This is a genomic window from Pantoea jilinensis (assembly GCF_019104105.1).
Lineage (GTDB): Bacteria > Pseudomonadota > Gammaproteobacteria > Enterobacterales > Enterobacteriaceae > Pantoea > Pantoea eucalypti.
Window position 1 is genome coordinate 746779 of the sequence record NZ_CP077746.1, and the last position, 115343, is coordinate 862121.

Sequence of the window (115343 nt, forward strand, 5' to 3'; positions counted from 1 at the left end):
GCGGGCGTGAGCCAAACAGGGTGTTGGGTTCGATAGTGAGCTGATACCAGGAGAGATGCGGCGGATTCAGCGCAATCGCCTGACGTAAATCATCAAGCGCCTCTTCCAGCGACTGATCGGGCAGGCCATGCATCAGGTCGAGGTTAAAGCTGCGCAGCGACAGAGACTCCGCCAGTTCAGCGGCGCGGACGGCCTCTTCCGGGCCATGAATGCGGCCAAGGCGCTGCAGCTTTTGCGGGCTGAAACTTTGCACGCCAATCGAAATACGGTTAATACCGGCGCGCTGATAGGCACTGAACCGGTCCGCTTCCACGGTGCCCGGATTGGCTTCCATGGTCACTTCGGCATCAGGGGAGAGCGTCAGACGCGCCCGCACACCATCCATCAGCATCTGCATCGCGCTGCTGCTCAGCAGGCTGGGCGTGCCGCCACCGATGAAGATCGTGCGCACTTCACGGTCACCAATCAGCGACAGGTCGATCTCCAGATCGCGCAGCAGGTGCTGTACGTATTCAACGTGCGGCACCTCATCTTTTAGCGCATGGGAGTTAAAATCACAGTAGGGACATTTCTGTACGCACCACGGAATGTGGATATAGAGACTTAACGGCGGCAGATTAGGCATTACGCATGGCTTCCAGCAACAGCGTCAATGCTTTACCCCGGTGAGAAGCTGCACCTTTTTCCGCTTTACTCAGCTCGGCCGCTGTTTTACCCAGCGCCGGGACAAAGAAAATCGGGTCGTAACCAAAGCCACCGGTGCCAGAGGCGGAGCGGGTAATCTCACCCTGCCAGCTGCCGTGGAACACCAGCGGGGTCGGGTCTTCCGCATGACGCAGATAGACCAGCACGCAGTGAAACTGCGCCTGGCGCTGACCGTCAGGCACATTTTCCAGCGCCTGCAGCAGCTTCTCCAGGTTCTGCTGATCGCTGGCCTCTTCACCGGCGTAGCGCGCAGAGTAGATGCCAGGCGCGCCGCCCAGCGCATCCACGGCCAGGCCGGAGTCATCGGCAATGGCCGGTAATCCGGTGATCTGTGCCGCGTGACGCGCCTTGAGAATCGCGTTCTCAATAAAGGTCAGGCCGGTCTCATCCGCCGATTCAACCCCAAGGTCAGTCTGCGCGACGATATCCAGACCAAAGGCGGAGAGTAACTCCGCCAGCTCACGCACTTTGCCGGGATTGCCGGTTGCGAGGACAACTTTTTGCATAACAGTTCCAGTTTGATTCATTTACAGCAGATACCAGAGACCCGGGAACAGGTCCATGCCGAGAAAGTTCAGGGCATACAGCACCAGGATGACGATCATCGCTGAGAAATCGATGCCGCCCATCGCAGGCAGAATACGGCGAATCGGTGCCATCATCGGCTCGGTTAACTGCACCAGCAGATAATCGACAGGACCCCGACCCTGGCTAATCCAGCTCATCAGAGAGCGTACGATGATGACCCAGAAGACCAGATAGCCGGCGGATTTAACCAGCGACAGCAGGCCGACCAGCAGATTAGTCGGATCGACCGAGAACACACCCACCTGGATTAGCAATAAAATCGGGTATTTCAGCGTGGTCAGCACAAAGGCCAGCAGCAGTGAAGCAGTATCAATCGGCCCCAGAGCCGGCAGTATGCGGCGCAGTGGCTTAACAACCGGCTGTGTCACTTTAACGACAAACTGTGCCACTGGATTGTAAAAATCGCAGCGGGACCACTGCATCCAGATGCGTAACAGCAGCACCATGACGTAGAGATCGATCAGCGTTTTTACTAAAAACGTCAGTGTTAACATGAAGTTCCTCTATTATTGTTGTGAGTTGTGCGCATAATCTCGTGCGCCAAAAATGGCGGTGCCGATACGCACCATCGTACTGCCTGCGGCGATTGCCGCCTCCATGTCATCGCTCATTCCCAGTGAAAGCGTATCAATATCCGAATACTGCTGTTGCAACTGCCGGAAGGCTTCCGCCATCTGCTGACACACTGCCAGCTGACGCTGATAATCGCTCTCCGCAGCCGGAATCGCCATCAATCCCCGCAGCCGCAGTTGCGGCAGCGCAGCAATCTGCTCCGCCAGCCCGGAAACGGCCTCCAGCATGATGCCAGATTTGCTGTTCTCGTCACTGATATTTACCTGAATTAACACATTCAGCGGTGGCAGCGAGGCGGGCCGCTGATCGCTGAGCCGCTGCGCAATACGCTGGCGGTCAATGGTGTGACACCAGGCGAAATTTTCTGCCACCAGACGGCTTTTGTTGGACTGCAGCGGGCCGATGAAGTGCCACTCCAGCTCAGGATGTGCGGCCAGTGCCTGGACCTTTTCAACCCCTTCCTGAACGTAATTTTCACCAAAGCCAATCTGGCCTGCGGCAAAGGCTTCTTCGACCGCGCTCGCAGGTTTGGTTTTACTGACTGCAAGTAGGGTAATTTCTTCTGGTGCGCGGCCGCACTGCGCGGCAGCGGCGGCGATTCGCTGCCGCACTTGCTGTAGGTTCTGCTGGATTGAGGTCATAGTCAGGAGAAATTATGAATCTGGATGAAATGGTGGAGCTTAGTGTAAAGCATAATGCCGTCGATCTGCACCTTTGCAGCGGACATTTGCCCTACTGGCGACGGCAGGGACGGCTGGAGGCGATTCCACAGCAGGCCGTGCTCTCTGCTGACTGGATGGCGCAGTTTATGGCCCGCTGGCTCAGTGACCCGCAGTGTCAGGAACTGGCGAGCACAGGGCAGCTCGATTTCGCCCTGAGCCTGGCCTGCGGCCAGCGTCTGCGCGCAAACCTGTTTAAGCAGCGTAACGGCCTGTCACTGGCGCTGCGCATTATTGCCTCTGTGTGCCCGACGCTGGAGAGCCTGCAACTGCCTGCTATTGTGCCGACGTTACTGACGCAGCAGGATGGGCTGATTCTGGTGACCGGTGCCACGGGCAGCGGTAAATCTACCACGCTGGCGGCGCTGGTCGATGCGCTGAACGGCCAGCAGGCGCGCCATATCATTACGCTGGAAGACCCGATTGAATTTATTCACCACAGCCAGCAGTCGCTGATTCAGCAGCGCGAAATCGGCCTGCACTGCAGTTCGTTCGCCCAGGGGATAAAGGCGGCACTGCGTGAAGATCCTGACGTCATTCTGCTGGGCGAACTGCGCGACAGCGACACAATCAGACAGGCGCTAACGGCGGCAGAGACCGGCCATCTGGTGCTGGCAACGCTGCACACACGTGGCGCAGCACAGGCGGTAGATCGGCTGGTGGATGTCTTCCCGGCGGAGGAGAAGCATCTGGTGCGCACTCAACTGGCAGGCAGCCTGAAAGCGGTGATTGCACAGAAACTGGTGCCGTCTGCTGCCGGGTCGCGCATTGGACTGTTTGAGCTACTGATTGCCACGCCTGGCATCACGAATCTGATCAGGGAAGGCAAGATGCACCAGATCCCGGCAATGCTACAGACCGGCGCACAGGCCGGTATGCAGACGTTTGAGCAGAGCAGGCTGGCGCGTCAGGCTGACGGGCTGATTAAGCCGGAAGGTCAGTAATGGTTTTCGAACCAGTCCTGCAAAATGATGGCAGCAGACTGTGAATCAACCGACCCTTTATTGAGCGCGCGATAACCACCACGTTCAAACAGGCCAGCACGCGCTTCTACCGTGCTGAGTCGTTCATCCTGAAGCTCTACACGAATGCCAAAGCGACCGTGCAGACGGTTAGCAAATTTACGCGCGCGGTCAGTTAACGGCTGCTCAGTGCCATCCATATTGAGCGGTAAGCCGACGACCACGAAATCGGGCTGCCACTCTTTCAGCAGCTTTTCGATCACCAGCCAGTCCGGAATGCCATCCTGCGCTTTCAGGGCGGTCAGCGGTCGGGCGCTGCCAGTGAGTTGCTGCCCTACGGCGACACCAATACTTTTGGTGCCGAAATCGAAACCTAACAGAGTTTGAGTTGACATCAGGCGTGTCCGGCGTCGCTGGCCATGTTGTGAATATCGACGCCAATACTGCGCGCCGCTTCGCGCCAGCGCTCTGAAATCGGCGTCTGGAACAGGATGTTGCTGTTAGCTGGCGTCGTCAGCCAGGCATTTTCCATCAGCTCATTCTCCAGCTGATCTTTTTCCCAGGCACAGTAACCCAGCGCGACCAGCACATTGGTGGGCTGAGACGCCGTGCCGATGGACTCCAGCACGTCACGGGACGTGGTGATGATCGTGTTATCGGATACACGAATGCTGGAGGTAAACGTGCGTTGGGCTGAGTGCAGGATAAAGCCACGATCTTCTGCCAGCGGCCCGCCGGTAAACACCGGTTTATCCAGCTTGATCGACGGATCGCGATCTTCAGCAGAGATTTTCAGCTTCTTCAGAATGCCTTCAACCGTCAGGTTTTCCATGGGTTTATTAATGATCAGTCCCATTGCACCCTCTTCGTTATGTTCACAGATATAGACTACGGAACGTTTGAAGAAAGGATCCTGCAATGAAGGCATGGCAATCAAAAAGTGATGTTGTAAATTCATTGTCACACGATGTACCAAAAAAATAACCGGCACGCGACGACCGCACCGGTATTGGGTTGATCACGGAGCCTCGCCCCGGCGTTTTGCTCAGCCCAGGCGTTTCTCAATGGCATCCATCAACATGCCGGTGATGGAGATCGGGAACGCAGCCTCAATTTCACGTATGCAGGTTGGGCTGGTCACGTTAACTTCTGTCAGTTTATCACCGATGATGTCCAGACCGACAAAAATCAGTCCTTTTGCTTTCAGCGTCGGGCCAACACGACGTGCAATTTCCCAGTCGCTTTCGCTTAACGCACGTGCTTCACCACGCCCACCAGCCGCGAGGTTGCCACGCGTTTCACCGCCCTGCGGAATACGTGCCAGGCAGTAAGGCACCGGCTCGCCATCCACCACCAGCACGCGTTTGTCACCCTCTTTGATTGCCGCAATGTAGTTCTGCGCCATGCAGAAACGACTCTCATGCTCGGTCAGGGTTTCGGTAATCACGCCAAAGTTAGGATCGTCTTTCTTCACGCGGAAAATAGACGCACCGCCCATACCATCCAGCGGCTTCATGATGATATCACCATGCTCCTGCCAGAAATCACGCAGCTGCGCTTTGCTGCGGGTGACCAGGGTGTCCGGCGTAAACTCGGCGAACCAGGCGGTGTAGAGCTTTTCGTTACAGTCGCGCAGGCTCTGCGGCTTATTCACGATCAGCGTACCCAGCTCTTCAGCACGCTCCAGAATGTAGGTCGCATAGATGAACTCGGTATCGAATGGCGGATCTTTACGCATCAGCACCACGTTCAGATCAGCCAGCGGGATCACCTGCTCGCTGCCGAACTGGAACCAGTTCTCAGGGTTCTGCTCAACGGTCAGCAGGCGGGTGCGGGCAGACGCCACGCCACCACGCATGGAGAGATCGTGCATCTCCATGTAGTGAATTTCGTAACCACGGCGCTGTGCTTCCAGCAGCATGGCGAAGCTGGAGTCTTTTTTAATATTGATGGACGAAATAGGGTCCATCACGATGCCAAGTTTAATCATTATTATCTCCTCGGTGAGGCGGCATTGACCGCCTCGTCTGGTTCGGTCTGCAGTGGGCCGATGAGTCAGGACCGCTGAAAGTATCGCTTAACCCAGGTCGCCAAACCTCACCTGAAGTGCCGTAATGGCCGTCAGCGCGGTAGTTTCGGTGCGTAATACCCGTGGGCCAAGCAAAATGTCAGTAAAATCGTGCTGCGCCGTCATCGCAATTTCGTCCGCAGACAAACCGCCTTCAGGACCAATCAGCAGTCGTACCCGCTCAACAGGCTGTGGCAGCGTGTTGATGCTGTGACTGGCGCGGGGATGCAGGTTGAGCTTTAAACCGCTGTCAGCTTCCGCACACCAGGCTTCCAGTGTCATCGCTTCACGAATCTCCGGCACGCGATTACGTCCGCACTGCTCGCAGGCGGCAATCGCAATTTTCTGCCACTGCTGGATTTTTTTCGCCAGACGCTCAGCATCAAGCTTTACGCCACAGCGCTCGGAAAACAAGGGTGTAATGACATTCACGCCCAGTTCGATCGATTTCTGGATAGTGAATTCCATTTTTTCACCGCGCGACATCACCTGACCTAAATGCAGATGTAAAGGCGACTCGCGATCGTCCGGCTGGCTCTCTGTGACGGATACTTTTACACGCTTTTTATCAACATGCGTGATCTCTGCTGCAAAAGTCAGATTAGTGCCATCAAAGAGTTCCAGACGCTGACCTGCCGTCATCCGGAGCACGCGGCCTACATGATTGGATGCATCTTCATCCAGGGTAATTTCACTGCCGATGTCCAGGGGCCCGGCGTGATAGATGCGAGGTATGCGCATAAGATTCCTGAGACCGGACGCCGCGCTGCAGCGGCGTCATGGGAAAAAGAGCTAGTGTAGGGCAGGGATTTTAGCGCTGGCAAGCCTGCTGCACATAAGGATTGTGATTGCCCTGAACCTTTGCAATGCGCTGGTCGCGTTCGCACTCCCATTGGGTGACGGGATAGAGCCTGTCCCAGGCGGTAAACAGCTGCGTCTGCTGGCGCGAAATGCGCAGATGATACTGGTCGCGCATGTAGAAATAGGTGCGGGCAATGGCGCCACGCGCACGAGCGGGTGGCTCTGCCTGTTTGAGTTTAAAATCGATCTTCATCTCACACTGGCCGTACTGCTTCTCGCTGCCGTTCCATTGACTGTAGGCGAAGTTGCCACGGTCGCCATTCACTTCACCCACCGCAGGTTCCAGATTGTGCAGGTCAGTTTCAATGCGGCGATAGTCGGGATCTTTACTGCAGTTTTTGCGGCCTCCCTCCTGCCAGCACTGGCGCTGATGACCGAATTCCCATGCCGGCATCACATGTTCCCACTCAATACGTGCAGCGCGGTTCGCATTTTTGCGCACCTGGTAACCACAGCTGCTGAGATCGGGCGTGCCTTTTTTTCCCTGCCACTGAATTTTACAGCCGCAATAAAACGAACCTGGCGCATCGGCATTGATCGCCGCCGCAAAGGTTTTGGCCTGCTGAAAGTTATTCTGATGATAGTTATTCAGGTTGAGGGCGTCAGCGGCGGGGACAAACAGCAGTGCAACCGCCAGACTTAAAATGCGAGACATATTCCAGCTTCTACCTAATACGAAAAAGGGCGGCAGGTTAACAGAATGTGGAATAGGGCGGAATGGGGAGTGTTCTCAGGAGGCGATAAACTCGCCTGCGACCAGCAGGCTGCCACAGTGCACACAGCGATATTCACTCTCTTTGCGCAGCACCCGATTGTGGCGGCGCACCGTCAGCTGATGTTGCTGACACTGACAGCGGTAAGCGAAAGTGTTGCTGCGCACGGAGGCGATCTCAAACTGATGGGTGCGTCGTGCCGGAACGCCCAGCACATTCTCCATCATCCACTTCCACTCTTTGCCGTGGGGTGCGACGCGACCAAACTGCTTCCAGACCAGCAGATGCGCCAGCTCGTGCGGCACCACTTCATCGATAAATGCCTGCTGATTTTCCAGCAGCAGCACCGGATTGATGCGGATCTCCCAGGCAGTCAGCCAGGCGGTGCCCGCCGCCGTTCCGCGTTGCTGATAGAGCAGTTTCGGTTCCGGATAAGCGGTTTTCAGTACCTGATTTGCGCGCTCAAGCGACTGACGCAGTGAGCGCATAACGGCCTGCTGCAGGGCAATGGGGAGACGAGGTGTTTTCATGGTGCTCAGAATAATCGCCGCCGCGCAGGAACTCAACGTTAGCCGCAAACAGGGCCGCGCAGAGTCTATACTTCGCCAGCTGTCTCCGGATAAGCAATACGCCGTCCTGCCGATGGTGGGGAATGGCGAAGCCCATCGGCTGAAATTGCTGGATTAAATATAGTTATGGCCTTTTTTAGAATATTCTATTGCAGACATTCACTGGCGAGTGAATGGATGAAAAGCGAACGGCACAGAGCATGGATAAAGCAATGAAAAATAATGATAACGTCAGGAAACAACGGATTGTGCTGGTGACGGATTTGATGGCCGGTCGCGGTGGTATGGAAAATGTGACCGGTCAGTTGATCACCGCCCTGAATGCGGAAGCCGGAACGGAAGCGGGGCTGTTTATTATTAACAGCGGAGAGGAGAGCCACTCCCGCGCCTGGACCGCCAATGCCGTACTGGCAGAGAGCGTCTGCACGCTGCGGAATAAGAAAATTAAAAATCTTATTCACACGCTGAGAATGGCTGCTTTCTTTCGTCGCTATCAACCCGATCATGTTCTGACCCTCAACACCATTCCCTGTCTGATGACGCGTCGGGCTATTACGCTTTCAGGCCGCAAAATCGTGCTTTCGAGCTGGATGCACCTGCCACCGCGCGAACGATATCGCCCACATTATCTGCTGCGGGCCGATCACCATTTTGCTATCAGTCATGAAATCAAAGCGCAGCTGGTTGAGTTAGGTGCCCGTGCCTCTGACGTTGATGTCATCCATAACCCCATCAGGCGCAATGATGAGGTTATCGGCAGACCGCAGGCGCTGAAGTTTCTCTATATTGGTCGCGTCCATTTTCAGCGACAGAAACAGCTCAAAGACCTGTTTGATGCCTTGCAGAAACTCGATACACCCTGGACGCTGGAGATCGTGGGGGACGGGGAAGATCTGACGCGCTGTCAGCACTACGTGGCGGAACTCGGGATTCAGGATCGCATTACCTGGCATGGCTGGCAGGAGAACGCCTGGGCGTATGTCAGCCGCCATATTAAACAGGTCACCTGCCTCGTGATGACCTCTAACTTCGAAGGCTTCCCGCTGATTCTGCTGGAGGCGATATCGCGTGGCGTCTACTGCGTCTCCTCCGACTGCATCAGCGGCCCGTCAGAAATTATTCAGAATGGTCTCAATGGTCAGCTCTATCCCACTAATGACAGCATGGCACTGGCCGCTATTCTCAACACCATGAGCGGGGATTTTCACTTTCCTGATCATCAGGTTATTAAAGCGAGCATTACCGGTTTTTATGAGGAAAATTATATGAAGCACCTGATGAGTGTGTTTAACCGCCTAACTGAGGTTAAGCATGACGAATAGAACCAGTCGCGATGGATTAACGTTAATGGTTAATTTTTCAGTTATTGCGCTCTGTCTGGCGCTGTCACTGAATATGTTTGTTACCGGCCTGCCGCAAAAAATATTCTATCTGGTCTCTTATCTCTCCGTTGCCTCCGTGTTGTATGGCCTGGTGCGCAGGCGAGAGGACTTTAAAGAGAACGGTTTTTATATCGCCCTGTTTGCTGTACTGATTATTTTTGCCCTGATCCGTCTCTTCTGGGCGATACACGCTAAAGGGATCGAAACCGCGCCCTCAAAAGATGCCATCACCAATATCGGCAACTATCTGCTGGGGGCGAAGCGACTGTTACTGGGCGCCTTTGTGCTGCTCAGTCTGGCGATTTATGGTCATCGGGTCTCTGCTACCACGCTGCGCATCGGAAAAGTGTTAATTCTGGTGGGACTGTTGATTACGCTGGGCTTTGGTATTCACGAGCATCTTTATACCGAAAATATCCGCATCAAACTCACCACCGAAGCGGCCTCGATGTCCTCCTACATGATTCTTTTTATCTACTGTGCCTGGCTATGGCTGAGCCGCTTTGAGACGCACTCGTACTGGAAGGTGGCTGATGTCGTTGCGCTGGCGGTGACCTTTGCCTTGCTCTACCTATGTGGCACCCGGGTGACCCTGATTGCGCTGATTGCCGCAGGATTGCTGTTCCTGGTGCAGACTTATCGGCTGTCGTTGCTGACCAACTGGCGGATTAGTGCTTTGCTGGTGGGCGTGCTGGCGGTGCTGATCCTGATGACCAGTAACCGCTGGGTGGAGGGTGTGCAGGATATCGAGAACTATGGCTCAAACAGCTCAACCTCCCTGGGCGCACGTGTGGCTATCTGGGGCGGGGCGATGAATTTTATTGAGCATCATGGCGGTTTTGCGACGCCGGATGCGCGCACCACCGAGGCCCGACAGTTCATCACGGCGCACTATCCTCACAATACTGAGGGCTATACCAACGTTAAATACAACATGCACAACGAGTTTCTGGAAGTGACGACACTGCAGGGCTGGCTGGGTGCGCTGTCGCTGGCGCTGCTCTATCTGACCGTGCTGGCAGGCGTGCTGAAGAAGTGCGATCTGCGCGGTGTTGCGCTGCCGATGCTGGGATTGTTTATCTGCGGACTGACCGATTCGGTACTGCCTTATAATCAGACCGCCACCATTTTTATTATGGCTCTGGCGCTCTGCTGTATACGGCGGCCGCTGCCGGTCACCGCTGCATAGTCTCTGTCTGAACCTATAAAAAAGGCGGGGTTTCTCTGGAAACCCCGCCTTTTTATTACCGCGATTTTTACGACGTAACGTTAGTCGCGAGAACCGATGTCGCGCAGTTTCTTACCTGCCATCAGATTACGTTCAATGTGCTCCAGCGAGACGTTTTTCGTCTCAGGAATCAGCATCAGCGTCAGCAGAATGAAGAACAGGTTAAGCGCCGCGTAGACCCAGAAGGTGTTCGCATTGCCCAGCGTATTCAGCATGGTCAGGAAGGTTGCACCCACGATCATGTTTGCGATCCAGTTGGTGGTCGTAGAGACAGTGATACCGAAGTCGCGGCCTTTCAGCGGCTGAATTTCGGAACAGAGTACCCAGATCAACGGACCGGCTGACATGGCAAAGCCAACGATAAACATCAGCAGCATACCGATCGCAAAGTACTGTGCGCCTGCAGAGTGAATACCGAAGTGCAGCATTGTACCCAGCACGCCCATACCGGCTGCCATCACCATAAAGCCCAGAATCAGGGTAGGTTTACGACCCCAGCGATCCACCAGACCAATAGCAATAAAGGTGGCCAGAACGTTGACCAGACCCACAATCACCGTGCCCCACATCTGCTGGGTGGTGTTAGTGAAGCCTGCGATTTCAAAGATTTTTGGCGCGTAGTACATGATGACGTTCATGCCGGTAAACTGCTGCATCACCTGCAACAGGATGCCGAGATAGACCGCGCGACGGAAGTGGCTGCTGCTGGTGAACAGACCCCAGCCAGACTGCTTGACCTTCAGGCTCTCACGAATCTCTTCCAGCTCACGTTTTGCCTGCTCGCTGGTGTCACGCAGACGATCCAGTACACGTTGTGCATCGCGGAAGTTGCCTCGCGCCGCCAGCCAGCGCGGGCTGTTTGGCAGGAAGAAAACACCGACCAGCAGCAGCAGTGCCGGAATCGTGATGATACCCAGCATCCAGCGCCAGTTGCCGGTAAAGCTGAATGCGGTATCGGTCAGGTAAGCACCCAGAATACCGATAGTAATCATCAGCTGGTAAAGCGAAATCATACTGCCGCGAATTTTTTCCGGTGCGATCTCAGAAAGATAAAGCGGGGCGGTATAAGAGGCGATACCGACAGCCAGACCCAGCAGAACGCGGGCGCTGATCAGCATTTCCGGGTTTGGCGACATTGCTGACCAGAGTGAACCGATCACGAAAAGAATCGCACCGGCCATCAGGCTTTTCTTACGGCCCAGGCGGGATGACATCCAGCCGCTGCCGATAGCACCGACCGCCGCACCAAACATCATGGAACTGACGATCCACTCCTGCTGATGAGGGGTGACGTTAAAGTCCTTTGCGATAAACGGCAGAGCACCGGCGATAACGCCGATATCCAGACCGAACAGCAGTCCCGCAAGGGCCGCCAGAAAGCAGACAAATAAGGTCATCGCCTTATTTGAAGTTCTGCTTTTGTGTGTATTGCCAGGCATTGTAGCCTCCAGGTTTATCCATCATTGTTTTTATCAATGTTAAAAAACCATTTGCGGGAAAAAAGTGAGCCTGATCACATCAGTGTAATCGCTTACACACGCTGAAACCCTGAAATTCAGCATATTTTTCCCGGAAAGATTAATTAACCAGTGAGGTATAGCACTCATTAAGTTTCTGACAATGCTCTATTTAGTGGCTATCAGACGACGCTGAAAATAACGCATTTTCAGCATAATAACTACGTGCGTTAATTCTTAAATGTCAGATATACAAAGCATTTCGATTTGTAATCGTTAACATTTTGTCGTCAGAAAAAGCGAAAGGAAGTGTAGCTGAGAACTGAAAATTTGCTGCAGAGTAAAGAGGATGTCATTCAGGTTCGTTTTTTTCGTCTTCAGACGTCTGGAATAAACAGCAGGGTTATCGTATTCCGGTGCCGGGCGGAGGCAGACATTCTCAGGTGAGCAATGGGGCTGATCGGGCGATAAAAAACCCCGCCACCGGGGCAGGGTTTTTATCAGCAGCCGCTAACCTTACAGGCCAGCTGCTTCACGCAGCAGGGCAGCTTTGTCGGTTTTTTCCCATGGGAAATGTTCGCGACCAAAGTGACCGTAAGCTGCGGTCTCTTTATAGATTGGGTGCAGCAGGTCCAGCATCTGAATCAGACCGTATGGACGCAGGTCGAAGAACTCGCGTACCAGCAGCGTCAACTGTTCAGTTGAGATTTTCTCGGTGCCGAAGGTTTCCACCATGATAGAGGTCGGTTCAGCCACGCCAATAGCGTAGGAGACCTGAATTTCACAACGGTCAGCCAGACCCGCCGCCACGATGTTTTTTGCCACGTAACGCGCTGCATAGGCGGCAGAGCGGTCAACTTTAGAAGGATCTTTACCAGAGAACGCACCGCCACCGTGACGTGCCATACCGCCATAGGTGTCGACGATGATTTTACGGCCGGTCAGACCGCAATCGCCCATCGGACCACCAATCACAAAGCGACCGGTTGGGTTAATGTGATATTTGGTCGAGGCACTCAGCCATTCTGTTGGCAGAACCGGTTTGATGATCTCTTCCATCACCGCTTCCTGCAGATCTTTCTGACTGATGGATTCAGCGTGCTGGGTAGACAGAACGACTGCATCAATGCCAACGATTTTGCCATCGTCATACTGGAAAGTGACCTGGCTTTTGGCATCCGGACGCAGCCACGGCAGGGTCCCGTTTTTACGTACTTCAGCCTGACGCTGAACCAGACGGTGCGCGTAGGTCACCGGCGCAGGCATCAGCACGTCAGTTTCGTTGGTGGCATAGCCGAACATCAGACCCTGATCACCCGCGCCCTGTTCCAGCGGATCGGTGCGGTCAACGCCCTGATTAATATCCTGAGACTGTTTGCCAATGGCGCTTAATACCGCGCAGGAGTTGGCATCAAAGCCCATATCGGAATGAACATAGCCGATGTCACGTACGGTCTGACGGGTGATCTCTTCAATATCGACCCAGGCGCTGGTGGTGATTTCACCGCCAACCAGAACCATTCCGGTTTTAACGTAAGTTTCGCAGGCCACGCGCGCTTTAGGATCCTGTTCGAGGATCGCATCCAGCACAGCATCGGAGATCTGGTCGGCGATTTTATCGGGATGTCCTTCTGATACGGACTCGGACGTAAAAAGGTGTTTAGCCATTCTGTTCTTTACCTTAAATATGGTTTGAGTACGACTGCATAGCGCCAGTGAGGTTGTCTGACCTGACGCCCCTTCAGGCAAAGCCGCGAGCAGTGAGGTAGTATCAGCACAGCAGACTGACACCGCCTGGATAGTAACCTGTTTAGATGGAAAACCATCTGGACGGCTATTTTAGGATAGAGGATAAACCAATTACCAGCCCTTTTTCTGTTTAAGCGCTTAACCTGTAACCGTTATCGGCATAATTTGCTGACACTGCACGCAATTCCCGGATAATCTTTTTGCATTTTAGCGCTGTAAACTGTATAAAACGCCGCTGCTTCGATAGCAGCAGCAAGGATGACGCCACTGTTTGCGTCGCGCCTGTCAGACTCTGGTCTGGCTTTCACCCAGGTTGTTTTCCATGTGCCCCTGGCATATGCGGAGGTGATACAAGTAATGAACCACGCTTTTTCTTCTTCCGGTTCCTTGCGCTGCGGCGCTGCACTGGCTCTCTCCTGCCTCCCATCTGTTTCTTTGTCCTGCCGACACTATGTCCGATGCGGTAATTTTACCGACACAGGCGCCGGCTAATCTTTATCTCTGTTCTGCTGGTTTGGTCTCTTCTCTGCGCCCGCGTAGCGGAACGACGCAGGTTATCCATGGTCAATACATAACTAAATGTTCTCTGTTTAAACGGAGATGGCCAGGGTGTTTTACACTTAACTCTCATGCGTGAATCGCGCTGACGGCAACGTCAGGTGAACAGGACATTGTGTTTAATGTGGCAACAGGTTTTCAGATTAGCGGCCATAAAGCCGGTTAGCAGTTCTATCTTTCAACGGAAAATTGAGGTTCGCGATGTCTGACGACATGAAGAATATCAAAGGTTCGTCAGCTGGCGAACAGGGTGCACTCCGCTCCATGCAGGAGGTGGCAATGAACGATCAGGATGCGAGCAAAATGTTGCGTACGTACAACATCGCCTGGTGGGGCAACAACTATTATGACGTTAACGAACTGGGCCACATCAGTGTCTGCCCCGATCCGGATCGTCCGGATGTGCGCGTCGACTTAGCCCGCCTGGTTAAAGAGCGCGAAGCACAGGGCCAGCGTCTCCCCGCCTTGTTCTGCTTCCCACAGATTCTGCAACACCGTCTGCGCTCGATTAACGCCGCGTTTAAACGTGCGCGCGAATCTTACGGCTACAAAGGCGACTACTTCCTGGTTTACCCGATTAAAGTTAACCAGCACAAACGCGTTATTGAGTCGCTGATTCACTCTGGCGAGCCGCTGGGACTGGAAGCCGGCTCGAAAGCCGAGCTGATGGCCGTGCTGGCGCATGCCGGTCAGACCCGCTCAGTGATCGTCTGTAATGGCTATAAAGATCGCGAATATATTCGTCTGGCGCTGATTGGCGAGAAGATGGGCCACAAGGTCTATCTGGTGCTGGAGAAGATGACGGAAGTGCGGCTGGTGCTGGAAGAAGCGGAGCGTCTGAATGTCGTGCCGCGTCTTGGCATCCGTGCGCGTCTGGCTTCGCAAGGCTCCGGTAAATGGCAGTCGAGCGGCGGCGAAAAATCGAAGTTTGGCCTCTCCGCCACGCAGGTGCTGAAACTGGTTGAGATCATGCGCGAAGCGGGTCGCATTGACAGCCTGCAGCTGCTGCATTTTCATCTGGGTTCGCAGATGTCTAACATTCGCGACATCGCCACCGGCGTGCGTGAGTCGGCGCGTTTCTACGTCGAACTGGCGAAGCTGGGCGTTAACATCAAATGTTTCGATGTCGGCGGCGGTCTGGGCGTCGATTACGAAGGCACACGCTCGCAGTCTGACTGCTCGGTCAACTATGGCCTGAATGAGTATGCCAACAACGTGATCTGGGCGATTGGTGCGGCCTGTGATGAGCACGGTCTCGAGCATCCGACCGTCATTACCGAGTCGGGTCGTGCTGTGACCGCGCACCACACGGTACTGGTCTCCAATATCATTGGTGTCGAGCGTAACGAGTTCAGCGAACCTGAAACGCCGGATGCGGATGCGCCGCGCCCGATTCTCAGCATGTGGGAAACCTGGCAGGAGATGCATGAGCCAAGCACCCGTCGTTCGCTGCGTGAATGGCTGCACGACAGCCAGATGGATTTGTCTGATATCCATACCGGCTACGCCTCCGGTACATACGATCTGAAGCAGCGTTCATGGGCTGAGCAGCTCTATCTGAGCATCTGCCACTATATTCAGCAGCATCTTGATCCCAGCAACCGTGCGCACCGTCCGATCATCGACGAACTGCAGGAGCGCATGGCAGATAAGATCTACGTGAACTTCTCGCTGTTCCAGTCCATGCCGGATGCGTGGGGTATCGACCAGCTGTTCCCGGTACTGCCGCTGGAAGGGCTGAACAAGAAGCCGGAGCGTCGCGCCGTGCTGCTCGACATCACCTGTGACTCCGATGGCACCATCGATCACTACGTGGATGGCGACGGTATCGCGACGACCATGCCGATGCCGCAATATGACGTGGATAATCCGCCAATGCTGGGCTTCTTCATGGTCGGTGCTTATCAGGAAATTCTGGGCAACATGCACAACCTGTTCGGTGACACCGAGGCGGTAGATGTCTACGCACGCGAAAATGGCGATGTGGAAGTCCAGCTCTCTGATGAAGGCGATACCGTGGCGGACATGCTGCGTTACGTGCAGCTTGATCCCAACGAGCTGATGGCGCTGTTCCGTAATCAGGTGCAGGCATCCGATGTCGACGAAGAGCTGCGCGCGCAGTTCCTGGAAGAGTTTGAGAGCGGCCTCTACGGTTACACCTATTTAGAAGATGAATAATCGGCGCTGGCAGCCTGCAATCGCATATTGCAGTTGCCGTTAACTATGCCGATAATCTGACCCACTCAATCCCTTCCTCGTCGGGCCTAACGACGCGGAGGGGATTTTTTTCATCTCAACCTTAATGGCTTGCTGGCCTGGCCTGACTAACGCACATAGAGAGAGCAATTATGTATAACACCCTTGGCAATCAGTATGACAACTCCCTGGTTTCTAACGCCTTTGGTTTCATGCGTTTTCCGCTGAATTTCCAGCCTTACGACAGCGACGCCGAGTGGGTTATCACTGGCGTGCCATTTGATGCTGCAACATCGGGCCGTCCGGGCAGCCGCCTGGGTCCGGGCGCGATTCGTCAGATCTCCACCAATCTGGCCTGGGAAGGCTGCCGCTGGCCGTGGGATTTCGACCTGCGTCAGCGTCTGAACGTGGTCGACTGTGGCGATCTGGTTTACGCCTTCGGTGATTCGCAGGATCTTTCCGACAAGTTGCAGGCTCACGCGGAAAAACTGCTGGCCAGTGGCAAGCGCATGATGACTTTTGGCGGCGATCACTACGTTACGCTGCCACTGCTGCGCGCCCATGCAAAACACTTCGGTAAGATGGCGCTGGTGCATTTCGATGCGCATACCGACACTTACTCCAACGGCCCGACCTTCGACCACGGCACTATGTTCTTTACCGCGCCGAAAGAAGGTCTGATCGATCCACAGCATTCTGTGCAGATCGGTATCCGCACCGAATTCGACAGGAGCCTTGGTTTCAACGTGCTGGATGCGGCGCAGGTCAACGACCGCAGCGTTGACGATATCCTCGCGGAAGTGAAACGCACCGTTGGTGATCTGCCGATCTATCTGACCTTCGACATCGACTGTCTGGATCCGGCGCATGCGCCTGGCACCGGCACGCCAGTGATTGGCGGCCTGACCACGGATAAAGCGACCAAGCTGATCCGTGGCCTGCAGGGCATGAACATTGTCGGCATGGATCTGGTGGAAGTGGCACCGGGATACGATCATGCTGATCTGACAGCACTGGCGGCGGCGACGCTGGCGCTGGATATGCTGCATGTTCAGGCTGCAAACAAAGGTTAATCCTGTCATGAGCCTGCCGGGTTAACCTGGCAGGTTTTGCGCCGCCGGCTAATGCGGCACAGTGCCAGTAACGACCGCCATCCGCTTTTCCTCCTCAGGATTGTTTCCCTTTATCACAACGCCCGCTGCTCAGGCGTAACCGCGCATCAGCAGCTAAACTCATTGATATCAATTCTCAACGTGGAGACAATCATGGGCTTTCTTGATGAACTGGCGGGATCGCTACAGGGCGCGCAGAGTGATGGGCATTTGCCCGGACAACTTCAGGCGGTCTGGCACTGGGTGCAGGAGCAGGGCGGTATTGAAGTGCTGCTACAAAAATTCCAGCAGGGCGGGCTGGGCGAGGTGTTTGGTTCGTGGATCGGCACCGGGGCGAATCAGCCGGTAGAACACAGCGATATCCACTCTGCATTTGGTCAGGCTGAGCTACAGTCACTGGCGGATAAGCTGGGAACCGACGTTAAGGGCGCCGCGGGCACGCTGGCGGTTATTCTGCCGCAGCTGATCGACAAAATGTCACCTCAGGGGCATATGGATGAGGCGTCGCTGCACGAGAATAAACTCGATTTAGGTTCGATGGTGGATCAGATATTCAAACGTTAGGTCAGTGATTCTGACCTGATCCGTACTGCAGGCGCATGCTGTGTGCATGCGCCTGTATCAGGCATTACTTCTTCGCGTCTGCCGCAATACGTTCACGGATGTGCTCGGCACGCGCTTCAGAAGCGGGGTGCGAGTCAAACATCGAGCTCTGACGTCCCTGTTCCAGCTTCGCCAGTTTCTCAAAGCTGGTCACCAGACCTTCCGGATTAATGTTGCGCTTCTTCATCAGATCGTAGGAGTAATCATCTGCCTGCGATTCCTGAGTCTGGGAGAACTGTGCGTTAACCAGTTTTTCACCCATCTCACCCAGTTGCGACTGAGACAGTGAACCGATCACGCCGCCAACTGATGCGGCTGCCGTGCGGGCGGCGGTTGTGGCATACGCCAGCTGCATCGCTTTACGCGTATGACCCAATGCAACGTGGCCCATCTCATGGCCCAGCACGCCTTCCACCTCATTGTCAGTCATCATATCCATCAGGCCGCTGTAAACGCGGATACAGCCGTTTGCCATCGCCCAGGCGTTGACATCTTTGGTCTGATAAACCTTATAGTTCGCCGGAACGCCATTGATATTATCGCCCAGCGCGGCTGCAATCTTATTCAGGCGCTGCTGATACTCACTGTTAGCGGGCGCCAGCTGATTATCCTTGTCCATCTGCTCACAGGATTTATCGCTCAGTTGCTTTACCTGATCGTCGCTCAGGCTATAAGCCTGATAGGCCTGCGCGCCAGATTGCATCAGTGCATTATTGTCTAAACCCTGACAGCCGCTGAGCATCGCTGTCAGGCCAAGTGCTAACACCATTTTTTTGGTTTTCATGCTGTATCCCATCCATAACAAGGTAAGAAAAACAAACACCTGAAACTCACTCAGATGAATAAACGATTTGGTTATAGCGTGCCAGTCTGCACTTTGCTAGCAGACCTGGCCGAAAAAGCCATACGAAGCGGTGACATTTAGCGTTTTACAACATGTACTTTTGACCTGACTTTCATGTACATTGATGGGCAACTTTTTCCTTGTTTTGCCCGGTAACTCATTAATAACAATCAGTTAAGGTGCGAAGCATTAATCCGACCTGGAGTAGAAAATGCCCTCTCGTAAAGAGCTTGCCAACGCCATTCGTGCGTTAAGTATGGATGCAGTACAGAAAGCGAAATCGGGACATCCGGGTGCCCCAATGGGCATGGCGGACATCGCTGAAGTACTCTGGCGCGGCTACCTGAACCACAACCCGACCAACCCGCTGTGGGCCGACCGCGACCGTTTCGTCCTCTCTAACGGTCACGGCTCAATGCTGATCTACAGCCTGCTGCACCTGACCGGCTACGATCTGCCACTGAGCGAACTGGAAAACTTCCGCCAGCTGCACTCAAAAACTCCAGGTCACCCTGAATATGGCTACACCGTGGGCGTTGAAACCACCACCGGTCCGCTGGGGCAGGGCATCGCCAACGCCGTCGGCTTCGCCATTGCTGAACGCACACTGGCCGCGCAGTTTAACCGTCCGGGTCATGACATCGTAGACCACAACACCTATGTCTTCATGGGTGATGGTTGCATGATGGAAGGTATTTCTCACGAAGTCTGCTCACTGGCGGGTACGCTGAAGCTGGGCAAACTGGTTGCCTTCTATGATGACAACGGTATTTCCATCGATGGTCACATTGATGGCTGGTTCACTGATGACACCGCTAAGCGCTTTGAAGCGTACGGCTGGCATGTCGTGCGCGGCGTAGACGGCCATGATGCAGATGCGATTGCTAAAGCGATCGACGAAGCGAAGAGCGTCAGCGACAAGCCTTCACTGCTGATGTGCAAAACCGTTATCGGCTTCGGTTCACCGAACAAAGCGGGCACCCATGATTCACACGGCGCGCCGCTGGGTGATGACGAAGTGGCACTGACCCGCAAACAGCTGGGCTGGAACCACGCACCGTTCGTTATTCCTTCAGACATCTACGCTGAGTGGGACGCGAAAGAAGCGGGCCAGGCGAAAGAAGCGGCATGGGATGAGAAATTCGCTGCGTATGCGCAGGCCCATCCTGAGCTGGCTGCTGAATTTAAACGTCGCGTGAGCAACGAACTGCCAGCTAACTGGCAGGAAGAGTCTCAGAAGTTCGTTGAACAGCTGCAGGCGAACCCGGCGAAGATCGCCAGCCGTAAAGCGTCACAGAATGCTATCGAAGCCTTTGGTAAAATTCTGCCGGAATACCTGGGCGGCTCAGCTGACCTGGCGCCGAGCAACCTGACTATCTGGTCTGGTTCTAAGCCAATCAACGAAGATGCTGCGGGTAACTACATCCATTACGGCGTGCGTGAATTCGGTATGACCGCTATCGCCAATGGTCTGGCACTGCATGGCGGCTTCCTGCCATACACCGCTACCTTCCTGATGTTCGTTGAGTATGCGCGTAACGCAGCGCGTATGGCGGCACTGATGAAGATCCGTCAGATCATGGTCTACACTCACGACTCAATCGGTCTGGGTGAAGATGGCCCGACGCATCAGCCGGTTGAGCAGATGGCGAGCCTGCGCACCACACCAAACATGAGCCTGTGGCGTCCATGTGACCAGGTAGAATCTGCGGTGGCGTGGAAATATGCTATCGAACGTCAGGATGGCCCAACGGCACTGATCTTCTCCCGTCAGAACCTGGCGCAGCAGGAACGTGATGCTGCACAGCTGGCTAACGTGGCGCGCGGTGGTTACGTGCTGAAAGATTGCGACGGCACCCCTGAGCTGATCCTGATCGCAACCGGTTCAGAAGTTGAACTGGCTGTCGGTGCCTGGGACAAACTCACCAGCGAAGGCCGCAAAGTGCGCGTGGTCTCGATGCCGTCAACCGATGCTTTCGACAAGCAGAGCGATGAATACCGTGAATCTGTGCTGCCTAAAGCCGTCAGCGCTCGCGTTGCTATTGAAGCGGGCATCGCTGATTACTGGTTCAAATACACGGGCCTGAATGGCGCTATCGTGGGTATGACCAGCTTCGGTGAATCTGCACCTGCAGATCAGCTGTTCGAGCTGTTTGGCTTTACCGTTGACAACGTCGTCGCGAAAGCGAAAGCGCTGCTGGCGTAATAACTGGCCAGGCGGGTCTGCTCCCGCCTGGTTGTGAAATTAAAGGGGCGATCCTTTCGTCCCTTTTGCTCTTTTATTCCTGCAGTAATAACACTTTCTGGCTTAAATTTGTGACGCAGATCCAAATTTATGCAGTCAGATTGATCGCAATCATTCCTGTTATTCCTTCCTTCTATTATTCTGGCTGAACCGTTTCAGTCGTCGGGCCAGCCGCCCTGATTTCGGACAATGCCGGGCAAGAATCTCCTGTACAAAATGCAGTGAAGCGCTCAGGCTAACGGCACGTTTTTTCAGTCTGACGTGGCAGGAGAGAAATGACGGTACGGATAGCGATAAATGGTTTTGGCCGGATTGGACGCAATGTCCTGCGCGCGCTCTATGAAACGGGCCGACGTGCAGAGATTACCGTGGTCGCGATTAATGAGCTGGCTGAAGCCACCGGTATGGCGCACCTGCTGAAATACGATACCAGCCATGGCCGTTTTGCTTTCGACGTTCGTCAGGAGCGCGATGTTATGTGGGTGGGTGGCGATACCCTGCGCATTTTGCACCGTGCAGACATAGCCGATTTGCCGTGGCGTGAACTCGATGTGGATGTGGTGCTGGACTGTACCGGCGTCTATGGCTCACGGGCTGATGGCGAAGCCCATCTGCAGGCGGGTGCCAAAAAAGTGCTGTTCTCTCATCCTGGCGGAAACGATCTCGACGCGACTGTCGTGTTCGGTGTTAACCAGCAGGATCTCACCGCCAGCGATCGCATCGTCTCCAATGCGTCCTGCACCACAAACTGCATTATTCCGGTCATTAAACTGCTGGATGATGCGTTTGGTATCGAATCCGGCACCGTCACGACGATCCACTCGGCGATGCACGATCAGCAGGTGATCGACGCCTATCACAGCGATCTGCGCCGGACCCGTGCGGCCAGTCAGTCCATCATTCCAGTGGATACGCGTCTGGCGGCAGGCATCACCCGTATTTTTCCGAAATTCAACGATCGCTTTGAGGCGATAGCCGTTCGCGTCCCGACGATTAACGTGACGGCCATTGATCTCAGCGTTTCTGTGTATAACGCGGTAACGGCATGTGACGTTAACACCTTGTTGCGAAGCGCGGCAGAAGGGGCATTTCGTGGTATAGTTGACTACACGGAATTACCGTTAGTCTCAGTAGATTTTAACCATGATCCGCACAGTGCCATTGTGGACGGAACACAAACGCGGGTCAGCGGTCAACACCTTATCAAGACACTGGTCTGGTGTGACAATGAATGGGGCTTTGCTAACCGAATGCTCGACACGACGTTAGCGATGGCCGCAAGCGGTTTCAGGTAAGACGCGGTTTGCGTCTGGCAAAACTTATGAGAATCAACGAGAGGATTCGCCATGTCTGTAATTAAGATGACCGATCTGGATCTGGCTGGTAAACGCGTTCTGATCCGTGCCGATCTGAACGTACCAGTTAAAGAAGGTAAAGTGACGTCTGATGCACGTATCCGTGCTTCTCTGCCAACCATTGAAGCGGCGTTGAAACAGGGCGCGAAAGTAATGGTTACCTCTCACCTGGGTCGTCCGACCGAAGGTGAATACAACGAAGAGTTCTCGCTGCTGCCGGTAGTTAACTACCTGAAAGAGAAGCTGAGCGGCACCACTGTGACCCTGGCAAAAGATTACCTCGATGGCGTTGAAGTGGGCGCTGGCGAACTGGTTGTGCTGGAAAACGTTCGCTTTAACAAAGGCGAAAAGAAAGATGACGAAGCGCTGTCTAAAAAATATGCCGCCCTGTGCGACGTATTTGTGATGGACGCGTTTGGTACTGCGCACCGCGCGCAGGCTTCTACCCACGGCGTTGGCAAATTTGCCCCTATCGCCTGTGCCGGTCCGCTGCTTTCTGCAGAACTGGAAGCGCTGGGTAAGGTCATGAGCAACCCTGAGCGTCCGCTGGTGGCTGTTGTTGGTGGTTCTAAAGTCTCTACCAAATTTGATGTGCTGCAGTCTCTGGTCAAAATCGCGGACACCGTGATTGTCGGCGGCGGCATTGCGAACACCTTCGTGGCTATCGACAACAATGTCGGCAAGTCACTGTATGAACCCGACTTCGTTGAAGCGGCTAAAGGCCTGCGCGATCAGCACGGTATCCCGGTTCCAACTGACTCTCGCGTCGGCACAGAATTCTCTGAAACTGCGCCAGCGACCGTGAAAAAGGTTTCGGAAGTAGCAGATAACGAAGAGATTATGGACTTCGGTGATGAAACCGCTCAGGCCATGGCTGCCATCCTGAAAGAGGCTAAAACCATCCTGTGGAATGGCCCGGTGGGCGTGTTTGAGTTCCCTAACTTCCGTAAAGGCACCGAGATCGTGGCTAACGCGATTGCAGACAGCGATGCCTTCTCTGTTGCAGGCGGCGGCGATACCTTAGCGGCTATCGACCTGTTCGGCATTGAAGACAAAATTTCCTACATCTCTACCGGCGGTGGTGCGTTCCTGGAGTTCGTGGAAGGCAAAAAACTGCCAGCAGTTGCCATGCTGGAAGAGCGTGCGAAGCAGTAATCCTTTGGGGGCGATGCCTCGCGGCATCGTCTGAAGTCTTGCCCATCTGGGCGTTTAAATCGACGTTCCTTTAAGGGAACAACGGTCACGAAACAGGACACAATCATGTCTAAAATTTTTGATTTCGTAAAACCCGGCGTTGTCACTGGTGATGACGTACAGAAGATCTTCAAAGTTGCGAAAGAGAACAAATTCGCACTGCCAGCCGTGAACTGCGTCGGCACCGACTCCATCAATGCGGCACTGGAAGCGGCAGCGAAAGTGAAAGCGCCAATCATCATCCAGTTCTCTAACGGTGGTGCTGCATTTATCGCCGGTAAAGGCTTCAAGACTGACAAACCACAGGGCGCGGCAATCTTCGGTGCTATCGCCGGTGCACACCATGTTCACCTGATGGCAGAGCAGTATGGCGTGCCGGTTATCCTGCACACTGACCACTGCGCGAAGAAACTGCTGCCGTGGATCGATGGTCTGCTGGACGCGGGTGAAGAGTACTTCCAGAAAAACGGTAAGCCACTGTTCTCTTCTCACATGATCGACCTGTCAGAAGAGTCACTGGAAGAGAACATCGAAATCAGCAGCAAGTACCTGGCGCGCATGGCGAAACTCGACATGACGCTGGAAATCGAACTGGGCTGCACCGGTGGTGAAGAAGATGGCGTGGATAACAGCCATATGGACGCATCTGCTCTCTACACCCAGCCAGAAGATGTGAACTACGCATACGAAAAACTGAATGCTATCAGCCCGCGCTTCACCATTGCGGCTTCATTCGGCAACGTACACGGCGTTTACAAGCCAGGTAACGTGAAACTGACCCCAACCATTCTGCGTGATTCGCAGAAATTCGTGTGTGAAAAACATGGCCTGCCGCACAACGCGCTGGACTTCGTTTTCCACGGCGGTTCAGGTTCTTCAGCTGCAGAAATCGAAGAGTCTATCAGCTACGGCGTGATCAAGATGAACATCGATACCGATACCCAATGGGCAACCTGGGACGGCATCCTGCAGTACTACAAAAAGAATGAAGGCTATCTGCAGTCGCAGCTGGGTAACCCGGAAGGCGACGACAAGCCAAACAAAAAATACTACGACCCACGCGTCTGGCTGCGTTCAGCCCAGGCCTCAATGGTCGTGCGTCTGGAGCAGGCTTTCAAAGAGCTCAACGCTGTCGACGTTCTGTAACTGATATTGAGTTTCGGTATAAACTGTCTTCTGTATAAAAAAGGCCCGAAAGGGCCTTTTTTTTGATCTTTTTTCGCCGGATTTGCGTCAAAGGTCATGCAGGTTTGGCACACCGGCATTTATTGTTTACCCTTTTGTCAGGGATTGTCAGAGCTGTTCTGACAATCTGTTGTTACTTCCCTTGGGAATTTAATTACAGGATGGTTCCATGCAGGATACGGGTATGTTTGATGAGCTTAACAACGCAGGTAACTGGATAGTACGCAATCAGGAGCTGCTGATAAGCTATGCGGTGAACATTGTCGCAGCTATCGCGATTATCTTTGTGGGTATGATTGTTGCACGCATCATCTCCAACACCGTTAATCGTCTGCTGTGCGCACGTCATATTGATACGACCGTTGCTGACTTTTTGTCGGCGCTGGTGCGCTACGGCATTATCGCCTTCACACTTATCGCGGCGCTGGGTCGCATTGGCGTACAGACCACCTCGGTTATTGCCATCCTCGGTGCGGCCGGTCTGGCTGTGGGTCTGGCCTTAAAAGATTCACTGTCAAACCTGGCTGCCGGCGTACTGCTGGTGATCTTCCGCCACTTCCGCACCGGTGAGTTTGTGGATCTGGGTGGCATCATGGGTACAGTCATGAACGTGCAGATCTTCTCTACGACGCTCAAGTCAGCGGATGGCAAGCGCGTGGTGGTGCCGAACGGTAAAATCCTTGCCGGAAACATCGTTAACTTTTCCCGTGAGCCGGTACGCCGCAATGAATTTATTATCGGCGTCTCCTACGATGCCGATGTGGATCAGGTTCTGACGCTGCTGCGGGAAGTCGTTGAAGCAGATGAACGTGTACTAAAAGATATGGGTATCCAGATTGGGCTTAATGAGTTAGCCGCATCCTCAATGAATTTTGTCGTGCGCTGCTGGAGCAACAGTGGAGACCTGCAAAACGTCTACTGGGATCTGATGAAGAACTTCAAGCGTACGCTGGATGGCAAAGGAATTGGTATTCCTTATCCGCAGATGGATGTGCATCTGCACCGCGTCAGACCGTCAGATACACCTGCACCAGAGACACAGCCGCAGTAATTTGTTCAATGGGCGGCGTCTGTCGCCCATTAATTTTGCTAATCGTGGATTAATTCTTTCAATTTCCGCTAATCATCTCCTCTCTTTATACTTCCCCACATCTGACCATGTGAGGACGTAATTCTGTGATATCTCTCTACTTTCAGGGGCTTGCCCTGGGCGCTGCGCTGATCCTGCCATTGGGGCCACAAAACGCATTTGTGATGAATCAGGGCGTGAAACGTCAGTATCATCTGATGACGGCGGCACTCTGCTCACTGAGCGATATTCTGCTGATATGCGGCGGCATCTTTGGCGGCAGCGCCCTGCTAAGCCAGTCTCCGCTGCTGCTGATGGTCATCACCTGGGCAGGCGTAGCCTTTCTGCTCTGGTATGGCTGGGGTGCGCTGCGAAGCGCTTTTCGTGGCAACGCCGATCTGGCGGATGGCGAGCCACTGAAGCAGAGCAGGGGACGCATTATCGCAACATTGCTGGCGGTAACCTGGCTCAATCCGCACGTCTATCTCGACACTTTTGTGGTGCTGGGCAGTCTTGGCGGCCAGTTGCCCAGCACCACGGCGCGTCAGTGGTTCGCGCTGGGCACCGTCAGCGCGTCGATCCTGTGGTTTTTCGGCCTGGCGCTGCTGGCCGCGTGGCTGTCACCGCGCCTGCGCACCGCGAAAGCACAGCGTGTGATTAACCTGCTGGTCGGCGCGGTAATGTGGTTTATCGCCCTGCAACTGGCGCGTCAGGGTATTGCCGGTTTTTGATCTTAGCCTCGATCCCGGGCGGTAATTGCCGCGCTGCGGACGAACTTTTGGCATAATGACCACTCAAAGCATGGCGCATACCGATGCGCTGTTGGGCTTCGCCGGTTGGAAGCCGTCATAGTGACCTTTTCAAGGAGGACTTTCATGAAACTGAAAGCATTGGCTCTGGCCGCAATCATGAGCGCCGGGGCATTGCCTGGCGTACACGCTGATGAGTTACCGAACGGACCGCACGTGGTGACCTCAGGCAAGGCAACGGTCGATGCTCGTCCCGATATCGCGACCCTCTCTATCGTTGTGAACGTGTCATCGAAAGATGCCGCAGATGCGAAAAAACAGGCAGATAGCCGGGTTGCGCAATATTTCGATTTTCTGCAGAAGAATGGCATTGAGAAAAAAGATATCGATGCGGCTAACCTGAGCACGCAGCCAGAGTACGACTACACCAAAGAGGGTAAATCCGTACTGAAAGGCTATCGTGCTGTGCGTCAGGTACAGGTCACCCTGCGTCAGCTGGACAAGCTGAATGATCTGCTGGACGGAGCACTGAAATCCGGTCTGAATGAGGTGCGTAGCGTCGAGTTAGGCGTGGCAAACCCGGAAAGCTATAAAGAGCAGGCGCGTAAAGCGGCGATTAAAAACGCCACTCAGCAGGCATCGCAACTGGCTGAAGGCTTTAACGCGAAGCTGGGATCGATCTACAGCATCCGTTATCAGGTCGCCAACTATCAGCCAATGCCGATGAACCGCATGTACAAAGCGGCGGCAGCGGCAGATACCTCGGCGCAGGAGACTTATGACCAGCAGAGCATCAACTTTGACGATCAGGTTGATGTAGTGTTTGAGATTAAGCCCAACGCGGCACAATAAAAAAACGGGGCTTTTGCCCCGTTTTTGTTTTCAGGCGGCGACGTCATTCTGACGCAGCACCCGATGTCCATGTGCAATCAGCGCATCGGTCACCCGACGCATTAACCGGCTTTCAGGCGCAAACCGATGCCAGTAGAGCATCCGGCGCTGATACAATCCCGGCGTCAAATCGATTAACTCACCGCTCGCCAGCTCACGTTCAATCTGAAGATGTGGGATCATACAGCAGGTCGATCCCTGTCGGGCCATCTGCACAAAGGCTTCAGACGAGTTCACAATGTGGCAGGGCACACTGCCAGGTGAAAGGTCAAAGTTCTGCTGCAGGAAAGCCTGGTGCATATCATCAAGATGATCAAAAGCCACGGCAGGCGCTTTCAGCAGGGCAGAGCGGGTAACGCCGTTTGGAAAGAAGCGTTCAGCAAAGTCGCGTGACGCCACAAACAAGTAGTCGAGCGCACCCAACTGATCCACCAGGCAACTCGGCAGCGGCTGCGGCTGAATACTCACCGCACCCACCACTTCACCCCGACGCAGACGCTCCTGAGTGCGTGTTTCATCTTCAACCTGCAGATTCAGGCGAACGGGGGAGTCAGCCAGCACATCTTTTAGCGCAGGCAGCAACCAGGTCGCCAGACTGTCGGCGTTGACCGCCAGCGACAGCAGCAGCGGCGTGGTGCCACTGTTCTCATCGCCCAGCCACTCCTCTTCCAGCAATTCCACCTGATGCAGTAACGCCAGTAGTTTTTGGCCCTGTTCGGTCGGGCGCGGCGGCACAGTGCGCACCAGCAGCGGCTGACCAAACAGGTTCTCCAGCTGCTTGATTCGCTGTGAAACTGCAGACTGAGTGATACACAATTTTTGTGCGGCACGCTCAAATCCGCGTTCGCGGATCACTGAATCCAGCGCCTGAAGCGTTCGATAATCCGGGCGTTTCATTAATATTCATTCTCCTTCAGGATGGACGTCACTATGCCACAAAACTGTTATCTGTGATGGTTCTCTTGTTTTTGTGGACTGGCTTGCAAAGCGATAAATCCACGTCGGTCAGCCGAGCATTTTCAGCAAGCCTTGTTTTATACTACGCGCACTTCGTTGTCGCACAGGTTTTAAACATACCATGACCCAGGATGAACTGAAAAAAGCCGTTGGCTGGGCTGCACTTGATTACGTGCAGCCGGGCACCATTGTTGGCGTAGGCACCGGCTCCACCGCTGCCCACTTTATCGATGCGCTTGCCACGGTCAGGCATCAGATCGACGGTGCCGTCTCCAGCTCAGATGCCTCCACCCAGAAGCTGAAAAGCCTGGGCATTCAGGTTTTTGACCTGAATGAGATTGATGTGCTGTCGGTTTACGTCGATGGCGCGGATGAGATCAACCCGCAGATGCAGATGATTAAAGGCGGCGGCGCGGCGCTGACGCGTGAAAAGATTGTGGCTGCAGTGGCTGAAACCTTTATCTGTATCGCTGACGCCTCGAAAGAGGTGGATGTACTGGGCCGCTTCCCGCTGCCGGTTGAAGTGATTCCGATGGCACGCAGTTATGTGGCGCGTCAGCTGGTGAAAATGGGCGGCTTACCGGAGTATCGTCAGAACGTGGTAACGGATAACGGTAACATTATTCTCGACGTGCATAATCTGCGTATCCTGGATCCGATTGAGCTGGAAAAAACCATCAATGCGTTGCCTGGCGTCGTCACTGTCGGCCTTTTTGCCGCGCGCGGTGCCGATATTGCACTGATTGGCGGACCTGATGGGGTCAAAACTATCAAAAAATGATCTGTCTGGCGCCGTAAAGGCGTCAGTTATTTCTGCCTGAAAATCATCTTTTCTCACACTGGTGAAATTTGGTGACTTATGTCACATAAGCGTCATCGGCAGCGGGTTCGTTCTCTCTTCTTTGCCTCTCTCATGATTTTGTCCGGCAATGTACTGCTGGCAGCCGCTGCCGTGCTGGCTGCCGGGCAATCGTTTGTATTGCCGGACGCGATTTTTTTGATATTTTGACAGAAGGCTGGCTTATGGTAGTCCTCATTGAATGCTGAATAGGATTGGGAAATGGCAAAGGTATCACTGGAAAAAGATAAGATTAAGTTCCTGCTGGTGGAAGGTGTCCATCAGAGCGCGCTGGATAACCTGCGGGCTGCAGGCTATACCAACATCGAATTCCACAAGGGCGCGCTGGACTCCGACGCGTTAAAAGCATCGATTCGCGATGCGCACTTCATTGGTATCCGTTCCCGCTCCCAGCTTACTGAAGAGATTTTTGCGGCCGCTGAAAAGCTGGTCGCCGTTGGCTGTTTCTGTATCGGCACCAACCAGGTTGATCTGCAGGCTGCTGCCAGCCGGGGTATTCCGGTGTTCAACGCGCCGTTCTCCAATACCCGCTCGGTTGCGGAGCTGGTGATTGGTGAGATGCTGCTGATGCTGCGTGGCATCCCGGAAGCGAACGCGAAAGCGCACCGTGGCATCTGGAACAAGATTGCCAAAGGCTCATTTGAAGCACGTGGCAAAAAGCTGGGTATCATCGGTTACGGTCATATCGGGATGCAGCTGGGCGTGCTGGCAGAAAGCCTGGGCATGCATGTTTTCTTCTACGACATTGAAAACAAGTTGCCGCTGGGGAATGCTACCCAGGTACGCCATCTGGCCGATCTGCTCAACATGAGCGACGTTGTCAGCCTGCACGTGCCGGAAACTGCCTCAACACAGGATATGATCGGTGCAGAACAGCTGGCGCAGATGAAGCCCGGTGCGCTGCTGATTAACGCCTCACGCGGTACCGTAGTCGATATCCCGGCGCTGTGTGATGCGCTGGCCAGTAAACATGTTGGTGGCGCGGCCATCGACGTCTTCCCGACAGAACCCGCCACCAACAGCGAGCCGTTTATCTCTCCACTGAGCGAATTCGACAACGTGATCCTGACGCCGCACATTGGCGGTTCGACGGAAGAAGCGCAGGAGAACATCGGGATTGAAGTGGCGGGCAAGCTGGCGAAATATTCCGATAACGGCTCGACGCTGTCAGCTGTTAACTTCCCGGAAGTCTCACTGCCGATTCACGGTATCAGCGCCAGTCGTCTGCTGCACATCCATGAGAACCGTCCAGGCGTGCTGACAGCCATCAACCAGATCTTCGCAGAGCAGGGCATCAACATCGCCGCCCAGTATCTGCAAACCTCGCCGTTTATGGGCTATGTGGTTATCGACATTGATGCCGAGCCAGAAGTGGCCGAGAACGCGCTGCAGCTGATGAAGGCGATTCCGGGTACTATCCGCGCCCGTCTGCTTTACTAAGCGATGCAGACACGAAGTGGCGCTAAATAGCGCCACTTCGTGCTATCAGGTACGATCTGCTGTGAGGCTGAGCCTGCTCAGGAAAAACGGTCAGATCGGAAAGTCGCAAACACGTCATTCCTGACTGCCTGGCCCGCGCGGGGGCCGCTTTCCTCTTCTTACCGTGTCCCCTTAGCGTGGTGCTATTTCATTGTTGCAAAATTCGCCCTGATTCGGGGTGCTGATCCGTCTGAAAAAGCCCATAACAGCGGCTCTTCTACTCCCACTGCCAGAGCTTTGACGGCGTCATTACCGCCGGCAAAGGTACATCCCATTCTGCCACCGGCAGGCTATCGACCTGCTGACAATCGTGGGCCAGACCAACCGGCAAAAAGCCGTGCTGTCGCCAGTTCTGCAGGGTGCGATCGTAGAAGCCGCCGCCCATGCCCAGACGCTGCCCATGCTGATCAAACGCAACCAATGGCACCATCATCAGATCCAGCTGATCAAGCGTGATCAACTGCCGGATATCCAGCGGCGGTTCAGGAATACGTAGTTTATTGATATGCAATGGGGTATCGGGCGTGTAGCGCAGAAACAGTAAATGACCGGGCGAGAAGGGATGCAAAACGGGCAGATAGACCGCTTTCTTCAGATGCCAGAGCCTGGCAATCAGCGGACGGGTATTCAGCTCACCATCAACTGACAGGAACAGGGCAATGTTGCGCGCGTGAGTAATCGGCGCATAGTTAAGGGCAAGTTCAGCGAGCTGTTCGGCCGCCTGGGCCTGCTGATCTTCAGTCATTGCACGGCGCAAATGGCGTACCTGCTGACGGATAACCTGACGCTGTATCATTGAACGTGATGACATGGAAGATTCAGACATGATTTCCCCGCCTGATAAGTCGCTGAACAGCGACTATAACATGTCGGTATGGGGATGAAAGCAGGACTGCAGGAAGAGAGATCTCCGAGATGCCGCCGTAGGCTGTAACCCTTGAACCCTTGGTTCAAGGTGAACATGCCGTCATAACCATCAGGCTTCTCGGACGAACCGAGCATGCACACAGGTTACGAGCGTCACATTCTGTTTTTTCGAAATATCGGCTCAGGGGACTGGCCCACATGCAAACATCTCAGAGAAAATTTACCTCACCGTTACTTTAGTATAGCAACCATGAAGTTTTATTCGAACTTCGCACCCTCACGCTCAGAGATGCGACCTTGCTCAACTAATGCCTGTTCAATCGTCTGCTGCAACATACGGATACGCTGTTCCATATTAGCAGCATAATCGCGCGTTTTCACTTTCTCTTGCGCCAGCTCGTGGCAGACGTTTAACGCGGCGATGAACACCAGTTGTTCTGTATTGGTGACTCTAGTGCGAACTTTTAGATCTTGCAACCGTTGATTGAGATCTTCAGCCGCGCTATTGAGCGCATCTTGCTGCTCTGGCGGACAATTCACTCTCAACGAACGACCAAAAATTTGTAAATCTACCGGTTGTGCAGACATGCCACCTTCCTGACTGATTACTTCGCTCGCAACTCCCTTAGCTGTCAATGGCTTGGGAGGCGGGCAACTATATAGACCCACGAAATAAGATACAACCCCTTTTCTGGAAACCTTGAGGCAGCTAGTGGTAGCATAACACGAACTTATTCTGCCAACGACGATGAAAACTTATGTCCTTACAGAACGCAACCCCCGATTACAACGCGCTCGCGGCAGTGCTCTCACAGCAGGGTGTTGGTATGACGCCTGCAGAAATGCATGGCCTGCTAAGCGGCATCCTCTGCGGCGGTAACCAGGACACCAGCTGGAAGACGCTGGTACACGATCTGGCTAACGAAGGCATGGCGTTTTCACACACGCTTGCGGTCCCGCTGGCGGCGCTGCACGAGCACACGGCCACTACGCTGGAAGATGAGGGTTTCCTGTTTCAGCTCATGCTGCCTGCGGACGACGACATCACCGTATTTGACCGTGCCGATGCGCTGGCAGGCTGGGTTAACCATTTTCTGCTCGGTCTGGGCGTAACACAGCCTAAACTGGATAAAGTCACCGGCGAAACCGGCGAAGCAATCGATGATTTGCGTACGATTGCCCAACTCGGTTACGAAGAGGATGAAGACCAGGAAGAACTGGAGCAGTCGCTGGAAGAGGTGATTGAATATGTGCGTGTCGCTGCACTGCTGTGCCACGATACCTTCACTCGTCCGCAGCCAACCGCGCCAGAAGTGCAAAAACCGACGCTACACTAATTTCAGGTCAACGCGTTTAACCGGTCAGTTTACAGGGAGTGCAGAGATGATTTCACTGGAACGATACCTGCAGCGTCGTCAGGCGCTGCTGGCGAAGATGGTGCCTGGCAGCGCAGCGCTGATTTTTGCTGCGCCTGAAGTGACGCGCAGTAACGACACCGAATATCCCTTCCGCCAGAGCAGCGACTTCAGTTATTTCACCGGCTTTAATGAGCCGCAGGCACTGCTGGTGCTGATCAAAAGCGATGAAAATCACAACCACAGCGTGCTGTTTAACCGCGTGCGTGACCCCGCAGCGGAAGTCTGGTCTGGTCGTCGATTGGGTCAGGAGGCCGCGCCCGATAAACTCGGCGTGGATCGCGCCTTACCCTGGACCGATATTGATGAACAGCTGCACCTGCTGCTGAATGGCCTGGATGTGATTTACCATGCGCAGGGCGAATATGCTCACGCAGACACTCTGGTGTTCAGCGCACTGGATAAACTGCGTCGCGGTTTCCGCCAGAATCTTAGCGCGCCCGCCACCGTCACTGACTGGCGTCCATGGGTGCATGAGATGCGCCTGTTTAAAGATGCGGATGAAATTGAGTTGTTACGCCGCGCCGGGAAAATCAGTGCACTGGCGCATACTCGCGCGATGCAAACCTGTCAGCCGGGCATGTTTGAGTATCAGCTGGAAGGGGAGATCCATCACGAATTTACCCGTCACGGCGCGCGTTATCCCTCCTATAACACCATTGTGGGGGCCGGCGAGAACGGCTGCATTCTGCACTACACCGAAAACGAAAGTGAGATGCGCGACGGCGATCTGGTACTGATCGATGCAGGCTGTGAATTCCACGGCTATGCCGGTGATATCACCCGTACCTTCCCGGTTAACGGCCGATTCAGCCCGGCGCAGCGCGCGATTTATGACATCGTTCTGGCTTCGCTGAAGCGATCGCTTGAGATGTTCCGGCCTGGCGTCAGCATTCGCGAAGTGAATGACGAAGTGGTGCGCATTATGATCACCGGTCTGGTGGAGCTGGGTATCCTGGAGGGTGACATCGATACCCTGATCGCCGAAGACGCACATCGCCAGTTCTATATGCATGGCCTGGGCCACTGGCTGGGGCTGGACGTTCACGACGTAGGTCACTACGGCACCCCGAGTCGCGATCGGATTCTGGAGCCGGGCATGGTGTTAACCGTTGAGCCGGGTCTCTATATCGGGCCGGATGCGGATGTACCCGCGCAATATCGCGGCATTGGCATCCGAATCGAAGATGACATTGTGATCACGGAAGAGGGCATTGAGAATCTCACCGACAGCGTCGTGAAAGAAGCCGATGAGATTGAAGCACTGATGGCGGCGGCAAAACAGGCATGACAATTCTGATTGCCGGAGGCGGCATGACCGGGGCGACGCTGGCGCTGGCGATCTCCCATCTCACCCAGGGCACACTGCCGGTAACGCTGATTGAAAGCAGCGAGCCAGGCAGCCGGGCGCATCCCGGTTTCGACGGCCGCGCGATTGCCCTCGCGGCCGGAACCTGCCAGCAACTGGCGGATATCAACCTGTGGCAGCGCATTGCCCGTTGTGCCACGCCGATTACCCATATCCATGTCTCCGATCGCGGTCACGCGGGCTTTGTGTCACTGGCGGCGGCTGATTATGACATTCCGGCGCTGGGGCAGGTTGTCGAGCTGTTTGATGTCGGTCAGCGGCTGTTTGCGGAACTGAAAAAAGCGCCAGGCGTGACGCTGCGCTGTCCTGCACGCGTTACCCAGGCTCACCGAAGCGACCAGCAGGTTGAGGTGACACTGGACAGTGGCGAACAACTCAGCGGCAAGCTGCTGGTGGCCGCGGATGGCACGCGCTCTGCCCTGGCCGCCTCGTGCGGTATTCAGTGGCAAAGAGACGACTATCAGCAGCTCGCGGTAATTGCCAATGTCTCCACTGCGCTGCCCCATCAGGGCCGCGCTTTCGAGCGTTTCACCGAGCATGGCCCGCTGGCGCTACTGCCGATGTCTGGCAACCGTCTCTCGCTGGTCTGGTGTCATCCGCTTTCGCAGCGCGAACGCATTGAGCAGTGGAGCGAGGCTGAATTCCTGAGTCAGCTGCAGCGTGCCTTTGGCTGGCGACTGGGCAAATTTACTCACACGGGTCAGCGAGAATACTACCCGCTGGCGCTGCACCGGGCGATGTCGCCGGTGACGCACCGTGTGGCGGTGGTGGGTAATGCTGCACAGACGCTGCATCCCATTGCCGGGCAGGGTTTCAATCTTGGCCTGCGCGATGTGATGTCGCTGGCTGAAACGCTGGCAGCCGCCCATCGTCATCAGCAGGATGCCGGCAGCTATGCCGTGCTGCATCATTATCAGCAGCGTCGTCAGCCCGATCGCGCCGCCACTATCGGCATCACCGACGGACTGGTGCGCGTTTTTGCAAACCAGTATGGTCCACTGGTGGCAGGACGTAACCTGGGCCTGCTGGCAATGGATCATCTGCCGTGGCTACGAAATCAACTGGCTGAGCGTACGCTTGGCTGGGTTAAGCGTTAATAAAGAGGCTCAGATGCAAACTTTTGATGTGGTGATCGCCGGTGGCGGTATGGTGGGGCTGGCGGTGGCCTGCGGCTTGCAGGGCAGCGGACTGCGCATCGCCGTGCTGGAAAAATCGCCGGAGCCACCGCTGGCGCTGAGTGCGTCACCGTCGATTCGCGTGTCGGCGATAAACGCCGCCAGCGAACGGCTGCTGCAGAAGCTGGATGTCTGGTCGACCATTCTTTCGCTGCGCTGCCGCGCATATCACGGCATGGAAGTGTGGGATAAGGACAGCTTCGGCTCCATCGCTTTTGATGATGAGCAGCAGGGCTTGTCACATCTGGGCCATATCGTCGAAAACCCGGTGATTCACACTGCGCTCTGGCAACGTGCCAGCTCCTGCAGCGACGTGACGATAATGGCACCTTCGCAGTTACAGCAGGTGGCATTTGGTGACAACGAAGCCTTTGTTACGCTGCAGGATGGCAGTATGTTAAGCGCGCGATTACTGATTGCCGCTGACGGTGCTAACTCCTGGCTGCGCAACAAAGCCGATATTCCGCTGACTTTCTGGGATTACGATCACCGTGCGTTAGTGGCTAACGTCCGCACTGAGAAGCCGCACGACGCTGTGGCCCGCCAGGTGTTCCACGGCGACGGTATTCTGGCTTTCCTGCCGATGCAGGATCCGCATCTGAGCTCCATCGTCTGGTCGCTCTCGCCACAGGAAGCGAGCCGTCTGGAAACCATGCCGGAAGCGCTGTTCAATCAGCAGCTCTCAGTGGCGTTTGATATGCGCCTCGGCCTGTGTCAGCTGGAAAGCGAGCGCAAATCGTTCCCGCTGGTAGCGCGCTATGCCCGCAACTTTGCGGCACACCGTCTGGCGCTGGTGGGCGATGCGGCTCACACCATTCATCCGCTGGCGGGGCAGGGCGTAAACCTTGGCTTTATGGATGCCGCCGAGTTGATTGGCGAGATTCGCCGCCTGCATCAGCAGGGCAAAGATATTGGTCAGCACCTCTATCTGCGTCGCTACGAGCGCAGCCGTAAACACAGCGCCGCAATGATGCTGGCTGGCATGCAGGGCTTCCGGGAGATGTTCGCTGGCAATAATCCGGCGAAAAAACTGCTGCGTGACGTCGGTCTGAAACTGGCTGATCGTCTGCCAGGGGTAAAACCTATGATGCTGAAGCAGGCGATGGGCCTGAATGATTTGCCCGCCTGGCTTCGCTAAATTCTCGCCTTTTGATAAGCCAGCGTCTGCTGGCTTTTTTTATGTCTGAATCCCTCTGCACCACCAAAAGGCAATGCTGCACCAGTTCGGGTCTTCGTTTGATTTATTCTAATTTTGCTAGCAATTTCGCATTACTTTTTCTCATTCATCTCTTCGCGGGCAGCGGGATTTTTTTAACATCCTGAACGCCTTGCCGCATAAATTTGCTGTGTATATTTAAAGTCCCTGCATTTATTGCGCGATTAATCACAAAATTGCAGTTTTTTATCCTGTCACAGGCTGTTTCTGGTTAGGCTGTGCATTTGCGTTCGACCCCGGTTTGCTTATGGTTAATCGTCAGATTCGGTGGTAACGTCAGTCGTAAGAGAACGTTTGCGTCGGCACTCAATTCCGGCGCAATTTTGCCCTCACTCGCTTCTGCACAGGATGGTTATGACTCAGCAAACACCTCTGTTTGAACAGCATCAGGCCTGCGGTGCCCGCATGGTGGATTTTCATGGCTGGATGATGCCATTGCACTATGGCTCCCAGATGGATGAACATCATGTGGTGCGCACTGACGCCGGGATGTTTGATGTCTCTCACATGACCATCGTCGACCTGACAGGACCGCGTACCCGCGAATTCCTGCGCTATCTGCTGGCGAATGATGTGGCAAAACTGACGCAGCCAGGCAAAGCGCTTTACACCGGGATGCTGAATGCATCGGGTGGCGTCATTGACGATTTGATTGTTTACTTTATGAGCGAATCGTTCTTCCGGCTGGTGGTGAACTCCGCGACCCGTGAAAACGATCTCGCCTGGATCACGCAACATGCGCAGGGTTATGGCATTACGCTGACGGAACGCGATGACCTGGCGCTGATTGCTGTGCAGGGTCCGCAGGCGCAGCAGAAAGCGCAGACGCTGTTCAGCGAGGAGCAGCGTCAGGCTGTGGCTGGCATGAAGCCGTTTTTTGGTGTGCAGTCAGGTGACCTGTTTATCGCGACCACCGGTTACACCGGCGAAGCAGGATATGAAATTGCGATGCCCGCCGGTGAGGCAGCCGATTTCTGGCAGCGCCTGCTGGCAGCTGGCGTAAAACCTGCCGGACTGGGCGCACGCGACACACTGCGCCTGGAAGCCGGAATGAATCTTTATGGTCAGGAGATGGACGAAGGCGTTTCACCGCTGGCCGCCAACATGGGCTGGACGGTGTGCTGGGAACCTTCTGACCGCGATTTCATTGGCCGGGAAGCGCTGGAACTGCAGCGTGAACGCGGCACAGAAAAGCTGGTGGGGCTGATTCTCACAGAAAAAGGGGTGCTGCGTAACGGCCAGCCGGTGCGTTTCACCGATGACCAGGGGCAGCCACAGGAGGGGATCATCACCAGTGGTTCTTTCTCACCGACGCTGGGTTGCAGCATCGCCCTGGCGCGCGTACCGGCCTCGGTCGGCAGCACCGCCATCGTTGAGATCCGTAACCGCCAGATGCCCGTCCAGGTTACCCGTCCCGTTTTTGTCCGCGCCGGTAAACCGGTCGCTCAGTAAATTTTATTCAGGAGAAATGGCCAATGAGCAATGTGCCGAATACGTTGAAGTACCGCGACAGCCATGAATGGGTGCGCAAAGAAGCCGATGGCAGCTACACCGTGGGTATTACTGAACATGCGCAGGAGTTACTGGGCGACATGGTATTTGTCGATCTGCCTGAAGTGGGCGCGACGTTTGCCGCCGGTGAAGAGTGCGCGGTGGCAGAGTCCGTTAAAGCGGCGTCAGATATCTATGCGCCAATTAGCGGTGAGATTGTGGCGGTCAACGATGCCCTGACTGACTCACCGGAGCAGGTCAACAGCGAGCCTTATGACGGCGGCTGGTTATTTAAAATCAAAGCCAGTGACGCGTCTGAAATCGACACGCTGCTGGATGCGGATGCTTATAAAGCCTCCATCGACGAGTAATCGTCAGGCGGCCTCAGACAGAGGCCGCAGATTTCTGTTTGCTCTCCGGTTCCCCCAGCCCGATTCAGGATTTACTGCTAATGACTCAGACTCTCAGCCAGCTTGAACACAACGGTGCATTCATTGAGCGCCATATCGGTCCTTCACCTGAGCAGCAGGCGCAGATGCTTGACGCGATTGGTGCCCGTTCGCTGGACGCGTTAATCAGCACGATTGTGCCGGCAGACATTCAGCTGCCGGGTCCACCCGCCGTTGGCGAAGCCGCGACTGAACAGCAGGCGCTGGCCGAACTGAAAGCCATTGCCAGTCAGAATCTGCGTTACAAATCCTGGATTGGTATGGGATACAGCGCGGTCATCACTCCGCCGGTTATCCTGCGTAATATGCTGGAAAATCCGGGCTGGTACACTGCCTATACCCCGTATCAGCCTGAAGTCTCGCAGGGCCGCCTGGAAGCACTGCTGAACTTCCAGCAGCTGACGCTGGATCTTACCGGCATGGATATTGCGTCCGCCTCTTTGCTGGATGAAGCCACGGCTGCAGCCGAAGCGATGGCGATGGCAAAACGCGTCAGTAAGCTCAAAAACGCCAATAAATTCTTCATTGCCGACGATATTCATCCTCAGACGCTGGATGTGGTCCGGACTCGTGCAGAGACGTTCGGTTTTGAACTGATCATCGACAGCGCCGACAAGGCCGCGGATCACGACGACCTGTTTGGTGTGCTGCTGCAACAGGTGGGAACGACGGGCAACGCGCACGATTACAGCGCGCTGATTGCCGGGCTGAAAGCACGCAAAGTCGTGGTCAGCGTGGCGGCAGACTTTATGTCGCTGGTTTTACTGGAAGCGCCAGGCAGGCAGGGCGCAGACATTGTCTTTGGTTCCGCTCAGCGTTTCGGCGTGCCGATGGGTTACGGCGGTCCGCACGCTGCCTTCTTCGCCAGCCGCGACGAGCATAAACGCTCTATGCCAGGCCGCATCATCGGTGTATCACGTGATGCCGCAGGCAACACAGCACTGCGCATGGCGATGCAGACCCGTGAACAACATATCCGTCGTGAAAAGGCTAATTCCAACATCTGTACGTCGCAGGTGCTGCTGGCAAACATTGCGGGTCTCTATGCGGTTTTCCACGGCCCGGCTGGTCTGAAACGTATTGCCTCACGCATTCACCGCTTCACCAGCATCCTGGCAGCCGGACTGCAGCAGGGCGGCCTGAAACTGCGCCATCAGCACTGGTTCGATACGCTGACGGTGGAAGTGGCGGATAAAGCCGCTGTGCTGAACCGCGCTTTGAGCTTTGGCGTTAACCTGCGCAGCGACATCCATAATGCCGTTGGCATCACGCTGGATGAAACCACCTGCCGCGAAGATATTCTGGCGCTGTTTGCTATTCTGCTGGGTGATGAACATGGCCAGGATCTGGAAAAACTCGACAGCGAAGTCGCCAGTGAAAGCCACGCGATTCCTGCGGGCCTGCAGCGTCACAGCGAGATCCTGACCCATCCGGTGTTCAACCGTCATCACAGCGAAACCGAGATGATGCGCTATATGCACAGCCTGGAGAAAAAGGATCTGGCGCTGAATCAGGCGATGATCCCGCTCGGATCCTGCACCATGAAGCTCAACGCTGCCGCTGAGATGATCCCGATCACCTGGCCGGAGTTTGCTGAGCTGCATCCATTCTGCCCGGCTGAACAGGCTACCGGCTATCTGCAGATGATCGGCCAGCTGTCGCAGTGGCTGGTGCAGCTCACCGGCTATGATGCACTCTGCATGCAGCCTAACTCTGGCGCGCAGGGGGAATATGCCGGGCTGCTGGCGATCCGCCGCTATCACGAAAGTCGCGGCGAGGGCGATCGTCATCTCTGTCTGATCCCGAGTTCGGCACACGGTACGAACCCGGCCTCAGCCCAGATGGCGGGCATGGATGTGGTCGTGGTCGCGTGCGACAAACAGGGCAACATCGACCTTGGCGACCTGCGTGAAAAGGCAGCGCAGGCGGGCGACAAACTTTCCTGCATCATGGTAACTTATCCCTCCACACACGGTGTCTATGAAGAGACCATCCGTGAAGTGTGCCAGATCGTGCATCAGTATGGCGGTCAGGTGTATCTGGATGGCGCGAACATGAATGCGCAGGTCGGCATCACCACGCCAGGCTACATCGGCGCAGATGTCTCGCACCTCAATCTGCACAAAACCTTCTGCATTCCGCACGGCGGCGGCGGTCCGGGTATGGGACCGATTGGCGTGAAAGCGCACCTGGCTCCGTTTGTTCCGGGGCACAGCGTGGTGCAAATCGACGGTGTATTGACGCAGCAGGGCGCGGTCTCCGCAGCGCCGTTTGGCAGTGCCTCTATTCTGCCGATCAGCTGGATGTATATTCGCATGATGGGCGCCGAAGGGCTGAAACAGGCCAGTTCGGTCGCGATTCTGAATGCTAACTATATTGCCAGCCGCCTGCAGTCTGCTTATCCGGTGCTCTATACCGGCCGCGATGGCCGTGTGGCGCACGAATGTATTCTCGACATCCGTCCGCTGAAAGAGCAGACCGGCATCAGTGAGCTGGATATTGCTAAGCGCCTGATCGATTATGGATTCCACGCGCCGACCATGTCCTTCCCCGTGGCGGGCACGCTGATGGTGGAGCCGACCGAGTCAGAGAGTAAAATCGAACTGGATCGCTTTATTGACGCAATGCTGGCGATCCGTATGGAAATTGACCGGGTGGCGGCAGGGGAATGGCCGCTGGACGATAACCCACTGGTTAATGCGCCGCATACCCAGCTGGAAATCGTCAGTGAGTGGTCACATCCTTACAGCCGTGAACTGGCGGTCTTCCCGGCAGGCAGCCATAACAAATACTGGCCGACCGTAAAACGTCTGGATGATGTGTTTGGCGACCGCAATCTGTTCTGCTCCTGCGTGCCGATGAGCGATTATCAGTAATCTCCCTACGGGCAAGCGTTAATCATCAGGGGCCGATTCGTCGGCCCTTTGTTATGGAGAATCAACATGAAACTGGCACTGGTTACGGGTGGCAGCCGCGGTATCGGGCGGGCCACGTCACTGTTACTGGCAGCCCGGGGTTATCGGGTTGCAGTGAACTATCGTCAGCGCGAGGCCGAAGCGCAACAGCTGGTGGCACAGATCCAGCAGCAGGGCGGTGAAGCCTTTGCGGTTCAGGCGGATATCAGTGATGAAGCGCAGGTGATGGCGATGTTTGCGCAGCTCGACAAGCACTCTATGCCGCTGGCGTTGCTGGTGAACAACGCCGGGATTCTGTTTCAGCAATGCCGCACCGAACAGCTTGAGGCGGCGCGACTGCAAAAGGTCTTTGCGACCAACGTCATCGGATCCTTTCTCTGCTGTCGTGAGGCGGTTAAGCGGATGGGCACGCATCACGGCGGTCAGGGCGGCGCGATTGTAAACGTCTCGTCGGCCGCATCGCGTACCGGTGCGCCTGGCGAATATGTAGATTACGCCGCCTCAAAAGGGGCGATGGATACGCTGACCAAAGGATTGTCGCTGGAAGTGGCGCAGCAGGGGATTCGGGTCAATGGCGTACGTCCGGGATTTATCTATACAGAGATGCATGCCGATGGTGGAGAGCCGGGCAGGGTAGACAGACTTGCCAGCGCGATTCCGATGGGGCGCGGCGGTGAGGCAGAAGAGGTAGCGGAAGCGATTGTCTGGCTGGCCAGCGATGCGGCCTCATACGTCACCGGCAGCATCATTGACGCTGCCGGTGGTCGTTAACTCACTTCGTAGCTTATGCGGCTTCAGGAATCAGAGGTTTTCGCCGTTGCTGGCGATAACCTGCTGATACCAGCTGAAGCTTTTCTTCTTCGCACGAGAAAAGTCGCCGCTGCCATCATCGTTTTTATTCACATGAATAAAGCCGTAGCGCTTATCGTACTGGCCGGTGGTAAAAGAGACACAATCCAGGCAACCCCATGGTGTGTAGCCCATTAAATCCACACCATCATACGCTACGGCTTTCTTCATCTCTTCGATGTGCGCACGCAGGTAGTCGATGCGGTAATCATCTTCAATCAGGCCGTCAGCGCCGGGCTTATCGATCGCACCAAAGCCGTTTTCGACAATAAACAGCGGCTTCTGGTAACGCTCATACATCTCGTTCATGGCATAACGCAGGCCGACCGGATCGATCTGCCAGCCCCAGTCTGACGCTTTCACATGCGGGTTTTTCACCACACCTTCAAAGCCGGTGATGGGATCGTCAACGCCGCTGGCATCGCTCTTCACGGCGTTGCTCATGTAGTAGCTGAAACCGACATAGTCTGCACAGCCCTGGCGCAGCGTCTCAGCATCGTCCGCTTCCATCTGAATGTCATAACCTTTACGTGCCCACTCCCTGAGCGTGTAGGCTGGATAGTAGCCACGCATCTGCACGTCACTGAACACATAGCGCTGATGCATCGACTCCTGCGCCAGCACCACATCGTCCGGGTGGCAGGAGAACGGGTAGACAGGGACCATGGCGATCATGCAGCCAATCTGGAAGTCAGGATTGATGTCGTGACCGAGCTTCACCACTTTAGCGCTGGCAACAAACTGGTGGTGCATGACCTGATACATTGCCTGTTCAGGTTTCTCATGCTCGGTAAAGATCACACCTGAACAGCAGTAACCAAACAGCGGATACTGCCAGTTGCGCTGGTTGTTGATCTCGTTAAAGGTCATCCAGTATTTCACTTTGTTCTTATAGCGGTTCAGCACCACTTCGCTGAAGCGCACAAAGAAGTCGACCACTTTGCGGTTGTGCCAGCCGCCATACTCTTTGACCAGGTGATAAGGCATTTCGAAGTGCGAAAGCGTGATGACTGGTTCAATGCCATACTTCAGCAGTTCATCAAACAGATCGTCATAGAATTGCAGGCCCGCTTCATTAGGCTGCTGCTCATCTCCATTGGGGAAGATGCGGGTCCAGGCAATGGAGGTGCGGAAGCATTTAAAGCCCATCTCGGCAAACAGCGCGATATCCTGTTTATAATGAGAATAAAACTCCACGCCTTTGTGGTTCGGGTAGAAATGACCAGGCTGTACGCCGTCGGTGATCACGCGGTCAACGCCGTGTGAACCGCCGGTCAGCACGTCAGCAATGCTGACGCCTTTGCCGCCCTGATCCCAGCCACCTTCAACCTGATGCGCCGCGACCGCACCGCCCCAAAGAAAGCCTTTTGGTAACTGCAATTCTGCACTCATGCTTTACTCCATTACGGATATTGAAATTGAGCTGAGTGTAGCAAGGCAATATTGAAAGTCACGATATAACAGCGCGCCTGGAATTACGTTTGTTACATCCAAAAAACAGGCTGTTTTATTTCCCCAGCTGGCGGCCTATTGCTTCAATAATATAGGTCACCGGCACCTGAGTGGTAATGTCAGAATTGTCGGCCATGCGAATAATCGGCACGTGATAGCAGAGGTTAAAATCACCAATCTTCGCCAGAGAGCAGCTTTCTGTATTCGTTATCGCAATGATTTTGCACTTCTTCAGGCTGAACTGACTGGCAATGCGCAGGATCTCTTCCGTTTCGCCGGAGACCGATAAAATAATGGCGACGGCATTTTCATACAGATCAGTGCTGACCGGATAGTAGGGGTCGTCAATGGCGTGACTGAATTTACCGAGGTTAGAGAAAAACCGCGCGCCATATTTTGCCAGACTGCCGGAGGTGCCGACGCCAATAAAGAAAACCCGATCCGCCTGATTAATTTTCTGCGCAGCCTGCGTGATGAGCTGTTCAAACTCCGGGTTATTAATACTTTTGAAAAAACTCAGCATTTCACTGACGCCCGCCGTGTTGAGCAGCGGTGCACGCTGTTGTTCGCTTAAGCGCAGGCGGATGCGGAACTCTGACCAGCCTTCACAATCCATCTTGCGGCAGAAGCGCAGCACGGTGGTGGTGGAGACGGCAGCCTGCTCAGCCAGCTCGCGAATCGTCATATAGCTGACGCCCTCGCGGTGCTTAATGATGAATTGATAGACCTGCATTTCCAGATCGTTAAGGCGGGCGAGATCGCGATGCGAAAACATGAATGACTCATTAAACAGTTGACCGATGGTCAGTTTACCAGATTCAGTACGTGGTTTAAGGGATAGTGAATTTCTGTGAGCATTTTTAGCGTACACGTGTACACTGAAAAAATTATTGGGTAGGCTGGGTAACAGTGACTACTGCTATGGCGCTGTTCAGGAAACTAATATGACCACCACACTCTCTCAAAAACATCGACCCTCTGCGGGCTATTCCATTACCGAGGAGATTGCCAACAGTATCAGTCACGGTCTTGGCTGCCTGTCTGGCATCGTCGGGCTGGTGCTGATGCTCCATCAGGCCACTGAGAGGCAGGCTGACACCATCACCTTTATCAGCTACAGCCTCTATGGCGGCAGCATGATTTTGCTGTTTCTGGCCTCAACGCTCTATCACGCAATCCCGGATGGGCCCGCCAGACCCTGGCTGAAAAAGCTCGATCACTGTGCCATCTATCTGCTGATTGCGGGGACCTATACGCCATTTCTGCTGGTCGGATTGAGGACGCCGCTGGCGTATGGCTTAATGGGGGTGATCTGGGGGCTGGCGCTGGCGGGTATTGTGTTCAAGCTCACGATTGCACATCGCTTTAAAGCGCTGTCGCTGGTGACCTATCTCTGCATGGGGTGGCTGTCGCTGATTGTGGTTTATCAGCTGGCGATGATCCTGCCGCCGGGCTGCATCTGGCTGCTGGCCGCAGGCGGAATTATCTATTCGCTTGGGGTGATTTTCTATGTGGCACGCCGCATTCCCTTTAACCACGCCATCTGGCATTTGTTTGTGCTGGGCGGCAGTCTCTGCCACTTCTGCGCCATCTATTTTTATGTGCGCTGAGTAGATTGCGGCATGGCCCTTCCGTTAATGAAAGGGCCATGCGGTTACATCACTCTTCAGCCAGCGAGTAGGGCAGCGGCTGAATGGTCAGATGCCCGCCTTCGTCACCTTCAACCCGCAGCACGCTGTCCGGCTCCAGATCGTTATTCAGCACCACCTGAATCCAGCTGATTCCATCATCTAACTGCACCGCAGCCAGCACGCTTCCGGTACGACGCCAGCGCTCACCCATCTGTAACTCCAGCGGAGCATTGGCTTCGGGCAGATGACTTGCCTGACCCGCCAGCCAGTAGAGCGCGCGTTTATTGGCACCGCGATATTTCGCTCTGGCGACCATCTCCTGACCGGCATAGCAGCCCTTTTTGAAGCTGATAGCATCCAGCGCCTGCAGGTTGGTGGCCTGAGGAATAAACTGCACACTGGTGGCCGGATCGATTACCGGAATGCCCGCTTCAATGTCCAGCGCCAGCCACTGCTGACTGTCATTAAACTGAGCATCGTCATTAAGCTTCTGTTTCAGCGCTTCTGCCTGTGACAGCGAAGTGACAATCAGAAAACGTTCGGCGGGTTGGGCAAACCACAGCAGCGTGGTTTCTCCCTGCTGCACGACCGGTTTCTCACTGTCGGGCAGGCTATCAAACAGATTCGCCAGCGCGGCGCGGGCCTGAAAACCGGCCAGGCCCAGCAACACGGACTCATCGTCAGCAGCCATCGTCACTTTCGAAAACACCGCGTATTTTTTTAACTCAGTCAGCTGGGTGTCGCGCAGTTCACGGCGGATCACATAGACATAGCCTTCGCCGCGATGGAACAGGCGCATATTGCTCCACATTTTGCCTTTGGCATCGCAGTGTGCGGCGGGCGAATGGTGGTCTGCATCCAGCGCCGCGACATCCAGCGTTAGCTGACCCTGCAGGTAAGCGGTACTGTCAGCACCGGTAACGGAAACCAGCGCCCAGCTATCCAGAGACATCAGGGTTAATGGCAGGCGAGACGACGCGGCAGGCTGGCGCGGCGGTAAAGTAAAAGTGGGCATGGAGATATCCTGTATTAGAAGGTTCATCCGGAACATTGTCTTCAATGTTAAAAGAGCCGACTGGCAATGCAACCTGTTTACGGAAAACGGCGCACAAAAGGCGTGATAACCCTGAAAAGCTACAATCTGAAATGTGGCAGGTTGCACAGCCTGCGACGCTGCGCCTGCGAGCTGCATTAAACCAGGTTACACTAGCGGCCACGTTGTGAATTGTGGAAATTGATGCATGGATATTAATGATAAATCACGTATTCAGTGGGCTTGCCGTCGCGGCATGCTGGAACTGGATGTGGCTATTATGCCGTTCTTCAAATTTGAGTATGACACGCTTAATGACACTGATAAGCAGGTCTTTGTTAACCTGCTGAAGAGTGACGATCCCGACCTGTTTAACTGGCTGATGAATCACGGTGAGCCAAAAGATCCAGAGCTTAAGCGGATGGTGAATTTGATCCAGCAGCGTAACCATGATCGCGGCCCCGTGGCAATGTAAGCTGCAGCCCTCCCGCCTGGCGTGCGGATGTCTGTGCGCCTGGCTGGTGGCAGCCGTGACTGGGGTCGTGTTGATGACGCTGCCGGTGGGCGGCTGGCTGATTAAAGTGCCGGTTATTCTGTTGTTGCTGGCTGAAGGCTGGTGCAGCTTCCGACGATTGCGTCAGCGGCACGGTGAGTTACAGCGGGAAGGCGGTCATTGCTGGATCTGGCAGGGAAAACGCTGGCGACCGACCCAGCCGCTGCGCTGGTTACCGATTGGCGTCTTGCTGGTGGCCAGGAGTGAAAAGGGCGCTACGCTACGATGGTGGCTGATGCGGGACAATATGCAGCCCGGCGAATGGCGAGCATTACGCGCCTGCTGTTTCAGCAAAGTGCGGCATTAACGGCAACAGGGCAGACTATTATCTGCCGGCATCTGCAGGCGCCCGGGTTCTACAGCGGCAATCCAGAGCACGGAATTGTTCAGAGCAGTGCAGCGGTTTCGGTTAATACCTGCTCGCACCACTGCTCAACGCGCTCATCGGTGACCTCGAACTGATTCACATCATCCAGCGCCAGACCCACAAATTGCGAGCCATCGGCACTCAGCGGTTTAGGACTGGTGAACTCATAGCCCTCAAGCGGCCAGTAGCCGACAAACCGCACGCCCATGGGCTGCAGCAAATCGTGCAGCATGCCGAGCGCATCTAAAAACCACTCGCCATAGCCAATCTGATCGCCCATGCCATACAGTGCAACAATCTTGTTTTGCAGATTCAGCGCGGGCAGTTGCGTCCAGATCGCCTCCCAGTCCTCCTGCAACTCACCGAAATCCCAGGTCGGGATGCCCATGATCAGCAAATCGTACTGTTCCATCAGACGTGGGTCGTCATCTTTCACGTTATGCAGCGTCACTAACTCTTCGCCAATAAAATCGCGAATTTTCTCCGCTACAATTTCGGTGTAACAGGTACTTGAACCGTAAAAAAGACCGATTTTCATGCAGATAACACTCTGTAAATACTGACTTTGGCGCAATTGTACCAGAAGCGCTGCTGAATCAGGCATAATGAGCATGATTTTACACCAGACGGCGGAGACAACGTGCAGGACAGCGATCTGACAGAACAGTTTCTTGATGCGCTCTGGATTGAACGCAATCTGGCGCAGAATACTCTCTCCTCTTATCGTCAGGATCTTCAGACGCTGACCGGCTGGCTGGCGCATCATCAGCTAACGCTGCTCAGCGTGACGCCACTGGATCTGCAGCAGTTCCTGGCCGAAAGGCTGGAGGGCGGTTACAAAGCGACAAGCTCAGCGCGGTTGCTCAGCGCCATGCGTCGCCTGTTCCAGTATCTTTATCGCGAAAAGCTGCGACCGGACGATCCGAGCGCACTGCTGTCCGCGCCAAAACTGCCGCAGCGTTTGCCGAAAGATCTCAGTGAAGCGCAGGTCGAACGACTGTTGCAGGCGCCGAATATCGATATTCCGCTGGAGCTGCGCGACAAAGCAATGCTGGAGCTGCTCTACGCGACCGGCCTGCGTGTCTCCGAACTGATTGGCCTGACGCTCAGCGACATCAGCCTGCGGCAGGGCGTTGTCCGGGTTATCGGTAAAGGCGATAAAGAGCGGCTGGTGCCTTTAGGTGAAGAAGCGGTTTACTGGCTGGAGCAATATATGGAACATGGTCGTCCGTGGCTGCTCAATGGGCAGACGCTGGACGTGATGTTTCCCAGCAATCGGGCGCAGCAGATGACGCGCCAGACCTTCTGGCATCGCATCAAGCATTACGCCACGCTGGCGGGGATCGACAGCGAAAAGTTATCGCCGCATGTAATGCGTCATGCCTTTGCGACCCATCTGCTGAACCACGGTGCAGATCTGCGTGTCGTACAGATGCTGCTGGGACATAGCGATCTCTCCACCACCCAAATTTATACGCACGTCGCCACTGAGCGCCTGCGTCAGTTGCATCAACAACACCATCCGCGAGCCTGATTCGCGGCCATAAGGATAAAAATGAACAAGCATTTTGCCATGCTGGCCCTGTTAGCCAGCGCCTTTTCCGGTCTCGCACAGGCCGATGACAGCGCCATTCAGCAATCCCTTAAAAAGCTCGGTCTGAACCAGACGGAGATCAGTCCATCCCCGCTGCCTGGCTTTAAAACCGTGCTGTCGGAAAGCGGCGTGCTCTATGTTACCGATGACGGCAAACATATGATCCAGGGCCCGCTCTATGACGTCAGCGGCAAACAGCCGGTCAACGTCACCAACCAGCTGCTGGACAAAAAAGTCGAGGCGCTGGTGCCGGAGATGATCGTCTACAAAGCCCCGAAAGAGCAGCATGTGATCACCGTCTTCACCGACATCACCTGTGGTTACTGCCACAAGCTGCACGAGCAGATGGCGGACTACAATGCGCTGGGCATTACCGTGCGCTACCTGGCGTTTCCGCGAGAGGGACTGAATGGTCAGATCGAACCGGCAATGAAGGCGATCTGGTGCAGCGCTGACCGCAATAAAGCGTTTGATGAGGCGATGAAAGGCAATGCGCCGAAGATGGCCGCACCAGACAGCTGCAAAATCGATATTTCTCAGCATTACAAACTGGGCGTGCTGTTTGGCATTCAGGGCACCCCTGCGATGCTGACTGACACCGGCATGATGATCCCGGGTTATCAGTCGCCGCAGGAGCTGAAGCAGGTGCTGGACAATCAGAAGCGTGGTGGTTAATCGGTGGTAAAACAGGAAGTGGAACTGCGTCGCCGTGAGGTGACGGTTGACGATGCGCTACCGGCCACGCTGCCGCCGTTGCTGAAGCGGCTCTATCTGCAACGCGGCGTGCGTGACGCCGCAGAGCTGGAGCGCGGTGCGAAAAACCTGCTGCCTTACCAGTCTTTAAGCGGAATTGAGAGTGCAGTGGAACTGCTGCATCAGGCGCTGCTGGATGGGCGTCGCATTATGGTGGTGGGCGACTTTGATGCCGATGGCGCGACCAGTACCGCGCTGACTGTCATGGCGCTGCGCAGCATGGGCGGCGGCAACGTGCAGTATCTGGTCCCTAACCGCTTTGAAGATGGTTATGGCCTTAGCCCGGAAGTGGTTGAGCAGGCGCGTGCGCGCGGCGCGGCGATGATCCTGACCGTCGATAACGGCATCTCCTCCCACGCTGGCGTTGATTTTGCTCATCAGCACGGGATTCCGGTGCTGATTACCGACCACCATCTGCCCGGCGAGACCTTACCCGCCGCTGAGGCGATCGTGAATCCCAATCTGCCGGACTGCAACTTTCCCTCGCGCGCGCTGGCGGGCGTGGGCGTCGCGTTCTATCTGATGCTGGCGCTGCGTGCCCATCTGCGCACTAAGGGATGGTTTGGCACCACCCGCACGGAACCGAATCTGGCGGAGATGCTGGATCTGGTCGCGCTTGGCACGGTAGCCGATGTGGTGCCGCTCGACGTCAATAACCGCATTCTGGTGTGGCAGGGGCTCAGCCGCATCCGTGCCGGAAAATGCCGGCCAGGCATCCGCGCGCTGCTGGAGATTGCTAATCGCGATGCCCGTCAGCTTGCGGCCAGCGATCTCGGCTTTGCGCTGGGACCACGACTCAACGCCGCAGGCCGGCTCGACGATATGTCGGTGGGCGTTGCGCTGTTAATGACCGACGATCTCAGCCAGGCGCGGATGCTGGCCAGCGAACTGGACGCGCTGAATCAGACGCGTAAAGAGATCGAGCAGGGCATGCAGAGCGAAGCGCTGGCGCTGTGTCAGGCGCTGGAGCGCGAGCAGCGCGATCTGCCGCTGGGGCTGGCCTTCTATCATCCCGAATGGCATCAGGGCGTGGTGGGGATTCTGGCGTCACGTCTTAAAGAGCGCTTCCATCGTCCCGTGATTGCCTTTGCGCCAGCAGGCGACGGCACGCTGAAGGGGTCGGGCCGCTCAATTGCCGGACTGCATCTGCGCGATGCGCTGGAGCGTCTGGATACCCTGAATCCTGGTATGATGCTAAAGTTTGGCGGTCACGCCATGGCAGCCGGCTTATCGCTGGAGACCGCACGCTACGAGGAGTTTCGTCAGCGCTTTGCCGATCTGGTCGGTGAGTGGCTGGAGGGCGAATCGCTGCAGGGCATCATCTGGTCAGATGGCGCGTTACAGCCGCAGGAGTTTTCCCTGCAGACCGCCGAGATGTTGCGCGAAGCCGGGCCCTGGGGCCAGGCGTTCCCGGAACCCGCTTTTGACGGCAAATTTAAGCTGCTGCAACAGCGGCTGGTGGGCGAGCGACACCTTAAAGTCATGGTCGAGCCGCTGGACGGCGGTCCGCTGCTCGACGGTATCGCCTTTAATGTCGATACCACGCTGTGGCCCGACAGCAGCATTCGTCAGGTTGAGCTGGCCTATAAGCTGGATATCAATGAGTATCGTGGTAACCGCTCGGTGCAGCTGATCATCGACCATATCTGGCCGCTGAACTGAGTTAAACAGGGTGCGCGCGTCTCCGGTTACGGCAGATGCGCGACCGCCCGATTGTTTTCTGCGTTATTCTGCTGCGCGTGAGGATGTCACCGCGATCCGATAAGCAAATGCGACACGTCAAGCAACCCCGGCATCAGCCCGCTGTCTCAGCGCTACAATCTGCCGCCAGTTTCGGGTAAACTTGTGCGTTAATTTTCCTGTCCCATCGAACATAAGAAAGACGCCAAAGCCATGTTTGAAATTAACCCGGTCAAAAACCGTATTCAGGACCTCAGTGAGCGCAGCGACGTTCTTCGGGGGTATCTTTGACTACGATGCCAAGAAAGAACGCCTCGAAGAAGTAAACGCCGAGCTGGAACAGCCCGATGTCTGGAACGAACCTGAGCGCGCTCAGGCGCTGGGCAAAGAGCGCTCCTCGCTGGAAGCGATCGTGCAGACGCTGGATCAGATGTCGCAGGGCCTGGAAGATGTGCAGGGTCTGCTTGAACTGGCTGTAGAAGCGGAAGACGAAGAGACTTTCGACGAAGCGGTTGCCGAGCTGGACGTCCTTGAGGGCAAGCTGGGCGAACTGGAATTCCGCCGCATGTTCTCTGGCGAGTATGACAGCGCCGACTGCTATATCGATCTGCAGGCGGGTTCCGGCGGCACCGAAGCGCAGGACTGGGCCAGCATGCTGATGCGTATGTATCTGCGTTGGGCCGAAGCGAAAGGCTTCAAAACTGAAATTATTGAAGAGTCTGAAGGTGAAGTTGCAGGCATCAAGTCTGTCACTATTCGCGTGTCAGGCGACTACGCTTTTGGCTGGTTACGCACCGAAACCGGCGTGCATCGCCTGGTGCGTAAGAGCCCGTTTGACTCAGGCGGCCGTCGTCACACCTCATTCAGCTCTGCCTTTATCTACCCGGAAGTGGATGACGATATTGATATCGACATCAACCCAGCCGATCTGCGCATTGACGTTTATCGTGCGTCGGGTGCGGGCGGCCAGCACGTTAACCGGACGGAATCTGCGGTACGTATTACCCATATTCCAACCGGTACTGTCACCCAGTGTCAGAATGACCGTTCTCAGCATAAGAACAAAGATCAGGCGATGAAGCAGATGAAAGCGAAGCTGTACGAGCTTGAGATGCAGAAGAAAAATGCTGAGAAACAGGCGCTGGAGGACAACAAGTCCGACATTGGCTGGGGAAGTCAGATCCGTTCTTACGTTCTCGATGATGCACGCATCAAAGATCTGCGCACCGGCGTAGAGACGCGTAACACCCAGGCGGTGCTGGACGGCGATCTGGATCGATTCATTGAAGCAAGTTTAAAAGCAGGGTTATAGACATGTCTGAACAACAACCGCAGAGCGCTGATGCCGCCGTTGAGTTAAATAACGAACTGAAAACGCGCCGCGAAAAGCTGAGTGCGCTGCGTGCCAACGGTCTGGCGTTTCCCAACGACTTCCGTCGTGACAGCCTTTCAAACCAGTTGCTGGAAAGCTATGGCGAGAAGAGCAATGAAGAGCTGGAAGCGCTGGATATTGAGGTCAGCGTCGCCGGACGCATGATGACCCGCCGTATCATGGGTAAAGCCTCTTTCGTTACTCTGCAGGATGTGGGCGGCCGGATTCAGCTTTACGTCTCTCGTGACGATCTGGCTGAAGGCATCTACAACGAGCAGTTCAAGAAATGGGACCTCGGCGATATCCTGGGTGCGCGTGGCAAACTGTTCAGAACCAAGACCGGCGAACTGTCGATTCACTGTTCAGAACTGCGCCTGCTGACCAAAGCCCTGCGCCCGCTGCCGGACAAATTCCACGGCCTGGCCGATCAGGAAACCCGTTACCGTCAGCGTTACCTTGATCTGATCGCCAACGAAGAGTCACGCAACACCTTCAAAATTCGTTCGCAGATCATGGCCGGCATTCGCCAGTTCATGGTAGGCCGCGACTTTATGGAAGTGGAAACCCCGATGATGCAGGTGATCCCGGGCGGCGCGTCCGCGCGTCCGTTCATCACCCATCACAATGCGCTGGATATCGACATGTATCTGCGCATTGCACCAGAGCTTTACCTGAAGCGTCTGGTGGTGGGTGGCTTCGACCGCGTGTTCGAGATCAACCGTAACTTCCGTAACGAAGGTATTTCGCCACGTCATAACCCAGAGTTCACCATGATGGAACTCTATATGGCCTATGCGGATTACAAAGATCTGATCGAACTGACCGAAAGCCTGTTCCGTACTCTGGCGCAGGATGTGTTAGGCAGCACGGTCGTGCCTTACGGCGAGCAGGAGTTTGATTTCGGCAAGCCGTTTGAAAAACTGACCATGCGTGAAGCGATCAAGAAATACCGTCCGGAAACGGATCTGGCCGATCTGGAAGACTTTGATAAAGCGGTGGCGATTGCACAATCCCTGCATATCAAAGTGGAGAAGAGCTGGGGTCTGGGCCGCGTCGTGACCGAGATCTTCGAAGAGACGGCTGAAGCGCATCTGATTCAGCCAACCTTCATCACTGAATATCCGGCTGAAGTCTCGCCACTCGCCCGTCGTAACGACGAGAACCCGGAAATCACCGATCGCTTTGAGTTCTTCATTGGCGGTCGTGAAATCGGTAACGGCTTCTCCGAGCTTAATGATGCGGAAGATCAGGCTGAGCGTTTCCTGCAGCAGGTGAATGCCAAAGATGCCGGTGACGACGAAGCGATGTTCTACGACGAAGACTATGTTACCGCGCTGGAACATGGCCTGCCGCCAACCGCCGGTCTGGGTATCGGGATTGACCGTATGGTGATGCTGTTTACTAACAGCCACACGATCCGCGATGTGATTCTGTTCCCGGCACTGCGTCCAGGTAGCAAGTAAGTCTGACTGTTCTCAGAAAAGGCCGGGTATACCGGCCTTTTTTATGTCTGCTGAAAGAGTATGGCCCGGTTCGCTATGAGATCGAGCCTGCTCAGGGAATACGGTCAGAAAAGGAAAGCGTCCCGCGCCAGGGATGGCGCGGGCCGAGCGGTCATGGATGACGGCTTTTGCGTCTTTCCGATCTGACCGTATTCCCTGCGCGCTTACTTTATCCGTTGCTGTCAGATGCACTCTGATTCGGCGTTGTCAGCACGAAAAAGGCCGGAAGTTCCGGCCTTTTTTACCACTGTCCATTCAGCAAACATCAGGACTTAATCGCCTGATTCAACCAGCTCTGAAAGCGGGAATAGGGCACATAGAGCGCAACGTTTTTATAGAGTGTCTTACCGCTGACATTGTCATTGATGTTATTGCTGTAGCCAATAATCACACCCGCCAGCGTATCATCAGAGGCGTTATAAACCGCACCGCCTGACATCCCTTTCACCACACCCGCATTCGCCGCGACTACAACACAGTCCGGCTTATTCCAGCTGTTCGCCAGCGTGGTATTAATCAGGTTCTGTCCGCTGGAGCTGACCGGCATGGCCGAAATAAAACTGTAGCCATAGAGATTCACCTGGTCGCCAATATGGCTGTTGCGAAAGCTGGGTGGCAGATTCATTTCGCTGTTTTTATGGTAGACCACGGCCAGATCGCATTGCGGATGCCAGGCTTTAACCCGGTAAAGAGAGAACTTCGCCACGTGCGCAGCGGTCAGGCTGTACTCCGGCGTCAGCGGGATGGTAGTACCCAGCGTGCCTAACCCCAGCACGGTAGGAATGCCGGTCACGGTCATATCAACGCGTTTTTCCGCTTCTTTACTGTACTCATAATGCCCCACCGAGCAGCCGGTTAAGCCTAAAACCATTAAGGCTATGAGTCGTTGCATTCTCTCTCCCTGCGTCAGCAGTTGATTACATCACCTGGCAATTCATTAGGGATATATCGGCAACGTTAAGGATTTATTAATTAAATACGCACTAAAAAGCGTAATCGGTTCACGGAGAATGACAACCTGACCCGGGTTCGCGAGGGTCTTTCAGGTAGGGTCCGCAGGCAGAGAAAGAAAGTTGCGACAGGCACAGCGACACGATTATTGCGGCCTCAGCAATAATCCTTTGCTGCATACAGGCTATGTCGTGCACCAGCGCTATGCTGTAATACTCACTGTGACGCAGATCAAAATTAATAAGCGTCGAGGGGCTGCGTGTCCGCGCGGTTCACCTGCAAATGAAACCGGGAGAGTGTTATGCCTGTAGCATTAATGGCGCTGGCGTTAAGTGCGTTTGCCATCGGAACCACCGAGTTTGTCATTATGGGATTGCTGCCGGAGGTGGCGCGTGACCTTCAGGTGTCGATTCCGTCGGCGGGCTGGCTAATCAGCGGCTATGCGCTGGGGGTAGCAATTGGTGCGCCGATAATGGCGTTGCTGACCGCCAGACTACCGCGTAAAAAAACGCTGATTCTGCTGATGGTGATCTTTATTGTCGGCAACCTGCTGTGTGCGCTGGCTTACAACTACAACCTGCTGATGCTGGCCAGAATCGTTACCGCACTCTGTCATGGTGCCTTCTTCGGGATTGGCGCGGTTGTCGCCGCCAGTCTGGTGCCTGCCGGGCGTCAGGCTTCGGCTGTGGCACTGATGTTTACAGGGCTGACCTTAGCTAACGTGCTGGGCGTGCCGCTGGGAACCAGTTTCGGACAGATGTTTGGCTGGCGAGCGACATTCTGGGGCGTGGCGGTGATCGGCGTGCTGGCGTTTATCGCCCTGATCGTCAGTCTGCCCAACAATAAACAGGAAAAACCGGTTCATCTGGCGAGTGAAATTGGCGCACTGGCCAACGGGAAACTGTGGCTGTCGCTGCTGATGACGGTATTCTTTGCGGCGGCAATGTTTGCGCTGTTCAGCTACATTGCGCCACTGCTGTTAGAGGTGACGGGCATCAGCGACCGCGGCGTCAGCTGGACGCTGTTCCTGATTGGCGCGGGTCTGACGGTCGGTAACATCCTTGGTGGAAAACTGGCTGATTGGAAAGTCTCCTTCAGCCTGATCCTCAGCTTCTCACTGATTGCCATCTTCTCGCTGCTGTTCAGCTGGACCAGCCATGCGCTGTGGCTGGCAGAGATCACCCTGTTCCTCTGGGCGATGGCAACCTTTGCGACGGTGCCGGGTCTGCAAATTAACGTCGTGCGTCACGGCAAAGAAGCACCGAACCTGGTCTCAACCCTTAACATTTCGGCGTTTAACGTCGGTAATGCGCTGGGTGCCTGGGTTGGTGGCGCAGTGATTGGCCGTGGTTTTGGCCTGACGGCGGTGCCGGTTGCTGCGGCTGCGCTGGCCGCTGTCGGTCTGCTGGTCTGCCTGATTACCTTCCGTAAATCGGGCAGCGCGGTCGCCAGGGTTCGCGCTTAAGCCAGGCGGGCGGCGATTCGCGCCGGAAAGTCAGCCACCTGCTGCTGCAGATGGCTGACAAAGGCATCCACCAGCGCCGACGCAGGGCGGTGCTGCGGTCTCACCAGGCTGACGGTAAACGGAACTGCCACGCTGAACTTACGCATCACCACACCGCTGTCGGCGTAATCCAGCGCCGTCAGCGGATTCACAATCGAAATCCCCACGCCCGCCCTGACCATTGCGCATACCGAAGCGGCGCTGTGTGTCTCCATCACCAGCCGCCGTTCCACTCCCTGCTCCTGAAACAGCGCATCCAGCAGCTGACGATAGCTGTCGCTGCGCGACAGGCTCACATACTTTTCACCCGCAAAGTCGTGCGGCGTCAGCACCTCACGCTGACTTAAGGGGTGATTCTGCGGCAACACGCACACTTCATCGCAGGTCAGCAGGGCGAGGCGGTCAGTTCCGGCCGGCGCGTGCTGGGTTTCGGTTAAGCCGATATCGTAGCGCTGCGCCGACAGCCACTCCTCCAGCAGCGGCGACTCCAGCGGAATCACATTCAGACTCACATCCGGGTAACGCTGTAAAAAGGGCTGACACAGCGGCGGCAGCAGCGACTGCGAAAAAACGGGCAGACAGGCGATCGACAGCTCGCCCTGACGAAACTGGCGCAGGCCTTCTGCCGCTTCCAAGATGCGGTCCAGGCCATACCAGGAGCGCTGAACCTCTTCAAACAGACGCAACCCTTGCACCGTCGGCTGCAGGCGACCGCGTACCCGCCCGAACAGCTCTAATCCCAGTTGCTGCTCCAGACGTGCCAGCTCCCGGCTCACGGTAGGCTGTGAGGTGTGCAGCAGCGTGGCGGCCTGCGTCAGATTGCCGCTGGTCATCACCGCATGAAAAATTTCGATATGCCGCCAGTTAATGTTTGCCACGCCGTTTATCCATATCAATTCTGCATAGATGCTATTAAAACAGATATTTTTCGCTATGACACGAATCTGGCTTAATGCGGTTAACGCCACAGGAGAATTGTTATGCCACGTTCCTTACAGAATACCGAAACCGCACTCAACGCCACTAACCTGCTGCCACTGGCACGTCGTTATAGTGGACCGTTCTGGGCCTATGATGCGCAGATTATTCAGGCGCGTATTGCTCAGCTGCAGGCCTTTGATGTGGTGCGCTTTGCGCAGAAAGCCTGCTCTAATACGCATATCCTGCGCCTGATGCGCGCGGCGGGCGTGAAAGTGGACTCGGTATCGCTGGGTGAGATCGAACGTGCGCTGGCCGCCGGTTATCAGCCTGGTGGTGATGAGATCGTCTTTACCGCTGATCTGTTCGATCAACCGACACTTGAGCGGGTGACTGCGTTAAAGGTGCCGGTGAATGCCGGTTCGATCGATATGCTGCATCAACTCGGTGCGGTGTCACCGGGACACGCGGTATGGCTACGGGTCAACCCTGGTTTTGGTCACGGCCACAGTCAGAAAACCAATACTGGTGGCGAAAACAGCAAGCACGGTATCTGGCACGGTGACTTAGCCGAGGCGCTGGCGGCCATTAAACAGCACGGCCTGAACCTGGTGGGCATTCACATGCATATCGGCTCAGGCGTCGATTATGCGCATCTGCAACACGTCTGTGATGCGATGGTGGAACTGGTAATGGCATCGGGTCAGGATCTGACGGCGATCTCTGCGGGCGGTGGACTTTCTATTCCTTATCGCTACGGCGAAGAGGCGATCGATACCGGGCACTATTTCGGCCTGTGGGATGCAGCCCGGCAGCGCATTGCTCAGCATCTGGGGCACGCGGTCAAACTGGAGATCGAACCGGGCCGTTTCCTGGTGGCCGAAGCGGGCGTGCTGGTGTCGCAGGTTCGGGCGGTGAAGTCGATGGGCAGCCGTCACTTCGTGCTGGTCGATGCCGGCTTCAATGATCTGATGCGCCCATCCATGTATGGCAGCTATCACCATATCTCGCTGATGGCGGGCGATGAGCGGGCCATTGATGAGCAGCAGACGATCGACACAGTGGTTGCCGGTCCGCTGTGCGAATCAGGCGATGTCTTTACTCAGCTGGAGGGCGGCATGGTCGAACCGCGCGCCATCCCGGCGGCGAAAGTGGGCGATTATCTGGTGTTCCACGACACCGGCGCATACGGCGCATCCATGTCTTCTAACTACAACAGCCGTCCGCTGATCCCGGAAGTGCTGTTTGAGCAGGGCCAGCCGCGCGAAATCCGCCGCGCGCAGACGATTGAGTCATTACTGGCGCTGGAAATCAGCTAATCACCTCACTCGGGCGGCGAGGCCGCCGCCTGTCAGCCATAGATCTCTTTGCGCAGCATGATCAATTCCTCTGCCAGCTCGCGACACAGCATGGCATTCATCAGGTGATCCTGCGCATGTACCAGAATCAGCGTGACCGGTAATTTTCCGCTTCCTTCGTCTGCGCCAATCAACGCGGTCTGGATTTTATGTGCCGCTTTTGCCGCAGTATCAGAGGCTGCCAGCCCGGCATCAGCCCCGGCCCAGTCGCGTTTGCGCGCGCACTGAATCGCCATCATCGCCGACGAGCGTGCTTCTCCCGCATTGATCAGTAAGTCCATCATAGTCTGTTCGTAATCCATAACGCCTCCGCTACTGGTATGCCAAATTGGCGAATTTAATCATACCGGAATGCCAAAAAACGTTTCCGGGAAGTTCGTCACAGAAAAAACTGATGATATTCGTCATTTTGGTATGCCACTAACAAGGAAGATCATGATGATTACAGGACTACCGATCTTACATCTCTGAGGATTGATCATGTCTTTACAGGACCGCCTTATCGATTCCCTGGGCAGCTTCGCCACCCGCTTTAACAGTTATCGCTATATCATGGCGATTAAAGCCTCGTTCATTACCCTGATGCCGGTAATCATTGTTGGCGCCTTCTCGGTATTGATTTCTAACATGGTGCTGGACAGCAAAAATGGCCTTGCCAGCTTTGCCGCTCTGGCTTTCTTAGCTGACCTCAAGCCCATCACCAGCAGTATCAATTACGCCACGCTCAGCTTTCTTAACATTGGTGCGGTGTTCCTGATTGGTATTGAGCTTGGGCGCATCAACGGTATAAAAACGCTGTTTCCCGGTCTGCTGGCAATCATCTGCTTTGTATCCGTAACGCCGACCACCTTACAGATGATGGTCGATGGGCAGATGCATCTGGTCACCGATGTGCTGGCCAAACAATTCTCCGATACCAAGAGCCTGTTTCTCGGCATGTTTATCGCCATTCTGTCGGTAGAGATCTACTGCCGCCTTGAACAGGTTGAGCGGCTGAAAATCAAAATGCCCGACACTGTGCCGCCCAATGTGGCCGCCTCATTCTCTGCGCTTATCCCCTCAATTATTACTGTGACGCTGGTAGCGACCTTTGGCTTTATCTTCCATCGCGTTACCGGCATGTACCTCTACGACGCGGTATACCAGGTGGTGCAGCAGCCGCTGGAGTCGGTGGTGCAGAGTCTGTGGGGCATTCTGATTCTGATGTTCGTTGCCCAGCTGTTCTGGGTGATTGGTATTCACGGCAACCAGATGGTGAAACCGATTCGTGAGCCACTGTTGCTGGGCGCAATTCTGGTCAACATGACCGCTTTTGAGCAGGGAAAAGAGGCGCCGAACATCATCACGATGCCGTTCTGGGATGTTTATATGAGCATCGGCGGTTCCGGCCTGACCATCGGGCTGCTCACCGCCGTGATGCTGGCGACGCGGCGCAAAGAGATGCGTGAAATCGCCAAGCTGTCGTTCGGGCCCGGCATTTTCAATATCAACGAGCCGGTTATATTTGGTATGCCGATTATGCTTAACCCGATTCTGGCTATCCCTTTCATCATCACACCGCTGGTGACAGGTTCTATTGGCTACTTCGCGACGGTGATGGGCTTTGCCGGGAAAGCCGTGGTGATGGTGCCCTGGACCACGCCTCCGATTATCAATGCCTGGCTTTCAACGGCTGGATCGATGGGCGCAGTGGTGACGCAGATCGTCTGCATTCTGGTGTCAGTACTCATCTATCTGCCCTTTGTGAAAGTCGCAGCCCGCCGCGCGGATGCAGCGGAAGCAAAGAGCCTGCAACCTGAGCTGAACCCCAACCGAACGGAGGTGTTATGAGTCGTCAGACTGTCCACATACCTGAGAATTTCATTCTGGGGGCTGCTGCCTCCGCCTGGCAGACGGAAGGCTGGAGCGGAAAAAAGCCGGGCCAGGACTCCTGGCCTGACGCCTGGTATCAGCAGGATCGTCACGTCTGGCACAACGGCTATGGCCCGGCGGTTGCCACTGACTTTATCAATCGCTTTAGTGAAGATGTGGCGCTAATGAAGGCCAGCGGGCTGACCCACTACCGGACTTCCATTAACTGGTCGCGTTTCCTGATTGATTATGAAACCGCCACGGTCGATGAGGAATATGCCGCTTACTATGACAGGCTGATTGATGAAATGCAGCGTCAGGGCATTGAACTGATGCTCTGTCTGGAGCATTACGAGCTGCCAGCCTTGCTGCTTGAGCAATATGGAGGCTGGCAGTCAAAGCATGTGGTTGAACTGTTTATTCGTTATGTCGAACAGGTTTTTAAACGTTATGCCGGTCGGGTCACACGCTGGTTTGTGTTTAATGAGCCCATTGTGGTGCAGACCCGCGTCTATCTCGACGCGCTGCGCTGGCCTTATGAGCAGAACACGCATAAATGGATGCAGTGGAACCACCATAAAAATCTCGCGACTGCCCGGGCAGTGCAGCTTTTCCGCAAGCGTGGCTATGCCGGTCGCATTGGTACCATTCTTAACCCGGAGGTCACCTATCCGCGATCATCCGCCCCGCACGACCAGAAGGCGGCGCATATTTATGACCTGTTCTACAACCGGGTGTTTCTCGACCCCGCGATTAAAGGCGAGTATCCGGCGGAGCTGCTGGCGCTGCTTGATAAGCATCAGATTGAGTGGGAAACCACGCCGGAAGAGCTGGCGATTATTGCTGCCAATACCGTCGATGAGGTCGGCCTTAATCTCTACTATCCCCATCGCGTTAAGGCGCCGTCCCGCGCCTGGCATCCCGAGACACCCTTTCATCCTGCCTGGTATTACGAACACTTTGAACTGCCTGGGCGGCGGATGAATCGTTCGCGCGGCTGGGAAATTCAGCCTGAAATTATCTGGGATATGGCACAACGAATGCGCGATGAGTACGGCAATATCCCGTGGTTTGTGGCGGAAAGCGGTATGGGCATTGAGAACGAAACCCAATTCAAAGATGCCGGTGGGGAAATTCAGGACGATTACCGTATCGCGTTTATCAGCGAACACCTGCATCAGGCGATACGCGCCAGCCAGGCGGGCATTAACTGTCAGGGCTACATGCTGTGGGCGTTTACCGACAACGTCTCACCAATGAATGCCTTTAAAAACCGCTATGGTCTGATCGAAATCGACTTAGATAAGCACCGTCAGCGCCGTATGAAGAAATCTGCCCATTGGTTCCGTACGCTGCGTGACACGCAGCAATTTACCCTGTGGCTTGATGATGAGCCGAAATAACGCGAGGAAACGAGCATGAAACGAATTGTTCTGGCCTGTGCTGCGGGCATGTCGACCTCAATGGTGGTCACGCGGATGGAAAAAGAGGTCGCCGCTCGCGGACTGGCATTTCAGATCTACGCTATTCCGGAGCAAAACCTGCGTGAAGAGCTGCAAAACTACGGCAGCGAGGTGGCGGTGGTGCTGCTCGGGCCTCAGGTGCGCTTCAAACTGGAGGAGAACAGAAAACTCACTGACAGCTATCAGTTACCTATCGCGGTAATCGATACGGTTGCTTACGGCACGCTGAATGGTGCAAAGGTACTCGATCAGGCGCTGGCTTTGATACACTGAGCCCCAGTTTGCGAGCCAGCCTCTCCGGTTCGCGGGCATTGTCGCGCAGGGAACGGCGGCAATGCCGTTAGCACGTTGATTGCAAAGGGTAAAAGTGTGGACAAAGCCGAAGCGCCGCAAGAAAAAAAGCAGTACCAGGAAATTGGTCAGCACCTGCGTCAGCAGATCAGTGACGGACACTATCCGGTGGGATCGCGCCTGCCGCCTGAACGTCAGCTGGCTGAAACCTGGGGCGTCAGCCGGACCATCGTGCGCGAGGCATTATTGATGCTTGAGCTGGAAGGTACGGTGGATATCCGTCAGAGCTCCGGCGTCTATGTAATGCGTATTCCTTCCGCCAGTGATGATGAAGAAGAGGCCTTTTTCCGCAGCGACGTAGGCCCGTTTGAAATGCTACAGGCGCGTCAGTTGCTGGAGAGCAATATTGCCGCCTTTGCCGCAAAAATGGCGACTAAAGCGGACATTGAAAATCTGCGACGTACGCTGGAACAGGAGCAACGTGCCATCGCCGCCAACGACAGCAGTCAGGACAACGACAAATTGTTTCATCTGCTGCTGGCGGGTGCGAGTCAGAATCAGATGCTGCTCGATACCGTTACCAGTATCTGGCGGCATCACGACAGCAGCCCGCTCTGGCAGCAGCTGCGCCCGCAGTTTGAAACCCGCGCCTATCGCCTGAAGTGGCTCGGCGATCACCAGACTATCCTGGCTGCTCTGCGTCGGCGCGATGTGATGGGGGCCTGGCAGTCGACCTGGCAGCACCTTGAGAATGTCAAAAATACGCTGCTGGAGCTTTCCGACGCCGATGCGCCTGATTTTGATGGCTACCTGTTTGATTCAGTCCCGATCTTTCAGGGGAAACTGATGTGATTGAGATTGTCTCGCTCAGTGATGCCCCACAGTTTGCCGATCAGATTATTGACTGGCAGTGGCGCGCATTTGGTGAAGCCAGTAGCCACGCGTTCTTTGCCAGTGTGGTGAACAGCAGCCTGAACGGTGCTGACTTCCCCGTAACCTTTGTCGCTCTGGAGGCGGGCAGGGCGGTCGGCACTGTAGGATTCTGGCGCTGCGACCTGATCAGCCGTCAGGATCTTTTCCCGTGGCTGGCGGCGCTCTATGTTGATGAGTCGTCGCGCGGCAAAGGTGTCAGCGAGGCGCTGCAGCAGCATGTGATGACTTATGCACAGGCGCGTGGCTATCCACGGTTGTGGTTATGGTCAACGTTTGGGGGCTACTACGAACGGTCTGGCTGGCTGCCCCAGGGAGAGGCGCTGGAGTATCCGGATAAACCAGTAAAACTCTATTATCGCGACCTGTAAAAGAGGCCAGCCGCCAGGGCGGCAGCTGGCAAAGACGCACTTATGGCGCCGGATAGGTATAGCGACGATGAATCGCCTCAATGCCTTCCAGAATCTCGGCATTTAAGGTCAGATTGAAACTGTCGATATTAATCTGCAGCTGTTCAAGCGTGGTGGCACCCAGCAGTGTGCTGGCCACAAACGGCTGCTGACGCACATAGGCTAAAGCCATCTGCGATGGGTCAATCTGATGCTGTTGCGCTAACGCCACATATTCTGCAACGGCCTGCTGTGACTGCTCGCCGCTGTAGCGGGTAAAGCGGCTGAACAACGTGTTACGTGCGCCCGCAGGCTGCGCGCCATTCAGGTATTTGCCACTTAGCGTACCAAACGCCAGGCTGGAATAGGCCAGCAGCTCCACGCCTTCATGCTGGCTGATTTCGGCCAGACCCACTTCAAAGCTGCGGTTCAGCAGGCTGTAGGGGTTCTGAATGCTGACAATGCGCGGCAGCTCATGCTTCTCTGCCAGTTGCAGATAACGCATCACGCCCCATGCCGTTTCATTCGACACGCCAATATAACGAATCTTACCGGCGCGCACCTGTTCGGCCAGCGCTTCCAGCGTCTCCAGCAGTGTGACCTGTGCGGTAGTTTCGCTGTATTGATAGCCAAGCTTGCCAAAAAAGTTGGTCTGACGCTGAGGCCAGTGCAGCTGGTAAAGATCAAGGTAGTCGGTATTCAGGCGCTTCAGACTGGCATCAAGCGCGGCGCGGATATTTTTACGGTCCAGCGCCATATCAGGGCGAATGGACGCATCATTGCCGCGCGACGGTCCGGCGACTTTACTGGCCAGAATGATTTTGTCGCGGCTGCCGCGCTGTTTGAGCCAGCTGCCAATATATTGTTCGGTCAGACCCTGGGTTTCCGGGCGCGGTGGCACCGGATACATCTCGGCAGTATCAATAAAGTTGATGCCGGAACGGAGTGCTAAATCCAGTTGAGCATGGGCGTCGGCTTCGCTGTTCTGTTCGCCAAACGTCATGGTACCCAATCCCAGCTGACTCACTTCCAGCGTGCTGTGAGGAATACGATGATAGTGCATTGCCAGCTTCCTTTTCTTTATGGAATGGAATGTTGTGTTCTCAGGGACTATAGCGCGAGCAATGGCGGGGAAGGAAGGGGGAAAAGTCGGGGAAATCGCCTGCCAGCGGGGAATTGATGGCAGGCGATTAAACAGGGCACTTAACGTTCAATGATTGTTGAAACCTCATCGCTGTTAATCTGCACCATGTGACCCGTCTGATCCGTGTACTCAACCAGACCGGTCTCTTTATCAATGCTTGGCTTACCTTCGGTCATAATCATACGACCATCTTTAGTCGCCATGACATAATCAGAACTGCATCCACTTAAGAATGCTGCGGTTACCATCACCAGTGCTACTCCTGCCAACCCTTTCATCACGCCTTATCCTCACAAATGGTCACGTGCAAACAGTGTAGTAATAAATGTTTTTGCCGGCAGGGTTAATCGCAGAAATCTGAAAGTAACCGGGCGAGCAGGCTCGCCCTTGACTTTATCAGGCGTGCTTTTTCTTACTGCGCATCAGGTTAAGACACTCAACCGCCATCGAGAAGAACATCGCGAAATAAATGTAACCTTTTGGTACATGGACCGCAAAACTCTCCAGAATCAGGGTAAAACCGACCAGAATCAGGAAGGAGAGGGCCAGCATTTTCACCGACGGATGGCGTTCAACAAACTCACCAATGGCGCGCGCGGCGAACATCATCATCAGCACCGCAATGACGACGGCTGCCATCATAATGAACAGATGATCGGAGAGGCCGATAGCGGTGATAACAGAGTCGAGACTGAAAATAATGTCGAGCATCATAATCTGTACAATCGCGCCGAGGAACGAATGAACGCGGGTGTTATGTTCGCCTTCACTGCCTTCGATCGTTTCATGGATTTCCATGCTCGATTTCCACAGCAGAAACAGTCCACCAAACAGCAGAATCAGATCGCGCGCCGAAAACGCATGATCCATCAGCGTAAACAGCGGATTAGTCAGACGGGCAACCCACGCAATAGAGGCCAGCAGGCCAAGACGCATCAGCATCGCGCCCATCAGACCAATGCGACGTGCGCTGGCTTGCTGGTGTTTTGGCAGTTTAGCGACCACCAGCGACAGGAAAATGATGTTATCAATACCCAGCACCACCTCAAGGATGGTCAGGGTGCCCAGCGCCAGCCAGGCGTTGGGATCAGAAATCCACTCAAACATACCGACATTCAATCCTAAACGAAAAGTAAACGGCGATTATACGCATTCAATTCACCGAACTCCCACAAAATTGCGATTAGCCAGCGCGAGTGGCGCGATTCATAAGAAAAAATGCCGCGCCAGCAGTGGCCCGGTGAAGCTTTTTTTAAGGTAGAAGCCGCGCGGTAAGGTCATAATTGGCTGGCCCTGATCGCCAATACCTTCTGTCAGCGCCTTACTGTTGGCGGCTTTCGGGCGGATTTGCAACCAGGCGCCATGTCGTGCGGTAATCTGCTCAACGCGTCCCAGTACAATCATATCCATCAACTCTTCCCAGTCCTGACGCAGCATCTCATCTTCTTCTGCATCCGGGCTCCATAACAGCGGCGCGCCCACACGACGTTCCCGCAGCGGAATCTCACGCCCGCCTTCAACCGGAATCCACAACACCCGCGCCAGTTTATGGCGCACATGACTGGTGAGCCAGGTGACGCCGCTGTTGCCGGTCAGCGGGGCGACGCAGACAAAGGTGGTTTCCAGCGGTTTTCCCTGCGCATCAATCGGGATGGTTTTCAGTTCGATACCCAGATGGGCAAAGTCCTGTTCCGCTTTGCTGCCCGCGCTGGCACCAAGATGTAACTCCAGCAGCATGCCGACCCAGCCTTTATCACGTTTAAGATCCGCAGGCATGGGCAGCCCGGCGCGAGCGGCCAGCGTTTCCAGTGTTAAGCCGGCTAAATCCTGCGCACGCGCCAGCAGGCTGGCTTCATCGTCAGGTGGTCCTGGCAGGTAACTCATGTTGATAACTCGCAATGATTAAAATTTATACAGTTGCGGGTGAGGAAATCCTTTCACTAAAATTCACCGCATCAGGGATCGATAATAACATGATAGATCGCACTTTTTTTAACGGATAACCCTTGCGCCATCATCAGGCAGGCATTGTTATCCCAGCTTACGCGCAACAATGAACAGGATCTCCATCCCGGTTATCCACAGAAAAATGGGATAACCCCCGTATTGGTGCGGTACTGGTTCCATTTACAGCCTTGACTTTTCTTTGTCTGAGCATAATTTCGCCGCTCTGACCTAATCCTGAGCGATTATCTGTGGATAAAAAAGAGTGTGGTTATCTTTTAATCAATTGTCAGTTTTCGCGAGAATATTGGCAGTTTAGGAAAGTCTCAGGGAGAGCCAGAATGATTTATTTTCATTAAATATCATAATTATGCGTTGTTGATTCTTTTGAGTCATTCTGCGAGCAGTGAAAATGTTATTCAGTTAACTCCCGCGTTCTGCACAAAGCTATCCACAGAAAAAGTGAATAAGATTGATCTTTTTCACGCTGTTTGTTTATAACTTTGCCGTTTTCTGTGAGTTATCCCGCATTTGATGGTCTGATACCCCATGAATCCAGTGGTTTACCGCCTGTAAGGAGTGTGAAACAATCAGCCCATTCAAATTTTGCTTTGAGGTAGTCCGGTGATCGATGATGATGGCTACCGCCCGAATGTTGGTATCGTAATCTGTAACCGGCAGGGACAAGTGTTATGGGCCAGGCGCTTTGGACAGCACTCCTGGCAATTTCCTCAGGGAGGCATCAATCCCGGTGAAACCGCAGAACAGGCGATGTATCGCGAACTGTTCGAAGAAGTCGGATTGCATCGGAAAGATGTTCGAATACTTGCCTCTACCCGCAACTGGTTACGTTACAAGTTGCCAAAACGTTTGGTGCGTTGGGACACAAAGCCGGTATGTATCGGCCAGAAACAAAAGTGGTTTCTTCTGCAGTTAATGTGTAATGACGCGGATATCAATGTGCAGCGCAGCAGCACGCCTGAATTTGATGGCTGGCGCTGGGTCAGCTTCTGGTATCCGGTGCGTCAGGTTGTCTCCTTCAAGCGCGATGTTTATCGTCGGGTGATGAAGGAATTCGCTGGCGTGGTGATGTCTATGCAGGAGAGTGCGGGGCAGCGAAATAATCCTGCCCATCGTCGTAAGAGAGGATAGGCCACGCCCTTTATGCTCACTCAGTTGCGTGAAATTGTAGAAAAAGTGGCGAGTGCGCCGCGTCTCAATGAAGCACTCGACATCCTGGTCAATGAGATCTGTCTGGCGATGGATACGGAAGTCTGTTCCGTTTACCTCGCCGACCAGGACCGTCGCTGCTATTACCTGATGGCGACGCGCGGACTCAAAAAACCGCGTGGCCGCACCGTAACGCTGGCTTTCGACGAGGGTATCGTCGGTTTAGTGGGCCGTCTGGCCGAACCGATTAACCTTGCTGACGCCCAAAGCCATCCCAGCTTCAAATATATCCCCGCAGTGAAAGAGGAGCGCTATCGCTCCTTCCTCGGTGTGCCTGTTATCAGCCGCCGCCAGCTCCTTGGCGTGCTGGTGGTGCAGCAGCGCGAACACCGTCAGTTTGATGAAAGCGAAGAGTCATTTCTGGTCACGCTGGCTACGCAGATGGCGGCTTTGCTGTCGCAATCTCAAATGGGCCAACTGTTTGGCCAGTTCCGACAGACCCGGGTGCGTGCGATTGCGGCAGCGCCTGGCGTGGCGGTAGCACCAGGCTGGGTCGATGAGACGCAGCCACTGCTTGATCAGGTCTCAGCCGCCTCAGCGCTGGATGTTCATCGTGAACGTGAGCGTCTGTCGCTCGCCATGAGCGAAGCAACCAATGAATTTCGCCGTTTCAGCAAACGTTTCAGCGCCAGCGCACAAAAAGAGAGCGCGGCCATTTTCGATCTCTACTCTCACCTGTTAACCGATGCCCGTCTGAAGAAAGATCTGTTCGATGAGATCGAGCGCGGATCGGTCGCGGAATGGGCGGTGAAACAGGTGATCGAGAAGTTTGCTGAACAGTTCGCCAGCCTGACTGACAACTACCTGCGTGAACGTGCAGGCGATCTGCGGGTGCTGGGCCAGCGCCTGCTGTTCCACCTCGATGACACCCTGGTCGGCACCAATGCCTGGCCGGAACGCTTTGTGCTGGTGGCCGATGAGCTGACCGCCACGACCTTAGCTGAGCTGCCGCAGGAGCGGCTGGCGGGCGTAGTGGTGCGTGACGGTGCAGCCAACTCCCATGCGGCGATCCTGACCCGCGCGATGGGGATCCCGACAGTCATGGGCGCTGACATCCAGCCTCATCAGCTCAACAAACGCCTGCTGATCGTCGACGGTTATCGCGGTGAGCTGCTGATCGATCCTGAGCCAGTGCTGGTCCAGGAGTATCAGCGGCTGATCAGCGAAGAGAACGCGCTGAGCAAAATGGCGGAAGGCGTGGTCGATCAGCCGGGTGAGCTGAAAAGTGGCGAGCGCGTGCAGGTGATGCTCAACGCTGGCTTAAGCCCGGAACATGAGCAGACGGTGGGCGACTGGGTGGATGGCATCGGTCTCTACCGCACCGAAATCCCGTTTATGCTGCAGAATGGCTTCCCGTCGGAAGAGGAGCAGGTGGCTCAGTATCAGGGTATGTTGCAGCTGTTTCGCAACAAGCCAGTGACGCTGCGAACGCTGGATGTGGGTGCCGATAAACAGCTGCCTTACATGCCGATCAGTGAAGAGAACCCCTGCCTGGGCTGGCGCGGCATTCGCCTGACGCTGGATCAGCCGGAAATCTTCCTGGTGCAGGTACGCGCAATGCTGCGCGCCAACGCCGCCTCGGGCAACCTCAGTATTCTGCTGCCGATGATCAGTCATATCGACGAAATCGATGATGCAAAAGAGCTGATCGATCGCGCCGGTCGCGAAGTGGAAGAGATGCTGGGCTTCCCGATTCCCAGACCGCGTATCGGGATCATGATCGAAGTGCCGTCGATGCTGTTTATGATCCCGCATCTGGCGTCACGCGTCGATTTTGTCTCGGTCGGCACCAACGACCTGACGCAGTATCTGCTGGCGGTGGACCGCAATAACACCCGTGTTGCAAACCTTTATGACTCGCTGCATCCGGCGATGCTGCGCGCGCTGAATGCGATTGCACAGGAAGCCCGCCTGGCCAATCTGGAATTGTGCCTGTGTGGTGAAATGGCGGGCGATCCGATGTGTGTCGCACTGCTGGTTGGCCTGGGGTATCACCATCTCAGCATGAACGGTAAAAACGTACCGCGCGTTAAATACCTGCTGCGCCATCTGGATCACGAAGAAGCGCAGAAGCTCAGCGAGCAGGGGATGAAGGCCGACACCGCCACGGAAGTGCGCCATCTGGTCTCGGCCTTTATGGAGCGGCGTGGATTAGGCGGGCTGATTCGCGGTGGTCGTTAGTACCACACCGGCTCAGGCTTTGCGCGTTATCCGCCTTTACATTTGCAAGACAATTCAGAAAACCGGCTGTGCTATTATGCGCAGCCTTAATTTATGTGCCTGACAACGCCCCTTTTCAGGGTTGAAAAATAGACGGTGAATGATGAATAACGGCTATATTGCATTTCCGCAGTTCGATCCAGTGATCTTCTCGCTCGGACCGGTTTCGCTTCACTGGTACGGTCTGATGTATCTGGTGGGCTTTGTTTTCGCCATGTGGCTGGCTGTACGTCGTGCCAATCAGCCTGGCAGCGGCTGGAAAAAAGAGGAAGTTGAGAATCTGCTTTATGCAGGTTTCCTGGGTGTATTCCTGGGCGGACGTATCGGCTATGTGCTTTTCTACAACTTACCGCTGTTTCTGGAAAATCCACTCTATCTGTTTAAAGTCTGGGATGGCGGCATGTCGTTCCACGGTGGCCTGATCGGGGTGATTGTGGTGATGCTGGTCTTTGCCCGCCGTACCAAACGACATTTCTTCCAGGTTGCTGATTTCATTGCGCCGCTGATCCCGTTTGGTCTGGGTGCTGGTCGTCTCGGTAACTTCATTAACGGCGAGCTCTGGGGCCGTGTCGATCCGGGCTTCCGTTACGCTATGCTGTTCCCGGGCTCCCGCAGCGAAGATGTCGCGCTGGCCGCCACCAATCCACAATATCAGGCGCTGCTCAACACCTATGGCGTACTGCCGCGTCATCCTTCCCAGCTCTATGAACTGGCGCTGGAAGGCGTGGTGCTGTTCATCATCCTGAACCTGTTTATCCGTAAGCCACGCCCGATGGGTAGCGTCTCTGGCCTGTTCCTGATTGGTTACGGCGCTTTCCGTATTATCGTTGAGTTCTTCCGCCAGCCGGATGCCCAGCTTGGCCTGTTTGAAGGCGGAATCAGTATGGGACAGATCCTCTCTGTGCCAATGATTGTTGCCGGTATTATTATGATGATCTGGGCGTATCGTCGTCGCCCGCAGCCACAATTTCGCGAGGAAAAATGAAACAGTATCTGGATTTAATGCAACATGTGCTGCACGAAGGCACACCAAAAGCTGACCGTACCGGCACCGGTACGCTTTCAATTTTTGGCCACCAGATGCGTTTCAATCTGCAGGATGGTTTTCCGCTGGTCACCACCAAAAAATGCCATATCCGCTCCATTATTCATGAGCTGCTGTGGTTTCTGAAAGGTGACACCAACATCGCTTATCTCAGGGAAAACAAGGTCTCAATCTGGGATGAGTGGGCGGATGAGAACGGCGATCTCGGCCCGGTCTATGGTAAGCAGTGGCGTAGCTGGGGAACAGTCAGCGGTCAGGAAATTGACCAGTTAAGTCAGGTGATGGAGCAGCTAAAGCGCGATCCTGACTCTCGCCGGATTATCGTGTCAGCCTGGAACGTCGGTGAACTCAGTGAGATGGCGCTGGCTCCCTGCCACGCGTTCTTCCAGTTCTACGTGGCGGACGGCAAGCTCTCCTGCCAGCTTTATCAGCGCTCGTGCGATATCTTCCTGGGCCTGCCGTTTAACATTGCCAGCTATGCGCTGCTGGTGCATATGGTGGCGCAGCAGTGCGATCTGCAGGTGGGCGATTTCGTCTGGACCGGCGGTGATACGCACCTCTACAGCAACCATCTGGAACAGGCGCGTCTGCAGCTGACTCGTGAGCCACGTCCGCTGCCAAAACTTGTTATCAAACGCAAACCGGCATCACTGTTTGATTATCAGTTCGACGATTTCGAGATTGAAGGCTACGATCCCCATCCTGCGATCAAAGCCCCTGTCGCTGTCTGATTTGCGATAGATAGAAAATAACGCCCTGGCAACCTCGCCGGGGCTTTTTTTTGCCTGCAAACCGGCAAATCTGCGGCACCGCTCGTTCTTTTTTGCCACTGTCTGCTGATGGGGCATATTCTCTGCAATGCGCTTTCCAGTCTGCTACAACACGCCTTGTTTCACCTTTTCATACCCCGCACTCTGCAGTGATGAAAACAGCATACTTACGTGGTTTTACTCTGCCGGAACTGCTGCTGGTGATGGTCATTGCTGGCATGCTGAGTCTTGCCGCAATCAATGGCTGGCAGCGCTGGCAACAGCGGCAGGCGCTACTTGACAGCGCTCAGCAACTGCAGGGATTTCTGCTACGGCTGCGCGCCCAGGCCAACCGGCAGAATAGCGACCTGGTGCTATGGTCACAGCCTGGCGAGCCCTGGTGTATCGGTGCCGGAAGCCGCCCTGTGACGGGTTGCGGTCACGGGAAACGGCTGCATTTCATCGCGCCGCACCCGGATGTTGTGTTCTATGGCATCCGGGGTGAACCGGGTTTCTATGGCCGCCGCAATGTCGCCAGAGCGGGCAGCATTGAACTGGGAAATCGCGCCGGACGCATACGTCTGATTATCTCAGCCAGAGCCCGTATTCGCCTCTGCATGATCGATGAGGAAACATGCCGTTGAAAATCGCAGGATTCAGCCTGCTGGAGATGCTGATCGCCATGGCAATCAGCGCCGTCATCATGCTCAGCGTTGGCCGTTTTCTGCCATTGCTGCTGGCAGAGAACGCGGGTGTGCTGCAACGGGCACAGCTGCGTCAGGAGTTACAGCAGATGATGGCAACGCTGGAAAAGTCGGTGCGGCGTGCGGGTTATTGTCACGGTGAATGTGCCAGGGAGGTACTGAAAATCAGTGAAAATTGCCTGCTGCTGCGCTGGGATGAAAACAGCAACGGTCAATGGGAAGGGGTGAGCCATGCAGAAAGTGACTATTACGGTTATCGCCTGCGACAACAGCAGCTTGAGATGCAGCGTGGTGTTGATCAGTGTCAGTCAGCAGGCTGGGAGCGGCTCTCCGATCCCGCGTTTATGACGGTGGAGCAGTTCAGCGTGAGCCAGCAGGGCAGGCAGGTCAGGATAGTGTTGCAGGGTCGGGCTGGTCGCTGGCTTGAAACCGTGGAGAGCTGGATTGAGGGAGAGAACCTGTGAAGCAGCGAGGCAGCAGCGCCATGGGCATGGTGTTAATGATTATGGTCATCGGGAGTTTTACGCTGCACGCCAGCCGAAAGATGTCAGAGCAGGGAATGCGACTGCTGGCCGATGAGCAGCAGTTTGTGCAGGATTTCTGGCGGGCGCAGTCGGCGCTGCAATGGGGTTTATCCCTGAGCTGGCCAGCCAGTGAGGCGGCCCGCTGTCAGCAGGATGATCGCCAGGGCTGGCGCAGCTGTTTACAACGAGGAGAAAAGGATGAAGGTCTGCTTAAAGGTGAGGCAAGCGGCAGTGGCATGGCGGTCTGGCATTGGGTCCGGCTACGGGGCAATCAGATTACCGCGTTGCCGCATGGCTGGATCGACTATTGCCCGCTCACGCCTCCGGCAGCCTGTTTGTAAGCGCGATGGATTCAGCCTGCCGGAAGTGTTGTTTGCTCTGCTGTTAATGGCATTAAGCAGCAGCACCCTGTTTCACTATCATCGCGCACTGGCAGTGGGATTCAGCCAGCAATGGTATCAGCGTGAGGCATGGCGGGTTGCTGAGCAACGTCTGGCAGGGCATGAAGTGGCAGGCTGGAAATCCACGCTGCAAGAGCAGAGCAGTCCCTCAGGCTGCACTCTGGAGCGGGCTGACGTAACGGGGCCTTATCAGCGTAGTGCCAGCCTGACACGCCTGCGTTGTTAAACGTCGCGGGTCGCCCTTTTGATGGGTTTCAACGGCGATACGCGGTAAAGTGAGTGCCGCAATACCGCAGTCATGTTCTGAGTTATCACAGGAGTTTTCATGTTTCACGTTTATCACTCAAATCAGCTTGATGTTCTGAAAATTCTGGCGGCTGCGGTGATTAAACATGATCCTCTTGATGATCCTTTCGCCTCAGAAATGGTGCTGGTGCAGAGCCCGGGGATGGCGCAGTGGCTGCAAATGGAGCTGGCGCAAACCTTTGGTATTGCGGCCAATATCGAATTCCCGCTGCCTGCCAGTTTTATCTGGGAGATGTTCGTCCGCGTTCTGCCTGATGTTCCGGTTGAAAGTGCCTTCAGTAAGGCCAGCATGGGCTGGAAGCTGATGCACCGGCTGCCGGTGATGCTGGAGCAGGAAGAGTTCACCTCTTTACGCCACTATCTCCATGACGACGGGGATAAGCGAAAGCTGTTTCAGCTCAGCGCCCGCGTAGCCGATCTGTTCGACCAGTATCTGGTCTATCGCGCCGACTGGCTCAATAGCTGGGAGCGTGGCGAAACCATTGAGGGGCTGGGCGAGGCGCAGCGCTGGCAGGCCGCACTGTGGCGTGATCTGGTGAGTTATACCCAGGCGCTGGGGCAGCCTGAATGGCACCGTGCCAACCTCTATTCACGATTTATCCAGACGCTTGAGCAGGCGAAAAGCACGCCGGAAAATCTGCCCAAACGCGTCTTCATCTGTGGCATCTCTGCGCTGCCGCCGGTTTACCTGCAGGCGTTGCAGGCGCTGGGACGGCACATCGACATCCATCTGCTGTTCACCAATCCCTGCCGCGATTACTGGGGCGACATTCAGGACTATGCGTTTCTGGCAAAACTGCAAAGCCGTCAGCGCCGGCGTCATGGTGCTGATGAATCTCGCGGACTCTTCCGGGATGCAGAGCAGGCACCCGCGCTGTTTAACGACGCGGGTGAACAGCAGCTGACCAATCCGTTGCTCGCCTCATGGGGCAAGCTGGGGCGCGATAACCTGTTTCTGCTCAGTCAGATGGACTCTAACGACGATATCGATGCGTTTGTGGATGTCGAGCCAGACAACCTGCTGCACTGCATGCAGCACGATCTTCTCAATCTGCAGGATAACGCCGTTATCGGCTTGAATGCGGCGGAACTGGCGCACAGCGATCAGAAGCGCTGCCTTGATCCGGCGGATCGCTCAATTGCGGTGCAGGTCTGTCACAGCGCCCAGCGTGAAGTTGAAGTATTGCAGGATCATCTGCTGGCGATGATGGAGGCCGATCCGACGCTGAAAGCGCGTGACATCATCGTCATGGTGGCGGATATCGACGCCTACGCCCCGTTTATTCAGGCTGTGTTCGCCAACGCACCTGCCGATCGCTATCTGCCGTTTGCCATTTCAGATCGCCGTGCCAGTCAGGCGCATCCGGCCATTGTCGCGTTTCTTCATCTGCTGGCACTGCCGGACAGCCGTTTTGTCTCAGAGGATGTACTGGCGCTACTGGATGTTCCGGCGCTGGCCTCCCACTTCGCCATTGATGAAAGCGGCCTGCGCTTACTGCGGCGCTGGGTCAGCGAATCGGGTGTGCGCTGGGGGCTGGATGATGCCAGTGTTGAAGCCCTGTCTCTTCCTGTCACCGGGCAGCACACCTGGCGTTTTGGCCTGCAGCGTATGCTGCTGGGCTATGCGATGGAGAGCCACAATGGAGACTGGGAGGGGATTCTGCCTTATGACGAGTCGGGTGGTCTGGCAGGCGAACTGGCGGGCCATCTCGCAGAGCTGCTCTCCCGGCTTAATCACTGGCGACAGCGGCTGGCTGAACCGCGGCCACTGGCGGCCTGGCTGCCCCTGTGCCGGGAACTGCTGAACGCCTTTTTCAGCCCCGATGCAGAAACCGAGGCCGCCTTGCTGCTGGTGGAAGAGCAGTGGCAGCAATTGATTGAATATGGCATGGATGCACGGTTTGAAGAGGCGATTCCGGTGGCGCTGTTGCGCGATGATCTGCGTAGCCGGCTTGATCAGCAACGCATCAGCCAGCGATTCCTGGCAGGACAGATTAACTTCTGTACCCTGATGCCGATGCGCTCCATCCCTTTTCAACTGGTCTGTTTGCTGGGCATGAATGACGGCGTCTATCCGCGCACCCTGGCGCCATTAGGCTTTGATCTGATGCAGCAACAGTCCCGCAAAGGCGATCGCAGTCGCCGCGATGATGACCGCTACCTCTTCCTGGAAGCGATGATTTCGGCACAGCGGCAGCTCTATATCAGCTACATCGGCCGGGCGATTCAGGATAATACGGAACGCTACCCTTCGGTGCTGGTCACAGAATTACTGGAGTACATCGGACAGAGTTTTTATCTGGACGGTGATGGGCACCTTGAGCTGGATGAGAGTGCTGAACGGGTGCGGATGCATTTGCAGCACCTGCACAGCCGGATGCCCTTTGCTGCGGAGAACTTTAAGCCGGCGGCCAGACTGCAGAGTTTCGCGCGTGAATGGCTGCCTGCCGCGCAGGGGATGGGGCAGCCCCAGCCCGATTTTGTTCAGCCACTTGAGGCGCCGGTAACGGATGCGCTGACACTGGAGGCACTTCTGCGCTTCTGGCGGCATCCGGTGCGTGCCTGGTTTCATCAGCGGCTTGGCGTGAGCTTCTGGCTGGAGGAGGACGAACTGCCCGACAGCGAGCCGTTTTCGCTCGACAACCTGGAACGTTATCAGATCAACGCACAATTGCTGAATGCTCTGGTCGAAGGCGAGGATACGCAGCGGCTCTATACATACCATCGTGCGGCCGGCAATCTGCCTTATGGCGCCTTCGGTGAGCTGTTCTGGCAGGCGCAGCGTGATGAGATGCAGGAAGTGGCGGCAGAAGTCGTGACGCAACGCAGCGACGGCGAGAGCTGGGAAGTGAATCTGCAACTTGAGCAGGTCAGCTTAACCGGCTGGCTGACACAGGTGCAGGGTGATGGATTACTGCGCTGGCGACCTGGCGTGCTCAATATGAACGACGGACTGCTGCTCTGGCTGGAGCACCTGGTTTACTGCGCGCTGGGAGGCACAGGCAGCAGCCGGATGTTTGGCCGGCAGCAAAGCCGCTGGTGTTTCCTTGCCGTATCGCAACAAGAGGCGATCGCTGCCCTGAATGAGTATGTCGCTGGCTATCTTGCCGGTATGCGTCAGCCGCTGATGCTGCTTAACAGGAGCGGCGGCGCATGGCTCACCGCCAGCTACGACAAAAAAAGTCAGCAGTTGCTGACTGATGAGGCGACTCAGCTCAAGGCGCGCAATCGCCTGCTGACGGCCTGGTCTGGCAACTATCAGGTTGAGGGTGAAGGCAGCGATCCCTATCTGCAACGTCTTTGCCGGGTACTGGATGTGCCCCAATTACAACAGATAACTGAGGCGGCACAGCGCTGGTATTTACCGGTGCTGGCTGCACATCAGGATGATGAATAGCCATCAGAAAGCGTTTTGCTAACTGATTCATTACACAGCAATTTTGCTCTGCTTTGAGCCGCCGTGTCCGATATTGGCGGCTTATCGGGAAATGAAAGGGGTTTACATGCGGGTACACGCACGCTGGATAGCGGCGCTAATGTTAAGCCTGGTGGCTTGCACGGCACAGGCGCAGACATCTTCAGGCTGGCAGCCAGTTAACGACACCATTCACAAAAGTGAACAGGATCCTCGTCATTATCAGGCTATCCGGCTGGACAACGGGATGACGGTATTACTGGTTTCCGATCCTGTGGCGCCGAAATCGCTGGCGGCGCTGACGCTGCCGATAGGATCGCTGGACGATCCCGATCAGCAGGCGGGGCTGGCGCACTACCTTGAGCATATGGTGCTGATGGGCTCAAAACATTATCCGCAACCCGACAATCTGGCTGAATTCCTGAAAAAGCATGGCGGCAGCCACAACGCCAGCACGGCCTCTTACCGCACCGCTTTTTATCTGGAAGTGGAAAACGATTCGCTGGAGCCTGCGGTGGATCGCCTGGCGGATGCCGTGGCCGAGCCGCTGCTGGATCCGGTTAATGCCGACCGTGAGCGCCATGCTGTGAATGCGGAGCTGACCATGGCCCGCTCGCGTGATGGCCTGCGTATGGCACAGGTCGGTGCTGAAACCCTGAACCCGGCACATCCGGCATCACGTTTCTCGGGCGGCAATCTTGAAACCCTGAAAGATAAACCCGGCAGCAAACTGCACCAGGCGCTGCTCGATTTTTACCATACTCATTACTCCGCCAACCTGATGAAGGCGGTGATCTACAGCAATAAACCGCTGCCGGAAATGGCGTCAATTGCAGCTAAAACCTTTGGGCGGGTACAAAATCATAATGCCAGCGTGCCAGACATTACGGTGCCGGTGGTGACCGATGCCCAGCAGGGCGTCATTATTCATTACGTTCCTGCACAGCCGCGCAAGCAGCTTAAAATTGAGTTCCGCATTGCCAACAACAGCGATCGCTTCCGCAGTAAAACCGACACGCTGATTAGCTACTTAATCAGTAATCGCAGTAAAAACACGCTCACCGACTGGCTGCAAAAACAGGGACTGGCCGATGGAGTGAATGCAGGCGCGGACCCAATGACCGAGCGTAATAGCGGCGTGTTTGCTATTACCGTCTCACTCACGGATAAAGGCCTGGCACAGCGTGATGACGTGGTGGCGGCGATCTTCAGCTATATCAACCTGCTGCGTCAGCAGGGCGATGATAAGCGTTATTTCGACGAAGTTTCACACGTGCTGGCACTCGACTTCCGCTACCCCTCTATTACCCGCGATATGGATTATATTGAATGGCTGGTTGATACCATGCTGCGCGTACCGGTGGAAGATACGCTGGATGCACCTTATCTGGCGGATCAGTACGATGCCGCGGCGATCAAATCCCGGCTTGAAGAGATGACCCCGCAGCATGCGCGAATCTGGTACATCAGTCCGCAGGAGCCGCACAATAAAACCGCCTATTTTGTGGAAGCGCCTTATCAGGTTGAGAAGATCACGCCACAAACGTTTGCCGACTGGCAGCAGCGCGCCAGTCAGATTTCGCTGGCGATGCCGGTGCTGAACCCCTATATCCCGGATGACTTCACCCTGTTGCCATCAGACGGTAAAACGTATCAGCATCCGGTGAAGCTGGATAACGAAGACGGTATGCGTATTTACTGGATGCCCAGCCGCTATTATGCCAGCGAGCCCAAAGCGGCCATAACCCTCGCGTTACGTAACCGGCATGCGATCAGTGACGCCCGCCAGCAGGTGCTGTTTGGCCTCAATGACTACCTCTCAAGTCTGGCACTGGACACGTTAAACTCACAGGCCTCGGTGGGCGGCATCAGCTTCTCAACCGGTGAGGATGACGGGCTGGTGTTTAGCGCCAGTGGCTTTACTCAGCGCCTGCCCACGCTGCTGAAGAAACTGGTAGAGGGCTATGCCACCTTCCAGCCGACAGAACAGCAGCTGGCGCAGGCTAAATCCTGGTATCTGGAGCGGCTGGACGCGGCGGAGAAAGGCAAGGCGTTTGAACAGGCGATTCAGCCGATGCAGTTGCTCTCACAGTTGCCTTATACCCAGCGCGAAACCCGTCGCAAGCTGGTGAGCACGCTCACACTGAAGGATGTAACGACCTATCGCGACTCGCTGTTCCGCGACGCGACCCCGGAGATGCTGGTGGTGGGTAATCTCAGTGCGGAGAGTGTGAAGCAACTGGGACATGAGCTTAAACAGCAGGTGCAGAGTAATGCGACCCGCGACTGGCACAGCCAGTATGTGGCCATTAAAAAACCGATGAAAGCCAACCTGCAACAGCAGGGCAGCAGCACTGACTCCGCCCTTGCCGCGCTCTATGTTCCACTGGGATACAGCGAATATCAGAGCATGGCGCACAGTTCTATGCTGAGTCAGATTGTGCAGCCCTGGTTCTACAATCAGTTGCGCACCAAAGAGCAGCTCGGTTATGCCGTCTTTGCCTTCCAGATGCCAGTGGGCCGTCAGTGGGGCATCGGTTTCCTGCTGCAGAGTAATAGCAAGCAACCGGGCTGGCTATTGCAGCGCTATCAGGCCTTCTATCCGCAGGCAGAAAAGCGTCTTCGCAGCATGAGTCAGGCAGACTTTGTTCAGTATCAGCAGGCGATGATCAATGATTTGCAGCAGCGTCCTCAGACGCTCTTTGAGGAAGCGGACCGTTATAGCCGCGACTTTGATCGACAGAATGATCTGTTTAACACCCGGCAAAAAATGGCCGAGCAGGTGGCGCGGTTAACCCCGGCCAGCCTGGCTGACTTTTTCCGGCAGGCGGTGATCGAACACAAGGGCATGGTGATGACGTCACAGATTGCCGGCACCGGCAACGGCAAGGTTGAATTTGCCCGCCAGCCTGGCTGGAAAACCTGGAAAGAACTGGCGAAACTGCAGCAGTCGCTGCCGGTTAAGAGTGAGACCCAATGACGCAGTTACCGCCCGTATCGCTGAATCCCTTAACGCTGCCGCTCAGAGGCGAGCGGCTGATTGAGGCATCAGCAGGCACCGGAAAAACCTTTACCATTGGTCTGCTCTATCTGCGCCTGCTGCTGGGGCTGGGCGGCGAAAACGCGTATAGCCGGCCACTCTCGGTAGAAGAAATTTTAGTGGTGACCTTCACCGAGGCCGCGACGGCGGAGTTACGCGGCCGCATCCGCGAAAATATTCATCAGCTGCGGCTGGCCTGTATTCGCGGCGAAAGCCGCAATCCGATGCACCAGTTGCTGCTGGCGCAGATGCCCGATCTGAGTCAGGCCGCTGCGCAGCTGCTGGCGGCCGAACGCCAGATGGATGAAGCCGCCATCTTCACCATTCACGGCTTCTGTCAGCGAATGCTGAATCTCAACGCGTTTGAATCGGGCATGCTATTCGAGCAGGAGTTGATAGAAGATGAACAGGCACTGCTCAAGCAGTCCACTGCCGATTTCTGGCGGCGTCAGTGCTATCCACTCAGTCTGGATGTGGCACGGATTATCGCCGCAGAGTGGAGCGGACCCGACAGCCTGCTGACGACACTGCGCCCCTGGCTACAGGGTGAGTCGCCAGTGCTCAAACGGCCGCCCGCTGCCGATGAGGATCTGGCGTCACGTCACGCCCGCAATCTGGCGCGCATCAACGCCATGAAGCAGCAGTGGCAGGCGCTGAGCGCCGATGTTGAAGGGATGATCAGCGCATCTGGCGTTGATAAGCGTAGCTATAGCAGTAAACACCTGCCCAACTGGGTCGCCCGCGTCACGCAGTGGGCCAGCAGCGAAACGCGTGATTATCAGTTGCCTAAAGAGCTGGCGCGTTTTGGACAGCAGGTGCTTGATGAGAAAACGAAAAAGGGTGAAGCACCGCGCCATTCGCTGTTTGAGGCTGTTGATCAGTTTCTGGCAGAACCGCTGTCGCTGCGGGATGTGATCATTGCGCAGGCGCTGACCGATGTACGAGCCACAGTTCAGCGCGAGAAACGGTTACGTGCGCTGTTAGGTTTCGATGACCTGCTCAGTAAGCTGGATGAAGCGTTGCAGCAGCCGGGCGGCGTGTTGCTGGCTGAAACTATCCGGGCGCGTTTCCCGGTGGCACTGATTGATGAATTTCAGGATACCGATCCACAGCAGTATCGCATCTTCCGTACGCTCTACATTAATCAGCCAGAACAGGCGCTGTTTCTGATCGGTGACCCCAAGCAGGCCATCTATGCGTTTCGCGGTGCGGATATTTTTACCTACTTGCGGGCCAGAAACGAAGTCAGTGCTCACTACACACTTGATACTAACTGGCGTTCTTCACCTGAGATGGTCGAGAGCGTCAATCGCCTCTTTTCTCAGATCGATTCGCCTTTTCTGTTTTCGGCGATCCCCTTTCAGCCGGTAATGCCCGCTGCGCCCAACCAGTCACTGAAGCTGATTTTTGACGAGCAGCAGCAACCGGCGTTACGGTTCTGGCTGCAGCCCGGTGAGGGCGTCGGCAACAGCGATTACCAGCAGTTTATGGCGCAACAGTGTGCGGCAGATATCAGCCGCTGGCTGGTGGCCGGACAGCAGGGACGTGCCTGCCTGGGCAAAGGCGACGCGCTACAGCCAGTGCGGGCTTCTGATATTACCGTGCTGGTGCGCAGTCGCAATGAGGCCGGTTTGATCCGCGACGCGCTGAATGCGTTGTCAATTCCCTCGGTCTATCTCTCCAGCCGGGACAGCGTTTACACCACGCCGGAAGCGCGCGAATTACTCTGGTTACTTCAGGCGATTCAGGCTCCTGAACAGGAACGGCTGCTGCGTAGCGCACTGGCCACCTCTATTTTTGCTATTGATGCCGCGACGCTGGATGCGCTGACGCAGAATGAACGCGAGTGGGATGCGCTGGTGGAGCAGTTTGCCGTCTGGCAGCAGTTGTGGCACCAGCGCGGCGTGTTACCGATGCTGCGTGATGTCATGATCAAGCGGCAGCTGGCGGAAAATATGCTGGCCTCGGAGAACGGGGAACGTCGCCTGACGGACCTGATGCATCTGGGTGAACTGCTGCAGGAAGCCTCAGTACAGCTGGAGAGTCCTCACGCTCTGGTGCGTTTTCTGGCGCAGCAGATTGCCCGACCAAACAGCCAGGCCGCCAGCCAGCAGCTGCGTCTGGAAAGCGACCGCCATCTGGTGCAAATCGTCACCATCCACAAATCGAAAGGGCTGCAGTATCCCCTGGTATGGCTGCCGTTTGCTGCCGGATTCCGCGAGGCGGCCAGCGCGCTTTATCACGATCGTGACAACTTCATGGCGCTGCTTGATGTGCAGGGCGATGCACAGAGTCTGGCGTTAGCCGAAGAGGAGCGTCTGGCGGAAGATTTGCGTCTGCTCTATGTGGCGCTGACCCGCTCGATCTATCACTGCAGCGTCGGCATTGCACCGCTGATTAAAGGCACGCGAAAAAAAGAGGGCGAAAGCGATCTGCACAAAAGCGCGCTCGGGTATCTGGTGCAGCAGGGTGAGGCGGCGGATGCGCAGCAGCTCAGCCAGAAACTGAATGCGCTAACCGGTGAGGGGATTGCGCTGGTTGAAGCCGATCTGATGCCGGGAGAAAGGTGGCAGGACGCTGAGCAGGGCGATGAGGTATTGAGCAGTCGCGACGTGACCCGCGCACTGGCGGATGCCTGGCGGGTCACCAGCTATTCCGGCCTGCAACAGCATCACAGCTCGTCACTTCTTGATGCATTGCCAAACTTCGATATTGATGCGGCGGGCGAGGACGAGAGTGGTGAAGAGGCTGCATTGACACCGCACCATTTTCCGCGCGGTGCGGCGCCGGGCACCTTCCTGCACGGTTTGTTTGAGTCGATCGACTTTACCGAACTGCCGGATCGCGTCTGGCTGGAGGATCAGCTGCAGCATAATGGCTATCCGTCAGACTGGTTACCGGTCCTGGAACAGTGGATTGAGCGGGTATTGCATACGCCGCTTAACGCGGAAGGGCTGACGCTATCGGCAATTAAAAGCAGCGAACGACTGATCGAAATGGAGTTCTATTTGCCGATCAACAATCTGCTGACGGCGGCCGATCTTGACGATCTGCTGCGCCAGCACGACAGCCTCTCTCTGCAGGCCGCCCCGCTGGATTTTCGTCAGGTGCGCGGCATGCTCAAGGGGTTTATCGATCTGGTTTTCCGCTGGCAGGGAAAATATTATCTGCTCGATTACAAATCGAACTGGCTGGGCGATAGCCATGCCGCTTACACACCCGAGGCGATGGCGCAGGCCATGATCGGCCACCGTTATGATCTGCAGTATCAGCTCTATACGCTGGCGCTGCATCGCTATCTGCAACATCGCCTGCCGGACTACCACTATGAGCAACATTTTGGCGGCGTCTTTTATCTGTTTTTACGCGGGATGGACGGCAGCTCGCCGGACAACGGCATTTTTGCCACCCGACCTGGCGAAGCCTTTGTGGAAGCGATCGATGCACTGTTTGGTGAAACCGGAGAGGTGTTATGAGTGACATGCTGAGTCTGCTGCAGCAGGCAGTAGAGAAGCGTCTCCTGCGCCCGCTCGATATTCAGTTTGCACAACTCGTGGTGCCGGAATCACAGCCTGCGCGGCTGCTCGCTGCCGCCTGCGTCAGCGCTGAGGCAGGTGAAGGGCACGTCTGTTTTCCGCTGAGCAATCTCTGTGAGGCGCACCTGTTTGCCGGACGTCAGCCTGCGCTGGCCCAGGCGATCTGGCAGGCTGCTGGCGCGCCGGATGACTGGTTATCACACTTCGCTGACTGGCCGGCGGTGAGTGATGGAAGCCGGGTGACGCCACTGGTTCTAAGCAACCAGCGTTTATATCTGCATCGGCTTTGGCAAAGCGAAGGTCGCGTTGTCGATTTTTTTGCTGCCCAGGAAGTGAAAACCGCGTTTGATATCCGTGCCGCAGGAGATGTCCTTAACAGCCTGTTTGACGACCAGCCAGAGAACTGGCAGAAAATTGCTGCAGCAGTGGCGCTGACCCGCAAAACAGCAGTCATTTCCGGCGGGCCAGGCACAGGCAAAACCACCACCGTAGCGAAACTGCTCGCCGCCCTGATTCGCCTGAATCCGGGCGCGCTGCGCATCCAGCTGGCGGCACCGACGGGCAAAGCTGCCGCGCGGCTGACCGAGTCACTGGGCAGGGCACTGCAGGATCTGGCCGTCAGCGACGAAGAACGGCAGCGTTTTCCTGCCGAAGCCACTACGCTGCATCGCCTGCTGGGCGCTCAGCCGGATACCCAGCGGCTACGCTACCATGCCGGTAATCCGCTGCATCTGGATGTGCTGGTTGTCGATGAAGCGTCGATGGTCGATCTCTCAATGATGGCAAAACTGATCGCCGCGCTGCCTGCCCATGCCCGCGTGGTGTTTCTGGGCGATCGCGATCAGCTGGCCTCTGTTGAAGCCGGTGCGGTGCTGGGCGATATCTGCCGCTGCACGGAAAGCGGCTACAGCCTGGCGCGGGCAGAACAGCTCGCCCTGCTGACCGGCTGCACGTTACAGGGCAGTGATGATGCGCAGGCACCGGCAGTGCGCGACAGCATCTGCCTGCTGCAAAAGAGTTATCGGTTTGACGCCGCATCCGGCATCGGCCAGCTGGCAAAAGCGATTAATCAGGGTGATGCCGACCAGGTCAGAGCGGTGTTTGCAGCGGCCCATAAAGATGTCAGTTACCAGCCGCTGAACAGCGCGGAAGCGTATCAGGGGATGCTGGACGAAGTCGCACAGGGCTACCAGCCCTTCCTGCAGCTCATCAGGCAGCACGCACCACCCGCTGAGATCATAACCGCTTTTGGTCGTTATCAGCTGTTGTGCGCGTTACGTGACGGACCCTTTGGCGTTCAGGGTCTGAACCAGCGTATTGAGCAGCGACTGATGCAACTGCAGCGCATCCGGCGTCCTGGAATGGGTAGCCGCTGGTATGAAGGTCGTCCGGTGATGATTACCCGAAACGACAGCGCACTCGGCCTGTTTAATGGCGATATCGGCATTACGCTGCGGGATGAAGAGGGCAACCTGAAAGTCTTTTTCCCGCTACCCGATGGGTCGATCAAGGCAATTCAGCCGAGCCGGTTGCCTTCACATGAAACCGCCTGGGTGATGACGGTGCACAAATCGCAGGGGTCGGAGTTTGATCACACCGCGCTTGTGATGCCCACGCAGTTGCTGCCGGTTCTGACCCGTGAACTGGTCTATACCGCGATTACCCGTGCGCGTAAACAACTGACTATTTACAGTGAACCTGGCGTGTTTCAGCGTGCCGTGCAGCAGCAAACGCAGCGGCGCAGCGGTCTGGTAGAGCGACTGGCGGAAACGCGCTGAGAAGAGAGGGACAGATCACGATGTGGGTGATTGTCCCTTCTGCGGTGAATCAGGTGAGGTCGGCCATCAGCACTTTTGAACGGCGCTGATAGTTATACATCTCTTTTTTACTTTCGGGCAGTGACTCAATATCAACCGGCGTAAAGCCGCGCTCCTGGAACCAGTGGATACTGCGCGTGGTCAACACAAACAGCTTTTCCAGTCCCATCTGCTTTGCCTGCAACGCCACGCGCTGCAACAGCATCTCTCCGCGTGAGGAGCTGCGATAATCAGGATGAACCGCCACACAGGCCATCTCGCCAATCTTCTCATCCATAAACGGATAGAGTGCGGCACAGGCGATGGTCAGATTGTCGCGCTGAATAATCGTGAACTTATCGATCTCCATTTCCAGCTGCTCGCGAGAGCGACGTACCAGAATGCCCTGTTGCTCCAGCGGCCGGATCAGTTCGAGGATGCCGCCGATATCGTTGATATTGGCGCGGCGGATCTGCTCTGCCGACTCCATAACGATCTGCGTGCCGATACCGTCGCGTGAGAAGAGTTCCTGCAACAGTGCGCCATCTTCCTGATAGCTGATTAAATGGCTGCGGCGCACACCACTTCGGCAGGCTTTCACCGCGCCACGCAGAAAGCGAACAGTGCCGGAAAGATAATCGCCTTCCTTTTCAATCTCGTCGATACGGGCCTGCGCGTCATTCGGGAACAGCTCAGAGATAATTTCACCTTCGCTATTCAGGACGCCTTGCTCAGAGCAGAAGCCGATCATTTTTTCCGCTTTCAGCTTAATCGCCAGCTGCGTGGCCACTTCTTCCGAGGTGAGGTTGAAGCTCTCGCCCGTAACAGACACCGCCACCGGGCCCATCAGCACAATGGCATCGTTATCCAGCTGGCGATGAATCGCCTCTTCATCGATACGACGGATACGCCCGCTATGGCAGTAATCCACGCCATCATCCACGCCCAGCGGCTGTGAAATAATGAAGTTGCCGCTGACCACATTGATATGTGCGCCCTGCAGCGGGGTGTTGTTGAGACTCATAGAGAGGCGGGCAGTGATATCCAGCTGCAGCCGGCCGGCGGCCTGTTTGACCAGCTCCAGCGATTGCGCGTCGGTCACCCGGGTAAATTTATGATAAACCGGCTCCAGCTGCTGCTGCGCCAGGCTGGCATCAATCTGCGGTCGGGCACCATAAACCACCACCAGGCGGATGCCCAGGCTGTGCAGCAGGCCGATGTCATTAACGATGCCAGAGAAGTTCTCATGCTCAATCGCTTCGCCACCCAGCATGATGACAAAGGTTTTACCCCGGTGGGCATTGATATAGGGAACGGTATGGCGAAAACCCTGAACCAGTTCGGTACTACGTTCCTTCACGGCCAACCCTCAGTGAATGTTTATTCGTATTTTTTGTATTTTTATGCTTTTACGCCCGGTTTTGCAAGTCTTAATCCTGACGAAAATTTACGTTTTTATGGGTGTCAAAGCCGCTAACAGCCTGCATTATTTAGGGTTTCCGGGGTGACATCATGCTACGGATTGGATAAAGTTTTCGCCGCCATTTTATTAACTGGCGCTTTTTTAGACATAACACAGCAGCTGGAGCGGCATGTCAGACGTTAATTCCCATTTTTCACGCAGACGATTTTTACAGGGGACGGGCGCCTTACTGCTGTTAAGCGTCAGCCGCACAGGACTGGCGGCAAAAAACCACATTGTGGCGGTGCGTATCTGGCCCTCATCCACTTACTCGCGGATGACGCTGGAGTCAAACGTCGCGCTGAAATACAAGCAGTTTGCGCTGAGCAATCCCGAACGGCTCGTAATAGATATTCAGGGCCTGCATCTCAATTCGGCCCTGAAAGGGGTGGATAAGCAGGTACGGGTCGACGATCCTTTTATTAAAAATGCCCGGGTCGGCCAGTTCGACAGCAATACAGTGCGCGTCGTTCTGGAGTTAAAGCGCAACGTTGCGCCAAAGATTTTTAACCTTTCGCCGGTCGCCGGGATCAATCACCGGCTGGTGGTCGACCTCTATCCGAGTCAGAACCCGATAGAAGATGATCCTCTTCTGGCCCTGCTGAAAGACTATAACCAGGGTGATCTGGAGAAAGATGAAGGCGTGCAGGCACCCTTGCCAGGTAAAGCGGGGCGCGATCGTCCGATCATTATCATGATCGATCCCGGTCACGGCGGGGAAGATCCGGGTGCGCACGGCAAATATAAGACCCGCGAGAAGGATATTGTGCTGAAGATTGGACGGCGGCTCAAAGCGCTGATCGACAAAGAGTCCAATATGAAAGCCTATATGACGCGTAATGAAGATGTCTTTATTCCGCTGCGCGTCAGGGTTGCGAAAGCCCGTAAACAGCGCGCTGATCTTTTTGTCTCGATCCATGCGGATGCCTTTACCAGCCGTGCAGCTCGCGGCTCGTCAGTGTTTGCCTTATCAACCAGCGGTGCGACCTCGGCGGCAGCCCGTTTCCTGGCGCAGACCCAGAATGAATCCGATCTGATTGGTGGCGTCAGCAAAAGCGGCGACCGCTATCTTGATCACACCATGTTCGATATGGTGCAGCGCCAGACGATTCATGACAGCCTGAAGTTTGGTAAAGAGGTGCTGCATCGCATGGGGCGCATCAATCATCTGCACAAACGTACCGTGGATCAGGCTGGGTTTGCGGTGCTGAAAGCCCCGGATATCCCGTCTATTCTGGTCGAGACCGCGTTTATCAGTAATGTGGAAGAGGAGCGTAAGTTGCGAACCACCCGCTATCAGCATCAGGTTGCGGAGGCGATTCTGGACGGCATTAAGGCTTATGTGAAGAGTGGGGCGGCGCTGGCCCATCGGTAACGGTTTGCGGGTAGTTACGGCTATCCGTGCACTTTTCAGGGCAGGAGAGAGACTAACGAGGTTTCAGGAACGTCAGAAACAAAAAAACACCCTTTCAGGTGTTTAAATGATTGGTTGCGGGGGCCGGATTTGAACCGACGACCTTCGGGTTATGAGCCCGACGAGCTACCAGGCTGCTCCACCCCGCGTCCGTATCATACTTTTTTCACATTGTGACTTCTGTAAAACAACTGCAGAAGTATTGGTTGCGGGGGCCGGATTTGAACCGACGACCTTCGGGTTATGAGCCCGACGAGCTACCAGGCTGCTCCACCCCGCGTCCGTATTGCTTCTATTACTTTTACTTCTCACACTGTGACTTCTGTAAACCTGCTGCAGAAGTATTGGTTGCGGGGGCCGGATTTGAACCGACGACCTTCGGGTTATGAGCCCGACGAGCTACCAGGCTGCTCCACCCCGCGTCCGTGGAAGCGCACTATACTCTCCGCGCTAATTCATGCAACCCCTTTTTGAAGATAAAAGCCAAATTAACAGCCAGTTGCTGAAGGATTCAACCATCTGATTAATTATTGAACTGATATGCACCGGGTCAAAGCGGATGCATTTCATTCTGTCGGGGGCTTTGCTATCGTCGCGGGGCGAACAGTTATAAAAAGAGAAGATAATGAAATCACATTGGGTGAAGTATGCACTCACTGGCGCGTTAATTACGCTGCTGGCGGCCTGTAGCTCTAAACCGACCGATCGCGGTCAGCAATATAAAGATGGCAAACTCGAACAGCCGCTGGCGCTGGTAAATCAGCCCAATGCCAAAGGTGCGCCAGTTAATGGCAAAGACTTTGGCGATCAGGTGCGCCAGATTCAGTCCGCCTCATCTGCCCTTTATAGTCGTCAGAACGGCACCTATAGTGCAATTGAAAGCTGGCTGATGGCGGGAGCCGATACCCGACAGCTTCGTCAGTATGGCCTGAACGCGTGGCAGATGGAGGGCACGGACAACTACGGTAACGTGCAGTTCACGGGTTACTACACGCCGGTCGTGGAAGCGCGCTACACCCGTCAGGGTGAGTTCCAGTATCCGATCTACCGCATGCCGCCGCGCAAACGCGGAGAAAAATTACCGAGCCGCGCTTCTATCTATAGTGGCGGACTCGATGACCGCTATGTCATTGCCTACAGCAACTCGCTGATTGATAACTTCATGATGGATGTGCAGGGCAGTGGTTATGTCGACTTTGGCGATGGCCGCCCGATGACCTTCTTCGGTTACGCCGGTAAAAATGGCTGGGGCTACCACAGTATTGGTAAAGAGCTGATCGATCGCGGCGAAGTGAAACGCGAAGATATGTCGATGCAGGCCATTCGCCAGTGGGCGCAGGAGCACTCACCGCAGGAAGTTCGCGCACTGCTGGAAACCAACCCATCGTTTGTCTTCTTTAAAGCTGAACCGTTTACGCCGGTGCGTGGAGCCAGCGCCGTTCCGCTGGTAGCAAAAGCCTCGGTTGCCTCTGACCGCTCAATTATTCCGGCGGGCACCGTACTGCTGGCTGAAGTGCCGCAGTTAAATGAGAAGGGCAAATTCAACGGCAAATATGAGATGCGCCTGATGGTCGCACTCGACGTGGGTGGCGCGATTAAAGGCCAGCACTTTGATATCTATCAGGGTATCGGCCCGGACGCCGCGCATCTCGCCGGCTTCTATAATCACTATGGCCGCGTCTGGGTACTCAAAGCTGCACCGGGTGCCGGACAGCCGCTGTTCTCCGGCACGCAAAACGGTAATAATGGTTCACTGCTTCTCGGCGCTAACTAATTTCTTCTCTGCGGGCCTTCGGGCCCGCACGACGTAACAGGTTCAACTATGAAAGTGTTAAACGACGCCTGGCATCAGCGCTTTGGCGGCACGGCGCGTCTCTATGGTCAGAATGCGCTGCAACGTTTTGCTGACGCACACTTCTGCGTCATCGGTATTGGCGGCGTCGGTTCCTGGGCGGCGGAAGCACTGGTGCGCACCGGGATTGGTAAAATTACCCTGATTGATATGGATGATGTCTGTATCACCAACACCAACCGGCAGCTTCATGCGCTTCAGGGCAACGTGGGCAAAGCCAAAACGGACGTGATGGCAGAGCGGCTGCGTGCGATCAATCCTGACTGCGAAGTGATCTGCATAGATGACTTTATTACGCCGGAGAACACTGCTGAACTGATGGCTGCCGGTTTTGACTACGTGATCGACGCTATCGACAGCGTGCGGCCTAAAGCGGCGCTGATCGCCTGGTGTCGCCGGAATAAGATCCCGTTAATCACCACCGGTGGTGCGGGTGGGCAGATTGATCCGACGCAAATTCAGGTCGCCGATCTGGCGAAAACCATTCAGGATCCCCTGGCGGCGAAGCTGCGCGAACGATTGAAAAGCCTGGGCGTGGTGAAAAACAGCAAAGGTAAACTCGGCATCGACTGTGTTTTTTCAACTGAAGCGCTGGTTTATCCGCAGGCAGATGGCAGCGTCTGTGCTTCACGCAGCACGGCGGAAGGTCCGAAGCGGATGGATTGCACATCCGGCTTTGGCGCGGCAACCATGGTTACCGCTACGTTCGGCTTTGTTGCCGTTTCACATGCGCTGAAGAAGTTTCTGGCGCGCGCTGTTCGTCAGGATGCCGTCAGCGCCTGACGCGCGGCGTGCTCCACGGCGGTAGCCAGCGCCTGCAGGCCGCTGCTGCGGGAAGCGCTGAGCTGGGCGCGCAGGCCCAGTTCGTCAAACAGCGTTAAGGGATCGCTGGCCAGTAACTGTTGTGGCGTCTGGCCCTCAACCGCAGTCAGCAGCACGGCCAGCAGGCCGCGCACAATCCGTCCTTCACTGTCACCATAGAAATGCAGCGTGCCATCCTCGCATAACTGGCTGCCCAGCCAGACCCGATTTTCACACCCGCTGAGTTCAATTTCTGCGGTTTTCAGTTCCTCCGGCAACCCAGGTAACTGTCGGCTCAGCTGAATCAGCTGACGATAACGATCCTCCCATTGATGAAAGCGGCCAAAGCTCTCTTTCAGGCTGGCAACAGTAATCTGTTCGCCAAACGGGTGTGGCGCTAACAGCGATGAACACATAATCAAAACTCCGATAACAGCGAGATGGCACCTTTCATGGCGCGCACCAGCGCATCAACATCCTGCAAACTATTATAGGGTGCAAAAGAAGCCCGCAGCGTGCCGCTGACGCCCAGCGCTGCCAGCAACGGCTGCGCACAATGCTGGCCAGCGCGCAGGGCGATTCCCTGCTCAGCCAGCAGCGTCACCAGATCGCTGTGATGCAGGCCAGCAAATTCAAAGGCCAGCAGGCTGGCGTTGCCACTGCGGAAGCTGCGGAAGCCAGGCAATTCTGCCAGCTGCTCCTCCGCCAGTGTCGCCAGATGCTGACTCCAGCGCTCCGCTTCGGCCAGATCGTACTGCGCCAGCCAGCTCAGTGCTGCACTCAGGCCCACTACGCCCGCCACATTCGGAGTACCTGCCTCAAAACGCCAGGGCACTGGCTGTGGTGTGAAGCCACTGAAATCGACATCCGTTATCATTTTTCCGCCACCCTGCCAGGGTGACATCGCTTCCAGCAGGTCCGCTTTGCCATATAACGCGCCAATGCCCATCGGGCCGTAAATCTTATGGCCGGAAAAAGCGTAAAAGTCGATATCCAGCGCCTGTACGTCAGGCGGGCAATGCACCACCCCCTGCGCGCCATCGACCATCACTTTCGCACCCACGGCGTGTGCCAGCGGAATCGCTCTGGCGAGATCGGGACACCCTCCGGTGACGTTCGACATCTGGCCTATAGCCAGCAGGCGGGTACGGTTATTAAGCAGCTTGGGTAGCAGGCTGATATCGGGCAGGCGATCTGGCCCTAACGGCCATTTTATGACGTGGGCACCGCATGCCTGTGCAGCCATCAGCCAGGGGACCAGGTTGGCGTGGTGCTCAGCCTCACTCACCACAATCTCATCACCGGGTTGCAGGCGCGGGCGCAGCCAGCTGTTCGCCACCAGGTTTATCGCTTCGGTGGTGCCGCGCGTCCAGATAATCTCACGATCGTCTGCGGCATTCAGCCAGCGGCCAACCTGATGACGCGCCTGTTCATAGCGATGGGTTAAGGCCTGCGCAGCGGCAAACTGGCTGCGATGAACCGTCCCTGCGCTGAGGCTGTAAAACTGCTGTGTACTGTCAATGACGGCCTGCGGCTTCAGCGTGGTCGCGGCGCTATCGAGATAAACGCCGGCGTCGGCGAGCGCGGGAAACTGCTGGCGAAAGTCGCTAGGGTTAAATGGGATCATGCCGGGTCCATGATAAGAAAAATTAGGACCACACTGAAAGAATGGTCTGCGTCTGGCAAAGCTGGAAAAGCGCGTTATGCTGAATATTGCAAGGTTTGAACCAAACCCGCATAACGAGTGGACGTTTAATAGTCGATCTCACTTATCGGCTGCCTCTGGTTAGCGTAGCGCGGGTGGTTTGATGCAATCAATCTACAAGGAGATAGCAGATGAAAAAACTTACCGCAGTTCTGGCCGTGTGTACTCTTGCTTTTACACTGAGTGCCTGTTCAAGTAATTACGTGATGCATACCAACGATGGCCGCACTATCGTGGCTGCCGGCAAGCCTAAAGTTGATAATGATACCGGCATGATCAGCTATAAAGATGCGAATGGCAACGAGCAGCAGATTAACCGCTCAGACGTCAAAGAAATGGTCGAGTCAAAGTAAGCAGCAAAAAAAAAGCACCGCAATTTGCGGTGCTATTTAAAAATCACTATGGACAGACAGGGTAAATCTACAGGAATTAAGCGCTCGATCCACAATCGTCGGATCAAAAATTTGCAAACACAACATCACGACCACAAGCCAAAAGCTTTCAGAAAATCTGCGAACTCACTCACAAATCTAAAAACTTTTCGTTCCGGCTCAGGAAGTGTGGCAACTATAGGTATTTGCTGGAGGTTCCTCAACGGACAAATTATAATGCCTCGGATTAAAAATTCTAATACGTAAACGCTTTGTATTAGCCTGCGTATTTTTCGCCGATCCGGATACGGAAAACCATGTCGAAACGCCTTCCTCCTCTTAACGCACTGCGTGTTTTTGATGCAGCTGCACGCCATTTAAGCTTTACCAAAGCGGCTGAAGAGCTGTTTGTCACCCAGGCTGCTGTAAGCCATCAGATAAAATCTCTGGAAGATTTTCTGGGGTTAAAGCTGTTTCGCCGGAGGAATCGTTCGCTGTTACTGACCGAGGAAGGACAAAGCTACTATCTCGACATCAAAGAGATTTTCTCGGCGATAAACGAAGCGACGCGCAAATTGCAGGCCCGCAGTGCCAAGGGGGCGCTGACGGTCAGTTTACTGCCAAGCTTTGCCATTCAGTGGCTTGTTCCCCGCCTCTCCAGCTTTAATATGGCTTATCCGGGAATTGACGTGCGCATCCAGGCGGTTGACCGTGACGAAGAGAAACTGGCAGACGATGTCGATGTGGCGATTTTTTACGGGCGGGGCAACTGGCCCGGACTGCGGGTGGAAAAACTCTATGCCGAATATCTGTTGCCGGTCTGCTCGCCGTCACTGATGACCGGGGATAATCCGCTGAAAACGCCGATGGATCTGTCGCGTTTTACCCTGCTGCATGATGCCTCCCGCCGCGACTGGCAATCCTATATCCGGCAGCTGGGCCTGCAGCATATTAATGTGCAGCAGGGGCCAATTTTCAGCCACAGCGCGATGGTTCTGCAGGCGGCGATTCATGGTCAGGGCGTGGCGCTGGCCAACAATGTTATGGCGCAGAGTGAAATAGAAGCCGGACGATTAATCTGCCCATTTAATGATGTATTAGTCAGTAAAAACGCTTTTTATCTGGTTTGTCATGACAGTCAGGCAGAACTGGGTAAAATAGCCGCCTTCCGACAGTGGATTCTGGAAAAAGCTGCAACCGAACAAGAAAAATTCCGCTTTCGCTATCAACAATAACGTATTGATTTATTTGCATTCAGATGCAAAAGCACCCTGAGGGTCAGTTCATGTCCAGTCGTGCCATGTTTGTTTTTGCGGCTATCAGCGGATTTCTGCTGGTGGCTTTTGGCGCATTTGGTGCCCACGTGTTGAGTCAGTCGCTTGGTGCGGCTGAAATGGCCTGGATTCATACCGGGCTGGAGTATCAGGCTTATCACACCTTAGCGGTGATGGGGCTGGGCGCTGCGATGTTACGTCGCGCCAATATCTGGTTTTACTGGAGCAGTGCGTTAATGGCGCTCGGCACCGTGCTGTTCAGTGGCAGCCTCTATTGTCTGGCGCTGTCACATCTTAAATTTTGGGTTTTTATCACACCTGTGGGTGGAGTCTGTTTCCTCGCCGGTTGGGTATTGATGTTGATTGGCGCTTTGCGTCTTAAACGAAAGGCAGAACGCCATGAATAAAGTTTTACTCTATTGTCGCCCCGGTTTTGAAAAAGAGTGCGCGGCAGAAATCAGCGCTAAAGCGGCGGAACGCGAAATCTACGGCTTTCCCCGCGTTAAAGATGACTCCGGCTACGTGTTGTTTGAGTGCTATCAGTTCGAAGATGCTGATCGCCTGGCGCGTGAGCTGCCATTTGACGAGCTGATCTTTGCCCGTCAGATGCTGGTCGTCGGCGAAATGCTGCGTGACCTGCCACAGGAAGATCGTATCACCCCGATTGTCGGCATGCTGACCGGCGTAGTGGAGAAGGGTGGCGAACTGCGTGTTGAAGTGCCTGACACCAACGAAGCCAAAGAGCTGACCAAATTCTGCCGCAAGTTCACCGTGCCGCTGCGTTCAGCACTGCGTGAAAGCAAAATCCTGCTGAACTATGAAAGCCCGAAACGCCCGGTTGTGCATGTGTTTTTCATCGCACCTGGCACCTGTTACGTCGGTTATTCCATCCGGGAAAACAGCTCGCCGTTTTATATGGGTATTCCACGCCTTAAGTTTCCTTCTGATGCGCCAAGCCGTTCCACGCTTAAGCTGGAAGAGGCATTCCACGTCTTCATCCCTGCGGATGAGTGGGATGAGCGTTTAGCCAGCGGCATGTACGCGGTGGACCTGGGAGCCTGTCCGGGCGGCTGGACCTATCAACTGGTCCAGCGCAGCATGATGGTTTATGCGGTAGACAACGGACCGATGGCACCTAGCCTGATGGATACCGGCCAGGTGATGCATGAGAAAGCGGATGGATTTAAATTCCGTCCGCCTCGCACCAACATCAGCTGGCTGGTGTGTGACATGGTAGAGAAGCCGGTTCGCGTGGCTAACCTGATGACCGACTGGCTGGTCAACGGCTGGTGCCGCGAAGCGATCTTCAACCTTAAGTTGCCGATGAAAAAGCGCTATGAAGAGGTCACGCAGAATCTGGCCATGATGCAGGAGCGGTTTGATGAGAATGGCATCAACGTGCAGATTCGCGCCCGTCAGCTCTATCATGACCGCGAAGAGGTAACGGTTCATGTGCGTCGTATGTGGGCTGCGACCGGTGGCCGTCGCGACGAGCGTTAATCGACTGGCTGAGTGCCGTTGCACTCAGCCGGTGTAACGCAGCGTGTTCAGATTTCCCTGCAACACCAGATCCTGCTTCAGTGTGGCCACCTGACGACTAATCTCTGCCATATGCTGCCCTTCAGCGAGTTTTTCCCGCCATTTGGCGGGTACCTGGTCCAGTTGCTGGTAGACCCCCTCAAGCGTCTGAAACGTTGTCAGCAGCTGCTTTGCGCTTTTAGGGCCGATGCCGGTGATGCCCGGAATTTTACTGCTGCTGATGCCGCATAATCCCCAGTAGTCAGGTAACCGCTGGGGCGCCACGCCAAACTCTGCCTCGATAAAAGGCAGGTCGAGCCACCGTTTCTGGAAGTAGTCGCGGATGCGGATCTCGGGTGCCAGCAGCTGGCTGTAGCCTTTGTCAGTGGAAACAATGGTGGCCTGATGTCCGGCCTGGGCCATTTTAACCGCCAGCGTCGCCGCTAAATCATCCGCTTCATCCTCGCCCGCAATCCAGCAGCTTACGCCTGCTGCGCGAAAAGCCTCCTGTAACGCCGGCATCTCTGCCTGCAAATCGTCTGGCATCGGCGGACGACCGCTTTTGTAGTCGGGAAGCAGCTGATGCCGCCAGCCCTGATGACGCGCTTCGCCATCAAATACCGCCACGGCATGGGTCGGGCGGGCGTGACCCAGTACCTGGCGCAGCGCAGCCACACAGCCGTCGACACAGGGGGAGCCTTGTACCGCATGCAGACGGCGAATCAGATTCAATGCGTCAACAATAACAAGATGAAAAGCCATGAGAGTATGGGCAGCCCGGGGGCTGCCTCCTGGTTTATTTGATAATTTCGTAGCAGGGGATGTAAGCGGTGCCTGGCAGCTTCATGCGCTGCTGGGCAACAAATCCCTGCAGCAGTTCATCCATGCGGTGCATGATGTCGGGGTCGCCATGCAGTTTAAAGCGTCCCTTCTCACGGATTTCGCGGATGCCCATCTCTTTAACATTACCCGCGACGATGCCTGAGAAGGCGCGGCGCAGGTCGGCGGCCAGCTTCTCAGGAGGCTGATTCGTGTAGAGATTGAGGTTCGCCATATTTTCATGGGTGGGCAGGAACGGCACCTGCAGATCGGGTTCAATGCGAATCGACCAGTTAAAGCTGTAAGCATCGCCGGTTTCGCGACGATTCTCTTTAACCTGCGGCATCGCTTTCTTCATCAGACGCGCCACTTCTGCCGCATCATCGATAATAATCTGATAATGCTTACGCGCCTGTTCACCCAGCGTGTTGACGATGAAATCATCCAGCACACGGAAATAATCGGCGCTCTCTTCTGGTCCGGTCAGAATCAGCGGCAGCACCTGGTCGTTGTTCTGCGGATTCATCAGAATGCCCAGCAGATAGAGCAGCTCTTCTGCCGTGCCGACCCCGCCCGGGAAAATAATGATGCCATGGGCGATACGCACAAACGCTTCTAGACGTTTTTCGATGTCTGGCATGATGATCAGCTCATTCACCAGCGGATTTGGCGGTTCAGCCGCAATGATCGAGGGTTCTGTCAGGCCGATAAAACGGCTGTCACGATAGCGCTGCTGGGCATGGCCAACGGCGGCCCCTTTCATTGGCGCTTCCATCACGCCCGGCCCGCAGCCGGTACAGATATTCAGCTCGCGCAGTCCCAACTGCGTACCAACATTGCGGCAATACTGGTACTCAACGGCGTTGATTGAGTGTCCACCCCAGCACACTACGGTGTTGGGATACTCGCCAATGTGCAGTGCCCGTGCATTACGCAAAATGGAAAACACGGTGTTGGTGATCGTGGCGGAATCGTTCTCTTCGGCTGCCGTGAAACGGCCCGGCATGTTGAGCTGGCCGCTGACAAACAGGATGTCACGCAGCACCGCAAACAGATTTGCCTGCAGGGAACGGATGATGCGGCCATCAACGAACGCCTCTTCCGGTGGATTGATCAGTTCCAGTTTGACGCCGCGCTCACGGCGCAGCACGTTGATGTCAAAATTCTCAAAGCGGGAGAGCAGTTCGTGGCTGCTGTCAGTCTGGCTGCCGGAGTTGAGTACTGCCAGAGAGCAATTGCGAAACAGCTGGTAGAGGTCGCTGCTGGCTGTGCGCTTAAGCATATCGACTTCCAGTTGCGAGAGCAGATCCATTGAGCCAAGTGGACTGATATGGGTAATCAAATGAACTCCTTTACACCCGCCTGGGTGCCTGTTGGCACTGCAACCGCAGTGACGAAAATCCCTGGTCGGCAATCCGCAGATTGCCGCCTTCATCAGAGTAGCCTTGTCGGCCTGCACAGCTCAAGCGGAACTGCGCATACAGCACGCAGCCTGCGAGAAGTCTCGCAAACTACTGACGAACCAGCCGTGAAAAACCGGGTGAGAAGGGCACATTGGTGCGCCACGGGTTGATATCCAGTCCGCCACGGCGGGTGTAGCGTGCATAAACGGTCAGCGCTTCAGGATGACAGAAACGCATCACATCATTAAAGATGCGCTCGACGCACTGCTCGTGAAATTCGTTATGCTGGCGGAATGAGACCAGATAGCGCAGCAGCGCTTCACGGTCGATACGCGGGCCTGTGTAGCGGATCATCACCGAGCCCCAGTCAGGCTGATTGGTGATCAGGCAGTTTGACTTGAGCAGGTGGCTCACCAGCGTCTCCTCAACGATTTCGCTGCCTGCGGCATCCGCCAGATAGTCGGCATTGAAGCGATAATCGTCGATAGCAATATCCTGCTCATCAATACAGCAACCGTCAAAATGACCGACAGGCTGACCTTCAATTTCACTAAGACGGAACAGCGCAACCTGCACTTCACCTTCTGCACAGGCGCTCAGATCCCGCTCCAGCGTCTGACGGACCTCGCCCCAGTCCGCAAAGCGGGTCTGGTTAAAACTGTTAAGGTAAAGCTTAAAGCTTTTCGACTCGATCAGATTGCGGCTCTGTGCATCCAGCACCACTTCCCCGACGGCAACCTGGGGTAGCCCTTTACTGTTGAGCCACGAGAGTTCATACAGGGTCCAGATATCGCTGCCGGTAAAGGGCAGGCTGTCGGGAAACAGGCCCAGCGGTTCACGGTTCAGACTGCGTGGCACCGACTGCAGTAAGCTGTTGTCATACTGATCGTGATAGGCTGTGGGTTTGCCCAGCGTCAGGTTACTGAGTGCCTGATCCTGTTCGTGAGTAGTCATTGCGGTTACCACCAAAATTAATCAAAGTGGCTAAGTGTAACCCATCAGAAGTGAGAATATGAATGATGCAGCAAACTGCCGCCGCGTTGCGCGACTTTACTACCCGATACTGCCAGCACTGGCTTCAGCAGGCGGGACATGCGCCGGCCAGCAGCGATCTTTATGGCGTTCCCTCGCCCTGCGCACTTGAGGATCGCGATCAGCGTGTGCTCTGGCAGCCGCAGCCTTTTAGTCTGCCACCGACGCTGGATGCCGTTGAACGGGCGATCGATATCCAGCTTCAGCAGTCGGTCACAGATTTCTATACCGCGCAGTTTGCCGGGGATATGCAGGCCACTTTTGGCGAGAATCAGCTGACACTGTTACAGGTGTGGAGTGAAGAGGATTTCCTGCGGTTACAGGAGAACCTGATTGGCCATCTGGTGATGCAGCGCCGCCTCAGGCAGTCGCCTACGCTGTTTATTGCCACAACCGATTCAGAAGAGGAGATCATCTCGCTTTCTAATCTCAGCGGTGAAGTGATTCTGGAGCAGCCTGGCCGCAAACAGCGTGCGATATTAGCCGAAAGTCTTGAGATATTTCTTAAGTCATTACAACCGGTTATCAACTGATTTGCAGTGATCGGCTGCTGACCTTGTGAGATATCTCTTACATCTTCTGTGAGAGATCGCCATATAACAGATGAGATATTCGGAAAACTGAAATGTAAAAATATTGTGAATCATAAACTTAATGGCGTTTATCTGAATATCTGCAGCACATTTCGTAAAGTTCCCTTCTGAGTGCCTTGTTTGCGTAACGGTTTCTGTCAAAATGTTTCTCACTGCAGGATGCTCAGGAAACAGATATCGTCAGGATGATGGTAAGCCATGAGGCAGGAACGTAACGGAGCTTACGGCACAGTGAAGGTTTCAGGACGAAACAGGATCGCTCAGGATTGAGTAAGGGACACCTCCAGGATGGAGAATGAGAACCCCTCAGAAGAGGCGGTGGGCCAGGAGGCTAAGGATACATCAGGACGATGCGCGACAGGAGTTCGCACTGGACAAGTTGTCATGGAAGAGCAGGGAGCATAAACGTAGCAGGATAGCTGCAAACGAACCGGGAGCACTGTTTATACAGTGCTCCCTTTTTTTGTGCCTGTGCCAACAAGTGATATGCTTGCCGCCCATTTTTGACTGCTCGCTGGAGGTGGCGCATGGCGCCTGAACAATTAATTACGCAACGGCTGGAGCAACTGGAAGCGGTGATGCGTGAGCACCATCTCTGGCAAAGTACTCCTCCGGCCGAGGGTGCGCTTAAGAGCCAGGAACCTTTTTGCGTGGATACACTGGAACCGCTGCAATGGCTCCAGTGGGTCTTAGTCCCGCGGATGCATGCCCTGATTGCCGCGGGACATCCGCTGCCGCAAAACTTTGCCGTTGCCCCCTATTATGAAGTGGCGCTGGTACCTGACCAGCCCGGCATTGCGCCGCTGCTGCTGACCCTGCGTCAGCTGGATGCCTTGATGAAGGATGCTGCCCACTGATGCTGGAGATACTCTATCAGGATGAGTGGCTGGTTGCCGTTAACAAGCCCAGCGGCTGGCTGGTTCATCGCAGCTGGCTGGATCGCCATGAAACGGTGTTTGTGATGCAGACTGTTCGTGATCAGATCGGACAGCATGTCTTTACCGCGCATCGGCTGGATAAACCTACGTCAGGCGTGCTGCTGATGGGGCTTTCGAGTGAAGTCGGACGTCTGCTTTCCCTGCAGTTTGAACAGCACCAGATGCAGAAAACCTACCACGCCGTGGTGCGTGGCTGGCTGGAGAGCAGTGGAACGCTCGATTATCCGCTGGTGGAAGAGCTGGATAAAATTGCCGATAAACACGCCACTGAAGCGCGCACCGCACAGCCCGCCGTCACCGATTATCAGTCACTGGCCACCGTTGAGATGCCGGTCGGCATTGGTCGTTATCCCACGTCGCGCTACAGCCTTGTAGAGATGGCCCCTAAAACCGGTCGTAAGCATCAGCTGCGCCGCCATATGTCACACCTGCGTCATCCGATTATTGGTGATTCTGCGCACGGTGATCTGCGTCAGAACCGGGGTGCTGCCGAACATTTCGGCGCTAACCGACTGATGCTGCACGCCAGCAGCCTGGCATTGACCCATCCGGTGACCGGTGAACCATTGCTGATACGCGCCGGACTGGATGGCGTCTGGCAGAATCTGATGAATCAGTTTGGCTGGCAGGAACAGATTCCTGAGGTGCCGCGGGTTGAGTTTAACGCAGCGCCAGGACAGGATAGCGTTTCAGAATAAGGGAGAAAGCAGATGGCAAAGATTGGTATTTTTGTAGGTACGGTATACGGCAATGCATTGCTGGTGGCGGAAGAAGCGGAGCCGTTACTGCAACAGCAGGGGCACAGCGTCACCGTATTTGATGATCCGACGCTGGCAGACTGGCAGAACGGTGCCGGCGATGTGGCGTTAATCGTCACCTCAACCACCGGCCAGGGCGATTTGCCCGATTCGATTTCCGGTCTGTTCCATGCGATCAAAGATAAGCTGGGTCATCAGCCTGCGCTGCGCTACGGCGTGATTGCGCTGGGTGACAGCAGTTATGACCATTTCTGTGGCGCGGGCAAAGCGTTTGATGCGCTGCTGCAGGAGCAGGGCGCTCAGCGGGTTGGCGAAGTATTACTGGTTGATGCCACTGAAAACCCTGAGCCGGAAGCGGTCACCTCTCCATGGGTTGAAGCCTGGGGCGCACAGCTCTGATTGCAACGGCAGGCTTATCTATGCCCTGGCTGAGATAAGCCTGTGTTGCGCGCACGGCGATGTCAGTTGAGTGCAATATCAGGTGACAGGTGCCGGGTTAAACACAGCCAGCTGATTACGGATACCCCAGCGATCGGACCAGGTCTGCTTCCTGCCGCTGGCAATGTCCAGAATCAACTCAAACAGTCGCCAGCCCACCTGCTCAATACTCTCTTCACCCGTCGCAATCGTTCCGGCATTGATGTCCATCAGATCGTGCCAGCGCTCTGCCAGCGCATTGCGCGTCGCCATCTTGATCACCGGAATCGCGGCCAGACCGTAAGGCGTTCCGCGCCCGGTCGTGAACACCTGTAACGTGATACCGGATGCCAGTTGCTGCGTGCCGCAGACAAAATCGCTGGCGGGCGTCGCCGCATAAATTAATCCACGCCGCGTAGGCCGTTGACCCGGCGAGAGCACTTCGACAATGGCGCTGCGTCCCGATTTGGCGATCGATCCCAGTGCTTTTTCCACTACGTTGGCCAGGCCGCCTTTTTTGTTGCCGGGAGACGGGTTAGCGCTGCGATCGGTCTGGCCCTGGTCGAGGTAATTGTCATACCAGGCCATCTCCTCCAGTAAGCGCTTACCAACTTCCTGATTGATCACCCGTGGCGTCAGCAGGTGAATGGCATCACGCACTTCAGTGACTTCAGAGAACATCACGGTCGCCCCGCAGCGCACCAGCAGATCAGAGGCGAAGCCCACCGCCGGATTCGCCGTTACGCCTGAGAACGCATCGCTGCCTCCACACTGCATACCCACAATCAATTCTGCAGCGGAGCAGGTTTCGCGCTGGCGCGCATTGAGCCGCTGAAGATGACGTTCTGCGACCTGCAGAATCTCATTCACCATCGCACCGAAACCCACCAGCTTTTCATCCTGCAAACGCACGATGTCATGGTCGTCCAGTGAAATGGCCTGCACGTCAGGCGTGCCGGTCAGCAGGCGCTCAGGCTGCAACTTTTCGCAACCCAGACTGACGATCATCACTTCGCCGCCGAAATTGGCATTCAGTGCCAGATTATGAATGGTGCGAATCGGCACCACCGCAGCAGGCGCGTTGATCGCCACACCACAGCCATAAAGATGGTTCAGGGCGACGACGCCATCCACATTCGGAAAGCGTGGCAGCAGATCCCGTTCAATGATCTGCACGACATGATCCACCACACCCGCCACGCAGTGGACACTGGTGGTGATGCCGAGGAGATTACGCGTACCCACGCTGCCATCCGCATTCCGGTAACCTTCAAAGGTGTAACCTTCTAACGGCGGCAAATCAGGCGGAACCTGCTTGGCTAACGGCAGGCTCTCCAGCGGAGGGGCTTCTGGCAGCGCAACAAGAGATTCATCAATCCAGCTGCCCTGGGCAATATCCCGCAGCGCATAGCCGATAACTTCACCATATCGCACAATCTCTGCACCCTGGTTAATGGCGCTTAGCGCCACTTTATGGCCCTGCGGCACATGTTCAGTAAGCGTCAGGCCATCCGCAAACTGCGTGCCGGCTGGCAGACCCATGCTGTTGACCACAATCGCGACATTGTCATGCTCATGGACTTTGATATAGAGCGGTTGTTCATCTGTATTGGGTTTCATCGCTCACCTTCCTGTCTGTCGTGCCGTACTTGTGCGGCACGTTGTAATGTTCTGATCTGTCACACGCGTGTTTGCCAGCTTCAGTATAGGGAGGCGTCGCACGTGGCGCATTGTGCAAATGACCACCATTGAGGTATTTCACCGCGTTGTTTTGGGTCGCTTATCCAAAAGCAAGTGAAGAGCCTCACAAACAGCGGGGTAAAGCGTTGTCAGCGGCTAATTTCGCCATGGTATTTGCCACTTTCGTGAGCCACACCGCAGCCTTTTGTGCATCCGCAAGATAATCACTTCATTAATAAGTTTATTCCAGGGCGATACGCCAATGTGATCGCTACGGGCTGTTCTTATACTGAGTTTCGTTAGCCAAAGTCAGGTTATCTGTCACGACGTATTCCTCATCTGATGCAGGGGCAAAGGCGCGTTAATGACCGCAGCTGTCAGCAGCCGGATGAATAAATAAAAGTTTGCCAAAACAAAAAGATCGCCGTGTTTAACCCAATTTCTCTCTGATACCCAACGCGATGTGTATGCAGTCAGAGCGGATGTAGCTCACGCTATATTTCAGGAGTGCATCATGAATAGTTTCAGCCAGACCGCGGAAACGGTGCAGAAGCGCACCAATGCCCGTTACTGGATTGTGGTGATGTTATTTATCGTCACCTCATTCAACTACGGTGACCGCGCAACCATTTCAATTGCCGGTTCGGCGATGTCCAAAGATATCGGCCTTGATTCAGTCGGACTTGGCTATATCTTCTCAGCGTTCTCATGGGCGTATGTCATTGGTCAGATTCCGGGCGGCTGGCTGCTCGATCGCTTCGGCTCAAAACGCGTCTACTTCTGGAGCATCTTCACCTGGTCGCTGTTTACCTTTCTGCAAGGGTTCGTCGATCTGTTCAGCGGCTTTGGCATCATCATGTCGCTGTTTATTCTGCGTTTCCTGGTCGGCCTGGCTGAAGCACCTTCTTTCCCGGGCAACAGCCGCATAGTCGCAGCCTGGTTCCCGGCGCAGGAACGCGGCACGGCGGTGGCGATCTTCAACTCGGCCCAATACTTTGCCACCGTGATCTTCGCACCGATTATGGGCTGGCTGGTCTCTTCCGTGGGCTGGGCGCACGTGTTCTGGTTCATGGGCGGCCTGGGCATCATCCTCAGTTTCATCTGGCTCAAAGTGATACACGATCCCACCGATCATCCTGGCGTGAATAAAGCTGAACTGGAGTACATGGAACAGGGCGGCGCGCTCATCAACATGGATGTCAAAAAGAACACCCGAAAAGTGAGCTGGAGCGAGAAGTGGTTCCAGATCAAACAGCTGCTGACGTCACGCATGATGCTGGGCATCTATCTCGGTCAATACTGTGTTAACGCCTTAACCTACTTCTTTATCACCTGGTTCCCGGTCTATCTGGTACAGGCGCGCGGCATGTCGATTCTTAAAGCGGGCTTTGTTGCGTCGATTCCGGCGGTGTGCGGCTTCCTCGGCGGCGTACTGGGCGGGGTGATCTCTGACTGGCTGATGCGTAAAACCGGCTCGCTGAATATCGCACGTAAAACGCCAATCGTTCTCGGCATGCTGCTCTCTATCTCAATGGTGATGTGTAACTACACCAATACCGAATGGATGGTGGTGTTCTTTATGGCACTGGCCTTCTTTGGTAAAGGCATCGGCGCGCTGGGCTGGGCGGTGATGGCAGATACCGCGCCGAAAGAGATCAGCGGCCTGAGCGGTGGTTTGTTCAACATGTTCGGTAACTTCTCCGGCATCGTCACGCCTATCGCCATCGGTTACATCATTGCCACCAGCGGTTCATTTGAAGGCGCGCTGGTTTATGTGGGGATTCACGCCTTTGTCGCGGCATTCAGCTTCCTGGTCATTGCCGGCGATATCAAACGTGTCGAACTGAAAACCTGGCCTGGTAAGGATGCATCATGAATACGCAAAGTTCGCCGGTGATTACTGACATGCGGGTTATCCCGGTCGCCGGTTACGACAGTATGCTGCTCAATATTGGCGGTGCACACAACGCCTGTTTTACCCGCAACATTGTGGTGCTCACTGATAGTGCCGGTCACACCGGCGTCGGTGAGGCGCCGGGCGGCGACACCATCTATCAGACGCTGGTGGAGGCGATTCCGCAGGTGAAAGGCCAGCAGATTGCCCGAATGAATCGTCTGGTGCAGCAGGTGCACAAAGGCAATCAGTCCGCCGACTTCACCACTTTCGGTAACGGTGCATGGACCTTTGAATTGCGGGTCAATGCGGTGGCCGCACTTGAAGCCGCGCTGCTCGATCTGCTGGGACAGTGTCTGGGCGTACCGGTGGCTGAACTGCTGGGGCCGGGCAAACAGCGTGATGAAGTCACGGTGCTGGGCTACCTGTTCTATCTTGGCGACCGCCGTAAAACCGATCTTCCCTATCTGAGCGGTGATCAGGCCAGCCACGACTGGTATCACCTGCGTCATCAGGAAGCACTGACCAGCGATGCTGTCGTGCGCCTGGCTGAAGCGGCACAGGATAAATATGGCTTTAAAGATTTCAAGCTCAAAGGTGGCGTGCTGCCGGGTGAGCAGGAGATCGCCACGGCGGCGGCGCTCAAGCAGCGTTTTCCCGATGCCCGTATCACCGTCGATCCCAATGGAGCCTGGCTGCTGGATGAAGCCATCGCGCTGTGTAAAGGAATGCAGGATGTGCTGAGCTACGCCGAAGACCCCTGTGGCGCGGAGCAGGGCTATTCGGGCCGGGAAGTGATGGCTGAGTTCCGGCGCGCAACCGGCCTGCCCGTCGCCACAAATATGATCGCCACCAACTGGCGCGAGATGAACCACGCGGTGATGGTCAATGCGGTCGATATTCCGCTGGCCGATCCGCATTTCTGGACGCTGAGCGGTGCTGTTCGGGTCGCGCAGCTGTGCGATGAATGGGGCCTCACCTGGGGCTGTCACTCCAATAACCACTTTGATATTTCGCTGGCGATGTTTACCCATGTGGGTGCAGCAGCGCCAGGCAACCCGACCGCGATTGATACCCACTGGATCTGGCAGGAGGGCGATCAGCGCCTGACGAAAAATCCGCTGCAAATCCGCAACGGCAAAATTGCCGTACCGGATGCGCCTGGCCTGGGCATTGAGCTCGACTGGGAGCAGGTAAACAAAGCCCATCAGCTTTATCAGTCACTGCCCGCCGGTGCGCGTAACGACGCCACGGCGATGCAGTATCTGGTCCCTGGCTGGACTTTTGATCGCAAGCGTCCGGCATTTGGCCGTGCAACAGCATAAGGAGCAAGAGATGAGTTCAACACCGAAAGTGACCGCCATGCAGGTTATTCCGGTCGCAGGCTATGACAGCATGCTGCTAAACCTCAGCGGCGCTCACTCACCATTCTTTACCCGCAACATTGTGATTATCAAAGATAACGCCGGACACACTGGTGTTGGCGAAATTCCGGGCGGCGAGAAGATTCGCCAGACGCTGGAAGATGCGGCCTCGCTGGTGATCGGCAAAACGCTGGGTGAGTACAAAAATACCCTCAGCCTGGTGCGCAGCACCTTTGCTGACCGCGATGCGAACGGGCGCGGTAACCAGACCTTTGATCTGCGCACCACGATCCATGTGGTGACCGGTATCGAAGCGGCGCTGCTTGATTTGCTGGGTCAGCACCTGGGCGTCAACGTCGCCTCGCTGCTGGGTGACGGTCAGCAGCGCGACCGCGTGGAGATGCTCGGCTACCTGTTCTACATCGGCGACCGCAATAAAACCTCGCTCTCTTATCAGAACCAGCAGAACGATCCGTGCGACTGGTATCGCCTGCGCCATGAAGAGGCGCTCACGCCGGATGCGGTCGTGCGTCTGGCGGAAGCGGCTTATGAGAAATATGGCTTTAACGATTTCAAACTCAAAGGCGGCGTGCTGCGCGGCGGCGAAGAGGCTGAAGCCGTTACCGCGCTGGCAAAATGTTTTCCTGAAGCCCGTATCACCCTCGATCCCAACGGAGCCTGGTCGCTCAACGAGGCGATCATGCTCGGCAAACAGCTTAAAGATGTGCTGGCCTACGCAGAAGATCCTTGTGGAGCCGAACAGGGCTACTCCGGTCGCGAAGTGATGGCTGAGTTCCGCCGCGCCACCGGCATGCCAACGGCCACCAATATGATCGCCACCGACTGGCGGCAGATGGGCCATACCCTGTCGCTGCAGTCAGTCGACATTCCGCTGGCTGACCCACATTTCTGGACCATGCAGGGTTCGGTGCGCGTGGCGCAGATGTGTCACGACTTCGGTCTGACCTGGGGCTCGCACTCCAATAACCACTTCGACATTTCGCTGGCGATGTTCACTCACGTTGCCGCTGCCGCGCCGGGTGCGATTACCGCCATTGATACCCACTGGATCTGGCAGGAGGGCAATCAGCGTCTGACCAAAGAGCCGTTCCAGATTAAAGGCGGTATGGTGCAGGTGCCGCAGAAACCGGGTCTCGGCGTAGAGCTGGATATGGATCAGGTGATGCAGGCCAATGCGCTCTATCAGAAGCAGGGACTGGGTGCACGTGACGATGCTGAAGCGATGCAGTTTTTAGTGCCGGGATGGACGTTCGACAATAAGCGCCCATGCCTGGTTCGTTAACCTTTTCGGCTCCCCAAGCGGAGCCATCGTCACAGGAGTTCAACCATGAGTAATGCAGCCTGGCCCAATGGATTTCGTCGTCGCCTGTTAGCGGGCGATACCCTGATTGGCAGCTGGTGCGCGCTGGCCAGTCCGATCTCGACTGAAATTCTGGGGCTGGCCGGTTTCGACTGGCTGGTCCTGGATGGAGAGCACGCGCCCAACGACATCACCACCTTTGTACCGCAGCTGATGGCGCTGAAAGGCAGCCACAGTGCGCCCGTGGTGCGTCCGCCCTGCAACGAGCCGGTGATCATTAAGCGTCTGCTGGATATCGGGTTTAACAATCTTCTGGTGCCGTTTGTCGAAACCGAAGAGGAAGCCCTGCGGGCTGTTGCCTCAACCCGCTATCCGCCAGCCGGGATTCGTGGTGTTTCGGTGTCGCATCGCAGCAACATGTACGGCACGCTGCCGGATTACAACAGCACCATCAATGACAACATCACGGTGCTGGTGCAGATCGAAACTCAGCAGGCGGTTGACAACATTGATGCCATCGCAGCGGTGGACGGTGTCGACGGCATTTTTGTCGGGCCGGGCGATCTCTCCGCTGCGCTGGGCTATCTCGGTCAGCCCGCACATCCCGAAGTACTGAAAGTGATTAAGCACATTTTTGAACGAGCCAAAGCCGCCGGTAAGCCGAGCGGCATTCTGGCACCGGTAGAAGCGGACGCGCGTCGCTATCTGGAGTGGGGCGCCACCTTTGTGGCTGTCGGCAGCGATGTCGGGATGTTCCGCAACGCCTCGCAGGCGTTATGCGACAAATTTAAGCGCTAATCGATTAAGGGGAAACGTCATGAAAATTGGATTTATCGGCCTGGGCATCATGGGCAAACCCATGAGTAAAAATCTGGTGAAAGCCGGGTATTCGCTGGTAGTGCGCGACAACAACACCGAAAACGAAGCGGAACTGGCTAAACTGGGTGCAACCGTGGCGAAAACGCCAAAAGAGGTGGCTGAGCAGTGCGATGTGGTGATTACCATGGTGCCTAATTCACCGCAGGTTATTGACGTCTGCCTGGGGAAAAACGGCATTATCGAAGGGGCGAAGCCAGGTCTGGTGGTCATCGACATGAGTTCCATTGCGCCGCTGGCGAGCCGTGAGGTACACGATGCGCTGGCAGAAAAGCAGATCAAAATGCTCGATGCGCCGGTCAGTGGCGGCGAACCCAAAGCGATTGAAGGAACGCTTTCGGTGATGGTCGGCGGTGATAAAGCCGTGTTCGATTCCTGCTATGACATCATGAAAGCGATGGCGGGCTCGGTGGTGCATACCGGCGACATCGGTGCGGGCAACGTGACTAAGCTGGCTAACCAGGTGATTGTGGCACTGAACATTGCGGCGATGTCCGAAGCGTTATCGCTGGCGACCAAAGCGGGTGTGAATCCGGATCTGGTTTATCAGGCGATTCGTGGCGGCCTGGCGGGCAGCACGGTGCTGGATGCCAAAGCGCCGATGGTGATGGATCGTAACTTCAAGCCCGGTTTCCGGATTGACCTGCACATCAAAGATCTGGCGAACGCGCTGGATACGTCGCACAGCATCGGTGCGCACCTGCCGCTGACGGCAGCAGTGATGGAGATGATGCAGGCGCTGCGCAATGACGGGCAGGGTAACGCCGACCACAGCGCACTGGCCTGCTATTATGAGAAGTTAGCGAAGGTTGAAATCGCCCGCTAAAACCCGATGCCGGTCTCCCCAACACCGGACTGGTTCAGAGCCGTTTCAATCACCCAACTGCGCTCGGATTGCCTATGAAAATCGTAATCGCACCGGATTCATATAAAGAGAGTTTATCCGCCCTGGATGTGGCATCGGCGATTGAAGCGGGTTTCCGTGACATCTTCCCCGATGCACATTACGTGAAAATACCGGTCGCCGACGGTGGCGAAGGCACGGTAGAAGCGATGGTGGCGGCGACGAAGGGAAAAATCGTCAGGCTGAAGGTGACCGGACCGTTGGGCACGCAGGTTGATGCCTTTTATGGCCTGTCCGGCGATGAGTCCACGGCCTATATCGAAATGGCCGCGGCCAGCGGACTGGAACAGGTTCCGGCAGCACAGCGTGACCCGCTGATAACGACCTCATTCGGCACCGGCGAGTTGATCAGGCATGCGCTGGATAAGGGCGTCGGCCATATCATCATTGGTATCGGCGGCAGCGCCACCAATGATGGCGGTGCCGGGATGATGCAGGCGCTCGGCGCCCGACTGCTGGACGCCCAGGGCGGCGAGATTGGTCACGGAGGCGGCGCACTCTCTGCGCTTGCCAGCATTGATATTGATGCACTGGATGCCCGCATTCATCAGTGCCGCATCGAAGTGGCGTGTGATGTTTCTAATCCGCTCACCGGAAAAGAAGGCGCATCGGCCATCTTCGGTCCGCAGAAAGGCGCGACACCGGCGCTGGTGCAGCAGCTCGATCAGGCATTGGTGCATTACGCCGCCATTATTCATCGCGATCTGGATATTGATGTCCTGCACATTCCTGGCGGTGGTGCAGCGGGCGGGATGGGGGCGGCACTGCACGCCTTTTGTCGGGCGGAACTGCGACGCGGCATTGAAATTGTCACAGAGGCGCTGGGGCTGGCTGACCAGGTGAAAGATGCTGATCTGGTGATTACCGGTGAAGGGCGTATCGACAGCCAGAGTATTAATGGCAAGGTGCCAATTGGTGTCGCCAGCGTGGCAAAACGTTTTAACAAGCCAGTGATTGGTATTGCCGGCAGCCTGACGGCGGATGTTGGCGTGGTGCATCAGCATGGAATCGATGCGGTATTCAGCGTGCTCTACACCATCTGTTCGCTGGAAGAGGCACTGGCCAGTGCCGGAAAAAATGTTGAGATGACGGCACGTAACGTGGCTGCCACGCTGAAACTGGCCGGATTCAGGTAACCGGCAGGCGCACCTGATTATTAAGCCCAGCCGGATTGAGCGGACATTGAGCAGACTGAAAAGGGCGTTGATATTCAGAATGTCTGTTTAAGCACCACGCTCTTTTCTGGCCAGCGCGCTGTAAGTTAGCCCTGCAAGCCGGTTAGCATTTGAGACAGTGGCAGGTTCGGCGACAGCTGCCGCCAGCCTTATCCAATTCCTAACAGCTGACGGGCTTCTCTGGCGACGTTTTCCATCTCATCCTGCAACTCCAGCAGCTCCGGTTCCAGTGCCGCGATGTCGCTGGCCTCCAGCAGTCCTCGCTCCAGCTGATGGCAGAGTTGTTTCATGCGCGGTACGCCGCTGTAGCTGGCGCTGCCGTGCAGCTTGTGAATAATCTCACGCAGGGCGTTGACCTCATTGGTCGCCATAAACTGCGCCATCTTCGCATGCACTTCCGGTAAAAATTCCAGCAGCATCCGCAGCAGATCACGTGCCAGATCGGGTTTATTCGCCGCCTGTCGCAGCGCCAGTTGCCAGTCGAGCGTGGGTAATATTGGCAGCAGTTCAGGCACAGGGACCACCGGCGGCGGCGTATAGCGCGCCAGCAGCTGTCTTAACTTGCTCTCATCAATTGGCTTCGCAAGGTAGTCATTCATGCCTGCCTTGATCAACTGCTCGCGCTCGCCATCAATGGCATGGGCGGTCACTGCTACAATCGGCGTACTGGCGTGTTGAGGCAGGCTACGGATAATTTCGCTGGCGCGAATGCCATCAATCTCAGGCATCTGAATATCCATCAGAATCACATCCAGCGGCTGCTGACGAGCCTCGCGAATAGCGTGTTCAGCGCTGCTGCACAGCAGGATATTCTGCACCTGCTCCTCGAGCAGCGCGCCAATCAGTTTAAGATTGGCAGGATTATCATCCACCGCCATCACCGTCAGCGGCAGGCGGGGAGATGGCGGCAGTTCACTCATCTGACGGGTATGGAGATCCAGTAACATCGGCAGGAGTCGCGTCAGAGAGATTGGTTTCGCAATGCAGCCGTCAATGCCCCGCGCCTTCAGCTCATCAGCCAGCAACATCATCGGGCTGGGAAGCGCCATCAGCACATTGTCAGCCCGATCCAGCAGCCCATTAATCCTGCGCTCGTTGAGCAGTTCGGGCTGGCTGATATCGACGGGCATCGCCATCAGCAGCAGCGGATAGTGAGGTGCTTTTAATCCCTCCAGCGTTTCGCTGTAGTCAATCTGCAACGGTGTCGCGCTCAGCATCTCCAGCGCTGCGCTGGCAACATAAGCATCCGGTTCCACGTAGGCAATGCGCGCATGTGACAGCGCATCCAGCACGCGCGGCATGCCGGGTGCATTAGGATTAAGATCCAGCTGTACGCGAATGACAAACACAGAGCCTTGATCCGGCTGGCTGCTAAAGGTTATTTCGCCGCCCATCTCCCGTACCAGTTTCTGGGTGATGACCAGCCCCAGCCCGGTACCGCCATGACGGCGCGAAATACTGGCGTCAGCCTGACGAAACGCCTGAAACATCTGGGTCTGTTGCTGCTCAGAGATGCCGATGCCGCTGTCCTCAACCTGAATCTCCAGCTCGACGCGCGACTGCGTAATCACCCGCTGTCCGACGCGCAGGCCGATGTATCCCTTCTCGGTAAACTTGATGGCGTTTCCGATCAGGTTGATCAGGATCTGTTGCAGGCGCAGCGCATCGCCAATCACGTTGTCCGGCACGCTGCTGTCACACACCACCGTCAGCTCCAGCCCTTTGTCATGTGCTGACGGCGCCAGCAGCACCAGGGTTTCATCCAGCGTGGCGCGTAGCGGGAAGGGGATGGCCTCCAGCATCAGCTTGCCCGCTTCCAGCTTCGAGAAATCGAGCACGTCATTGATGATGCTGAGCAGGTTATTAGCCGAACGTTCAATGGTCTGCATATAGTCACGCTGCGTCGTGCGCAGCTGGGTTTTCAGCATCTGGCGGGTAAAGCCCAGCACGCCATTCAGCGGCGTTCGCAGCTCATGGGACATATTGGCCAGAAACTCAGATTTGATGCGCGCCGCTTCCTGGGCGCGTTTCTTCGCCAGATCCAGCTCAACGTTCTGAATCTCCAGCTGTTCCAGTGTTTCCCGCAGATCGTAAGTCGCCTGGTCGATGTTGTGCTGCATCTCTTCGTGATAGGCAGTCAGCGACATGGCCATCGCGTTAATCCCGTTTTTCAGAATGCTGAGTTCACCCAGCATGTAACCCTCAACGCGGCTATCAAGCTGGCCGCGACGGATGCGGTCAACGGTGGTGACCATATTGCGGATCGGGCCGGTGACATCGCGCATCAGACGGTAAGCAAACAGCATGGCAAGGCAGAGGCAGAAGAGCAGCATCAGCGTGGCGACAAACACCTCTTTATACTGCTGTAAACGCACTGACTGCAGATCCAGCTCTATTGCCACATAGCCCAGCGGATTGCCCGATGGCTTGGCATCTTCATCCGGTAATTCATCCACATCGTAACGTTCGGTGGTAATCGGCGTGCGCAGAATCAGTATGCTGCCGTGACGTTCCATAGAAACATCGTCGGGCAGACCGCGGATATCATCCTGTTGCAACAGGCTGAGGTTTTGCTTGTGATTGGAGGTGACATAGAGCTGATTGTGGTTATCAAACACCGAGATCGCCCGAACAATGGCGGAGTGGCGACGATGCAGCAGGCTGACCAGTTCACGCATGGCATCACGATTGTGCCAGGTCATGCTGTATTCGCTGGAAATCGCCAGGGGTTCGATGATGTTGGCCCCGGCATCGATTACCTGTCGCTGTAGCTCATTGTAGCGGTGCACCACAAAAAATGAGCTGAGCAGCAGGCCAACCATCAGCGTGGGTGCCAGAATTAAAATCATCATTCGCGCCCGAAGGCTGTATTTGGTCATAATAGTCGCCTGGCTACTCCGGCATTAACGTCCCTGTGCATGCTGTCGATAAAGCTATGCAGGTCGTTTTTCGATAAAGAGAATGAATAACACTATGGCGCAATTCTACGTTGCAAAACAGCGCGTGACGACGCAACAACGCCTTACCGTCACCATTGAGGAGCTTGACCCGTTTGGACAAGGTGTGGCACGCCACAAGGGCAAAACCCTGTTTGTCGCGGGTGCCCTGCCGGGTGAACAGGCTGAGATTGTGCTGACAGAGGATAAACGTCAATTTGCCCGGGCGAAAGTGACACGGCTGATTAGCCGCAGTCCGGCTCGGGTGACACCGCGCTGCCCGCACTATGATCGCTGCGGCGGTTGCCAGCAGCAGCATGCCGATGTGGCACTGCAACAGCAGAGCAAAGCGCAGGCACTGAGCCGGATGCTGAGCCAGGCCGCCTCACAGAGTGTCGCGGTGGATGAGGTGATCGCCGGTCAGCCCTGGGGTTACCGCCGTCGTGCGCGTCTGGGTCTGCAATGGCAAAATAAAGCGCAGCGATTGCAGATGGGATTCCGGCAGGAAGCCAGCAACGATCTGGTCGATATACAGCACTGCCCCGTTTTAGTGCCCGAACTTGAGGCATTGCTG

General features: G+C 55.5%; 104 protein-coding genes, 3 tRNA genes and 1 other RNA gene (2 of these 108 only partly in view). 69 read left to right on the forward strand and 39 right to left on the reverse strand.

Annotated features, from left to right (window positions below):
• The 4 genes in view from hemW to KTJ90_RS03580 are tightly spaced (at most 21 nt apart) and all read right to left on the reverse strand, a layout consistent with a single transcriptional unit that may run on beyond the window.
• A protein-coding gene (gene hemW, locus KTJ90_RS03565) for a radical SAM family heme chaperone HemW (RefSeq protein WP_154926788.1) crosses the window boundary here: on the reverse strand, positions 1-625 show its 5' portion. 515 nt of this gene lie to the left of the window's left edge; the window shows 625 of its 1140 coding nt (coding positions 1-625); it begins with the start codon at positions 623-625; its stop codon lies off the left edge, out of view.
• Positions 618-1211: an XTP/dITP diphosphatase gene (locus tag KTJ90_RS03570; RefSeq protein WP_003853397.1), complete on the reverse strand. Its 594-nt coding sequence runs from the start codon at positions 1209-1211 to the stop codon at positions 618-620. Before KTJ90_RS03570 ends, hemW begins: the two co-directional genes overlap by 8 nt.
• Before the next feature lie 21 nt (positions 1212-1232).
• The gene (locus KTJ90_RS03575; RefSeq protein WP_003853395.1) at positions 1233-1787 is read right to left on the reverse strand and encodes a YggT family protein; all 555 of its coding nucleotides are present in this window, start codon (positions 1785-1787) and stop codon (positions 1233-1235) included.
• A gap of 12 nt (positions 1788-1799) precedes the next feature.
• Positions 1800-2507 carry a YggS family pyridoxal phosphate-dependent enzyme gene (locus tag KTJ90_RS03580; protein WP_008925687.1) on the reverse strand — a complete coding sequence of 236 codons (708 nt, stop codon included), beginning with the start codon at positions 2505-2507 and terminating at the stop codon, positions 1800-1802.
• Between the two features lie 14 nt (positions 2508-2521).
• Between KTJ90_RS03580 and KTJ90_RS03585 the strand changes: the two genes are divergently transcribed.
• A complete protein-coding gene (locus KTJ90_RS03585; protein ID WP_003853390.1) occupies positions 2522-3529 on the forward strand; it encodes a type IV pilus twitching motility protein PilT in 1008 nt (335 codons plus the stop codon).
• Here the strand turns inward: KTJ90_RS03585 and ruvX are convergent.
• The 6 genes from ruvX to KTJ90_RS03615 all read right to left on the reverse strand — a co-directional run bounded on the left by ruvX (position 3523) and on the right by KTJ90_RS03615 (position 7719).
• The gene (gene ruvX, locus KTJ90_RS03590) at positions 3523-3942 is read right to left on the reverse strand and encodes a Holliday junction resolvase RuvX (protein WP_003853387.1); all 420 of its coding nucleotides are present in this window, start codon (positions 3940-3942) and stop codon (positions 3523-3525) included. The genes KTJ90_RS03585 and ruvX overlap by 7 nt on opposite strands.
• A complete protein-coding gene (locus KTJ90_RS03595; protein WP_039660716.1) occupies positions 3942-4505 on the reverse strand; it encodes a YqgE/AlgH family protein in 564 nt (187 codons plus the stop codon). The genes ruvX and KTJ90_RS03595 overlap by 1 nt, the downstream gene beginning before the upstream one ends.
• 87 nt (positions 4506-4592) lie before the next feature.
• On the reverse strand, positions 4593-5537 hold the full coding sequence (gene gshB / locus KTJ90_RS03600) for a glutathione synthase (protein ID WP_003853383.1): 945 nt from the start codon (positions 5535-5537) through the stop codon (positions 4593-4595).
• 87 nt (positions 5538-5624) lie between these two features.
• Entirely contained in the window at positions 5625-6356 is a 732-nt protein-coding gene (gene rsmE / locus KTJ90_RS03605) for a 16S rRNA (uracil(1498)-N(3))-methyltransferase (RefSeq protein ID WP_179898512.1), read from the reverse strand.
• A 70-nt stretch (positions 6357-6426) separates the two neighbouring features.
• Complete coding sequence (gene endA, locus KTJ90_RS03610) at positions 6427-7131, reverse strand: deoxyribonuclease I (RefSeq protein ID WP_008925684.1); 705 nt, start codon at positions 7129-7131, stop codon at positions 6427-6429.
• A gap of 75 nt (positions 7132-7206) precedes the next feature.
• Entirely contained in the window at positions 7207-7719 is a 513-nt protein-coding gene (locus KTJ90_RS03615; RefSeq protein ID WP_078804940.1) for a SprT family zinc-dependent metalloprotease, read from the reverse strand.
• Here KTJ90_RS03615 and KTJ90_RS03620 point away from each other — a divergent pair.
• The 3 genes from KTJ90_RS03620 to KTJ90_RS03630 are packed head-to-tail and all read left to right on the forward strand — an operon-like array spanning position 7718 to position 10329.
• The gene (locus tag KTJ90_RS03620; protein WP_003853375.1) at positions 7718-7876 is read left to right on the forward strand and encodes a hypothetical protein; all 159 of its coding nucleotides are present in this window, start codon (positions 7718-7720) and stop codon (positions 7874-7876) included. The two genes, KTJ90_RS03615 and KTJ90_RS03620, sit on opposite strands and share 2 nt — an antisense overlap.
• A 55-nt stretch (positions 7877-7931) precedes the next feature.
• Entirely contained in the window at positions 7932-9080 is a 1149-nt protein-coding gene (locus KTJ90_RS03625) for a glycosyltransferase (protein WP_110411028.1), read from the forward strand.
• A gap of 25 nt (positions 9081-9105) precedes the next feature.
• Positions 9106-10329: an O-antigen ligase family protein gene (locus KTJ90_RS03630; RefSeq protein WP_003853373.1), complete on the forward strand. Its 1224-nt coding sequence runs from the start codon at positions 9106-9108 to the stop codon at positions 10327-10329.
• Between the two features lie 80 nt (positions 10330-10409).
• Here KTJ90_RS03630 and KTJ90_RS03635 read toward each other — a convergent pair whose 3' ends face one another.
• Together KTJ90_RS03635 and metK are read right to left on the reverse strand one after the other, a co-directional pair.
• Positions 10410-11807: a sugar porter family MFS transporter gene (locus tag KTJ90_RS03635; RefSeq protein WP_078804938.1), complete on the reverse strand. Its 1398-nt coding sequence runs from the start codon at positions 11805-11807 to the stop codon at positions 10410-10412.
• 534 nt (positions 11808-12341) lie between these two features.
• Positions 12342-13493: a methionine adenosyltransferase gene (metK, locus tag KTJ90_RS03640; protein WP_003853369.1), complete on the reverse strand. Its 1152-nt coding sequence runs from the start codon at positions 13491-13493 to the stop codon at positions 12342-12344.
• An 840-nt stretch (positions 13494-14333) separates the two neighbouring features.
• On the opposite strand from metK, the gene speA reads away from it, so the two are divergent.
• From speA to KTJ90_RS03655, 3 genes are all read left to right on the forward strand, one after another.
• Entirely contained in the window at positions 14334-16310 is a 1977-nt protein-coding gene (gene speA, locus KTJ90_RS03645; protein ID WP_003853367.1) for a biosynthetic arginine decarboxylase, read from the forward strand.
• A gap of 170 nt (positions 16311-16480) precedes the next feature.
• Positions 16481-17401, forward strand: coding sequence for an agmatinase (gene speB, locus KTJ90_RS03650; RefSeq protein ID WP_003853366.1), 921 nt, complete (start codon positions 16481-16483; stop codon positions 17399-17401).
• A 192-nt stretch (positions 17402-17593) separates the two neighbouring features.
• Positions 17594-18004, forward strand: coding sequence for a YidB family protein (locus KTJ90_RS03655; protein WP_008925681.1), 411 nt, complete (start codon positions 17594-17596; stop codon positions 18002-18004).
• Positions 18005-18068: 64 nt separating this feature from the next.
• Here the strand turns inward: KTJ90_RS03655 and loiP are convergent, their stop codons facing one another.
• On the reverse strand, positions 18069-18827 hold the full coding sequence (gene loiP, locus KTJ90_RS03660; protein ID WP_003853364.1) for a metalloprotease LoiP: 759 nt from the start codon (positions 18825-18827) through the stop codon (positions 18069-18071).
• A gap of 271 nt (positions 18828-19098) precedes the next feature.
• Here loiP and tkt point away from each other — a divergent pair, with 271 nt between their 5' ends.
• The 7 genes from tkt to KTJ90_RS03695 all read left to right on the forward strand — a co-directional run bounded on the left by tkt (position 19099) and on the right by KTJ90_RS03695 (position 27536).
• Entirely contained in the window at positions 19099-21093 is a 1995-nt protein-coding gene (gene tkt / locus KTJ90_RS03665) for a transketolase (protein WP_008925680.1), read from the forward strand.
• 314 nt (positions 21094-21407) lie between these two features.
• Positions 21408-22427, forward strand: a complete 1020-nt coding sequence (gene epd / locus KTJ90_RS03670) for an erythrose-4-phosphate dehydrogenase (protein ID WP_192378100.1) — start codon at positions 21408-21410, stop codon at positions 22425-22427.
• A 51-nt stretch (positions 22428-22478) separates the two neighbouring features.
• Positions 22479-23642 carry a phosphoglycerate kinase gene (gene pgk, locus KTJ90_RS03675; RefSeq protein ID WP_003853361.1) on the forward strand — a complete coding sequence of 388 codons (1164 nt, stop codon included), beginning with the start codon at positions 22479-22481 and terminating at the stop codon, positions 23640-23642.
• Between the two features lie 105 nt (positions 23643-23747).
• Positions 23748-24827, forward strand: coding sequence for a class II fructose-bisphosphate aldolase (gene fbaA / locus KTJ90_RS03680; RefSeq protein ID WP_003852838.1), 1080 nt, complete (start codon positions 23748-23750; stop codon positions 24825-24827).
• A 208-nt stretch (positions 24828-25035) separates the two neighbouring features.
• Positions 25036-25917, forward strand: a complete 882-nt coding sequence (gene mscS / locus KTJ90_RS03685; RefSeq protein ID WP_003852840.1) for a small-conductance mechanosensitive channel MscS — start codon at positions 25036-25038, stop codon at positions 25915-25917.
• Between the two features lie 125 nt (positions 25918-26042).
• Positions 26043-26666 carry an arginine exporter ArgO gene (argO, locus tag KTJ90_RS03690; protein ID WP_003852843.1) on the forward strand — a complete coding sequence of 208 codons (624 nt, stop codon included), beginning with the start codon at positions 26043-26045 and terminating at the stop codon, positions 26664-26666.
• Between the two features lie 144 nt (positions 26667-26810).
• Positions 26811-27536 carry an oxidative stress defense protein gene (locus KTJ90_RS03695; protein WP_003852844.1) on the forward strand — a complete coding sequence of 242 codons (726 nt, stop codon included), beginning with the start codon at positions 26811-26813 and terminating at the stop codon, positions 27534-27536.
• 30 nt (positions 27537-27566) lie between these two features.
• On the opposite strand, the gene KTJ90_RS03700 is transcribed toward KTJ90_RS03695, so the two are convergent.
• Positions 27567-28472 (reverse strand): LysR family transcriptional regulator ArgP, encoded by a 906-nt coding sequence (locus tag KTJ90_RS03700; RefSeq protein ID WP_008925678.1) that lies wholly within the window; start codon positions 28470-28472, stop codon positions 27567-27569.
• A gap of 181 nt (positions 28473-28653) precedes the next feature.
• Between KTJ90_RS03700 and rpiA the strand changes: the two genes are divergently transcribed.
• Both rpiA and serA read left to right on the forward strand, forming a co-directional pair.
• Positions 28654-29313, forward strand: coding sequence for a ribose-5-phosphate isomerase RpiA (rpiA, locus tag KTJ90_RS03705; protein WP_003852846.1), 660 nt, complete (start codon positions 28654-28656; stop codon positions 29311-29313).
• 279 nt (positions 29314-29592) lie between these two features.
• Positions 29593-30831: a phosphoglycerate dehydrogenase gene (serA, locus tag KTJ90_RS03710; RefSeq protein WP_003852850.1), complete on the forward strand. Its 1239-nt coding sequence runs from the start codon at positions 29593-29595 to the stop codon at positions 30829-30831.
• 256 nt (positions 30832-31087) lie between these two features.
• Here serA and KTJ90_RS03715 read toward each other — a convergent pair whose 3' ends face one another.
• From KTJ90_RS03715 to zapA, 3 genes are all read right to left on the reverse strand, one after another.
• A complete protein-coding gene (locus tag KTJ90_RS03715) occupies positions 31088-31681 on the reverse strand; it encodes a 5-formyltetrahydrofolate cyclo-ligase (RefSeq protein ID WP_438477478.1) in 594 nt (197 codons plus the stop codon).
• Positions 31682-31773: 92 nt separating this feature from the next.
• Positions 31774-31956: non-coding RNA, 6S RNA (gene ssrS, locus KTJ90_RS03720), on the reverse strand.
• Positions 31957-31995: 39 nt separating this feature from the next.
• Positions 31996-32325: a cell division protein ZapA gene (gene zapA, locus KTJ90_RS03725; RefSeq protein WP_008925677.1), complete on the reverse strand. Its 330-nt coding sequence runs from the start codon at positions 32323-32325 to the stop codon at positions 31996-31998.
• A gap of 170 nt (positions 32326-32495) precedes the next feature.
• Here zapA and KTJ90_RS03730 point away from each other — a divergent pair, with 170 nt between their 5' ends.
• From KTJ90_RS03730 to KTJ90_RS03765, 8 genes are all read left to right on the forward strand, one after another.
• Complete coding sequence (locus KTJ90_RS03730; protein WP_003852855.1) at positions 32496-33074, forward strand: YecA/YgfB family protein; 579 nt, start codon at positions 32496-32498, stop codon at positions 33072-33074.
• A gap of 46 nt (positions 33075-33120) precedes the next feature.
• Entirely contained in the window at positions 33121-34443 is a 1323-nt protein-coding gene (pepP, locus tag KTJ90_RS03735) for a Xaa-Pro aminopeptidase (protein WP_499025934.1), read from the forward strand.
• Positions 34440-35618: a 2-octaprenyl-6-methoxyphenyl hydroxylase gene (gene ubiH / locus KTJ90_RS03740; RefSeq protein WP_499025935.1), complete on the forward strand. Its 1179-nt coding sequence runs from the start codon at positions 34440-34442 to the stop codon at positions 35616-35618. Before pepP ends, ubiH begins: the two co-directional genes overlap by 4 nt.
• Positions 35619-35631: 13 nt before the next feature.
• On the forward strand, positions 35632-36834 hold the full coding sequence (gene ubiI / locus KTJ90_RS03745; protein WP_140034084.1) for an FAD-dependent 2-octaprenylphenol hydroxylase: 1203 nt from the start codon (positions 35632-35634) through the stop codon (positions 36832-36834).
• A 432-nt stretch (positions 36835-37266) separates the two neighbouring features.
• Positions 37267-38364: a glycine cleavage system aminomethyltransferase GcvT gene (gene gcvT / locus KTJ90_RS03750; RefSeq protein WP_039660737.1), complete on the forward strand. Its 1098-nt coding sequence runs from the start codon at positions 37267-37269 to the stop codon at positions 38362-38364.
• Between the two features lie 23 nt (positions 38365-38387).
• Positions 38388-38774, forward strand: a complete 387-nt coding sequence (gcvH, locus tag KTJ90_RS03755; RefSeq protein ID WP_003852867.1) for a glycine cleavage system protein GcvH — start codon at positions 38388-38390, stop codon at positions 38772-38774.
• A gap of 80 nt (positions 38775-38854) precedes the next feature.
• Complete coding sequence (gene gcvP, locus KTJ90_RS03760) at positions 38855-41728, forward strand: aminomethyl-transferring glycine dehydrogenase (protein ID WP_003852869.1); 2874 nt, start codon at positions 38855-38857, stop codon at positions 41726-41728.
• A gap of 66 nt (positions 41729-41794) precedes the next feature.
• Positions 41795-42538 carry an SDR family oxidoreductase gene (locus KTJ90_RS03765; RefSeq protein WP_039660739.1) on the forward strand — a complete coding sequence of 248 codons (744 nt, stop codon included), beginning with the start codon at positions 41795-41797 and terminating at the stop codon, positions 42536-42538.
• Positions 42539-42568: 30 nt separating this feature from the next.
• Here KTJ90_RS03765 and KTJ90_RS03770 read toward each other — a convergent pair whose 3' ends face one another.
• Positions 42569-44008: a 6-phospho-beta-glucosidase gene (locus tag KTJ90_RS03770; protein ID WP_003852873.1), complete on the reverse strand. Its 1440-nt coding sequence runs from the start codon at positions 44006-44008 to the stop codon at positions 42569-42571.
• Positions 44009-44123: 115 nt separating this feature from the next.
• The gene (locus tag KTJ90_RS03775) at positions 44124-44843 is read right to left on the reverse strand and encodes a MurR/RpiR family transcriptional regulator (RefSeq protein ID WP_003852874.1); all 720 of its coding nucleotides are present in this window, start codon (positions 44841-44843) and stop codon (positions 44124-44126) included.
• Between the two features lie 169 nt (positions 44844-45012).
• Here KTJ90_RS03775 and trhA point away from each other — a divergent pair, with 169 nt between their 5' ends.
• A complete protein-coding gene (gene trhA, locus KTJ90_RS03780) occupies positions 45013-45678 on the forward strand; it encodes a PAQR family membrane homeostasis protein TrhA (protein ID WP_008925671.1) in 666 nt (221 codons plus the stop codon).
• Between the two features lie 49 nt (positions 45679-45727).
• Here trhA and ygfZ read toward each other — a convergent pair whose 3' ends face one another.
• Entirely contained in the window at positions 45728-46714 is a 987-nt protein-coding gene (gene ygfZ / locus KTJ90_RS03785) for a tRNA-modifying protein YgfZ (protein WP_003852879.1), read from the reverse strand.
• A gap of 226 nt (positions 46715-46940) precedes the next feature.
• On the opposite strand from ygfZ, the gene sdhE reads away from it, so the two are divergent.
• Both sdhE and KTJ90_RS03795 read left to right on the forward strand, forming a co-directional pair.
• The gene (gene sdhE / locus KTJ90_RS03790; RefSeq protein ID WP_003852881.1) at positions 46941-47207 is read left to right on the forward strand and encodes an FAD assembly factor SdhE; all 267 of its coding nucleotides are present in this window, start codon (positions 46941-46943) and stop codon (positions 47205-47207) included.
• Positions 47182-47592: a protein YgfX gene (locus tag KTJ90_RS03795; protein ID WP_182630100.1), complete on the forward strand. Its 411-nt coding sequence runs from the start codon at positions 47182-47184 to the stop codon at positions 47590-47592. Before sdhE ends, KTJ90_RS03795 begins: the two co-directional genes overlap by 26 nt.
• A gap of 79 nt (positions 47593-47671) precedes the next feature.
• Here KTJ90_RS03795 and fldB read toward each other — a convergent pair whose 3' ends face one another.
• A complete protein-coding gene (gene fldB / locus KTJ90_RS03800; RefSeq protein ID WP_003852885.1) occupies positions 47672-48190 on the reverse strand; it encodes a flavodoxin FldB in 519 nt (172 codons plus the stop codon).
• Between the two features lie 102 nt (positions 48191-48292).
• Between fldB and xerD the strand changes: the two genes are divergently transcribed.
• The 5 genes from xerD to lysS all read left to right on the forward strand — a co-directional run bounded on the left by xerD (position 48293) and on the right by lysS (position 54514).
• Complete coding sequence (gene xerD, locus KTJ90_RS03805) at positions 48293-49186, forward strand: site-specific tyrosine recombinase XerD (protein ID WP_003852887.1); 894 nt, start codon at positions 48293-48295, stop codon at positions 49184-49186.
• A gap of 21 nt (positions 49187-49207) precedes the next feature.
• Positions 49208-49921, forward strand: a complete 714-nt coding sequence (dsbC, locus tag KTJ90_RS03810; protein ID WP_003852889.1) for a bifunctional protein-disulfide isomerase/oxidoreductase DsbC — start codon at positions 49208-49210, stop codon at positions 49919-49921.
• A 3-nt stretch (positions 49922-49924) separates the two neighbouring features.
• Positions 49925-51661, forward strand: a complete 1737-nt coding sequence (gene recJ, locus KTJ90_RS03815; RefSeq protein ID WP_140034081.1) for a single-stranded-DNA-specific exonuclease RecJ — start codon at positions 49925-49927, stop codon at positions 51659-51661.
• A 231-nt stretch (positions 51662-51892) separates the two neighbouring features.
• Positions 51893-52991 (forward strand): peptide chain release factor 2 gene (gene prfB, locus KTJ90_RS03820; RefSeq protein WP_099257461.1). Its coding sequence is split into 2 segments (ribosomal slippage): positions 51893-51967 and positions 51969-52991, totalling 1098 coding nucleotides; the frame shifts between segments, so codons are not numbered across the junction.
• Positions 52992-52993: 2 nt separating this feature from the next.
• Positions 52994-54514 (forward strand): lysine--tRNA ligase, encoded by a 1521-nt coding sequence (gene lysS, locus KTJ90_RS03825; RefSeq protein WP_003852896.1) that lies wholly within the window; start codon positions 52994-52996, stop codon positions 54512-54514.
• Between the two features lie 304 nt (positions 54515-54818).
• Here the strand turns inward: lysS and KTJ90_RS03830 are convergent, their stop codons facing one another.
• Positions 54819-55445 carry a serine protease gene (locus KTJ90_RS03830; protein ID WP_105099879.1) on the reverse strand — a complete coding sequence of 209 codons (627 nt, stop codon included), beginning with the start codon at positions 55443-55445 and terminating at the stop codon, positions 54819-54821.
• A 360-nt stretch (positions 55446-55805) separates the two neighbouring features.
• Here KTJ90_RS03830 and KTJ90_RS03835 point away from each other — a divergent pair, with 360 nt between their 5' ends.
• Positions 55806-56969 (forward strand): MFS transporter, encoded by a 1164-nt coding sequence (locus KTJ90_RS03835; protein WP_192378110.1) that lies wholly within the window; start codon positions 55806-55808, stop codon positions 56967-56969.
• On the opposite strand, the gene KTJ90_RS03840 is transcribed toward KTJ90_RS03835, so the two are convergent.
• Positions 56966-57886, reverse strand: coding sequence for a LysR family transcriptional regulator (locus tag KTJ90_RS03840; protein ID WP_499025941.1), 921 nt, complete (start codon positions 57884-57886; stop codon positions 56966-56968). The genes KTJ90_RS03835 and KTJ90_RS03840 overlap by 4 nt on opposite strands.
• 102 nt (positions 57887-57988) lie before the next feature.
• Here KTJ90_RS03840 and lysA point away from each other — a divergent pair, with 102 nt between their 5' ends.
• Entirely contained in the window at positions 57989-59245 is a 1257-nt protein-coding gene (gene lysA / locus KTJ90_RS03845; protein WP_499025943.1) for a type III PLP-dependent enzyme domain-containing protein, read from the forward strand.
• Positions 59246-59277: 32 nt separating this feature from the next.
• On the opposite strand, the gene KTJ90_RS03850 is transcribed toward lysA, so the two are convergent.
• Positions 59278-59586: a PTS lactose/cellobiose transporter subunit IIA gene (locus tag KTJ90_RS03850; RefSeq protein WP_499025944.1), complete on the reverse strand. Its 309-nt coding sequence runs from the start codon at positions 59584-59586 to the stop codon at positions 59278-59280.
• 178 nt (positions 59587-59764) lie between these two features.
• Here KTJ90_RS03850 and KTJ90_RS03855 point away from each other — a divergent pair, with 178 nt between their 5' ends.
• From KTJ90_RS03855 to KTJ90_RS03875, 5 genes are all read left to right on the forward strand, one after another.
• Complete coding sequence (locus tag KTJ90_RS03855) at positions 59765-61114, forward strand: PTS sugar transporter subunit IIC (protein ID WP_003853969.1); 1350 nt, start codon at positions 59765-59767, stop codon at positions 61112-61114.
• Entirely contained in the window at positions 61111-62538 is a 1428-nt protein-coding gene (locus KTJ90_RS03860) for a glycoside hydrolase family 1 protein (protein WP_039660749.1), read from the forward strand. The genes KTJ90_RS03855 and KTJ90_RS03860 overlap by 4 nt, the downstream gene beginning before the upstream one ends.
• A gap of 15 nt (positions 62539-62553) precedes the next feature.
• Positions 62554-62871: a PTS sugar transporter subunit IIB gene (locus tag KTJ90_RS03865; RefSeq protein ID WP_003853964.1), complete on the forward strand. Its 318-nt coding sequence runs from the start codon at positions 62554-62556 to the stop codon at positions 62869-62871.
• Between the two features lie 96 nt (positions 62872-62967).
• Positions 62968-63741 carry an FCD domain-containing protein gene (locus KTJ90_RS03870; RefSeq protein ID WP_003853961.1) on the forward strand — a complete coding sequence of 258 codons (774 nt, stop codon included), beginning with the start codon at positions 62968-62970 and terminating at the stop codon, positions 63739-63741.
• On the forward strand, positions 63738-64190 hold the full coding sequence (locus KTJ90_RS03875; protein ID WP_039660750.1) for a GNAT family N-acetyltransferase: 453 nt from the start codon (positions 63738-63740) through the stop codon (positions 64188-64190). The genes KTJ90_RS03870 and KTJ90_RS03875 overlap by 4 nt, the downstream gene beginning before the upstream one ends.
• Positions 64191-64230: 40 nt before the next feature.
• Here KTJ90_RS03875 and KTJ90_RS03880 read toward each other — a convergent pair whose 3' ends face one another.
• The 4 genes from KTJ90_RS03880 to mutH all read right to left on the reverse strand — a co-directional run bounded on the left by KTJ90_RS03880 (position 64231) and on the right by mutH (position 67236).
• Entirely contained in the window at positions 64231-65271 is a 1041-nt protein-coding gene (locus KTJ90_RS03880) for an NADP(H)-dependent aldo-keto reductase (RefSeq protein ID WP_003853957.1), read from the reverse strand.
• Between the two features lie 140 nt (positions 65272-65411).
• A complete protein-coding gene (locus KTJ90_RS03885; protein ID WP_003853956.1) occupies positions 65412-65630 on the reverse strand; it encodes a YgdI/YgdR family lipoprotein in 219 nt (72 codons plus the stop codon).
• A 118-nt stretch (positions 65631-65748) separates the two neighbouring features.
• Positions 65749-66459 carry a TerC family protein gene (locus KTJ90_RS03890; RefSeq protein ID WP_003853954.1) on the reverse strand — a complete coding sequence of 237 codons (711 nt, stop codon included), beginning with the start codon at positions 66457-66459 and terminating at the stop codon, positions 65749-65751.
• 99 nt (positions 66460-66558) lie between these two features.
• Positions 66559-67236 carry a DNA mismatch repair protein MutH gene (mutH, locus tag KTJ90_RS03895; RefSeq protein WP_499025946.1) on the reverse strand — a complete coding sequence of 226 codons (678 nt, stop codon included), beginning with the start codon at positions 67234-67236 and terminating at the stop codon, positions 66559-66561.
• A gap of 684 nt (positions 67237-67920) precedes the next feature.
• Here mutH and rppH point away from each other — a divergent pair.
• The 12 genes from rppH to recD all read left to right on the forward strand — a co-directional run bounded on the left by rppH (position 67921) and on the right by recD (position 86244).
• Positions 67921-68448 carry an RNA pyrophosphohydrolase gene (rppH, locus tag KTJ90_RS03900; protein ID WP_003853952.1) on the forward strand — a complete coding sequence of 176 codons (528 nt, stop codon included), beginning with the start codon at positions 67921-67923 and terminating at the stop codon, positions 68446-68448.
• 12 nt (positions 68449-68460) lie between these two features.
• Complete coding sequence (gene ptsP / locus KTJ90_RS03905; protein WP_499025947.1) at positions 68461-70707, forward strand: phosphoenolpyruvate--protein phosphotransferase; 2247 nt, start codon at positions 68461-68463, stop codon at positions 70705-70707.
• Positions 70708-70849: 142 nt separating this feature from the next.
• Positions 70850-71731 (forward strand): prolipoprotein diacylglyceryl transferase, encoded by an 882-nt coding sequence (gene lgt / locus KTJ90_RS03910; protein WP_003853950.1) that lies wholly within the window; start codon positions 70850-70852, stop codon positions 71729-71731.
• A complete protein-coding gene (gene thyA, locus KTJ90_RS03915; RefSeq protein ID WP_499025948.1) occupies positions 71728-72522 on the forward strand; it encodes a thymidylate synthase in 795 nt (264 codons plus the stop codon). Before lgt ends, thyA begins: the two co-directional genes overlap by 4 nt.
• 191 nt (positions 72523-72713) lie before the next feature.
• Positions 72714-73184, forward strand: a complete 471-nt coding sequence (locus tag KTJ90_RS03920; protein WP_182630097.1) for a prepilin-type N-terminal cleavage/methylation domain-containing protein — start codon at positions 72714-72716, stop codon at positions 73182-73184.
• Positions 73175-73708 carry a prepilin peptidase-dependent protein gene (locus KTJ90_RS03925; protein ID WP_008925653.1) on the forward strand — a complete coding sequence of 178 codons (534 nt, stop codon included), beginning with the start codon at positions 73175-73177 and terminating at the stop codon, positions 73706-73708. Before KTJ90_RS03920 ends, KTJ90_RS03925 begins: the two co-directional genes overlap by 10 nt.
• A complete protein-coding gene (locus KTJ90_RS03930) occupies positions 73705-74109 on the forward strand; it encodes a DUF2509 family protein (protein ID WP_182630096.1) in 405 nt (134 codons plus the stop codon). Before KTJ90_RS03925 ends, KTJ90_RS03930 begins: the two co-directional genes overlap by 4 nt.
• 46 nt (positions 74110-74155) lie before the next feature.
• Positions 74156-74395, forward strand: coding sequence for a prepilin-type N-terminal cleavage/methylation domain-containing protein (locus KTJ90_RS03935; protein WP_314510525.1), 240 nt, complete (start codon positions 74156-74158; stop codon positions 74393-74395).
• A 99-nt stretch (positions 74396-74494) separates the two neighbouring features.
• Positions 74495-77872, forward strand: coding sequence for an exodeoxyribonuclease V subunit gamma (gene recC / locus KTJ90_RS03940; protein ID WP_499025950.1), 3378 nt, complete (start codon positions 74495-74497; stop codon positions 77870-77872).
• A 106-nt stretch (positions 77873-77978) separates the two neighbouring features.
• Positions 77979-80870, forward strand: a complete 2892-nt coding sequence (gene ptrA, locus KTJ90_RS03945; RefSeq protein ID WP_008925650.1) for a pitrilysin — start codon at positions 77979-77981, stop codon at positions 80868-80870.
• Positions 80867-84406, forward strand: coding sequence for an exodeoxyribonuclease V subunit beta (gene recB, locus KTJ90_RS03950; RefSeq protein WP_499025951.1), 3540 nt, complete (start codon positions 80867-80869; stop codon positions 84404-84406). The genes ptrA and recB overlap by 4 nt, the downstream gene beginning before the upstream one ends.
• Positions 84403-86244: an exodeoxyribonuclease V subunit alpha gene (recD, locus tag KTJ90_RS03955; protein WP_182630094.1), complete on the forward strand. Its 1842-nt coding sequence runs from the start codon at positions 84403-84405 to the stop codon at positions 86242-86244. The genes recB and recD overlap by 4 nt, the downstream gene beginning before the upstream one ends.
• A 49-nt stretch (positions 86245-86293) precedes the next feature.
• Here recD and argA read toward each other — a convergent pair whose 3' ends face one another.
• Positions 86294-87622: an amino-acid N-acetyltransferase gene (gene argA, locus KTJ90_RS03960; protein WP_003853937.1), complete on the reverse strand. Its 1329-nt coding sequence runs from the start codon at positions 87620-87622 to the stop codon at positions 86294-86296.
• Between the two features lie 232 nt (positions 87623-87854).
• Here argA and amiC point away from each other — a divergent pair, with 232 nt between their 5' ends.
• Positions 87855-89099, forward strand: a complete 1245-nt coding sequence (gene amiC / locus KTJ90_RS03965; RefSeq protein ID WP_003853935.1) for an N-acetylmuramoyl-L-alanine amidase AmiC — start codon at positions 87855-87857, stop codon at positions 89097-89099.
• Positions 89100-89210: 111 nt separating this feature from the next.
• Here amiC and KTJ90_RS03970 read toward each other — a convergent pair.
• The 3 genes from KTJ90_RS03970 to KTJ90_RS03980 all read right to left on the reverse strand — a co-directional run bounded on the left by KTJ90_RS03970 (position 89211) and on the right by KTJ90_RS03980 (position 89560).
• Positions 89211-89287, reverse strand: a tRNA-Met gene (locus tag KTJ90_RS03970).
• Between the two features lie 54 nt (positions 89288-89341).
• Positions 89342-89418: transfer RNA gene (locus tag KTJ90_RS03975), tRNA-Met, on the reverse strand.
• A gap of 65 nt (positions 89419-89483) precedes the next feature.
• A tRNA-Met gene (locus tag KTJ90_RS03980) sits at positions 89484-89560 on the reverse strand.
• 203 nt (positions 89561-89763) lie between these two features.
• On the opposite strand from KTJ90_RS03980, the gene mltA reads away from it, so the two are divergent.
• On the forward strand, positions 89764-90912 hold the full coding sequence (mltA, locus tag KTJ90_RS03985) for a murein transglycosylase A (RefSeq protein WP_003854646.1): 1149 nt from the start codon (positions 89764-89766) through the stop codon (positions 90910-90912).
• A 48-nt stretch (positions 90913-90960) separates the two neighbouring features.
• Positions 90961-91773, forward strand: a complete 813-nt coding sequence (gene tcdA, locus KTJ90_RS03990; protein WP_003854645.1) for a tRNA cyclic N6-threonylcarbamoyladenosine(37) synthase TcdA — start codon at positions 90961-90963, stop codon at positions 91771-91773.
• Here tcdA and csdE read toward each other — a convergent pair.
• Positions 91752-92207 carry a cysteine desulfurase sulfur acceptor subunit CsdE gene (gene csdE, locus KTJ90_RS03995; protein ID WP_008925647.1) on the reverse strand — a complete coding sequence of 152 codons (456 nt, stop codon included), beginning with the start codon at positions 92205-92207 and terminating at the stop codon, positions 91752-91754. The two genes, tcdA and csdE, sit on opposite strands and share 22 nt — an antisense overlap.
• 2 nt (positions 92208-92209) lie before the next feature.
• A complete protein-coding gene (gene csdA / locus KTJ90_RS04000) occupies positions 92210-93418 on the reverse strand; it encodes a cysteine desulfurase CsdA (RefSeq protein WP_442844279.1) in 1209 nt (402 codons plus the stop codon).
• Positions 93419-93627: 209 nt separating this feature from the next.
• Between csdA and KTJ90_RS04005 the strand changes: the two genes are divergently transcribed.
• From KTJ90_RS04005 to rlmM, 4 genes are all read left to right on the forward strand, one after another.
• Complete coding sequence (locus KTJ90_RS04005; protein WP_003854643.1) at positions 93628-93849, forward strand: YgdI/YgdR family lipoprotein; 222 nt, start codon at positions 93628-93630, stop codon at positions 93847-93849.
• A gap of 335 nt (positions 93850-94184) precedes the next feature.
• Positions 94185-95102: a transcriptional regulator GcvA gene (locus KTJ90_RS04010; RefSeq protein WP_003854641.1), complete on the forward strand. Its 918-nt coding sequence runs from the start codon at positions 94185-94187 to the stop codon at positions 95100-95102.
• Between the two features lie 50 nt (positions 95103-95152).
• Complete coding sequence (locus tag KTJ90_RS04015; RefSeq protein ID WP_003854633.1) at positions 95153-95548, forward strand: DUF423 domain-containing protein; 396 nt, start codon at positions 95153-95155, stop codon at positions 95546-95548.
• Positions 95541-96641, forward strand: coding sequence for a 23S rRNA (cytidine(2498)-2'-O)-methyltransferase RlmM (gene rlmM / locus KTJ90_RS04020; protein ID WP_003854631.1), 1101 nt, complete (start codon positions 95541-95543; stop codon positions 96639-96641). Before KTJ90_RS04015 ends, rlmM begins: the two co-directional genes overlap by 8 nt.
• Positions 96642-96665: 24 nt before the next feature.
• On the opposite strand, the gene xni is transcribed toward rlmM, so the two are convergent.
• From xni to queF, 3 genes are all read right to left on the reverse strand, one after another.
• Positions 96666-97421, reverse strand: coding sequence for a flap endonuclease Xni (xni, locus tag KTJ90_RS04025; RefSeq protein ID WP_499025952.1), 756 nt, complete (start codon positions 97419-97421; stop codon positions 96666-96668).
• 34 nt (positions 97422-97455) lie between these two features.
• On the reverse strand, positions 97456-98820 hold the full coding sequence (ppnN, locus tag KTJ90_RS04030; RefSeq protein ID WP_003854629.1) for a nucleotide 5'-monophosphate nucleosidase PpnN: 1365 nt from the start codon (positions 98818-98820) through the stop codon (positions 97456-97458).
• Between the two features lie 169 nt (positions 98821-98989).
• Positions 98990-99835: an NADPH-dependent 7-cyano-7-deazaguanine reductase QueF gene (queF, locus tag KTJ90_RS04035; protein WP_003854628.1), complete on the reverse strand. Its 846-nt coding sequence runs from the start codon at positions 99833-99835 to the stop codon at positions 98990-98992.
• Positions 99836-99897: 62 nt separating this feature from the next.
• On the opposite strand from queF, the gene syd reads away from it, so the two are divergent.
• From syd to KTJ90_RS04055, 4 genes are all read left to right on the forward strand, one after another.
• On the forward strand, positions 99898-100446 hold the full coding sequence (gene syd, locus KTJ90_RS04040; protein WP_499025953.1) for a SecY-interacting protein Syd: 549 nt from the start codon (positions 99898-99900) through the stop codon (positions 100444-100446).
• 587 nt (positions 100447-101033) lie between these two features.
• Positions 101034-101363, forward strand: a complete 330-nt coding sequence (locus KTJ90_RS04045; protein ID WP_008927120.1) for a YqcC family protein — start codon at positions 101034-101036, stop codon at positions 101361-101363.
• Complete coding sequence (gene truC / locus KTJ90_RS04050; protein ID WP_283544129.1) at positions 101363-102142, forward strand: tRNA pseudouridine(65) synthase TruC; 780 nt, start codon at positions 101363-101365, stop codon at positions 102140-102142. Before KTJ90_RS04045 ends, truC begins: the two co-directional genes overlap by 1 nt.
• A 12-nt stretch (positions 102143-102154) precedes the next feature.
• On the forward strand, positions 102155-102601 hold the full coding sequence (locus KTJ90_RS04055; RefSeq protein ID WP_033763211.1) for a flavodoxin: 447 nt from the start codon (positions 102155-102157) through the stop codon (positions 102599-102601).
• 78 nt (positions 102602-102679) lie between these two features.
• On the opposite strand, the gene garD is transcribed toward KTJ90_RS04055, so the two are convergent.
• A complete protein-coding gene (garD, locus tag KTJ90_RS04060) occupies positions 102680-104239 on the reverse strand; it encodes a galactarate dehydratase (RefSeq protein WP_497817089.1) in 1560 nt (519 codons plus the stop codon).
• Between the two features lie 574 nt (positions 104240-104813).
• Here garD and KTJ90_RS04065 point away from each other — a divergent pair.
• The 6 genes from KTJ90_RS04065 (at position 104814) to KTJ90_RS04090 (ending at position 111794) form a co-directional block, all read left to right on the forward strand.
• Positions 104814-106175: an MFS transporter gene (locus KTJ90_RS04065; RefSeq protein WP_003854623.1), complete on the forward strand. Its 1362-nt coding sequence runs from the start codon at positions 104814-104816 to the stop codon at positions 106173-106175.
• Complete coding sequence (locus tag KTJ90_RS04070; protein WP_008927116.1) at positions 106172-107518, forward strand: enolase C-terminal domain-like protein; 1347 nt, start codon at positions 106172-106174, stop codon at positions 107516-107518. Before KTJ90_RS04065 ends, KTJ90_RS04070 begins: the two co-directional genes overlap by 4 nt.
• A 10-nt stretch (positions 107519-107528) precedes the next feature.
• Positions 107529-108860 carry a glucarate dehydratase gene (gudD, locus tag KTJ90_RS04075; RefSeq protein ID WP_499025955.1) on the forward strand — a complete coding sequence of 444 codons (1332 nt, stop codon included), beginning with the start codon at positions 107529-107531 and terminating at the stop codon, positions 108858-108860.
• A 45-nt stretch (positions 108861-108905) separates the two neighbouring features.
• Complete coding sequence (garL, locus tag KTJ90_RS04080) at positions 108906-109676, forward strand: 2-dehydro-3-deoxyglucarate aldolase (protein ID WP_003854622.1); 771 nt, start codon at positions 108906-108908, stop codon at positions 109674-109676.
• A 19-nt stretch (positions 109677-109695) separates the two neighbouring features.
• On the forward strand, positions 109696-110580 hold the full coding sequence (gene garR / locus KTJ90_RS04085; RefSeq protein ID WP_003854621.1) for a 2-hydroxy-3-oxopropionate reductase: 885 nt from the start codon (positions 109696-109698) through the stop codon (positions 110578-110580).
• A 74-nt stretch (positions 110581-110654) separates the two neighbouring features.
• Entirely contained in the window at positions 110655-111794 is a 1140-nt protein-coding gene (locus KTJ90_RS04090; RefSeq protein ID WP_110411048.1) for a glycerate kinase, read from the forward strand.
• A gap of 188 nt (positions 111795-111982) precedes the next feature.
• On the opposite strand, the gene barA is transcribed toward KTJ90_RS04090, so the two are convergent.
• The gene (gene barA, locus KTJ90_RS04095) at positions 111983-114712 is read right to left on the reverse strand and encodes a two-component sensor histidine kinase BarA (RefSeq protein ID WP_008927114.1); all 2730 of its coding nucleotides are present in this window, start codon (positions 114710-114712) and stop codon (positions 111983-111985) included.
• A gap of 94 nt (positions 114713-114806) precedes the next feature.
• On the opposite strand from barA, the gene rlmD reads away from it, so the two are divergent.
• A protein-coding gene (gene rlmD / locus KTJ90_RS04100) for a 23S rRNA (uracil(1939)-C(5))-methyltransferase RlmD (protein ID WP_003854615.1) crosses the window boundary here: on the forward strand, positions 114807-115343 show its 5' portion. It continues 780 nt past the right edge of the window; 537 of the gene's 1317 nt are visible here — the first part of the coding sequence; it begins with the start codon at positions 114807-114809; the stop codon falls past the right edge of the window.

What these genes read in the sequence shown, in the direction of transcription:
- KTJ90_RS03615 (WP_078804940.1), bottom strand. Translation starts at nt 7,719, where the DNA reads ATGAAAACACCTCGTCTCCCCATTGCCCTGCAGCAGGCCGTTATGCGC.
- csdE (WP_008925647.1), bottom strand. Translation starts at nt 92,207, where the DNA reads ATGTGTTCATCGCTGTTAGCGCCACACCCGTTTGGCGAACAGATTACT.
- KTJ90_RS03630 (WP_003853373.1), top strand. Translation starts at nt 9,106, where the DNA reads ATGGTTAATTTTTCAGTTATTGCGCTCTGTCTGGCGCTGTCACTGAAT.
- zapA (WP_008925677.1), bottom strand. Translation starts at nt 32,325, where the DNA reads ATGTCTGCACAACCGGTAGATTTACAAATTTTTGGTCGTTCGTTGAGA.
- KTJ90_RS03580 (WP_008925687.1), bottom strand. Translation starts at nt 2,507, where the DNA reads ATGACCTCAATCCAGCAGAACCTACAGCAAGTGCGGCAGCGAATCGCC.
- KTJ90_RS04045 (WP_008927120.1), top strand. Translation starts at nt 101,034, where the DNA reads ATGGCGCCTGAACAATTAATTACGCAACGGCTGGAGCAACTGGAAGCG.
- gshB (WP_003853383.1), bottom strand. Translation starts at nt 5,537, where the DNA reads ATGATTAAACTTGGCATCGTGATGGACCCTATTTCGTCCATCAATATT.
- dsbC (WP_003852889.1), top strand. Translation starts at nt 49,208, where the DNA reads ATGAACAAGCATTTTGCCATGCTGGCCCTGTTAGCCAGCGCCTTTTCC.
- gcvT (WP_039660737.1), top strand. Translation starts at nt 37,267, where the DNA reads ATGACTCAGCAAACACCTCTGTTTGAACAGCATCAGGCCTGCGGTGCC.
- KTJ90_RS03830 (WP_105099879.1), bottom strand. Translation starts at nt 55,445, where the DNA reads ATGCAACGACTCATAGCCTTAATGGTTTTAGGCTTAACCGGCTGCTCG.
- ubiH (WP_499025935.1), top strand. Translation starts at nt 34,440, where the DNA reads ATGACAATTCTGATTGCCGGAGGCGGCATGACCGGGGCGACGCTGGCG.
- recD (WP_182630094.1), top strand. Translation starts at nt 84,403, where the DNA reads ATGAGTGACATGCTGAGTCTGCTGCAGCAGGCAGTAGAGAAGCGTCTC.
- thyA (WP_499025948.1), top strand. Translation starts at nt 71,728, where the DNA reads ATGAAACAGTATCTGGATTTAATGCAACATGTGCTGCACGAAGGCACA.
- ptrA (WP_008925650.1), top strand. Translation starts at nt 77,979, where the DNA reads ATGCGGGTACACGCACGCTGGATAGCGGCGCTAATGTTAAGCCTGGTG.
- rlmM (WP_003854631.1), top strand. Translation starts at nt 95,541, where the DNA reads ATGAATAAAGTTTTACTCTATTGTCGCCCCGGTTTTGAAAAAGAGTGC.
- KTJ90_RS04010 (WP_003854641.1), top strand. Translation starts at nt 94,185, where the DNA reads ATGTCGAAACGCCTTCCTCCTCTTAACGCACTGCGTGTTTTTGATGCA.
- serA (WP_003852850.1), top strand. Translation starts at nt 29,593, where the DNA reads ATGGCAAAGGTATCACTGGAAAAAGATAAGATTAAGTTCCTGCTGGTG.
- sdhE (WP_003852881.1), top strand. Translation starts at nt 46,941, where the DNA reads ATGGATATTAATGATAAATCACGTATTCAGTGGGCTTGCCGTCGCGGC.
- garD (WP_497817089.1), bottom strand. Translation starts at nt 104,239, where the DNA reads ATGAAACCCAATACAGATGAACAACCGCTCTATATCAAAGTCCATGAG.
- KTJ90_RS03695 (WP_003852844.1), top strand. Translation starts at nt 26,811, where the DNA reads ATGAAACTGAAAGCATTGGCTCTGGCCGCAATCATGAGCGCCGGGGCA.
- lysS (WP_003852896.1), top strand. Translation starts at nt 52,994, where the DNA reads ATGTCTGAACAACAACCGCAGAGCGCTGATGCCGCCGTTGAGTTAAAT.
- gcvP (WP_003852869.1), top strand. Translation starts at nt 38,855, where the DNA reads ATGACTCAGACTCTCAGCCAGCTTGAACACAACGGTGCATTCATTGAG.
- endA (WP_008925684.1), bottom strand. Translation starts at nt 7,131, where the DNA reads ATGTCTCGCATTTTAAGTCTGGCGGTTGCACTGCTGTTTGTCCCCGCC.
- KTJ90_RS03795 (WP_182630100.1), top strand. Translation starts at nt 47,182, where the DNA reads ATGATCGCGGCCCCGTGGCAATGTAAGCTGCAGCCCTCCCGCCTGGCG.
- loiP (WP_003853364.1), bottom strand. Translation starts at nt 18,827, where the DNA reads ATGAAAACCAAAAAAATGGTGTTAGCACTTGGCCTGACAGCGATGCTC.
- KTJ90_RS04015 (WP_003854633.1), top strand. Translation starts at nt 95,153, where the DNA reads ATGTCCAGTCGTGCCATGTTTGTTTTTGCGGCTATCAGCGGATTTCTG.
- KTJ90_RS03765 (WP_039660739.1), top strand. Translation starts at nt 41,795, where the DNA reads ATGAAACTGGCACTGGTTACGGGTGGCAGCCGCGGTATCGGGCGGGCC.
- KTJ90_RS04005 (WP_003854643.1), top strand. Translation starts at nt 93,628, where the DNA reads ATGAAAAAACTTACCGCAGTTCTGGCCGTGTGTACTCTTGCTTTTACA.
- KTJ90_RS03585 (WP_003853390.1), top strand. Translation starts at nt 2,522, where the DNA reads ATGAATCTGGATGAAATGGTGGAGCTTAGTGTAAAGCATAATGCCGTC.
- KTJ90_RS03635 (WP_078804938.1), bottom strand. Translation starts at nt 11,807, where the DNA reads ATGCCTGGCAATACACACAAAAGCAGAACTTCAAATAAGGCGATGACC.
- recC (WP_499025950.1), top strand. Translation starts at nt 74,495, where the DNA reads ATGTTTCACGTTTATCACTCAAATCAGCTTGATGTTCTGAAAATTCTG.
- mscS (WP_003852840.1), top strand. Translation starts at nt 25,036, where the DNA reads ATGCAGGATACGGGTATGTTTGATGAGCTTAACAACGCAGGTAACTGG.
- KTJ90_RS03865 (WP_003853964.1), top strand. Translation starts at nt 62,554, where the DNA reads ATGAAACGAATTGTTCTGGCCTGTGCTGCGGGCATGTCGACCTCAATG.
- KTJ90_RS03880 (WP_003853957.1), bottom strand. Translation starts at nt 65,271, where the DNA reads ATGCACTATCATCGTATTCCTCACAGCACGCTGGAAGTGAGTCAGCTG.
- KTJ90_RS04055 (WP_033763211.1), top strand. Translation starts at nt 102,155, where the DNA reads ATGGCAAAGATTGGTATTTTTGTAGGTACGGTATACGGCAATGCATTG.
- epd (WP_192378100.1), top strand. Translation starts at nt 21,408, where the DNA reads ATGACGGTACGGATAGCGATAAATGGTTTTGGCCGGATTGGACGCAAT.
- barA (WP_008927114.1), bottom strand. Translation starts at nt 114,712, where the DNA reads ATGACCAAATACAGCCTTCGGGCGCGAATGATGATTTTAATTCTGGCA.
- KTJ90_RS03730 (WP_003852855.1), top strand. Translation starts at nt 32,496, where the DNA reads ATGTCCTTACAGAACGCAACCCCCGATTACAACGCGCTCGCGGCAGTG.
- lysA (WP_499025943.1), top strand. Translation starts at nt 57,989, where the DNA reads ATGCCACGTTCCTTACAGAATACCGAAACCGCACTCAACGCCACTAAC.
- garL (WP_003854622.1), top strand. Translation starts at nt 108,906, where the DNA reads ATGAGTAATGCAGCCTGGCCCAATGGATTTCGTCGTCGCCTGTTAGCG.
- fldB (WP_003852885.1), bottom strand. Translation starts at nt 48,190, where the DNA reads ATGAAAATCGGTCTTTTTTACGGTTCAAGTACCTGTTACACCGAAATT.
- KTJ90_RS03570 (WP_003853397.1), bottom strand. Translation starts at nt 1,211, where the DNA reads ATGCAAAAAGTTGTCCTCGCAACCGGCAATCCCGGCAAAGTGCGTGAG.
- ubiI (WP_140034084.1), top strand. Translation starts at nt 35,632, where the DNA reads ATGCAAACTTTTGATGTGGTGATCGCCGGTGGCGGTATGGTGGGGCTG.
- gcvH (WP_003852867.1), top strand. Translation starts at nt 38,388, where the DNA reads ATGAGCAATGTGCCGAATACGTTGAAGTACCGCGACAGCCATGAATGG.
- rsmE (WP_179898512.1), bottom strand. Translation starts at nt 6,356, where the DNA reads ATGCGCATACCTCGCATCTATCACGCCGGGCCCCTGGACATCGGCAGT.
- KTJ90_RS03655 (WP_008925681.1), top strand. Translation starts at nt 17,594, where the DNA reads ATGGGCTTTCTTGATGAACTGGCGGGATCGCTACAGGGCGCGCAGAGT.
- KTJ90_RS04065 (WP_003854623.1), top strand. Translation starts at nt 104,814, where the DNA reads ATGAATAGTTTCAGCCAGACCGCGGAAACGGTGCAGAAGCGCACCAAT.
- amiC (WP_003853935.1), top strand. Translation starts at nt 87,855, where the DNA reads ATGTCAGACGTTAATTCCCATTTTTCACGCAGACGATTTTTACAGGGG.
- csdA (WP_442844279.1), bottom strand. Translation starts at nt 93,418, where the DNA reads ATGATCCCATTTAACCCTAGCGACTTTCGCCAGCAGTTTCCCGCGCTC.
- recB (WP_499025951.1), top strand. Translation starts at nt 80,867, where the DNA reads ATGACGCAGTTACCGCCCGTATCGCTGAATCCCTTAACGCTGCCGCTC.
- metK (WP_003853369.1), bottom strand. Translation starts at nt 13,493, where the DNA reads ATGGCTAAACACCTTTTTACGTCCGAGTCCGTATCAGAAGGACATCCC.
- KTJ90_RS03770 (WP_003852873.1), bottom strand. Translation starts at nt 44,008, where the DNA reads ATGAGTGCAGAATTGCAGTTACCAAAAGGCTTTCTTTGGGGCGGTGCG.
- speB (WP_003853366.1), top strand. Translation starts at nt 16,481, where the DNA reads ATGTATAACACCCTTGGCAATCAGTATGACAACTCCCTGGTTTCTAAC.
- KTJ90_RS03855 (WP_003853969.1), top strand. Translation starts at nt 59,765, where the DNA reads ATGTCTTTACAGGACCGCCTTATCGATTCCCTGGGCAGCTTCGCCACC.
- KTJ90_RS03625 (WP_110411028.1), top strand. Translation starts at nt 7,932, where the DNA reads ATGGATGAAAAGCGAACGGCACAGAGCATGGATAAAGCAATGAAAAAT.
- rpiA (WP_003852846.1), top strand. Translation starts at nt 28,654, where the DNA reads ATGACCCAGGATGAACTGAAAAAAGCCGTTGGCTGGGCTGCACTTGAT.
- KTJ90_RS03620 (WP_003853375.1), top strand. Translation starts at nt 7,718, where the DNA reads ATGGTGCTCAGAATAATCGCCGCCGCGCAGGAACTCAACGTTAGCCGC.
- pgk (WP_003853361.1), top strand. Translation starts at nt 22,479, where the DNA reads ATGTCTGTAATTAAGATGACCGATCTGGATCTGGCTGGTAAACGCGTT.
- KTJ90_RS03925 (WP_008925653.1), top strand. Translation starts at nt 73,175, where the DNA reads ATGCCGTTGAAAATCGCAGGATTCAGCCTGCTGGAGATGCTGATCGCC.
- KTJ90_RS04090 (WP_110411048.1), top strand. Translation starts at nt 110,655, where the DNA reads ATGAAAATCGTAATCGCACCGGATTCATATAAAGAGAGTTTATCCGCC.
- tkt (WP_008925680.1), top strand. Translation starts at nt 19,099, where the DNA reads ATGCCCTCTCGTAAAGAGCTTGCCAACGCCATTCGTGCGTTAAGTATG.
- KTJ90_RS03860 (WP_039660749.1), top strand. Translation starts at nt 61,111, where the DNA reads ATGAGTCGTCAGACTGTCCACATACCTGAGAATTTCATTCTGGGGGCT.
- truC (WP_283544129.1), top strand. Translation starts at nt 101,363, where the DNA reads ATGCTGGAGATACTCTATCAGGATGAGTGGCTGGTTGCCGTTAACAAG.
- trhA (WP_008925671.1), top strand. Translation starts at nt 45,013, where the DNA reads ATGACCACCACACTCTCTCAAAAACATCGACCCTCTGCGGGCTATTCC.
- KTJ90_RS03885 (WP_003853956.1), bottom strand. Translation starts at nt 65,630, where the DNA reads ATGAAAGGGTTGGCAGGAGTAGCACTGGTGATGGTAACCGCAGCATTC.
- mutH (WP_499025946.1), bottom strand. Translation starts at nt 67,236, where the DNA reads ATGAGTTACCTGCCAGGACCACCTGACGATGAAGCCAGCCTGCTGGCG.
- ruvX (WP_003853387.1), bottom strand. Translation starts at nt 3,942, where the DNA reads ATGTCAACTCAAACTCTGTTAGGTTTCGATTTCGGCACCAAAAGTATT.
- KTJ90_RS03700 (WP_008925678.1), bottom strand. Translation starts at nt 28,472, where the DNA reads ATGAAACGCCCGGATTATCGAACGCTTCAGGCGCTGGATTCAGTGATC.
- KTJ90_RS04070 (WP_008927116.1), top strand. Translation starts at nt 106,172, where the DNA reads ATGAATACGCAAAGTTCGCCGGTGATTACTGACATGCGGGTTATCCCG.
- KTJ90_RS03715 (WP_438477478.1), bottom strand. Translation starts at nt 31,681, where the DNA reads ATGTCATCACGTTCAATGATACAGCGTCAGGTTATCCGTCAGCAGGTA.
- speA (WP_003853367.1), top strand. Translation starts at nt 14,334, where the DNA reads ATGTCTGACGACATGAAGAATATCAAAGGTTCGTCAGCTGGCGAACAG.
- xni (WP_499025952.1), bottom strand. Translation starts at nt 97,421, where the DNA reads ATGGCTTTTCATCTTGTTATTGTTGACGCATTGAATCTGATTCGCCGT.
- KTJ90_RS03850 (WP_499025944.1), bottom strand. Translation starts at nt 59,586, where the DNA reads ATGGATTACGAACAGACTATGATGGACTTACTGATCAATGCGGGAGAA.
- KTJ90_RS03595 (WP_039660716.1), bottom strand. Translation starts at nt 4,505, where the DNA reads ATGAATTTACAACATCACTTTTTGATTGCCATGCCTTCATTGCAGGAT.
- KTJ90_RS03575 (WP_003853395.1), bottom strand. Translation starts at nt 1,787, where the DNA reads ATGTTAACACTGACGTTTTTAGTAAAAACGCTGATCGATCTCTACGTC.
- KTJ90_RS03890 (WP_003853954.1), bottom strand. Translation starts at nt 66,459, where the DNA reads ATGTTTGAGTGGATTTCTGATCCCAACGCCTGGCTGGCGCTGGGCACC.
- gudD (WP_499025955.1), top strand. Translation starts at nt 107,529, where the DNA reads ATGAGTTCAACACCGAAAGTGACCGCCATGCAGGTTATTCCGGTCGCA.
- lgt (WP_003853950.1), top strand. Translation starts at nt 70,850, where the DNA reads ATGAATAACGGCTATATTGCATTTCCGCAGTTCGATCCAGTGATCTTC.
- KTJ90_RS03935 (WP_314510525.1), top strand. Translation starts at nt 74,156, where the DNA reads ATGGCATTAAGCAGCAGCACCCTGTTTCACTATCATCGCGCACTGGCA.
- garR (WP_003854621.1), top strand. Translation starts at nt 109,696, where the DNA reads ATGAAAATTGGATTTATCGGCCTGGGCATCATGGGCAAACCCATGAGT.
- fbaA (WP_003852838.1), top strand. Translation starts at nt 23,748, where the DNA reads ATGTCTAAAATTTTTGATTTCGTAAAACCCGGCGTTGTCACTGGTGAT.
- queF (WP_003854628.1), bottom strand. Translation starts at nt 99,835, where the DNA reads ATGACTACTCACGAACAGGATCAGGCACTCAGTAACCTGACGCTGGGC.
- mltA (WP_003854646.1), top strand. Translation starts at nt 89,764, where the DNA reads ATGAAATCACATTGGGTGAAGTATGCACTCACTGGCGCGTTAATTACG.
- ptsP (WP_499025947.1), top strand. Translation starts at nt 68,461, where the DNA reads ATGCTCACTCAGTTGCGTGAAATTGTAGAAAAAGTGGCGAGTGCGCCG.
- tcdA (WP_003854645.1), top strand. Translation starts at nt 90,961, where the DNA reads ATGAAAGTGTTAAACGACGCCTGGCATCAGCGCTTTGGCGGCACGGCG.
- syd (WP_499025953.1), top strand. Translation starts at nt 99,898, where the DNA reads ATGATGCAGCAAACTGCCGCCGCGTTGCGCGACTTTACTACCCGATAC.
- KTJ90_RS03920 (WP_182630097.1), top strand. Translation starts at nt 72,714, where the DNA reads ATGAAAACAGCATACTTACGTGGTTTTACTCTGCCGGAACTGCTGCTG.
- pepP (WP_499025934.1), top strand. Translation starts at nt 33,121, where the DNA reads ATGATTTCACTGGAACGATACCTGCAGCGTCGTCAGGCGCTGCTGGCG.
- ygfZ (WP_003852879.1), bottom strand. Translation starts at nt 46,714, where the DNA reads ATGCCCACTTTTACTTTACCGCCGCGCCAGCCTGCCGCGTCGTCTCGC.
- KTJ90_RS03775 (WP_003852874.1), bottom strand. Translation starts at nt 44,843, where the DNA reads ATGTTTTCGCATCGCGATCTCGCCCGCCTTAACGATCTGGAAATGCAG.
- KTJ90_RS03835 (WP_192378110.1), top strand. Translation starts at nt 55,806, where the DNA reads ATGCCTGTAGCATTAATGGCGCTGGCGTTAAGTGCGTTTGCCATCGGA.